This is a genomic window from Streptomyces sp. NPDC001904, assembly GCF_040297005.1.
GTDB lineage: Bacteria > Actinomycetota > Actinomycetes > Streptomycetales > Streptomycetaceae > Streptomyces.
Genome location: NZ_JBEOYI010000007.1, coordinates 229,610 through 341,811, shown reverse-complemented (window position 1 = coordinate 341,811; position 112,202 = coordinate 229,610). Strand labels below are relative to the sequence as shown.

Here is a 112,202-nt window from a genome sequence, read left to right as displayed (position 1 = left end):
CCAGCACCAGCAGCACCGCGGCCGACGCGGCCAGGCGGACCGTCCGTAGTCCTCGCATTCCCCACCCCCGACGCAGCGCCCGGCGTGATCCGGGTCACGGGAACACCGTAGTGGCAGACCTGTCGTGCACCTGTCCCCATTCCATGAGGGACACCTGAGACAATGGGGCACATGGCCTCTGAACGTCCCCGTGTGCTTTCCGGAATCCAGCCCACCGCAGGCTCGTTCCACCTCGGCAACTACCTCGGCGCGGTCCGCCAGTGGGTCGCCCTCCAGGAGTCCCACGACGCCTTCTACATGGTCGTGGACCTGCACGCGATCACCATTCCGCAGGACCCCGAGGTGCTGCGCCAGAACACCCGGCTCGCCGCCGCGCAGCTGCTGGCCGCGGGGCTCGACCCGGAGCGGTGCACGCTGTTCGTGCAGAGCCATGTGCCCGAGCACGCGCAGCTCGCCTGGGTCATGAACTGCCTCACCGGCTTCGGCGAGGCCAGCCGGATGACCCAGTTCAAGGACAAGTCCGCGAAGCAGGGCGCCGACCGCGCGAGCGTCGGCCTCTTCACGTACCCGATCCTCCAGGTCGCGGACATCCTCCTGTACCAGGCCAACGAGGTCCCGGTCGGCGAGGACCAGCGCCAGCACATCGAACTGACCCGCGACCTCGCGGAGCGGTTCAACGGGCGGTTCGGCGAGACGTTCACGATCCCGAAGCCGTACATCCTCAAGGAGACGGCGAAGATCTTCGACCTCCAGGACCCGTCGATCAAGATGAGCAAGTCGGCCTCCACGCCGAAGGGCCTCATCAACCTGCTCGACGAGCCGAAGGCCACCGCCAAGAAGGTCAAGAGCGCGGTCACCGACACCGAGACGGTCATCCGCTACGACGCCGAGAAGAAGCCCGGCGTCAGCAACCTCCTGACCATCTACTCGACCCTCACCGGAACCGGTATCCCGGAACTGGAGCAGAAGTACGAGGGCAAGATGTACGGTGCGCTCAAGACGGACCTGGCCGAGGTCATGGTCGATTTCGTGACGCCGTTCCGGACCCGTACCCAGGAGTATCTGGACGACCCGGAGACCCTCGACGCGATCCTGGCCAAGGGGGCGGAGAAGGCGCGGGCCGTCGCCGCCGAGACCCTGGCCCAGGCGTACGAGAAGGTCGGCTTCCTGCCCGCCAAGCACTGAGGTCCCGTACGCCTCGCGCAGCAGTAACACCACCGCCCGCCCGCCACACGACGACAGGAGTACGACGTGGGGACCGTAACGATCGGTGTCTCGATCGCGGTCCCGGAGCCTCACGGCAGCCTGCTCCAGGAGCGGCGCGCGGGCTTCGGCGACGCCGCGGCGCACGGTATCCCCACGCACATCACGCTGCTCCCGCCGACCGAGGTGGACGGCGGGCAGCTGCCCGCGATCGAGGCGCATCTGGCGGAAGTCGCCGCCAGCGGGCGGCCGTTCGCGATGCGGCTGTCCGGCACCGGTACCTTCCGGCCGCTGTCGCCGGTGGTGTTCGTGCAGGTGGTGGAGGGCGCGGAGGCGTGCACCTGGCTCCAGAAGCAGGTGCGGGACGCCTCCGGTCCTGTCGCGCGCGAGCTGCAGTTCCCGTACCACCCGCATGTGACGGTCGCGCACGGGATCGCCGAGGAGGCGATGGACCGGGCGTTCGCGGAGCTGGCCGATTACGAGGCGGCCTGGCCGTGCACCGGGTTCGCCCTGTACGAGCAGGGGGCGGACGGCGTGTGGCGCCGCCTCCGCGACTTCGCCTTCGGCGGGCCTTCGTTGCCGGGCCAGGCCCTGCGCCGCAGCGCAAGCACCCGAACCTCCCCCTCCGCCCGCCCCGGCGGCCCTCAGTAGGAGCCACGCTCCGAGCGCGGGCGGCTGTCAGCCCCGTCAGGACGCTGTCGATCGCGGGCCGGTGTCCGCCCCGTCAGGGGCGCGGGGAACTGCGCGAGAAGCCCCCACCGGGGCCGCACCCGCGAACGGGGCTGAACGGGCTGCCCCTCAGGGCGCTATACCGGGAGGCGGCGGAACAAGGGGCGCGGGATGTGGCGGAGGCCCGCCATCACCGCGCGGAGAGCCCCGGGCACCCAGACCGTCTCCGAGCGGCGCCGCAGCCCCAGCTCAATGGCGGAGGCCACCGCGTCCGGCGTCGTCGCGAGCGGCGCCTCGGCGAGCCCGGCGGTCATCTTCGAGCGCACGAACCCGGGCCGCACGACCATGACGTGCACCCCGGTGCCGTGCAGCGCGTCGCCCAGCCCCTGCGCGAACGCGTCGAGGCCCGCCTTGCTCGACCCGTAGATGAAGTTGGAGCGCCGGGCCCGCTCGCCCGCGACCGACGACAGCACCACCAGCGAGCCGTGGCCCTGGGACTGCAGCGCCCGCGCGCACACCAGGCCGGCCGAGACGGCCCCGGTGTAGTTGGTCTGCGCGACGCGCACGGCGGCGAGCGGATCGCCCTCGTCGCGCGCCTGGTCGCCGAGGATGCCGAAGGCCATCAGGACCATGTCGATGTCGCCCTCGGTGAACACCTTCCCGAGGATCTCCTCGTGGGACTCGGAGTCCAGCGCGTCGAAGGGGACGGTGCGCACGTCGGCGCCCGTCTCGCGCAGCCCGGCGGCGGCCTCGTCGAGCGCCGGGGACGGACGGCCCGCCAGCCACACCGTGCGGGTGCGCCGGGTGATCAGACGGCGGGCGGTGGCGAGCCCGATCTCGGACGTGCCGCCGAGGACGAGCAGGGACTGGGGGATGCCGAAGGCGTCCTTCATGAGGGGCGAACTCCTGTGAGGGGTCAGAGGGAGAGGCGGCGGGACAGGTCCGAGCGGAACACCCCGGCCGGATCGAGCCGCGCCCGCAGCGACCGGAAGTCGGCCAGGCGCGGGTACATCGCGTCCAGCAGTTCGGGGCGCAGCCGCGAGTCCTTCGCGAGGTAGACGCGGCCGTCCGCGGCGGCGACCTCGTCGTCGAGCTCGTCGAGGAAGGTGCCGAGGCCCGGCAGGTTCGCGGGGATGTCGAGGGCGAGGGTCCAGCCCGGCATCGGGAAGGACAGCCAGCCCGGATCGCTGTCGCCGAACCGCTTGAGAACGGCGAGGAAGGACGGGCAGCGCCGCTCGGAGACCCGCCGCACGATGCGGCGCAGGGCCTCCTCCTGCCCGTGCCCGACGACGAACTGGTACTGCACGAAGCCGCCGCGCCCGTAGACCCGGTTCCAGTGCGGTACGCCGTCGAGGGGGTGGAAGAACGTGGCGAGCTTCTGGATCTCACCGGTGCGGGACCTGGGCGCCTTGCGGTACCAGAGTTCGTTGAAGAGGCCGACCGTGGTGCGGCCCAGCAGGCCCTCGGGGACGAAGGCGGGCGGCGCGGGCAGCCGGCCCGGGCGGAAGGCCAGCGGGGCGCGGCGGGCGCGGGCGGGCAGGGCGTCCAGCGGGGCGTGGTCGCCGCGGGTGAGGACGGCGCGGCCCAGGGCGGTGCCGCGCGCGAGCAGGTCGATCCAGGCGACGGAGTAGCGGTAGCGGTGGTCGGTGGCGGTCAGCCGGGCCATCAGGTCGTCGAGGTCGGTGGCGCGCTCGGTGTCGACGGTCATCAGCGACGTCTCCACGCGCTGGAGCCGGACCGTCGCGGTCAGGATGACGCCGGTCAGGCCCATGCCGCCGGCGGTGGCGTCGAACAGCTCGGTGCCGCGCTCCACCATCCGCACCTCGCCGTCGGCGGTGAGCAGTTCGAGGGCCTCGACGTGCCGCGAGAAGGAGCCGTGGACGTGGTGGTTCTTGCCGTGGATGTCGGCGCCGATCGCACCGCCCACCGTCACGTAGCGGGTGCCGGGGGTGACCGGAACGAACCAGCCGAGCGGCAGCAGGACCTCCATCAGCCGGTGCAGGGAGACGCCCGCGTCGCAGAGCACGGTGCCGCCCGCGGCGTCGATGGCGTGGATGCGGTCCAGGCCGGTCATGTCGAGGACCGCGCCGCCCGCGTTCTGCGCGGCGTCGCCGTAGGCCCGGCCGAGGCCCCGGGCGATGCCGCCGCGCCGCCCGGCGACGGCGCACTCCCGGACCGCGGCCACCGTCTCCTCGTAGCTGCGGGGGCGCACCAGGTGCGCGGAGGTCGGGGCGGTGCGGCCCCAGCCGGTGACCGGCACGGTGTCGTAACCGGGGCTCGTGGGTGCCGTGGGTGAAGGAGCTGCAGCCATGACGGCGACCGTATCGTCCGTAGAAGGTCGCTTTGCCCCAAATCTCATATTCCCTCACCGAAATGGGTGATTGAGGGGGTGTCATCCGAAATGGCGCGGGCTGCGAGCCGGTCGGCCTCCACAGTGAGCCACATGGACGACATCGACCGCCGATTGCTGTCAGCGTTGCGCGACTGCGGCTCGGACCGGCGCGTGGCGGCGGCCGCGCGAGCGCTGTCCTGGGCCGGGGAGCACGGCGCGCTCTGGCTCGCCGCCGGGCTCGTGGGCGCCGCCGCCGACCGGGAACGGCGCCCGGCCTGGCTGCGCGCCACCGCGCTGACCGCGGGCGCCCACCTGGCCAGCATGGGCGTGAAGCGCGTGGTGCGCCGCCCGCGGCCCGAGGCCGGCGCCGGGATCGAACCCCTGGTGCGCACGGCGGGCCGGCACTCCTTCCCCAGCTCCCACGCGACCGCGGCGGCCGCCGCCGCGGTCGCCTACGGCGCGGTGCGGCCGGTGGGCGCGCAGTGGGCGCCGCCGATCGCCGCCGCCATGTGCGTCTCGCGGCTCGTCGTCGGCGTGCACTACCCGTCCGACGTGGCCGCGGGCGCGGCGCTGGGGGCGCTGACCGCGCGGCTCGGGGCGCGCTGGGCGGCCGCCGGGGGTGCGCCCCGATGACGGACGGCGCCAAGGGCGCGGCGGTCCTGGAACGGCCGCCCGAGGTACGGCAGCGGGTCACCCCGCTCGGACTGCCCGCGGGCCTGCTGCGGACCGCACGGCCCCGGCAGTGGGTGAAGAACGTCCTGGTCGTCGCCGCCCCGGCCGCCGCGGGCGAACTCTTCTCCCGGCACGCGCTGGCCCAAGTGGCGCTGGTCTTCTGCCTGTTCACCCTCGCCTCGGCGGCGGTGTACCTGATCAACGACGCGCGCGACGCCGAGGCCGACCGCGCGCACCCGGTCAAGCGGAACCGCCCGGTGGCCGCGGGACAGGTGCCCGTCCCCGTCGCCTACGCCACGGGCGCGGTCCTCGCCGCCCTCGCGCCCACCGTCGCGGCGGCGCTGTGCAACCCGCTGACGGCGGCGCTGCTCACCGCGTACGTCGTCATGCAGCTCGCCTACTGCGTCAGCCTCAAGCACGTACTCGTCGTCGATCTGACCGTGGTGACCACCGGGTTCCTGATGCGGGCGATGATCGGCGGGCTCGCGCTCGGCATCCCGCTGTCGCGCTGGTTCCTGATCACCACGGGGTTCGGCGCGCTGTTCATGGTCTCCGCGAAGCGGTACTCCGAGGCCGTGCAGATGGCCGGCAAGGAGGGCGCCACGCGGGCCCTGCTGAACCAGTACACGACCGGATACCTGCGCTTCGTCTGGCAGCTCGCGGCCGGGGTCGCCGTGCTCGCCTACTGCCTGTGGGCGATGGAGGAGGGCGGCGTCGCGCGCACCAGCCTGCTGCCCTGGCGGCAGCTGTCGATGGTGGCGTTCATCCTCGCCGTGCTGCGCTACGCCGTCTTCGCCGACCGGGGCACGGCCGGCGAGCCGGAGGACGTGGTGCTGCGCGACCGGGCCCTCGCGGTCATCGGCCTGGTGTGGCTGGCCATGTACGGACTCGCGGTCGTCGACTGGTGAGCCGGCTGCGGGCGCTGGGACCGGAGCTTGCCGCCTTCGCGGGGGTGGGGCTCTGCGCGTACGCCGCCGACCTCGGCCTGTTCGTGTGGCTGCGCGGCCCGGCCGGGTTCGACCCGCTCACCGCCAAGGCGCTCTCCTTCGTGGCGGGCTGCTCGGTGGCGTACGCGGGCAACGCCCTCGGTACCTACCGGGGCGCGGCGCCGCGGGTCACACGGCTGCGGCAGTACGGGGTGTTCTTCGCGGTGAACGTGGCGGGCGCGCTGGTGCAGTTGCTGTGCCTCGCCGTGTCGCACTACGGATTCGGGCTGACGTCGCAGCGGGCGGACACCGTATCCGGAGCCGGGATCGGCATGGCGCTGGCCACGGTCCTGCGGTTCTGGGGTACCCGCACTCTGGTCTTCGGCGCGGACGCCCACCGCGCGGGACCGATGGAAACGGCCGATCAGGGCAGGGTTGGATCATGGACTGGCTGAAGAAGCTCCCCGTTGTCGGCCCCCTGGTGAGCCGGCTGATGCTGACGCACGCCTGGCGCGCCTACGAGCGGCTGGACGCGGTGCACTGGGCGCGGCTCGCGGCGGCGATGACGTTCATCAGTTTCCTCGCGCTGTTCCCGCTGCTCACCGTCGCCGCGGCGATCGCCGCCGGCACGCTGTCCACCGCGCAGCAGCAGGAACTCCAGGACAAGATCGGCGACCAGGTGCCGGGCATCTCCGACCAGCTGGACATCCAGGCGCTGGTCGACAACGCGGGCACCGTCGGGGTCGTCGCCGGCGCGCTGCTGCTGTTCACCGGCATCGGCTGGGTCGGCTCGATGCGGGAGTGCCTGCGCGCCGTGTGGGAGCTGCCCGACCCGGACGAGAACCCGGTCATGCGCAAGCTGAAGGACGCCGGGATCCTGGTCGGCCTCGGTGGCGCGGGCCTCGCCTCGATGGTGGCGTCCACGGTCGCCTCCACCGCGGTGGACGCCACGGCGGACGGGCTCGGCCTCGACAAGAACGGCTGGGGCGGTTTCCTGCTCCAGGTCGCCGCGTTCGCGATCGCCGTGCTCGCGGACTTCCTGCTGCTGCTCTACGTCCTGACGCTGCTGCCCGGGGTGGCGCCCGAGCGCCGCGATCTGGTGACCGCGGCGCTGATCGGCGCCGCCGGGTTCGAGCTGCTGAAGATGCTGCTCGGCGGCTACATCAAGGGCGTCGCCGCGAAGAGCATGTACGGGGCGTTCGGCACGCCGGTCGCCCTGCTGCTGTGGATCAACTTCACGGCGAAACTGCTGCTGTTCTGCGCCGCCTGGTCGGCGACCGGCGTCAGCTCCGCTTCTGAGCCGGCCACTTCTTCCGCACCAGGAACACCGCGGCGGCCAGCACCACCAGCGACCCACCCGTGATCGCCAGCGCGATCCCGACACCGCTGGAGCCGTCCGTCGAGGCGACCGCGGCGTGCGCGTCGGGCTTCGCGGGACCGGCGTCGCCCTTCGGCGCGGCCGAGCCCGACGGCGCGGCGGCCGTCTTCGCCAGCACGAGATGGCCGACCGGGGAGACCTTGCCGTCGGCCTCGAAGCCCCAGTCGAGCAGCCGCGCGGCCTCCTTGTAGACCGCGAAGGACTCGGTGGAGCTGGGGTTCATCACGGTGACGAGGAGCTTCCTGTCGCCGCGCTGGGCGACACCGGTGAAGGTCGCGCCCGCGTTGGTCGTGTTGCCGTTCTTGACGCCCGCGATGCCCTTGTACGGCGAGATGCCGTAGTCCCCGGTGAGCAGCCGGTTGGTGTTCTGGATCTCGAAGCGCTCGGTCGTCTTCCCCTTCTTCTGCTTCATGGGGAACTTGGCCCGGGCCGTCGCCGCGTACTCGCGGAAGTCCGGGTTGTGCAGCCCGGAGCGGGCGAACAGCGTCAGGTCGTACGCGGACGAGGTCTGGCCCGGCATGTCGTAGCCGTCGGGGCTGACCACGTGCGTGTCGTTCGCCTGCAGTTCGTCGGCGTGGGCCTGCATGTCCTTCACGGTCTGCGGGACGCCGCCGTTCATGGCCGACAGCACGTGCACCGCGTCGTTGCCGGACTTCAGGAAGACGCCGAGCCACAGGTCGTGGACGGTGTACGTGAAGCCCTCCTTGATGCCGACGAGGCTGGAGCCCGCGCCCATGCCGGCCAGGTCGGAGGGGACGACCTCGTGCGTCGTCGACTTCGGGAACTTGTGCAGGACGGTGTCCGCGAACAGCATCTTCAGGGTGCTCGCGGGCGGCAGTCTCCAGTGCGCGTTGTGCGAGGCCAGGACCTCGCCGGACTCGGCGTCGCTGACGATCCAGGACTTCGCCGTCAGGTCCTTGGGCAGGACCGGCGCGCCGCCGCCGAGCTCCACCTGGGTGCCCGCCTTCGCCAGCCGGGCGCCACCGATGTCCGACATCGTCGCCGGAGGCTTGTCGTCCTTCTTGTCCGCGGCCGCCGCCGCGGGGGCGATCCCTGTCAGTGTCAGGGCACAGGCGGCCAGGACGAGCGCGGACTTCTGCAAGTGCGCGGACTTCTTCGGGTACGAGGTGACGTACGACTCATGGGCAGACACGGACGAGAACGTACAGGTACCGGGCCCGTAAGTCTCCGCCGAGGTGTCCTGTGTCTGCGCCGCCCCACCCCGGCGGCGGTGCGCGGCGCGCGCTGGCGATACTGAACGCATGAAGCTCAGTCGCCCCGTCTCCTGGTTCCTGCTCGCCTTCGGGGTGTGGTCATGGATCATCTGGATCACTTTCGCCAAGAATCTGTGGAAGGACGGCAGCGGCCTCGCCTTCGACGACGCCGGGGACCCGACCGCGTACTTCTGGGTGCACCTGACCCTCGCGATCGTTTCCTTTGTCTTGGGGACGGTGGTCGGAGTGATCGGGTTCCGTGGCGTGCGCGCCCTGCGCAGCGCCCCGTAGCGGCGGCCGGTCATGGTCGTCGTGTTCGTCCTCGTCGCCGTCGCCGTGCTCGCGGCCTTCGCCGGGCTGCACTACTACGCGTACCGCCGCCTGGTCAGGGCCACGACGGCCGGGCCCGGGTGGCCCCGGCGCCTGGGCGCCGCCGTGTTCGTGGCGGGCCCCGTCCTGATGTTCGCGGCGCTGGCCGCCGAGCGGGCCGGAGCACCCTTCCCGCTGCAACGGGCGCTCGCCTGGCCGGGGTTCCTGTGGATGGCGTTCGCCCTCTACCTGCTGCTCGCGCTGCTGGTGGGGGAGGCGGTGCGGCCGCTGCTGCGGCGGTGGTCCGACCGGGGACCGCGCCGCTCCGAACCGGCCGCCGCCCCTGAACCGGACTCCGAACCCGCCCCCGAACCCGAACCGGAGCCGGAGGCCGCGCCCGGACCCGCGCCCGTCGCCGCTCCCACCCGGCGGCTCGTCCTCGCCCGCACCGTGGGGGCCGCCTCCGTCGTCGCCGCGGCGGGGATCGTCGGCAACGGCGCGTACGGCGTGCTGCGCGGCCCGAAGGTGAAGCGGGTCACCGTCCCGCTGGCCAAACTGCCGCGCTCCGCCCACGGGTTCAGGATCGCCGTGGTCAGCGACGTGCACCTCGGGCCGGTGCTCGGCCGGGGCTTCGCCGAGCGCGTCGTCGACATCGTCAACGGCACCCAGCCCGATCTGATCGCGGTCGTCGGCGACCTGGTCGACGGCAGCGTCGAGGACCTCGCGCCCGCCGTGGCGCCGCTCGCCCGGCTCCGCTCCCGCCACGGCACGTACTTCGTCACCGGCAACCACGAGTACTTCTCCGGCGCCGACCCGTGGGTGGCGCACGTCCGCGAGATCGGCATGCGGCCGCTGGCCAACGCCCGGGTGGAGATGGGCGCGTTCGACCTCGCCGGTGTCAACGACATCAGCGGCGAGAATTACGGCGAGGGCCCCGACTACGGCAAGGCGCTCGGCGACCGCGACACCTCCCGCGCGGCCGTGCTCCTCGCGCACCAGCCCGTGATGATCCACGAGGCCGTGCGGCACGGAGTCGACCTGCAGCTCTCCGGCCACACCCACGGCGGCCAGCTCTGGCCGGGCAACTTCGTCGCGGACGCGGCCAATCCGACCCTCGCGGGCCTGGAGTCCTACGGCGACACCCAGCTCTACGTCAGCCGGGGCGCCGGGGCCTGGGGGCCGCCGGTGCGGGTGGGGGCGCCGTCCGACGTCACGGTCGTCGAGCTGGCGTCCCGTCAGGCCTGACCGAATACCGACGTGCTGTCGGTGACTGTGGTGGCACTCAGCGTATTCATGCCCCAGCATCTTGAGTCGCAACTGTGTTCACGTTGTACGTGAACGGACAAAGTGGTTCGGCGACGGATGAGAAGGAGGTGGCTACGTGTGTTGCGGCGCAGTGCGTTCAGACTGCCCCGGCACCCGGCATCGGTGGGGCTCGCGCGGCTACGGGTGCGCGATCATCTCGCGGTCTGGGGGCACACAGGGCCGGCTGAAGCGCTGGACACCGCGATTCTGCTCGTGTCCGAACTGGCGACGAACGCGGTGCGGCACGGTCCGGTGCGGGAGCGTGAGTTCGAGGTCGCGGTGACGGTGCTCGCGGACGGCTCGTGCTTCCTCGAGGTGTCGGACGCGTCGTCGGCCGAGCCGGAGGTGAGGGTGCCGGTCCCGGCCGACGGGGAGCACGGGCGGGGGCTGCATCTGGTCGATGCCCTGGCCGAGGCCTGGGGTGTCTGGCATCGCGGTCGCCACGGCAAAACTGTCTGGGCCCTGATCCGGTCCTGACCCTTTCTGCAAGGAGCGGGGCCCGGCCCCAGCCCTCTCCGTGTTCGTTTCCCGGCACTTCTCTGAGGCAGTTCGTCACGCGCGCCCCGGTGGCCGCTTCTCGCGCAGTTCCCCGCGCCCCTGAGATGCGCACTGCGTGCGGCATCTCATCTTGAGAGGCGCGGCGGAGCCGCAGCCTCAAGGGGAGGCGGCGCGAAGCGCCTGCCTCAGGGGCGCGGGGAACTGCGCGAGCAACCACGACGAGAGCCGCGCGTGGCAGACGGCCCGGGGGCGCGGGGAACTGCGCGAGCAACCACGACGAGAGCCGCGCGTGGCAGACGGCCCAGGGGCGCGGGGAACTGCGCGAGAAGCCCCCACCGGGGCGCCACCCGAAGGACAACCCAACACGGGGCGCGGGGAGACCGAGGGTGCCCTATGCGCGCCGTCGCCCGGTAGGCCGTCCCCGACGTCGCAGAGCCACCAGACTCCCGCCGGCCAGCGCAGCGACCACGGCGGAACCCCCGAGCGCCCACTCCTCCCGATGCTCGGCGGAGCCGGACCCGCCGGTGGACGCCTGCGCCCCGGCGGCCGGCGACGCCGACTCCTTGGGCAGCTCGCTCAGCGGCACGACCAGCTCCCCGACCGGGCTCACCCGGCCCCCGGCCGTGAACCCCCAGTCGAGCAGCGCGGCCGTCTCCTCGTAGACCTCGGCCCCGGCCCCGGGATGCATGACGGTCGCCAGAAGAGTGCGGCCGTCACGGGTGGCGGCACCGGTGAAGGTGTTCCCCGCATGGGTCGTGTAGCCGTTCTTGACGCCGATCAGCCCCCGGTACGGAGCGACCCCCTGCCCGGTCAGCAGCCGGTCGGTGTTCTGGATCTGGAAGGTCTTGGAGCCGCCCGCCGGGAAATCGGCGACGCGCGTGGCGCAGTAGCCGCGGAAGTCGTCGTTCTTCAGCCCCGCGCGGGCGAAGAGCGTGAGGTCGTACGCGGAGGAGAGCTGCCCCTTGTGGTCGAAGCCGTCGGGGCTGACGACATGGGTGTCGTTCGCCTGGAGGTCCTTCGCGCGGGCCTGCATCTGCGCGACGGTCTCGTCGACGCCGCCGTTCATGTGGGCGAGGACGTGCACGGCGTCGTTCCCGGAGCGCAGGAAGACGCCCTGCCACAACTGGTGGACGGTGTACGTGGTCCCGGCCTGGATGCCGACGAGACTGGACCCGTACGGGATTCCGGCCAGGTCCTCGGCGGTCACCCGGTGCCTGTCGGTGCTGTCGAACTTCGGCAGCACGGTGTCCGCGAAGAGCATCTTCAGGGTGGAGGCGGGCGCCAGCGCCTTGTGCGCGTTGCAGGAGGCCAGCACCTCACCGCTGTCGTTGTCGGCGACGAGCCACGCGCGGGCCTTGAGCCCCGGCGGCTTCGCGGCCCCGGCACCGCGCCGCACCTGCACCCCGGACGCGCCGAGCCGCGCACCGCCCACGGCCTGAGCGGCGGACGCCCGCTGCGCGGGCAGGGCGAACGTGGCGGCCGCCCCGATACCGAGACCGAGCGCGGCGCGACGGCTGAACGGGGAGGACGACGGCTGATGCGGGGACGAGGCTGTGCCGGGCATCCCGCGAAGGTACAGCTCAAAGCTGAGGCAAAGGTAAGAGGGGTCGGTCTACGAGGTGTACGGGATCAGGGCGTCCCCGGAGGCTTCGGGCGGGTCATCCCCGGCAGGAAGTCGGTGAACAGTTCGTGCACCTCGAGGACGAGCGGCCGCAGCACCCGGAACCGGGCGAGCGCCACGCCCCGGGTCGTCAGACGTGCGCCCCGGCCGGCCAGGCGGCGGCTGCGCTCCCGGCCCTCCGAGGAGTCGAAGACCCAGTACAGCACCAGGCCCATCTGCGACAGCCACATCAACTCCGGCAGGATCTCGGCGAGTTCGGCGGGCACCTTCGCCTTGGACCCGGTGAGCACTTCCCGGTGCATGGCGATCGCCGTCTGCCGCGCGCGCTCCGACTCCGGTGAGAACGGGCTGAGCGGCGACTCCGGGTCGGCCGCGTTCTTGAAGAACTGCGCCGCGAACTCGTGGTACGGCTCCGCGATGTCCAGCCAGGCCCGCAGCACCCCGGCGAGCCGGGCCTCCAGATCGTTCTCCGTGTCGAGCACGGACCGGACCGCCGCCTGGTGCTCGGCGGTGATCCGGTCGTAGAACCCCTGGATGAGGTGTTCCTTGCCCGCGAAGTAGTAGTACGCGTTGCCGACCGAGACCCCGGCCTCCTGGGCGATCGCGCGCATCGTGGTCTTGTCGTAGCCCCGCTCCCGGAACAGCCGCATCGCGGTCTCCAGGATCAGCGCCCGCGTCTGCTCGCTCTTCACGGTCTTCTCTGCTGCCACGCCGTCGAGCCTAATCGGCCGTACGGCAGCCGCTGTCGCACCCTGCCGCCGGTGCCGCCGGCTCCTCCCCGTACCCGTAGGCCTCGTGGAACCAGCCGCCTTGCGGGTCGTACCGCCAGCCGTCCGAGCGGCGGTAGGCGCCGCCCCCGGCCCGCGCACCCCACTGGGCCTCCCGGTACCTGGCGGCCCCGAGCACCACCTGCTTGGCGACCTTCATCCCGGCGGGCGTCGCCATCCGGTGGGCGGTGGGCCGGTACTCGCGCAGTGCCCACATGCACACGACCCAGGCGGCCTGACCGCGGTAGACCTGCCCGCCGTCGGCGACCACGGTGATCTCGCCGAGCGTCGCCGCGTGATCCAGGTCCGGGAAGAGCCGCCGGGCCCGTGCGTGCCCGGCCGGGACCAGATCGAGCGGCACCAGCTGCCGCTGCTTCACCAGCCAGTTCCGCACGAAGGTGCAGAGCCGGCACTCGGCGTCGTACAGCACCGTGAGCCGGCGGACCGGGACGTCCCCCCGTGCGCCCCGGTCCGCTTCCCCCACGACTCCCACCGCACTCACACCCCGGCCGCCGGAGCGGCCCACCCCTGCGGCGGGACCGGCGGCTGCTGCTCACGTTCCATGAGCCCGCGCCGCCGGATCCTGTTGAGGACGTAGACGTTCCCCAGGTGCATCACACCGAGCGCGAGCAGGACGACCCCGAGCTTGGTCGACAGCGACTCGAAGATCTGGCGTGTGGTGGTGATGGTCTCGTCGCCGCTCAGGTACAGGGCCACGAAGCCGAGGTTCACCAGGTAGAAGCCGACCACCAGAAGGTGGTTGACGGCGTCGGCCAGCTTCTCGTTGCCGTGCAGCACGTCGGAGAGAAAGATCCGGCCGTTGCTGCTCAGAGTGCGTGCCACCCAGACGGTCAGCCCGATGCTGACGGCGAGATAGACGACGTACGCCACGACTGTGAGGTCCATGCCCCACCCTCCTTGAACGCGTTCAAAAACGCTGACAGGGATGAATGTAGACCTGTTTTTGAACACGTTCAAGCGAGAGTCGTCCTACGGGACGGGACGTGACGCGGATCTCAAGTGCGGGCCAGCTCCGGGCGCTTGAGGTAGTCGGTGAAGCCGATGACGTTGCCCCACGGATCGGCGAACTCGACGACGTATCCGGTGGAGGTGGAGAAGGGCGGGTCGAGGAGTTCGATCCCGGCCGCGGTCAACTGCTCGCCCGCGGCCCGCGCGTCGCGCACCTCCAGCCACAGCCGCGCCGCGGGCCACGCGGGGGAGCGCGGACCGAACTCCTCCTCGGTGCGCAGCAGCAGCCCCGGGGTCTCCTTGCCGGCGCCGAGCAGGGCGATCCCCGCCTCGTCGAACCGCACCTTCACACAGAACCCGGCGCGCTCGTAGAAGGCGACGGCCTCGCCGAGGTCGCCGACGGGGAACAGGGCGTTGTCGAAGCCGAGGACATCCAGTCGATCATCAGGTGACATTCCGTCAGATTAGCGGTCGAGTCGGGCAAAAGGCGTGCAGCGGGGGCGGGGGGATTGTCAGTGGTGGCCCGTACGGTCCTGGACATGGGGACAGTGACGTTCGTCGACGAGACGACAGCGGGGCACAGGGACACGGCCTTCGGCCTGGAGATCGCCGAGGAGCGGCTCACCGTACGGGAGCTGATCCGGCGGCGGGTCTTCCAGGAGGTCGCGGAGTTCAACGCGCGATCGGCGGACCGGGTCTTCCAGGGCCTGGTCCAGCCGGAGCACACGGAGCGCGTGCTGAACGGATACGCGCTGCGCACCCCGCGCCGCATCGACCCCGAGGCCCAGACGGCCCGCGCCCTGACGGCGTTCGGGGGGAGCGGCTTCCTGGTCCTGGTGGGCGACCGCCAGTTCACCGACCCGGACGAGGAGATCGAGCTGGGGCTCGGCGCCGAGGTGACCTTCCTGAAGCTCGTCGCGCTGGTGGGTGGCTGACATGCGGATGGTGCTCAGGCTGGACCGGTTGCAGGACCACGCGGCCGCGGGGGACGCCGCCGCGCTCGCGCGGGAGGCGCTGGACGCGGCACTGACGAGAGAAGGGCACAGCGCGGACGTGTGGAACAGGATCGTCGCGTTCGTGGAGACGCTCGACACCACCCTGCGGGCCCGTACGGCACAGGAGTTGCGCCGGCTGCACCCGGAGCGCCGGGCCGGCGAGCGCGCCCGGCCGCAGGCGCTGCGCCTGCTGACCGCCGTCGGCGCGGACCTGCCCGGCGACCCGCTCGCGGCCGAGCGCACGGCCGAGCTGGAGCGCTTCGGCCTGGAGGACGCGGTGTCGTACGGGAACGGCGTGGCCGCGGTCGCCGAGGCCGAGCTGGCCGCGGGCCGCACCCTCTCCGCGCCCGTCGTGGCCTACGTACGCCGCTGCGCCCTGGAGACCTACAGCGACCGGGAGATGACGGCCCTGGCCAGAAAACTGACGGACCCGGTGCTGAACGTGGGGGAGCAGTGGGCCGAGCGGGCCCTCGCCCACGCCGCCGCCGACGATGCCGCCGCCTGGCGCGCGCTGCTCGCCCACGCGGCGACCGCGACCTCGGCGAAGCCCACCGCCACGTGGGACAGGGCGGCGCTCGCCCTCGTCGAGCCGCTCGGCGCCGAGGCCGTGCGGACCGCGGTGCTCGACTGGCTGCCGCTCGTCGGCCGCCCCCGCACCTTCGAGCTGGCCACCTTCCGGTACGGCCCGGACGCGAACCTCTGCTTCGACCCGTTCAACGCGAACGCGCTGCGCGGCCTCACCTGGATCCTCGCCCTGCTCCCCGCCCGCCCGGACACCGCCCGCGCGCTCGGCGCGCTCGTCGAGACCGCGCTCAAGAAGGTGCCGGGCCTCGGCCCGGTCAACCCGAAGGTGGCGAACGCGGGGGTCAACGCGCTGGCGAGGATCGACGGCGAGGCCGCCCTCGCCGAGCTGGCCCGGCTGGCCACCCGCCTCACCTACAAGGCCACCGTCAAGCTCCTGGAGGCCGCCCTCGACGCCCGCGCGAGCGCCATGGGCCTGACCCGTGAGGAGATCGAGGAGCTGGCCGTACCGGCGTACGGGCTCACCGAGGTCGGCCGCGCCGAGTTCCGTCTCGGCGACACCACCGCCCGGCTGGAGGTGCGCGGCACCAAGGCCGTCCTCGGCTGGGTCGCCGCCACCGGCAAGAGCGTGAAGTCCGTCCCCGCCGCCGTCCGCCGCGACCACGCGGACGAGCTGAAGGAGCTCAAGGCGGCCGTCAAGGACATCGACAAGATGCTCAGCGCCCAGGCCGAGCGCCTCGACCGGCAGTTCCTCGCCCGCCGCACCTGGTCCTACGCCGCCTGGCGCGAGCGCTACCTCGACCACCCGCTGGTCGGCGCCCTCGCCCGCCGTCTGCTGTGGACCGTCGACGGCACCGCGGCCGGCTTCGCCGACGGGGAGCTGCGCACCCTCACCGACGACCCCGTCACCACCGGCACCGAGGTCACCCTCTGGCACCCCGTCGGCCGCGACCCCGCCGAGGTCGTCGCCTGGCGGGACTGGCTGGAGCGGCACGCGGTCACCCAGCCGTTCAAGCAGGCCCACCGCGAGGTGTACCTGCTGACCGACGCCGAGCGCACCACGGGCACGTACTCGAACCGGTTCGCGGCGCACATCGTCCGCCAGCACCAGTTCCACTCCCTCGCCGCCGTCCGCGGCTGGCGCAACAAGCTGCGGCTGAGCGTGGACGACGAGGCACCGCCCGCCACCCGCGAGCTGCCGCAGTGGGGCCTGCGCGCCGAGTACTGGATCGAGGGCGAGGGCCAGGAGTACGGCGTCGACACCACCGAGTCGGGCAGCTATCTCCGGCTGCGCACCGACCAGGTCCGCTTCTACCCGATCGACGCCCCGGAGAACGCGGCGCACTGCTGCGGCGGCGAGTACCGGATGTGGCTGCGCGACGGCCAGGAACCCGTCGAGCCGCTGCCGCTCGGCGAGATACCGGAGCTCGTCCTCTCCGAAGTGCTGCGCGACGTCGACCTGTTCGTGGGCGTGGCCAGCGTGGGGAACGATCCGACGTGGCAGGACGGCGGCCCCGGCGGCCGCTTCCGGGAGTACTGGACCTCGTACGGCTTCGGTGAGCTGAACCAGAGCGCCGAGACCCGGCGCGCCCTCCTGGAGCGCCTCGTGCCGCGGCTGGCCATCGCCGACCGCTGCCACCTCGAGGGCCGCTTCCTGCACGTCAAGGGCGAGCTGCACACGTACAAGATCCACCTGGGCTCCGGCAACATCCTGATGACGCCGAACGACCAGTACCTGTGCATCGTGCCGAAGTCCGGCGGCGGCGCCGCCGACACCGGCTACCTGCCCTTCGAGGGCGACCGGGTACTGGCCGTCGTCCTCAGCAAGGCACTGATGCTGGCCGCGGACACGAAGATCACCGATCCGACGATCCTCAGCCAGATCCGCCGCTGACACGGTCCTCGAACGGGCGTGGGCCCCGCTCCGGGAAGGAGCGGGGCCCACGGCACGGCGGGACCGGGAAGGTCAGTAGCGGCGCGTGATCAGCGCGCGCTTCACTTCCTGGATCGCCTTGGTGACCTCGATGCCACGCGGGCAGGCGTCCGTGCAGTTGAAGGTGGTGCGGCAACGCCACACACCGTCACGGTCGTTGAGGATCTCCAGCCGCTGCTCCCCGGCCTCGTCGCGCGAGTCGAAGATGAAGCGGTGGGCGTTCACGATGGCGGCCGGACCGAAGTACTGGCCGTCGTTCCAGAACACCGGGCAGGACGACGTGCACGCGGCGCACAGGATGCACTTGGTGGTGTCGTCGAACCGCTCGCGGTCCTCGGCGGACTGCAGACGCTCGCGCGTCGGCTCGTTCCCCTTGGTGACCAGGAACGGCATGACGTCCCGGTACGCCTGGAAGAACGGGTCCATGTCGACCACGAGGTCCTTCAGCACGGTGAGGCCCTTGATGGCCTCGACCGTGATCGGCTTCTCGGGGTTGATGTCCTTGATGAGCGTCTTGCAGGCAAGGCGGTTCTTGCCGTTGATGCGCATCGCGTCGGACCCGCAGATGCCGTGCGCGCAGGACCGGCGGAAGGTCAGCGACCCGTCCAGGTCCCACTTGATCTTGTGGAGGGCGTCGAGGACGCGCTCCTTCGGGTCGATGTCGAGCTGGAAGTCTTCCCAGGTCGACTCCGCCGAGACCTCCGGGTTGAACCGGCGGATCCGGAAGGTGACCGTGATGAGGTGCGAGCCGTTGTCCGCCTCGAGCGCCTCGAGCTTGTCCATGGTCGGAGTAGCCATCAGTACTTACGCTCCATCGGCTGGTAGCGGGTCTGGACGACCGGCTTGTAGTCGAGACGGATCGTCTCCGTGCCGTCGTCGCCGACCTCGCGGTACGCCATGGTGTGGCGCATGAAGTTGACGTCGTCGCGGTTCGGGAAGTCCTCGCGGTAGTGACCGCCGCGGGACTCCTTGCGGGCGAGCGCGCTGGTCGCCATGACCTCGGCCAGGTCGAGCAGGTTGCCCAGCTCGATGGCCTCCAGGAGGTCGGTGTTGAAGCGCCGGCCCTTGTCCTGGATCGACACGTTGCGGTAGCGCTCGCGCAGCTCGGCGATCTTCTCGACGGCCGTCTTGATCGTCTGCTCGGTGCGGAACACCATCACGTTGGCGTCCATGCACTCCTGCAGCTCGTTGCGCAGGACCGCGACGCGCTCGGTGCCCGTGGAGTTGCGCAGGTGCTCGACCAGCTCCTCCACCAGCGACGCCGGGTTCTCCGGCAGCTCGACGTAGTCGGCCGTGTGGGAGTACTCGGCGGCCGCGATGCCCGCACGACGCCCGAAGACGTTGATGTCGAGCAGCGAGTTGGTGCCCAGGCGGTTGGCGCCGTGCACCGACACGCAGGCGACCTCACCGGCGGCGTACAGACCGGGGACGACGGTGGTGTTGTCCGCGAGGACCTCACCCTCGACGTTCGTCGGGATGCCGCCCATGGCGTAGTGCGCGGTCGGCTGGATCGGGATCGGGTCCGTGTAGGGCTCGATGCCGAGGTACGTGCGCGCGAACTCCGTGATGTCCGGGAGCTTCGCGTCGAGCTGCTCCGGCGGGAGGTGCGTGAGGTCGAGGTAGACGTGGTCGCCCTCGGGACCGCAGCCGCGGCCCTCACGGATCTCCGTGTAGATGGAGCGGGACACGACGTCACGGGACGCGAGGTCCTTCATGACCGGCGCGTACTTCTCCATGAAGCGCTCGCCGTCCTTGTTGCGGAGGATGCCGCCCTCACCGCGGGCGCCCTCCGTCAGCAGGATGCCCATGCGCCAGATGCCGGTCGGGTGGAACTGGAAGAACTCCATGTCCTCCAGCGGGATCCCGCGCCGGTAGCAGGCGGCCTGGCCGTCGCCGGTCAGCGTGTGCGCGTTCGACGTCACCTTGAAGAACTTGCCGGTGCCGCCGGAGGCGTAGATGACCGCCTTCGCCTGGAAGACGTGGATCTCACCGGTGGCCAGCTCGTAGGCGACGACGCCCGCGGAGCGCTTGACGCCGTCGACCTCGACGATCAGCTGGTCCAGGACGTAGAACTCGTTGAAGAACTCCACGCCCTCCTTGACGCAGTTCTGGTACAGCGTCTGGAGGATCATGTGGCCCGTGCGGTCCGCGGCGTAGCAGGACCGGCGGACCGGCGCCTCGCCGTGGTTACGGCTGTGGCCGCCGAAGCGGCGCTGGTCGATGGTGCCGTCCGGGGTGCGGTTGAACGGCAGGCCCATCTTCTCCAGGTCGAGGACCGAGTCGATGGCCTCCTTCGCCAGGATCTCGGCGGCGTCCTGGTCGACCAGGTAGTCGCCGCCCTTGATCGTGTCGAAGGTGTGCCACTCCCAGTTGTCCTCCTCCACGTTGGCCAGCGCGGCGGCCATGCCGCCCTGCGCGGCGCCCGTGTGGGAGCGGGTGGGGTACAGCTTGGTCAGCACGGCGGTGCGGCTGCGCTTCGTCGACTCGATGGCCGCGCGCATGCCCGCGCCGCCGGCGCCGACGATGACGGTGTCGTACTTGTGAATCTTCACGGTTTCGCTCGCCTCGGCTTTAACGGATGTTGGGGTCGAAGGTGAAGATCACCAGCGTGCCCAGCAGGACGGTGAAGACCGTCGCGGCGTACAGCAGGCCCTTCAGCCACATGCGGGTGGTGGGGCGCTCGGCGTAGTCGTTGATGACGGTACGCAGGCCGTTGGCGCCGTGCAGCATCGCGAGCCACAGCATCAGCAGGTCCCAGCCCTGCCAGAACGGGGACGCCCAGCGGCCGGCCACGAAGGCGAAGCCGATCTTGGAGACGCCGCCGTCGAGCACGAGCTGGATCAGCAGGTGGCCGAGGACCAGGACGACCAGGACGACACCCGAAAGGCGCATGAACAGCCAGGCGGCCATCTCGAAGTTGCCGCGCGTGGAGCGCGGGGTCTTCGAGGTGCGCTTGCGGGGGGCCTCGATGAACGGCGCGGGGTTGTCGACGTCGTAGAGCGAGACGCCCTCGACGGGGCCGACGCCGGAGGTGGTGTCAGTGGACATGTCTGGCCTCAGCTCCCGAAGAGTTCACGGACGGCGTGGCCGAGGACGGGGTACAGGGCCCCGACCATCAGGACGACCCAGATGCCCACGACGGTCCAGAGCATCTGCTTCTGGTAGCGCGGGCCCTTCGACCAGAAGTCGACGGCGATGACACGCAGGCCGTTGAGCGCGTGGAAGAGGATGGCGGCGACGAGGCCGTACTCCAGCAGCGCGACGATCGGCGTCTTGTAGGTGGAGACAACATCGTCGTACGCCTCGGGGGAGACGCGGACGAGAGCGGTGTCCAGGACGTGTACGAACAGGAAGAAGAAAATGAGGACACCGGTGACTCGATGAGCCACCCACGACCACATGCCTTCCCGGCCGCGGTACAGCGTTCCAGCCGGCACGGAAGAACCCTCCGGGAGCGGGGACTGAGGGCCGCGCCGGCTTCGGTGTCGGTCGGGCCCGGCCGGGTACGGTCCACCGGCCGCTCGTCATCGTATCGACGAGTTGTCGGCTCGCTCGCCCGGGGGCCTTCGGTGTGATCAAACAGGCAATCAAACAGGCACGTACGGGCTATTGCCGACGCATTCCCGCTCCGCGCCCCGCTCCGCCGGTCCCGGGCCCGCCGCGGGGACGGCCGGACGATCGGTGCGCTCCGGGCGGTTCAGCAGATCCGGGAAGTTCCGGACCAGCCGGACGATGCGCCCCCGGGCGAGTCGCCGCAGTTCGTCGGCGGCGACCACCCGCTCCTCCTCCCGGTCGTTGCCCAGGCGGTCGCGCAGGGCGCTGAGCAGGTGGTCGAGGGCCTCGTCGGGCGCGGTGTCGTCCAGGCAGACGACGAACGTGTGCCCGAAGCGGTCCTGGTAGGCCGCGTGCGCCGCGGCGAGTGCGGTGTGCGCGGCCGAGTAGACGGCGGCGACCGCCGGCAGCGGCAGGCTCTCGCGGCCCAGGGCCTCGGTGACGTCGGCGGGCGCCAGGTCGTACGACGCCTCGTCGGCCGCCGCGAGCAGCGCGTCGAGGTCGGGGTACGGACGGTGGGCGGCGAGCCGGTGCGCCCAGGCACGGCTGGCGCAGCAGGAGTGCAGGGCCTGTTCGGCGGCGTGCCGCGGCAGCGCGTTGAGCCGGGTGAGTCCCTCGTGCGGTGTGACCTGCGCCGGTATGGGCAGGCGGTCGGGGCCGAGAGAGGGGCGGTGCGCGGACAGCGGGTGCCTCCGGCGGCTGGGATCGGTGGTGCGGGGTGCTCTGGTCATTCTGACGACGCGGGGCCCCATCGGGTTGTGCGGTGAAACGGAGTTTGTTTGTGGCGCAACGCTAGCGAGGCCTGATTGCGACTGTCCGACGGATGCGCGAATTTCACTCGGACGGGGAGTTTGATGGCCTGAAGTGGACGGGCGGGGTCCCCATGGGTCTGCGCCCGCGCGCCGTGGAGCCCACGATGAGTCTGCGACCGCGGGTCGAGTGTGGCCGGTCGCGCAGTTCCCCGCGCCCCCTTCGGGGCGCAGATCGGAGCCGGATCGTATGGAGAAGCAGCGGAAGGTCCTGCTGGCGGGGGCCGTGGTGGTCGCTGCCGGGGCCGTGGCCGTCACCGCGGCGGTGTGGCCCGACGGCGGCGGCGACGGTGAGCGCGGTGCCGCGGCGCGGGAGCCGTCCGCGTCCTCGTCGTCTCCGTCGCCCAGCCGGTCCTATCCCCTGTCCACGCCCCCGCGCACGATCCCCGCGGTGCGGGACTTCACCCCGGCGCACGGGCCCGGCTGGAAGCCGGACGGCGGGCGGGTCGTGGTGCGCGACGCCGACCTGGCGGACGAGGGGCGGCTGATCGCCGGAGAGCTGGACCTGACGTACGCGGGCGAGGACGCGAAGGCGGGCCCGGGCGATGTGGAGCTGGCGCTCGGCGGGGCGTCCGGCGCGGGCGCGGAGTCGTACCGGATGACCGTCGCGGACGGGCGGGTGCGGATCGTCGCTCCGCGGGACACCGGCGTCTTCTACGGCACCCGCACCCTCAAGCAGGAGGTGCACGACGGGGGCACCGCGCCCGAGGGCGTCGTCGCCGACGAGCCCGCCAAGCCGCAGCGCGGGTTCAGCCTCGACATGGCGCGCAAGCACTTCACGGCCGGCTGGATCAAGGACCGGGTCCGGGAGCTCGGCGACCTGAAGTACAACCAGCTCGGCCTGCACTTCTCCGACGACCAGTCCTTCAGCATCGAGTCCGACTCGCACCCCGAGATCGTCTCCTCCGAGCACCTGACCAAGGCGCAGGTGCGGGAGATCCTGGCGCTCGCCGCGCAGCGGCACGTCACCGTCGTGCCGGAGATCGACTCCCCGGGGCACCTGGGCGCCGTCATCCGGGCCCACCCCGACCTCCAGCTGCGCGACGTGGGCGGGGTCGCCACCCGCGGCGCGATCGACATCTCCAAGCCGGCCGCGGCCGACATCGTCGACGACCTGCTGAAGGAGTACGCCGGTCTGTTCAAGGGGGCCTACTGGCACCTGGGCGGCGACGAGTACCAGGCGCTGACGCGGACGAACCCGGAGGCGTCCTTCCCGCAGCTGGCGCGCGCCGCACGCGAGAAGTACGGGGCGAAGGCGCGGGTGCAGGACCTCGCGCAGGGCTGGCTGAACGACCGCGCCGCGACCATGAAGCCCTTCGACCGCAGGCTGAAGGCGTGGAACGACGGGTTCTTCACCGGCGGGGTCGTCGAGGCGGACAAGAAGCTGGAGGTCGCGTACTGGACGGGCAAGGAGATCGGGGCGCGCGACCCCGTCTCCTATCTGAGCGCCGGACGCGAGCTGACCAACTACAACGACGAGTACCTCTACTACGTCCTCGGTCAGCCCAACACCTTCGTCTATCCGACGGGGGAGCGGATCTACGAGAACTGGACCCCGCTGGTGGTGCGCGGCACGCGTCCGGTCCCCGAGAAGTACGACGACCAGATCCTCGGCGGTTCCTTCGCCGTCTGGTGCGACCTCGCGCAGTCCCAGACGCCGGAGCAGGTCGCGCGGGGCATCAGGATGCCGCTGCGGGCGACGGTGCAGAAGCTGTGGGACCCGGAGAAGCCCGAGCTGACCTGGACGCAGTTCAAGGAACTGGCCGACCGGCTGGACGGCTGAGGGCGGGCTGTCCCAGTTTGCGTTTCCGGTGGCGAAGTCCCGTACGCCTGTGGTGTATTCGGCCCGAGCCGCGAAGAACACCGGGACGGGGGCACGGGGATGGGCTACTGGGGCTACTACGTGGTGGCCAGAAGCGAACGGCCGCTCAAGGAACTGGACGCGCTGGGCGGGGTGCGCGACGCGCTGACCCTCCTGGAGGAGCGGGCCGGGGGCTGGCAGGTGTGGGAGTGTCCGGGCGGCGGGGCCGACGGGGAGCAGGCGCCGGATCCCGGCAGCATGAACTCCCTCGCCGCCGAGACGGGCGCGCCCGCGCTGTTCGCCTATGTCATGGACAGCAGGTGCGCCGTGGTGGAGGCCGCCGCGCCGAGCGGCGGTGCCTGGACGACCTGTCTGGGCCGGACCGCGATGGCGCAGTACATCGGCGGTGACGAACTCGCCCTGGAGGACTACTTCCTGCCGCCCGACGACGCCGCCGAGCGCGCCGTCGCCTGGGCCGCCGAGGGCGCGCGGACCGTCGAGCGCGGGCCGCTGCTCGACGTGCTGCGGGCCCGGGCCGAGCCGTCGGCGGAGGAGCTGTTCTTCCGGTTCCTCGACCGGCTCGGCGTCGTCGCGATGTGACGTTTCGCCGCAGCACGCGGCCCGGACCCGGCCGCCCCCTCTACGGTCGGGGCCGGGCCCGTGGGAGGTAGTGAGTAACCCATCGGCCGTGCGCGGCGCAAGCAGGGGTGCAATTCGGACGGACACGACGCGGCCCCCCTCTCCCGGGAGAGGGGGGCCGCGTCGTGCGGTCCGGTTACGGAGCCAGGTTGGTGCCCAGGCGGGCGCCGGCCGGGGAGCCGACCTGCGTCAGGCCGTAGTACGTGGCCGTGGACAGGCCGAGCCCGCCGCTGTTGCTCGGCACGTACAGCAGCGTGCCGTTGCCCGCGTCCTCGCCCGCGACGCCGAGCACCAGGTCGGCCCGGCCGTAGCCGGACAGGTCGGCGAGCGCCGCCGAGGAGCCGAGGTTGTCGTCGGTCTCGGTCGAGCCGGGGACGCCGGGCTCGTCCTGCGAGACGGCGAGCGCGCCCGTGCCGGTCAGACCGGCCGAGGAGCCCTTCAGGAGCAGCGAGGTACCGGCGTTGGACTGGTTCTTGCCGCTGCGGGTGATGTCCTCGTTCGGGGCGCCGGTGAGGACGTCCGCGTAGCCGTCGGCGTTGTAGTCGCCGACCGCGACGGAGGCGCCCATGGCGTCACCGGCCTCGGAGGCGCCGGGGACGCCGCTGGTGGACTGGTGGACCGTCGTGACCTTCGTGCCGAGGCCGGTGCCCGCCGTGCCGTAGACCGCGGTGACCTGGCCGCCGGAGTGGGCGGACGACTCGGAGGTGTACGGCTGGCCGATGACGATGTCGTCGACGCCGTCGCCGTTGAGGTCGCCGGAGGCGATCGAGCGGCCGCCCTTGACCGTCAGGGTCGCCGCCTTGCGCAGGCCGCCCGCGCCGCCCTTGTACCAGGCGACCTTGCCGAGGCCCGCGCCGTCGCGGTAGTCGAGGGCGATGTCCGCGTAGCCGTCCCGGTTGAAGTCGCCGGACGTGGCGTCCATGAAGGACAGGTTGTCCTCGGTGGTGGTGACCATCGAGTCGCTGTCCCAGCCGTCGCCGTACCGGGCCGACCAGGTGCCGCCGTGGCCGGTGGAGGCGGCGAAGACGTCGGCCGTGCCGTCCGCGTTGAAGTCGCCGACCGCGACGGCCGAGCCGAACCGGGCGCCCGACAGGTCGTAGCTCGCGTCGAGGTTCACGCCGGTGCCGGTGGTGAAGCCCGGGCCGTACACGATGGTGTAGGCGCCGCGGTCCTTGTGGCCGGTGGTGTCGTCCTCGCCGGGCTGGCCGACGACGAGGTCGGTGAAGCCGTCGCCGTTGACGTCGCCGGTCGCGGTGGACGCGCCGAACTCGTCGCCGCTCTCGCCCGCGCCCGGGACGTCACCGGTGGACTGCGATATCAGCTTCTTGCCGGTGGTCGTCGGGCCGGCGGTGCCGCCCGGGACGATGGCGACCTGGCCGCCGCTCGCGCCCTTCGGGATGCCCGCGACGAGGTCGGCGGTGGCGTCCCCGGTCAGGTTCTGCGAGGGCAGCGCGTGCGAGACGCCGGGGGCGGCGGCCTGCGTGGCGATGCGGCTCAGCTTCGGGTACAGGTTCGCGCCGGGGCAGAGCGTGGAGTTGGTGTCCCGGTGGCCGAAGACGCGGGGCAGCGTGATGGTCTTGCCCAGCGCGACCTTGTTGCCGTCGGTGCCGAGGTCGCCGTTGGACGTCAGCGTCACCTTGTCGGTCGCCGTGATGCCGTACTGGCCGAACTTCCAGGCGACGACCCGGGAGATCGCGTCGAGCGCGGCCTGGCTGGGCTTGGCCGACTCGAAGTTGCCGATGTAGGAGATGCCGACGGTGTCGGTGTTGAAGCCGTAGTCGTGGGCGCCGTGCACCGGCAGGTCCATGCCGCCGCTGCGGCCCTCGAAGATCTGGCCGCAGCGGTCGACCACGAAGTTGTAGCCGATGTCGTAGTAGCCCTTGGCGATGTGCTCCTGCTGGATCTCGCGCAGCCGCTTGGCGGACTGGGCGCAGGGCACCGCGTTGTCGGAGTCGACGCCGGTGTGGTGGACGACGGCGGCCTTGATCTCCGTGTCGTAGGTGGGCGTGCCGTCGTAGTTGGTGCCGGCGCCCCACTGGGCCTGCGTGATGATGTGCGGCTTGACGACCGTCGACGGGAGGGGCGCGGGCGGCGTCTGCGGGGCGGAGGTGCTGGGCGCGGCGGAGGTCGTGGCGGGCGAGGACTCCGGGGCCGAACTCGCTGGTGCCGAACTCTCCGGGTCCGAACTCTGCGGCGCCGAGGACTCGGGAGCCGTCACGGGCGCCGAACTGCTCCCGTCGGCCGGGGACTCGCCGTCGGCCGGGGCCGTCGTCCCGTCGGCGTACGCGGCCGGCTCGATGCCCGCGCCGCGGCCCTCGGCGGAGCCGGTGCCCGGGTCGATCAGCTTGACGTCCATGCCGGACGGCAGGTCGGACGCCTTGCCGTCGGCGTCGACCACCCGCACCTCGACGCCGTCCGCGTCGGTCTTCGTCGGCACGGACGCGGTGCCGCCGCGCAGGGCCGCCCGCTCGCGCTCGGCGCCGTCCGCGTCGATGGTCTCCTTCGGCAGCGCCGTCCACGCGCTCCAGTCGCCCGACTCCGCGTCGCGCGAGCGGAACTGGGCCGAGCCGTCGAGCGTGTCCTCGGGGTCGCTCCAGGTCACCGTGACCGCGCTGAACAGCTGCGTCGACTTCTGCGGCACGACCTTGCGGTCGTCCTTCGTCTGCATGCTCACGGAGTGCACGGCCGCGGCCCGGTGCGCGGGCGCGCCGTCCGAGGTGGCCCCCGGGTCGGCCATCGCGTACGTCACCACACCGGCGCCGCCGAGCACCACCGCACCGGCCGTGATCCAGGCCCTGCCCCTGAGACTGAGCGGCTTGTACGCGTGCGCGGCGCGCGTGTCCGGCGCCCTACCTCGCGAATGTCGCGGGCTCACTTGCCCCACCCCTTGAAGAAGTTCACAGATCGAAGACGTTCACAACGGAGGTTCACACCTGACCCGCGCGTCCCGCGGGCAGTTGTCCTATTCAGCGAAAGACCTCCGAGGAACGTCACACGTTGCGCGGGTGTGCCGTACGTCACTCGGGGTGCCAGGCATAAGAGCTGTGTAGGCATATGCCCAAGCCGGGTTAAAGCTCGCCAATCAGGCAGCCAAAGAATGTGTCTAGCCTCGGTTTCCCCTCCCTCGCGTGGGTGAATTCGCGCAGGTCAAGCGGGCAGTCATCGATCTAGGTTCGGCAGTGATCGGCTCATGCCGCCATCCGCTCTGGAGAGGTCATGTCCTACACCTCCGCGCCCGTCCCCGCCCCGCTTCCCGCACCCGCCACCACCCCCGTCGAGACCCTGTTCCCCCAGGAGGAGGCCCAGCCCCGCGCCGTCTACGACGCGATCCGCGACGAGCTCCTCCTCGACGGCCGCAGCCGTCTGAACCTCGCCACCTTCGGCACCACCTGGATGGAGGACGAGGCCCGCCTCCTGATGACCGAGACGGCCGACAAGAACCTCGTCGACACCGAGGAGTACCCGCAGGTCGCGGACATGGAGGCGCGCTGCGTGCGGATGCTCGCCGACCTGTGGCACGCCCCCGACGCGGCCCGCGCCACCGGCTGCTCGACCACCGGGTCCAGCGAGGCCGCCATGCTCGCCGGGCTCGCCCTCAAGCGGCGCTGGGAGCGGCGCCGCCGGGACGCGGGGCGCGACACCGAGCGGCCCAACATCGTCGCGGGGGCCAACGTCCAGGTCTGCTGGAAGAAGTTCTGCTCCTACTTCGACGTCGAGGCGCGGCTCGTCCCGCTCGCGCCCGGCCGGCTGCACCTCACCCCGGAGATGCTCGGCGAGTACTGCGACGACCGCACCATCGGCGTGGTCGGCATCCTCGGCTCCACCTTCGACGGGTCGTACGAGCCGATCGCCGACCTGTGCCTCGCGCTCGACGGCATCCAGGACGCCACCGGGCACGACATCCCCGTCCACGTCGACGGCGCGTCCGGCGCCCTGGTCGCCCCCTTCCTCGACCCCGACCTGCTGTGGGACTTCCAGCTCCCGCGCGTCGCCTCGATCAACACCTCGGGCCACAAGTACGGGCAGGTCTTCCCCGGGCTCGGCTGGGCGCTGTGGCGGGACGCGGCGGCGCTGCCCGCCGAACTCGTGCACCACGTCGACTACTTGGGCGGCGAGATGAACACCTTCTCGCTCACCTTCACCCGCCCGGCCTCGCACGTGGCCGCGCAGTACTACACCTTCCACCGCTACGGGCACGCCGGGCTGCGCCGCCTCCACCTGGAGTCCCGGCGCACCGCGCGCGGGCTCGCCGCCGGGATCGCCGACCTCGATCTCTTCGAACTCCTCAGCGACGGCGACGAGTTGCCCGCCTTCGCGTTCCGCCTCACCGACCGCGCCCACGCGCTCGGCCTGCACGAGCGCGGCATCGCGCTGGCGATGCGGGCCCGCGGCTGGCAGGTACCGGCCTATCCGCTGCCGACCGGGATGACCGACACCTGGGTGCTCCGGGTGGTCGTCCGCACCGGCTTCACGCCACGGCTGGCCGCGCTCTTCCTGGACGACCTGCGCAACGCGGCGCGCACGGTGATGCGGGCCACCGTCGGGGTGCCGCAGGAGCTGGGGGCGCTCGCCCTCGGCTGAGCCGGGACGGTCCGGGCGGGAAGAGCCGGGCGGGGTGGGCGCGAGCCCGGGGCGCGCCCACCCCGTCCCTGACGTCTCCGGGCCCTGGCTCCGGACGACCTGACGGTGCAAAAGGTTGTACGAATCCGCGCAACTTGTGGTGTGAGAAGGGACATGTGAGAAACCCGTGACGGTCCGGTCACGCTGTCCGCTGGGGGAGTTACCGAGCGAAACAGAGGGGGACCGACCATGCCACAGGGCGAGCATCCGACGGCCGCCGACATGCGACGCCACGCGACGGCGTTCGTCGCGCGCGTCGCCTCGTCGCGCCTGCCGCTGGACCACTCCGTCGCCAGCCTGCGCGTCGTCGACTTCCTCATCGACGGACTGCGCAAGGGAACCCCGGAGCGGGAACGCCCGGACGCCGTCCTGTTCGCCCTCGGCGCCTACGTCGGCGAGGTGCTCGTCCGGCGGGCCGGTGCCGTGTGGGTGGACCTGGACGCGCACCAGCGCGCCTACTTCGGGCAGTGCGTAGGGGTGCGGATGCCGGACGGACGCGTGTGGAACCCGCTGGGCAAGGTCGTCAACCGCTACGAGGTCGGCCCCGAGGAGTCGCTGCGGACCTTCTACCTGACCCTGCCGGGCCGGACGGCGGGCCGGACCGCGGAACCCGCCCTGTGACACTTCCGTGCGGATCGGCGCTGATCGACTCGGGGAACGTGGACGGCTGAGGCGCCGCTGTCCTGAGTGACGTACGAAGGAATGCGGTTGGGGCAGGAAGGGGGCGGGGAGCCTCGTGGTGCGCGTGAGTACGACGAGGAGCTGGCTGCCGCCGTCGCGCGGGCCCAGGAGGGCGACGAGAGCGCGTTCGCCGCTGCCTACCGGCTCGTCCAGCCCGGACTGCTCGGCTATCTGCGCGGCCTCGTCGGTGACGAGGCCGAGGACGTCGCCGCCGACGCCTGGCTGGAGATAGCCCGGGACCTCGGGCGGTTCCGCGGCGACGGCGCCGGGTTCCGCGGCTGGACCGCGACCATCGCCCGGTACCGCGCCCTCGACCTGCTGCGCCGGCAGAAGGTGCGGCCCCGCCCGTCCGGCACCGAACAGGACGTGCTCGACCTGCCGGGCGCCCACAACACCGCCGAGCAGGCCATCGAGCTCCTCTCCACCGAGCGCGCGCTCGCCCTCATCGCCCAACTCCCGCAGGATCAGGCCGAGGCGGTGCTGCTGCGGGTCGTCGTCGGCCTCGACGGGCCCGCCGCCGCCCGCGTCCTCGGCAAGCGGCCCGGCGCCGTGCGCACGGCCGCGTACCGCGGCCTGAAGCGGCTCGCCCGGCAGCTCGCGGCCGGAAGCGGAACGCACGACGGCACCGGCAGCGGCCCGGATGAGCTGGAGGAACCGGGTGGACCGCAGGACAAAGGGCGATGACGTGTGACGGATGGCGTCCGCCGCACGCTGAGTGAGTCGAGATGAGTGACGAACACGCCCACACCCTGGGCGACGCGCTGGCCGCCGCGGTCCGCCCGCAGCAGCCGTCCGAAACGGCCGGAGAACGCCTTGCGCTCGCCGCGTTCCGGGCCGCGCGCGACGCGGGCGCCTTCGCGGCGGCGCCCCGCCGACGCGACGACTGGCGGCCCCGGAGCGCCGTGGACCGGGCGAAAACCGGCTGAACCGCCGCCCGTCATACGGGACGGCCGAGGTCGCCACCCCCCACAGGAGAGACCCCGGCCGCCGCGCGGTACGGGTCGCGAGCGGCCCGTACTCCCTTCAGCGCCGGGGGTGCGTTTTCTGTCACACCCCGCTGTGTGCGCCATTGGTTGCTCGTTGTACAAACATGGACGCGGCGGCGTTTCACGCCGTAGCGTGCTGATTCGCGCTGGGGGCGCACGAGACCAAGTGGGCAGGGACTGGGAGTGCTGGGGGACGACGCGGAGCTGACCGCCGCGGTGCTTGCGGCACAGGACGGGGACGAGGCCGCGTTCCGGACTGTGTACCGCGCCGTGCATCCGAGGCTGCTCGGATATCTACGCACGCTCGTCGGCGAGCCCGACGCCGAGGACGTCGCGTCCGAGTCCTGGCTGCAGATCGCCAGGGACCTGGAGCGGTTCGAGGGCGACGCCGACCGGTTCCGCGGCTGGGCCGCGCGGATCGCGCGCAACCGGGCCCTGGACCACATACGCATGCGGGGACGCCGGCCCGCCATAGGCGGTGACGAGACCGAACTCACCGGCAGACCCGCCGCATCCGACACCGCCGACGAGGCGATGGAGTCCCTCGCCACCGGCGACGCCATGGCGCTGATCGCCCAACTGCCGCAGGACCAGGCGGAGGCCGTCGTGCTGCGCGTCGTCGTCGGGCTCGACGCGAAGAGCGCCGCGCAGACCCTCGGCAAGCGGCCGGGGGCCGTCCGCACGGCCGCCCACCGCGGCCTGAAGCGGCTCGCGGAACTCCTCGGGGCGGAGGTTCCGGACACCCCGGAGCCCCGGAACGGCCCCGGAGCCCTCGTCGCGCTGCCGCAGCCGCGGCGACCGAGAACAAGCACGGCGACGTCCGCCGGTGTGACGCAATCGCGTACGCGGACGCAGAAGGACATGTGATGGCCGACGAGCACGACAAGTGGCTGGACCGCGACGCGGCGGAGCGTGTGCTGCGCGGGGAGCCGCTGGAGGCCGTCGCCGACGACGACGCGCGACGGGCCGGACGGCTGGCCGGGACACTGGACGCGCTGAGCGCGCTCCCGACCGGCGCCGACGGTGAACTCCCTGGTGAGGAAGCCGCGTTGAAGGCGTTCCGCGAGGCCCGCGCCGAGTCCGCGGTGGACGCGGCCGTGACCTCCGTGACCTCCCTGGCCCATGAGGGTGCCGCCGCCGGCCCGGCGGGCACCCGGCTGTGGGGCCGCCCGGTGCGCTTCGGGTTCGTCGCGGCCGTCGCCGTGTGCATGGTCGGCGGAGTCGCCGTCGCCGCCGGGACCGGGGTGCTGCCCTCGCCGTTCGGCGGCCGGGACGAGCCGGTGCCGGCCTCCTCGATCTCCGCCGCCGGCTCGGAGCAGCCGCTCGCCACGGGATCCCCGAGCCCCGAGGGCGGCGGCGCCGAGACACCGGAGGGCTCCGTGAGCCCCGGCAGCGGCTCCACCGGCCCGGACCGCACGGAGCCGGCCCCGACGGACAAGGGCACCTCGCGGGCGCCCGGCCCCCGGCCGTCCGAGAAGGGCAGACTCGCCGAGGCGCTGCGCCGCGAACTCACCAAGGGCTGCGTCAAGTACCGCGGCGGGCGGCTGACCCCGTCGGAGAGGCAGCGCCTGCGGGACTCGGCGGAGAGATACGGGCGGGGCCCCGCCGACATCGCCAGGATCTGCGACCGGGTGCTCGGCGAGGGCGGCGACGGCGGCGGTTACGGCGACGACGACGGCCGCAATCCGGGGTCCGAGGGCCACAACGGCGGCCAGGACGGCGACGAGGACAACGAGAGCCACGGATCCGGGAACGGCCACGGGTCCGGCGGCGGCAACGGCAATGGCAACGGCCACGGATCCGGTGGCGGCTACGGGTTCGGCACCAACAGCATCCACACCGGCAGCACCGGAAACAGCGGCGGCGACGACGGGCTCGATGGCGGCCACACCGTCAAGCCCGGCACGATTCCGAGCCCCGACCAGTCCTACAGCGCCGCACCACAGCTCCCGTCCGCCTCACCCTCACCGTCCGACTCTCGCGGCATCGAAACGCGCTGACCTGCGAAAACGCAGGCTCTCCCACCCCTCGAAAACTTCTCGTAGAAAAATCTACGCAACGGGTGTGACGTTTTTGGGGCCTGTGACGCAGTACTGAGTGAGCCGACTGGTCATCGGCCGCGCACGAGCCGGGGTTCCCCCCGTACCTTCGGCTCAGTGCCACTGGCGTGGGTGGGACACGTTCCCCCGGTCCCACCCACGCCGCTCATCACCAGTAGACGACGACCTTGTCGCCGGTACGGACCTGGTCGAACAGGCTCGCGATCTTCGCCTTGTCCCTGACGTTCACGCAGCCGTGCGAGGCGCCGGCGTAACCGCGGGCCGCGAAGTCCGACGAGTAGTGCACCGCCTGGCCGCCGCTGAAGAACATCGCGTACGGCATGGGCGTGTGGTAGATCGTCGAGACGTGGTCCCGGGACTTGAAGTTCACGTGGAAGACGCCCTCGCGGGTCGGCGTGTACTGGGAACCGAACCGCACGTCCGTCGTCATCAGCCGCTTGCCGTCGATCATCCACGACAGCGTCCTGCTGGTCTTGCTGATGCAGAGCACCCGGCCCGTCATGCAGCGCGGGTCCGGCTTCGCCGCGGGCCGGCCACCTGATGCGTACAGCTCGTCCCGGCTCGGCTCGTGGGTCATCCGCAGCAGCCGCTGCCAGGTCACGGTGTCGGTCGTCCCGGTGCGCCGCAGCCCGCGCTTGCCCTGGAAACCCTCGACGGCCTTCACCGTCGAGGCCCCGTACGTCCCCGTCGGCCCGTCGAACAGCCAGGCCACCTGCCGCAGCCGCGCCTGCAGCTCCCGCACCTGCGGCCCCTCGTCCCCGGCCGCCCACAGTGTCCTGCCCGGCTCCGGGGGCGCGGTGGGGGAGGCGGACGCGGAGGCCGAGCCGGACGGCTTGGCGTCGTCGCCCGACGCCGCGGTGGACGCCGAGGGGGCCGGGGAGGCGGACTTCGACGCCGCCGACGGTGTGGCGGACGCCGCCGACGGCGCGGGCGAACCGCCTTCGACCGCCTGTGCGGTGCAGCCGCCGACCAGGGCCAGCACCCCGGTCGCGGCGAGAGTGCTCCGAATGACAGCTGTGCGCATGACGTCCCCCGTCTGTCGCGTCGTTCCCTTGTGTCTCTACTGATGCTTCCCGGCGCCGAAACGTTGCGAACTGCCACTACAGTCCGTCCCGAGGGTCGATGACTACTGGTAAGTAACCGCTGGAGGCACCACCATGGCGCGCGCATCCGAGTCCGGACTGCCCATCGAGCCGGTCTACGGCCCGTCGGATCTCGACGGCTGGGACCCGGGACAGAAGCTCGGCGAACCGGGCGGCTATCCCTTCACCCGCGGCGTCTACCCGACCATGTACACCGGCCGCCCGTGGACGATGCGCCAGTACGCCGGATTCGGCACGGCCACCGAGTCCAACGCCCGCTACCAGCAGCTCATCGCCAACGGCACGATGGGCCTGTCGGTCGCCTTCGACCTGCCGACCCAGATGGGCCACGACAGCGACGCGCCCATCGCCTCGGGCGAGGTCGGCAAGGTCGGGGTCGCCATCGACTCGGTCGACGACATGCGGGTGCTGTTCGACGGCATCCCGCTGGACAAGGTGTCGACGTCGATGACGATCAACGCCCCCGCCGCCCTGCTGCTCCTCATGTACCAACTGGTCGGCGAGGAGCAGGGAGTGGCCGCCGGAGCGCTCACCGGCACGATCCAGAACGACGTGCTCAAGGAGTACATCGCCCGCGGCACCTACATCTTCCCGCCCAAGCCCTCGCTGCGGCTGATCGCGGACATCTTCAAGTACTGCCGGGCCGAGATCCCGAAGTGGAACACCATCTCGATCTCCGGCTACCACATGGCCGAGGCGGGGGCCTCGCCCGCGCAGGAGATCGCCTTCACCCTCGCCGACGGCATCGAGTACGTGCGCACCGCCGTCGCCGCCGGCATGGACGTCGACGACTTCGCCCCGCGCCTGTCCTTCTTCTTCGTGGCCCGGACGACGATCCTCGAGGAGGTCGCCAAGTTCCGCGCCGCGCGCCGCATCTGGGCCCGGGTGATGAAGGAGGAGTTCGGCGCCGAGAACCCCAAGTCGCTGATGCTCCGCTTCCACACCCAGACGGCCGGCGTGCAGCTGACCGCCCAGCAGCCGGAGGTGAACCTGGTCCGGGTCGCCGTCCAGGGTCTCGGCGCCGTCCTCGGCGGCACCCAGTCGCTGCACACCAACTCCTTCGACGAGGCCATCGCCCTGCCGACCGACAAGTCCGCCCGCCTCGCCCTGCGCACCCAGCAGGTCCTCGCCTACGAGACCGACGTCACCGCCACCGTCGACCCCTTCGCCGGGTCCTACGTCGTCGAGAAGATGACCGACGACGTGGAGGCCGCCGCCCTCGCGCTCATGGAGCGGGTCGAGGACCTGGGCGGCGCGGTCAGCGCGATCGAGCACGGCTTCCAGAAGTCCGAGATCGAACGCTCCGCCTACCGCATCGCCCAGGAGACCGACTCCGGCGAGCGCGTCGTGGTCGGCGTCAACCGCTACCAGCTCGACGAGGAGGAGCCCTACGAACCGCTCCGCGTCGACCCGGCCATCGAGGCCCAGCAGGCCGAGCGGCTGGCGAGGCTGCGCGCCGAGCGGGACCAGAAGGCGGTGGACACCGCGCTGGCCGCCCTGAAGGAGGTCGCCGCCGACGACACCAGCAATGTCCTGTACCCGATGAAGGACGCCCTGCGGGCCCGCGCCACGGTCGGCGAGGTCTGCGACGCGCTGCGCGAGGTGTGGGGCACCTACGTCCCCTCCGACACGTTCTGACCTGCGCTTCGTTGATCATTTCCGTGATGTGAAACCCCGGCGCGGAGTGTCGTACCCATGTGCGACACTCCGGGCATGCTGGGTGTCATCGATCTTCCGACCTATCTCGCGGGCCTCGTCCTCATCGTCCTCCTCCCGGGGCCGAACTCGCTGTACGTGCTCTCCGTCGCCGCCCGCCGGGGCGTACGCACCGGCTACAAGGCCGCCGCCGGAGTCTGGTGCGGGGACACCGTGCTGATGACCCTGTCCGCCGCCGGTGTCGCCTCCCTGCTCCAGGCCAACGCCGTGGTCTTCAGCATCGTGAAGTACGTGGGCGCCGGCTATCTCACCTGGCTCGCGGTCGGCATGCTGCGCGCCGCCCTGTCGATGTGGCGCACCCGCCGCGAGCGGCTCGCCGCCGAGGTGTCCGGGGACGCGGCCGTGGAGGCCCAGGAGCGTCCGTTCCGCCGGGCCTTCGTGATCAGCCTCCTCAACCCCAAGGCGATCCTGTTCTTCATCGCCTTCTTCGTGCAGTTCGTCGACCCCTCCTACGCCTACCCGGCGCTCTCCTTCGTGGTCCTCGGCGCCTTCGCGCAGGCCGCGAGCGTGCTGTACCTCTCGGCCCTGATCTTCAGCGGCACCCGGCTCGCCGCCGCCTTCCGCCGCCGCAAGCGGCTGTCGGCCGGTGCCACCTCGGCGGCCGGGGTGCTGTTCCTCGGCTTCGCGGTGAAGCTGTCGCTGGCCAGCGTGTGAACGACGTGCTCCCGGGGCGCCTCACGCCCCGGCGGTGACGCCGACCCCCGCCAGGTACTCCACGGCCCCCTCCGCCGTGTCCCCGGCCCACCCCACATAGCCGTCCGGCCGCACCAGGAAGAACCCGGTGCCGTACGCCGCGTACGCGGGGACCGAGACCGTGCGGACCGACTCGCCGGGCAGGGACGGCAGCGCTCCACTCCCCGTGCCCACCGCGAGCAGCGTCCAGTGCGGTCCCCGGAAGGCGTCGAAGAGGCGGACCCCGCCGGGACGGCCGTCCGGCGCCCGGTCGCCCGCCCGCAGCGCGTCCTCGGGCAGGTCCGCCCGGGTCTCCACGGTCAGCGCCGACTCCCGGTAGCCGATCCCCAGTTGGCGCAGCTCGCCGCCGCGCCGGACCGGGGTCGCGGACCGGTGGATGCGGGTGCTGACGCCGAGGATGTCCGCCGCGACCGGTATCCGCTCCTCCTCGTAGCTGTCCAGGAGCGACTCGGGGGCCCCGGCGAGCACGGCCGCCAGCTTCCACGACAGGTTGTACGCGTCCTGCACGCTCGTGTTCAGCCCCTGGCCCCCTGCCGGGGAGTGGACGTGCGCCGCGTCGCCCGCCAGGAAGACCCGGCCGGAGCGGAAGCGGTCCGCGAGCGCCGCCCGCGCCCGGAAGTCCGAGGCCCAGAGCACCTCGGCGACGTGCTTCTCATCAAGCACCGTGCGACCGGCGAGAAGCTCGGCCACACCCGCCGGTGAGGTGTCGGGGAGCGCCGACTCGTCCGCGTACTGCGCGGCAAGCTGGAAGACGCGGCCGGTGTCCGAGGGCAGCGGGCAGAAGGCCACCATCCCCTCCGCGGCCTTGGGCCACACGTGCCAGTGCGTGTCCGGGAGCGGCGCGTCGTCCGTGATCCGCACGTCGGCGACCAGCATCGGCTTCGGGTCGACGGTCTCGCCGGTCATGCCGATGCCGAGCAGCCCGCGGACCGTGGAGCGGCCGCCGTCCGCCGCCACCGCGTACCGCGCGCGGACCGTCGAGCCGTCCGCGAACGACGCCGTCACCCCGTCCGCGTCCTGCGCGAGATCCGTCAGCCCGGCACCGAACCGCACCTCGCCGCCCAGCTCCCGCAGCCGCGCGTACAGCACCTCCTGCGTGCGGGCCTGCGGCGTCAACCAGCCGTCGGGGAACGGCACCTGCTCGCTCGGCTCGGAGCGCTCCATCATGTCCCACTCCTGGCCGGGCACATCGCCCTCCCAGACGCGCATCGTCGGGTACTCCGAGCCGGCCGCGCGGATGGCGTCCAGCACCCCGAGGTCGTACAGCACCTCCTGCGTGCGCGGCTGGAGCCCCTTGCCGCGCGACCCGGGGAACAGGCCGTCGGCCCGCTCCACCAGCAGTGCGTCCACCCCGCGCCGTGCCAGATCCGCTGCCAGCACCAGGCCCGTGGGGCCCGCGCCCACGATCAGGACGTCCGTCATCTCCATCGCCTCCTTAACGCCGTTAAGTTCGATGTGTCGAGCATCGCCTTAACGGCGTTAAACTGTCAAGCGTGGCCGACGACAAGAACCCGAAAGACGCGAAGAAGCCCAAGCCCGACAAGCCGAAGCTCGACAAGGCGCAGGTCGCCGACACCGCGCTGGATCTGCTGAACGACGTGGGTCTGGAAGGCCTGACGCTGCGCGCCATCGCCAAGGAGCTGAACGTGCAGGCGCCCGCCCTGTACTGGCACTTCAAGAACAAGCAGGCGCTGCTCGACGAGATGGCGACCGTGATGTTCCGGCGCATGGTCGGCGCCGAGGGGACGCACACGACCGTCGGCTATGAGCCCCGGGGCCCCTGGCAGGAGTGGCTGACGCTCGGCAACCGCCGGCTCCGCGCCACGCTCCTGCGCTACCGCGACGGCGCGAAGGTCTTCAGCGGCTCACGGTTCACCGGGACCGACCACGGCCCCGAGATGGAGGCGAACCTGCACTTCCTCACCGAGGCCGGATTCACCGCCGACCAGGCCGCCTGGGCGAGCTCCACCACGTACATGTACACGCTGGGATTCGTCACCGAGGAGCAGGGCATGCAGCAGCCGGCCCCGGACGCCCCGCCGCCCGTGGACGTGGCGGAGCGCGCCGAGCTGCTCGCCGACTATCCGCTCGCCGCGGCGGCGGGGGAGCGGTTGTTCACGCGCTACGACGAGCGGTTCGAGGAAGGGCTGCGACTGATCGTCGCGGGGATCGAGGCGCGGTACGGGGTGCGCTGACGGGACGCCCGGATCACGGGGCCAGCGCCCCGCGCAGCCGGGGCGTCGCCCACCGCTCCACGTACCGGTGCACCAGCCAGGCGAGAACCAGCATCGACACCACCGTCCCCGCGAACGTGACGGACGACGGCAGCCCGGCGCGCCGGTGCAGAAAGCCGATCACCACCCAGCCCAGGTGTTCGTGGACCAGGTAGAAGGGGTACGTCAGCGCGCCCGCCGTGGTGAGCCAGCGCCAGTTCACCCGGCCCGTGCGGCCCACGGCGATCACCGCGACCGCCGCGAAACCCAGCGTGACCACCGCGACGATGCCGAGCGAGGAGCGCTGCGAGAAGGCGTGCGGATCCGGCGCGTGCCACAGGCCCGCCACCGCGTAGTGCTGGCCGATCGCCCAGCCGACGGCGACGATCCCCCAGGCCAGGACGTCACGCCGGTCGCGGTGGACCAGATAGAGGCCGATGCCGCCGATGAAGAACGGCGCGTACTCGGGCATCAGCAGGACCCCGAGGAACGGCTCGCCGGACGCCTGCGCCAGCGCCGCCGCCAGCGTCCACACCGCGCAGAACAGCACGACGCGCTGGCGGGTCGCGCCGGGCAGCACCACACACAGGGCGAACAGGGCGTAGAAGCGCAGCTCCGCCCAGAGGGTCCAGCACACGCCGAGCACCCGGTCGGCGCCCAGCGGCTGCTGGAGCATCGTGAGGTTCAGCAGCGCGTCGCTGGGCGAGACCGTCGCGTAGGCCACCATCGGCAGCGCGAAGACGGCCGTCACCAGGACGACCGCCACCCAGTACGCGGGGAGGAGACGGGCCGCCCGGGAGGCGAAGAACGACCGCAGGGGGCGGCCCCAGCCGCTGCGGCAGATGACGAAGCCGCTGATCACGAAGAAGATCTGCACGCCCAGGCAGCCGTACGCGAACAGGCCGTGCAGCGTGGGGAACTGCTCGCGCGGTGACGTGCCCCAGGCGGTGGCGACGTCACCGCCCCGGCCGCCGTAGTGATAGGCGGCGACCATCAGCGCCGCGACCAGCCGCAGCCCGTCCAGGGCGCGCAGCCGGCCCTGGACGGCGGGCGGCGGCGCGGTGTCCGGCGTGCTGACGACCGTCTCGGTCACGGGTGCTGCTCCCTGCTGCGCGTCGTGGAGCCGCGAGGGCGGCGGGTCGCAGCCCACACTAGGCAGCGTCGCAGCAGGAGTCGGAGCGTCGCGGGCCCGGTTCGCCGAGTGCTCGCGAGAACGTCATCCGCCGGTCACCCGCCGTCAGCCGAGATAGCGGCGCAGGTTCAGCCGGCCCCACAGCAGGCTGGTCGCGAACGACAGCGCCATGACCGTGGCGAGCAGGCCGACCAGGAGCAGTCCCGCCACCGGGCCGCTCAGATCCGGCGACACCAGCGGCCGCACGATCTCCTCGACGAACAGCACGTGCACCATGTACGCGCCGAGCGCGGCACCGGCCAGCTTCTTCAGCAACGGCCGCCACTTCTCCGGCACGTCGACCCGGCTGACCAGCAGCAGCACACAGATGAAGCTGACGGCCACGAACAGGTGGGCGTTGGGGATCACGTAGTGGACCTGCGTGTTGTACCAGAGGCACGCCGCCATGGAGACCGGCAGCAGCACCATCAGCGCCTTGCGCCACCGGACGACCCCGGCGGGGACGGCGAAGAGCATCGCGCCGCCGACCGCGTACACGAGCGAGTACGTGCTGAACCCCCAGGCCACGGTGGGCATCTCGTGGCCGGTGGTCTCGGTGACGGTGCTCAGCACGCTGGGCAGGACGGCGATCCCGAGCAGCACGGCGCCCAGGCCCCACGGGCGCTGCCCCGCCCTGATCAGCATGGCGAACGCGAGGAGCACGATGATCGGGATGTACGTGTACATGAACCACAGGTGGTACGCGGGCTGCACGGAACCGACGAGGGAGTCCACCGCCAGCTCGGTCATGGGCCGCTCGTTGCGGTCGCGCAGCCAGGCCCACAGCAGGTACACCGCGGTCCACGCGAACAGCGGCACCGTGTTGCGCACGAGCCGCTTCCACATGCGGGCGCTGTCCTTCGGCGGCGCGCCCACGAGCACCGCCCACCCGGCTATCGCGAAGTACATCGGGACGGCGAACGGGTTGATCGCCTCGGCGACGTGCCCCGCCCAGTACGAACCGGAGCCGTTCGCCGGGTCGTTGCCGGTGGAGCGGATGAACTGGGAGCCGACGTGCCCCAGCATGACGATGGCGGAGCAGAGCAGCCGCATCAGGTCGACGTCGAAGCGGTGTTCGCGCTTCGGGGCGGCCGCGGCCGGCTGCGCCGGGGCGGCTTCCGTGGCCGTGGCCACCGCCTCGGGCGGGCTGAGGGTCGTCTCGGGTTGCACGGCGCGCCTTTCGGGGGCGGGAGGGTGAGGGACGGGGGCGGTGCCGGTCATCGCCGGGGGGTGCGCCGGACGGTCCTGCCGACCACGCGCCGGGCCCGGCGCGCCCGGAGCTTCGCGCGGGCCTGCGGTCCGGCGCCGGGCAGGTCCAGTTCGGCCAGCCGCGGCTCGGGGAAGTAGGGGGCGGGCAGCCCGGCGAGGTGCTCGCGCAGATAGCTCTCGGCGTGCTCGCGGGACTGCTCGTGGAGGCCCGGCTGCATGCAGAACCCGATCGTGCGCACCAGGGGCGCCAGCGTCGCCGGGGCCGCTCCGACGAGGGCCGCGCTCTCGCCGGCCGCCAGGTCGGGCACCACGTGGTCGATGACGGCCAGCGGGATGCGGTTGCTGTTCTGGTACGGCTTCAGCCGCTCCATCACCAGCGCCGTGCCGACCCGGCCGACCGGGATGTCGTAGTACGCGGACGCCGTCACCATCGCCGTCGAGAAGCAGCCGACGACCAGTTCGGGCCGGGCGTGCGCGTACAGCGTCTCGGCGAGCAGCGGCGCGTCGAGGACGGTGAGCCGGACGCCCGCGTCGGCGGCCGCCTTGCTCAGCGCCGCCGAGTAGCTGGGCGGAGCGGTCGGGTGCGGCTTGAAGACGACGGACGTGTGCCCGGCCCGCGCGGCGGCGGTGAGCATCCGCACGTGCAGGTCCTCCTCCTCGGCCGCGCTCAGGATGTTGATCGCCGCCAGGTACTGCCCCAACAGCACGGCCGTGGGCGCCTGTTCGCGTACGGGCGTCAGCAGCGGGTCGTCCGCGGCCTCGGCCGCGATCTCGTCGAGCACCGCACGGAACGCCTCGTCGGGCACGACCTCGGGCGCCACGTCGAACTCGGAGAGCAGCAGCGGGCGGAGCCCCGGCACCAGGTCGAGGTGGAGCAGCCGCTGGATGCGCGAGCCGATGGACAGCGGCAGCCGCTCGCGGGTCGGGCCGTAGCTCATCAGGCCGTCCGCGTACACGTGCACGGCGCTCTCCGAGAAGATCGCCGCCAGCGCGCGCCCCGGGTTGACCTGGATCGACTCGACGGCGATCTCGACCTTCTCGCGCGGGTCGATGTCCCAGGCCAGCCGGAACGCCCGCTGCCACAGCGTCGCGTCGTCGCCGCGCGGGCCCCAGACGCTGGGGTGGTGCGGGCGGATCGCCTCGTTCCAGCTGACCACGTGGTCGAAGCGGCGGACGATCGGCGCGTAGCCGTGCATCTCGTCGAGGCGCAGCGCGGCCTCCGGCACGGTCGCGTTCTGGGAGACCAGGAGGATGCGCCGGGTCCCCTCCTGCGGGCCGAACCGTCCGGCGTCGAGCGCGGCGGCCAGCGTGGCGGCGCCGTACAGCGTCGAGACCTGGAAGATCTGCGTGGTCCGGGTCGTGCGGTGAGTCCTGTCAAGCATCGGTCAGGCAGCCTTCCGCCCGTCGCGCAGGCGGCTGAGGATGCGGCTCCGCTTGCTGTCCATCGATCTGAGGGTCTCCTCCAGCACCCGCTCGGGCATCCGGTGGAGGGCGGCGCGGGCCTCGCGGCGCAGGCGCCGGGCCGCCGTGGTGTCGTACTCGTCCGCCTTGGCCAGGTGGAAGGCGATCATCGCGCAGTACGTACGGACGGCCTTGGGGAGGAAGCGGTCGGCCTCCGGGTCGTTCTTCACGTCCTCCAGCAGGAGGTCGTAGGCCGGGATGAAGTCCAGCTGGCGGTCGTCCTTGATCTGGGTCAGGGAGGTCGCCACGCCCCGCCGGTAGAAGATCCCGTGCAGGCCCACGGCCGCGTACGTCCGCGCCGCCAGATGCAGCCGCCAGATCCACAACCGGTCCTCTGCGGTGCGCAGTTGAGTCGCGAAGCGCATCCCGCCGTCGGCGAACAGATGCCCGCTGTAGATACCCGCCCAGACGAACGGGTAGTCGACCATCGTCTCCCGGTGGGCCGGCGCGATGCCGTCCCGGGCCGCGAACACCGTGTCGCGGGCGCCGGCCGGCGGTCTTCGCACCACCCGGTCCCGGCCGGTGGCCTGGACGTGGTCGGTGCGGGCGAAATCGCAGCCCAACTCCTGTATTCGGTCGACGAGTTCGGGCAGATAGCCGGGGGCGTACCAGTCGTCGCCGTCGAGGAACGTCAGATAGTCGCCGTTCGCCGCGTCGATACCGGTGTTGCGGGCCTGCGCGATGCCCCGGTTCTCCTCGTGCCGCAGCACCCGCGCGTTGGGGAGCTTCTGCGTCCAGCGGTCGATGATCCGCGGCGTGGAGTCCGTGGAGCAGTCGTCGACGATCAGGAACTCGAAGTCGGGGTGCACGTTGCCGACGAGGCTTCGCAGGGTGCTCTCGGCGAAGGCCCCCACATTGTGCATGGGGACGATGACGGAAAGTATCGGCACGCGTGCCACTCCAAAGATCCAAAGAAATGTTCGAGCCTGGAACAGGTTGTGCCACAGGTTATGGATGTTCCCGGTGTGAACGGTGACCGGAGAAGCGCTGTTGGGTGAACTCTGATTACGTGCCAGATGAACTGTCGGACATCCCGAAGGTCCCGCGCAGTTCGGCGATGTTCTCCTGCGTGGTCTTCCAGAGGATCTCCTGCGCGGCGCGCACGTCCGCAACGGCGGCGTCGTGGTCGTCGAGCAGCGCACCCGCCCGCTCGGCGAGCCGCGGCCCGAGGTCCCGGTCGTGCACCGACAGACCCCACGCGGGACGGTCGATGTCCGACAGGAAGTACGCCAGCTTCGGATGGGACACGAGGCTGAGGATCGGGGTGCCGCAGCCGAACGGGATCATGCCCGCGTGCCCGCGCATCCCGATCACCAGCCGCGCCCTGCGGTACAGGTCGCGGATCGCGTCGTTCGACAGCGCGTACAGCCGCTCCACCGGCAGGCTCAGGCCGTGCTCGCGGCGCAGGTCGTGCACGAACTTCTCGTCGGCCGGCATGTGGGCCGCGTACCGTACGTCGGCCCGCTCGCGCAGCTGCCGCAGCGCGCCCGCCGTCTCGGCCAGGAAGTGACCGTAGTCGTGGCCGAAGCGCAGCCCCGCCCGGTCGTACGCGCAGTTGACGAGGACGGTGTCGGAGCGCGGTACCCGCTCGGCGGGCGGCACGAGCAGATCGGCGACCGTGGTCGGGCACGGCTGGTGGCGCACCCGGTCGCGCAGCTCCGCGGGCAGCAGCTCACGCACCCGGTCGATCGAGCCGTGGTTGCGCAGTCCGAAGAACGCCGACCGCTCGACCAGCGTCCGCAGGCTCTCGGCGAACCGGGTCCTGCGGTACTGCTGCCCGTCGAAGACGTTGTAGCCGACCGCGAACACCGCGAGCGGCGCCGTGAGCCGGCGGAGGAGATCGTCCGGCACGTTCCACTGCCAGTGGCTGGTGCTGTTGGGCGAGGTGTCCGGCAGGAAGAGCCCGCCGCCGCCGACGACCACCCCGCGCCGCGCGTTCAGCCGCTCCAGCGCCGCCTCGTCCACCAGCAGGTGCGCGTGCTGCCCGTACCAGTGGCGCGGACCCGTGTCCGTGCCGAAGCACTGGCGGACGGCTTCGGGCAGCACCTTGTCGCCCGCGTTCTCGTTGCCCTCCGCGAACAGCGCGACGTGCGCGAGCTGTTCGGACGCGGACCCCGCACCGGGCTCGGCGCGCGCCTCCTCGCGCGTGCGTACGTACCAGCTGTGGCACCCCGCGTCCGTCGGGTCGGCGGTCAGGCCCTGCCGGGCGTAGGCGTGCGCGTCCGCCTCCCGGCCGCACAGCCAGGCGAGGCGCGCGAGCTGCGCGAAGGCGCGCGGGGCGGTGTCGGGGGAGGCGGCGGCCAGCAGCAGATGGGTCTCCGCCTCGGCGTAGCGGGACAGCGCCATCAGGCACAGCCCCAACGTCTCGTGGCAGCGCGGCGCGTCCGCCCGGTCGTCGAGCACCGGGGCGAGCACCGCGACGGCCTCGTCGTAGCGGCCCTGCTGCCGGTACACGTCGGCGACCGTGCGGGCCAGGTCCAGCGAGGGCCGGGTCTCCAGCAGCGGCGGCGCGAGATGCGCGACCAGCTCGGGGTGCTTGCCGCCGGGCAGCGCGCGGTACGCGGCCCGGAACGCGTCGTCGTCCAGTTCGAAACGGGCCCGTGCCTCGGCGGCCGGGCCGTAGCCGGGCGCGTCGGACGGATGGCTGAAGTGCAGCACCGCGACCTGCTCGGGCACCGGAAGCCCGTCGTGCAGCCGGCGGGTGAGGAAGTCGTAGCGCGCGTCGACGGGGACCACGGAGTCGGCCGCGAGCGCTGTGTCCCTGTCCCGGGCCGCCTCCGCGTCCGCGCGCTGCACGACCAGCAGCCCGTCCGGCAGCACCGAGCGCCGCTCGGTACCCGACGCGTCGCACCACACCTGCGGTACGGCGGCCACCCCGTGGCGCAGCCGCAGCAGTTCACCGAGGTCGCCGAGGACGACCATCGCCGGGTCGAGGGCGATCACGGTGTCGTGGTCCGGCAGCCGGAACACCTCCTCCCGCGAGTCCGCGCGGCGGGTGAGCAGCCGGGGATGCAGCCGCCGCAGCGCGTCGAACTCGGCGTCGGCGAGCCCGGGATGGAGGACCACCACGTCCTCGCACACGGCCGGATTGCTGAGCACCAGGCTGCGCAGCAGCGTGGCCACGGCGGGCAGTGTGCTGGCGTCGGCGTGGACGGCGAACGCGATCCGCCGCTTGCCGGTGACGGCGGAGCGGTCGTCGGCGCGGGAGTGGGTCATCGCAGGGCGATCCTCATCGTGCTGTCGTCTCGTTGCGTCGAGTGGTCCGCGACCCACGCGGCCTCCGCCGGGCGCAGCGCGCCCGCGCCGGCCGGCGGGAAGCCGATGAGGTCGAGGCGGGGGCTGACGTCCAGGAAGTCCAGGAGGCGCAGGACCGTGAAGGCGGTGCTCGCGTCCTCGCCCCACACGGACTCGCCGAGCAGCGCGGGGTCGGTCAGCGGGCGGCGCAGCGAGACGTCGCCGATGTGCTCCTGCGCGCCGGGCACGAGCCGCTGCCGGACGACGCGGCGCCAGCGCGGGGCCGCCTCGTCGAACACCAGCCGGATCCCGGCCCGCGCGGTCCACGGGGGACCGTCCCACGGGGTGGCGCCGCGCGGGGTCACGGCGTGCAGATCGGTCCGGGCACCGGCGGGCGACGCGTCGCAGCGCACCACCACGTCGTAGCCGTCGATCCGCGCACCGAGCGTGCCGCGCGCGACCTCGTCGGTGCCCGCGACCACGCACACGCTCCGGCCGGAGAGCAGCGCGCGCAGGCCCGCCACCCCGACCGGCGTCACGGCGTCGGGCAGCGCGGCGGGCACGGCGTCCCGCTCCAGGAGCCGCCGGTAGGTGCCGTACAGCTCCGCGAGGCGGCGCACCGCGGGATCGCCCGCGCCGTCCCGGGCCGTCCGGCGCCGCACGAGGGCGGCCAGCTGCGGGGTGAGCGCGGCGGGCGGCGCCGCGGGCCGGCCCAGGGCGGCCCGCAGTCCGGCGGTCTCCTCGGCGCCGTCGGCCACGAGAGCGGCCAACTCGTCGAGCACCGCGCGCCGTTGCCGCAGGGTGTCGATCCGGCGGGCGGTGCCCGGGGCCCCTTCGCCGTCCGGGACCAGGGCGAGGTAGCGCTCGTACGACTCCAGCGCCTCGTCGTCGCGGCCGAGCCCGTCCAGGGCCGCGCCGTGCAGCCGCCAGGCCGCCCGGGAGCGCTGCCGCAGCCGGGTCGCGGTCCCGGCGACGCTCAGGGCCAGCTCGGCCGACGCGTCGCCGTCCGCCTCCAGGGCCCGTTCGCCGACGCCGAGCAGCGCGTCGAACGGGTCGGCGGCGGGGCCGTCCACGGAGGCCGTCAGGGTGCCGATCGCCTGGGTGAGCCGGGTCTGCCGGGGGATCAGCGGACCCGGGGCGCCCTGGGCGGCGAGATAGGCACCGCACCGGTGGACGCTGCCCGCGTACAGGGCCGACCTGGCGGCGTCCCGCTGCCGCGCCTTGAAGAGTCCCGCCAGGGGGTTCGTCATGCGCTCACCGTTCTTGTGTTCTCCCAGTCGTTCCCGGACGGGGCCGGTCCGCGCCGCGCACGGCCGGAGGCCCGAATGTGCCCCACCGCACGGCGCCCCGGGCGGCTTTCCGGTGGACGGTGGGTGAACTCTCCCCGCGCCCCTCAGAGCGCGGGGAACTGCGCGGCCGGCCGCGACGGTGGGACGAGTGACGCGCAGCGTGACCGTCCCCGGGTCACCCCTTGACCGACCGCCACGTCCGCCGCGCGCGGCGGGCCACCCGGCGGGCGGTGGAGTTGCGCGGCAGGAACGCCAGGCGCTGCGGGATGCCGCCGGGCAGCCCGAGCGCGGTCAGCCGACGCTTCTTGAAGTACCGCTGGACGCGGGCGTCGAAGTGCTGGGAGAGGAACCGCTCGGCCGCCGGACGCCGCGCGGACAGCACCTGCGGCTGCATGGCGAAGCTCACCGCGGTCACCAGCCCTTCGAGCTGCTTGGGCGGCAGCGGGTCGGCCGGGGTCTCCGCCTCGAGGTCGGGCAGCAGCGCGTCGGCGAGGACCACCGGCACCCGGTTGCTGTTCTGGAACGGCGCGAGGCGATCGAGGAGCGTCCCGGTCCCGATCCGGGCGACGGGCAGCCCGTAGAACGCCGACGCGGTGAACAGCGCCGTCGAGAAGCAGCCGACGACCAGCGCGGGCCGCGCCCTGGCGAACAGCACCTCGGCGAGGACCGGCTGGTCGATCACGGTGAGGTCGACCCCGAGCCGCTCCGCCTCGGCCTCCAGGGCCAGTTCGTAGTCGGCCGGGGCCATCGGGTGCGGCTTGAAGACGAGCGAGCGGTGCCCGCGCTCGACGGCCCCGCGCATCATCCGCAGGTGCAACCGGGTCTCCTCGGCGGGCGTGAGGATGTCCAGGGCGGACAGGTACTGGCCGAGCAGCAGGGCGGCCCCGTCGGGCACCGCGGGCACCTCGCCGCTCGCGCCGGTCAGCGCGCCCATCACCTTCAGGAAGTTCTCGGCGGGCACGATCTCCGGCTCCACGCCGAACTCGCTGAGCAGCACCGGCTTCAGTCCCGGCACCAGATCCAGGTGGAGCAGCCGCCGCACGCGCGTACCGACCAAGGGGTCGATCTTGTTGCGGGTGGGGCCGTAGCTCATCAGCCCGTCCGCGTACGCGTGGATCGGCGCGCCGGTGAAGATCGAGGCGAACGCCAGCGCCGGATTGACCTGGAGGGACTCCAGGACCAGTTCGAGCCGGTCGTCGCCGAGCCGCCACAGCATCCTGAAGTACCGCTCCAGGAGAGGGATGTCGTCCTGGCGCGGGCTCCAGGCGGCCGGGTGCAGCGGGCCGATGGCGTCGTTGAAGCAGAGCACCTCGTCGAAGTGCTTGCGCAGCGCGCCGAACCCGGGCATCTCGTGGACGGGCGTCGAGGTCTCGGGCACCGACGCGTTGTTGAACACCAGCAGGATGCGGCGGTCCGGTTCGCGGAAGCGGTCCGCCTCGATCGCCGCGGCCAGCGTGGCCGCGCCGTACAGCGTGGAGGCGCAGAAGATCTGGGTGGTACGGGGCATCAGGCGGCCGCCTTCGCTGAGGTGACCCGCCGCCGCAGCCTGCGCAGCCGCGCGGCCCGGTCCAGGTCCATGGTGTCGAGGACGTCGGCGAGGAGCGGCTGCGGCATCCGGTCCAGCGCGGCCGCGCTCATCGTGCGCAGCCGCTTGGCGACGGCGGGCTCGAACTTCTCGATCTCCGACAGGTGGTGGGCGATGATCGCGCAGTAGGTGCGGACGGCCTTGGGGAGCAGCTTGTCGGCGTCCCGGTCCGCCGCCGTCTCGGCGAGCACCTCGTCGAAGGCGCGGATGAAGTCGAGCTGGCGCACGTCGCCGATCTGCGTCAGGGACGTCGTCACCCCGCGCCGGTAGAAGACGCCGAGCAGGCTGACGGCGGCGAACGACTCGGCCTCCCGGTGCAGCCGCCAGATCCACGGCCGGTCCTCGGCGGTGCGCAGCCCGTCCGTGAAGTGCAGCAGCCCGCGGTCGAGGAGGCGCCGGTGGTAGACACCGGCCCAGGCGTACGCGTAGTCGACCGAGGTGGTGCGGTCGGCGGGCAGGATCGCCTCGCGCGGGACGAGGACCTCGTCGCGCACCCCCACCGGCACCCGGGAGACCGAACGGGCCCGGCCCCTGGTCTGCACATGGTCGGTGCGCACGAAGTCGCAGCCCAACTCCTCGATGGAGCCGACCAGTTCGGAGAGGTATCCCGCGGCGAGCCAGTCGTCGCCGTCGAGGAACGTCAGATACTCGCCGCGCGCCGCGTCCAGGCCCGTGTTGCGGGCCGTGGCCAGACCTCCGTTCTTCTCGTGTCTGACCAGGACGGCACCGGGCAGCTCGCGTTCCGCACGCGCGAGTATCGCCGGGGTCTCGTCCTTGGAGCAGTCGTCGACGAGAATGAATTCGAAATCGTCGCGAGTGTTTGTGCGAAGACTCCTGAGGGTGTCGGGCGCGTATTGCTGCACGTTGTAGAACGGCACGATGACGGAGAGCTTGACCACCCGTCGGACGCTAAGGGACCGCCTGACATGCGGATTGGCCGACGGCTTGATGTCGGATGAACGACATGTGTCGGAATGGTGAACCGCCGCCGCCACCGTCGAATTCCCGGACTGATTCGCCATTCGGCGATCTGTTGTTAACCGTTTGTTGCGTTCCGGTTGGGCCGCGGCTCGGAATCACTTTCTACGTTCTTCCACGTGCCAGTAAGCAGCAATACGAGGACCGAAAAGGCGCCCGGGGGACCGCTCAGGGCAGCCGTGCTCGCCGATTCCGACACCCGATGGAAGTGGGGCTCGCTCACCGCCGCCCGCCTGCTCGGCGACGACGCCCGCCTCGACGGATACCTGCTCCGGGGCCGCGCCACCCCGACGCCCCGCCAGCTCGGCGAGGTCGGCGTCCGCGCGGACCGCATGAGCGAGGTCACCGCCGTCGAGTTCCTGCGCGGGATGGAGCGCGCGCACCAGGAGTACGACGTGGTCGTCCTCGCCCTCGTCGGCGGAGCCGTCCAGGCCGTACTGCACGGACTCGGGCACGTCTGGCGCGAGGAGCCGCACCGGCCGGTGGTCGTCACCGGCTACGTCGGCGTCGTCTACGAGAAGCTGGCCGACGGACTGCTGCTGCGCCACGGCGCGGACGTCGTCCTCGCCAACTCGGCCTACGACGCGGAGCGTTTCCGTGCCGTGTACGAGGGCGTGGGCGCCGACGCGTCCGCGGTCACCGAGTGCGCGCTGCCGTTCCTCGGCGGCGCGCCCCACACCGGGGAGCACGACCCGTACACGGTCGTCTTCGCGGCGCAGCCCTCCGTGCCGGACACCCCGGCCGACCGGATGTACCTCCTCGAACGCCTGGTCCGGCACGCCCGGCAGCACCCCGACCGCGAGGTGCTGCTCAAGCTGCGCAGCAAGCCCGGCGAACACACCACGCACATCGAGGAGATCCCGTACCAGAAGCTCGCGCAGCGCATCGAGGCGCCCGCCAACTTCCGTCTCGTGTACGGGAACATGGGCGAGGTCCTGGACCGCACCGACCTGCTCGTCACGGTCAGCTCCACCGCCGCCCTCGAAGCCCTGCACCGGCGCATCCCCACCGCGCTCCTCACCGACCTCGGCGTCCGCGAGACCCTGGGCAACCACCACTTCACCGGCTCCGGCTGCCTGGTCTCCTGGGACCAGCTCGACGCGGGCCTGCGCCCCGAGCCGGACCCCGCCTGGGTCGCCCGGCAGGGCGTCGCCGCCGACGGCACGTACGAGCGGGCCTTCGACGGGGCGCGCGCCAGGGTCACCGCCCTGCTCGGCCGCGACCGCCCGGCCCTCGCGCCGTACTACTCCCGCACCACGGCCCCCGGCTACCTGCCGCGCATCCTGGCCCGCCACCACCTCGCGCCCGACGGCAGCCCGCTGCCCGGAGCGCCGGCGGCCGACAGGGACCCCGGCGCCGTCCGCCAGATCGTCCGCAGGGCCGCCCGCGGCGCCTACCGGCACGGCGTGCAGCGCGTCGCCCCCGTCATCCGGCGGATGGGGGAGCTGTGACCCCCACCTTCCCCACACCCCCTGGACACCCTGAACTCCCCGAAGGAGCAGCGCACATGACCGACCCGGAAGCGGTCCAGGCCGCCCCCGTCCGCCGCGTCCTCGCCGTGATCCCGGCGCGCGGCGGCTCCAAGGGCGTACCGGCCAAGAACCTCGCCCCGGTCGGCGGCGTGCCCCTGGTGGCGCGGGCCGTGCGCGAATGCCTGGCCACCCGGCACGTCACCGACGTCGTGGTCTCCACGGACGACGCGGCCATCGCGGCAGCCGCCCGGGAGGCGGGCGCCGAGGTCGTCACCCGGCCCACCGCCATCGCCGGCGACAAGGCCACCTCCGAGGCGGCCGTGCTGCACGCCATGGACGCCCACGAGGCGCTCCAGGGCGCGGCCGTGGACGTGGTGCTGCTCGTCCAGTGCACCAGCCCGTTCCTCGTCCGCGAGGACATCGACGGGGTGGTCGCCGCCGTCGTCGAGGGCGGGGCCGACAGCGCCCTGACCGTCGCCCCCTTCCACGGCTTCGTGTGGCGCGACGCCGCGGACGAGCCGCAGGCCGTCGCCGGCGAGCGGACGGCCTCCGTGGGCGGCTCCGGCACCCTCCTCACCGAGGCGCCCGCCACCGGCGGCGGCTACGGCGTCAACCACGACAAGTCCTTCCGGCCGCGCCGCCAGGACCGCCCCCAGGACCTCCTGGAGACCGGCGCCGTGTACGCGATGGAGGCCACCGGCTTCCGCCGCCACGAGCACCGCTTCTTCGGCCGTACGGAACTGGTGCGCACCGACCCCGCGCGCGTCCTGGAGATCGACGACCCGCACGACCTGGCCCGCGCCCGCGCGCTGGCCCCCCTCTTCGACCAGCGCACCCTTCCCACCAAGGAAGACATCGACGCGGTCGTCCTCGACTTCGACGGCACCCAGACCGACGACAAGGTGCTGATCGACTCCGACGGACGGGAGTTCGTCACCGTGCACCGCGGTGACGGCCTCGGCATCGCGGCCCTCCGCAAGAGCGGCCTCACGATGCTGATCCTGTCCACGGAGGTGAACCCGGTCGTCGCCGCCCGGGCCCGGAAGCTCAAGCTCCCGGTCCTGCACGGCATCGACCGCAAGGACCTCGCACTGAAGCAGTGGTGCGAGGAGCAGGGCATCGCGCCGGAGCGCGTGCTCTACGTCGGCAACGACGTGAACGACCTCCCGTGCTTCGCCGCAGTCGGCTGGCCCGTGGCGGTCGCGAGCGCCCACGACGTCGTACGCGGCGCCGCACGCGCGGTCACCACCGTCCCCGGTGGCGAAGGCGCGATCCGAGAGATCGCCAGCTGGATCCTCGGCCCCTCTCTCGACACCCTCGAAACCACGTAAGGAACGCATCCCTCATGTCTGCTCTCCCCACGCTCAACTCCCGCCTGCGCACCTTCGGTTCGCGGACCGCGGGCCCCGGTCACCCCGTCTACATCACGGGTGAGATCGGCATCAACCACAACGGCGACCTGGAGAACGCGTTCAAGCTGATCGACGTCGCCGCCGAGGCCGGCTGCGACGCCGTCAAGTTCCAGAAGCGCACCCCCGAGATCTGCACCCCGCGCGACCAGTGGGACATCGAGCGCGACACCCCCTGGGGTCGCATGACGTACATCGACTACCGCCACCGCGTCGAGTTCGGCGAGGACGAGTACCGCAAGATCGACGAGCACTGCAAGAAGCGCGGCATCGACTGGTTCGCCTCCCCGTGGGACACCGAGGCCGTCGCCTTCCTGGAGAAGTTCGACGTCCCGGCCCACAAGGTCGCCTCCGCCTCGCTCACCGACGACGAGCTGCTGCGCGCCCTGCGCGCCACCGGCCGCACGGTCATCCTCTCCACCGGCATGTCGACCCCGAAGCAGATCCGGCACGCGGTCGAGGTCCTCGGCAGCGACAACATCCTGATGTGCCACGCCACCTCGACCTACCCGGCGCAGGCCGAGGAGCTGAACCTCCGCGTCATCAACACCCTCCAGGCCGAGTACCCGAACGTCCCGATCGGCTACTCCGGCCACGAGACCGGCCTGCAGACCACCCTCGCGGCCGTCGCCCTCGGCGCCACCTTCGTCGAGCGCCACATCACCCTCGACCGCGCCATGTGGGGCTCCGACCAGGCCGCCTCGGTGGAGCCGCAGGGCCTGCAGCGCCTGGTCCGCGACATCCGCACCATCGAGGCCTCCCTCGGTGACGGCGTCAAGAAGGTCTACGAGTCCGAGCTCGGCCCGATGAAGAAGCTCCGCCGGGTCGCGGGCGTCGTCGCCGAGTCCGAGATCGCCGTCGCCGCCGGCGAGCCGGTCGGCGTCTGATCCACCGGTTCGTCGAGCCACGGGCGGTCCGGCACGGTCGACGTGCCGGACCGCCCCGGCGTCCCTCGGGAGGGGTCGCATGTCCAGCAGCGGTACGTTGTGCTTCGTCGAGAGCCCGGTACAACTCCTCAACGTTCTCGAATGGGCTCACTCCGACGGGCCGGCCGGCGGCCACGCCACCGTCGTCGTGCTCTCGCCCACCGACCCCATGACCCGAGGCCAGCTCCGCCGTGTCGCCGAACTCGCCCGCGAGGAAGGCCACACGGTGCGCTGGGAGGAGGCGCGCGGCGGCGCGGCCGCTCCCTTCCAGACGATCGGCGGTCTCGCCGGGCCGCTGCGCGCGGCGGACCGGATCGTGCTCGGCGACCCGTTCTCCCGCTACGTCCAGCTGCTGCTCACCATCACCCGCGCCCGCGATCTCGTCGTGGTCGACGACGGCACCGCCACCATGGAGTTCGTCAGCCAACTCGCGGGCGGGGAGCGGCTGGTGCGCTGGCACCGGCGCGGCGGCCGGCCCGCCCCGCGCGACCTCGTCTTCGGCCCCGTCGCCTCGGCGGCCCGGCGCCGGCTCACCCCGCGCGCCGGGGGCCGCCGCTCGGTCTCCCTGTTCACCTCCATGCCGGTGGAGGGGGTGCCGGAGGGGGTGACGGTGACCGAGAACACGTACGCCTGGACCCGCGCGCGGTTCGGTCCGCCACGGCTGACCCGGGGTGCCGACCTGGTCGGAACGTCGCTGGTGGAGACGGGAGTCGTCGACCTCGACCGCTACCTCGTCGCGGTCCGCGAACTGGCCGCCGCGCACGGCGCCACCCGCTACTTCGCCCACCGCCGCGAGAGCGCCGACAAACTCCACCGGCTCGCCGTCGAGACCGGCCTGGAGGTCGTCCGCCCGGACCTCCCCCTGGAACTCATCGCCCGCCGCGGCCCCATCGGCCGTACGATCCTCAGCTTCCCGTCGACCGTCGTGCACACCCTGCCCATCGCGCTGGAGGGCACCGGCGTGAAGGTCGCCGTCTGCGAGATCGACCCGGCCTGGCTGACCGCGGGCGTCTCCGCCCACGCCCAGGGCTTCCTGGCCGGCATCGCGGACTCGGCCCGCGACGTCCGCACGGTCTGAACCTGCGGCCGGCCCCCACCGGAGCCGCGGAAAAGGGACGACCGCGCCGAGCCCGAGCCGGATAGGGTGCGGAGCATGAGCAGCCCCGAGTCGGACACACCCCAGCCACCGGCGGCATCCGTCCGGTGGCTGCCCCGCACCACGCGCTGAGGCGATTCCACCGTCGGCACCCGCCGGCCCGCGACCACGTCACCACACCTCTGTACGGTCACGGAGTCCGCTGTGCCCCTCACGCTCTATCTGCTCGCCCTCGCCGTCTTCGCGCAGGGCACCTCCGAGTTCATGCTGTCGGGACTCGTCCCCGGCATCGCCCAGGACCTGGGCGTCTCCGTCCCGGCCGCGGGATCGCTCACGTCGGCCTTCGCGGCCGGGATGATCGTCGGCGCCCCGGCCATGACGCTGCTGGTGCTGCGCCGCTCGCGCCGGGCGACCCTGTTCGCCTTCCTGGCGGTGTTCCTGCTCGCGCACGTGGCAGGAGCGCTCACCACGAGCTACGCCGTCCTGCTCGCGACCCGGATCGTCGCCGCGCTCGCCAACGCCGGGTTCCTCGCCGTCGCGCTGGCCACCGCCGCGGCGCTGGTGGGCCCGGACGCCACGGGCCGGGCCACGTCGGTGCTGCTCGGCGGCACCACGCTCGCCTGTGTCGTCGGGGTGCCCGGCGGCGCCCTGCTCGGCCAGTTCCTCGGCTGGCGGGCCGCCTTCTGGGCCGTCGCGGCGCTCTGCCTGCCCGCGCTCGTCGCGGTGGCGCGCTCGGTCCCGGCGGGCCGGCCGGGCGGCGACGCCCACGGGAACGTACGGGACGAGCTGCGGGTCCTGCGCGGTCCGCGCCTGCTGGTCGTCCTCGCGCTCGGCGCCCTGGTGAACGCCGCCACGTTCTGCACCTTCACCTACCTGGCCTCCGTCGCGACCGAGGTGACCGGAGTGGCCCGGCCGTGGATCCCGGCGCTGCTGGCGCTCTTCGGGCTCGGCTCGTTCGTGGGTGTCACCGTGGCGGGCCGCTTCTCGGACGCCCGGCCGCTGCCGGTGCTCGTCGGCGGCGGGGCGGCGCTCTGCGCGGGCTGGACGCTGTTCACCTGGGCGGCGTCCAGCGTCCCGGCGACCCTCGTCCTCGCCTTCGTCCAGGGCGCGTTGTCCTTCGCCGTCGGCTCGACGCTGATCGCGCGGGCCCTGCACGCGGCGTCGGGTGCGCCCCTGCTGGCGGGCGGTTGTGCGACGGCCGCTCTCAACGTCGGTGCGGCGCTGGGCCCCTGGGCCGGCGGCCTGGTGATCGACGGCGGTCTCGGCGAGCGGGCCGTGCCGGCGGTGAGCGCGGCGCTGGTGGCCCTGGCGCTGGTGGCCGGGGCCGCCGCCTTCGGCCGTCAGAGGCTGCGGGCGGCGATGTCGCCGTAGCCGGTGGTCGCGTGGATGGTGAGGCCGGCGGCGGCGCCGTCGGCGTTCCGCAGGGCGTTGCTCACCCGTCCGTAGGAGGTACCGGCGTCGAGCGTGGCGGAGACGCCACGAGCGGCGCCGACGCTCACGTCACCGGCCTCGGTGCGCAGGGTGACCGTTCCGCGGGTGGCCTCGGCGACGCTCAGGTCGCCCTTCACGGTGCTGATCCGCGCGTCCCCGGTCAGCCGGCCGACCGAGATGTCGCCGTCCTTGAGGTCGAGGCGGACGCTCGCGGCCTCGTCCAGCTTGACCGGCCCCTGCGCGCTCTCGAAGACGACGTCACCGAGGCGGCCGACGCCCCGCAGCTCGGCGGCGCCGGCCGTCGCCTCGACGTGCGAGCCGGCCGGCAGCTGCACGGTCACCTCGACGGTGCCGGACGAGCCGAGGAGCCGGTTCTTCGCGGCCGGGGCCGTGATCCGCAGCCGGCCGTCGGCGTAGCCGACCTCGATCCGCTCGGCCGCCTGCACGTCGCGGCCCTTCGTGGCGTCGGCCGGCCGGACCTCGACGACGGTGTCCGCCCGGTCGGCGGCGATGAGCTGGATGCGGCCCGCGGGAATGTCGAGGACGGCGGAAATGGTGGCGGGGGTGGCGAACTTCTGCATCACTGACTCCTTGACTCGTCGTTTCTGATGAGTGAAACGCTACGTTGCGTTCATGGATCGAGCAACACCTACGTTGCATGAAAGTGCAGTCTTTGCAGCTCAAGGCCTCTATTTCGTTGCAACGGACCGTCAGGTAACGCAACAAGCCTTACGCTGTTCGTTGCAACAGAATGAAAGTGAACGCTATAGTCCTGGCGACAGGGAGCAGCGCGCACCACCACGGACGAAGGAGACGGCGATGCCGGGAGGCAGGCTCACCCAGCAGGAACGGCAGCAGATCGCGCTGGGACTGGCCGACGGCCTCGCCTACGCCGAGATCGCCCGGCGCCTGGACCGCCCCACCTCGACCGTCACCCGCGAGGTGATGCGCAACGGCGGCCCGACCTCGTACCGCGCCGACCTCGCCCACCGCGCCACCGAGCAGCGGGCCCACCGGCGCAGGCAGGCCGCGCCCCGGGGCGCCCAGCCGGCCGCGCGGGCCGACGGGCGCGACGACGCGGCGGTGCGCGAGTTCGAGGAGACGTTCACCACCGTCATGATGGCCTCGGGCATGCCCAAGATGATGGCCCGCGTGCTGTCCAGCATCTGCCTCAGCGACTCGGGCAGCCTCACCGCGGCCGAACTCGTCCAGCGGCTCCAGGTCAGCCCGGCGTCCGTCTCCAAGGCGATCGCCTTCATCGAGGGGCTCGGCATGGTGCGCCGGGAGCGCGACGAGCGCCGTCGCGAGCGCTATGTCGTCGACGACGACATCTGGTACCAGTCCATGGTCGCAAGTGCCCAGGCCACCGCCCGGATCGTGGCCATCGCCCGCGAGGGATCGGGTCTGCTCGGCCCGGCGACCCCGGTCGGCGTCCGCCTGGAGAACATCGCCCGCTTCCTCGACTTCGTCTCCGAGAACACCGCCCGCGCCGCGGAGCAGGCCCGCTCGATCCTCCACACGAAGCCGGCCGGAGCGGAGTCCGGCGAGGGTGCGCAAGACGCCGGTGAGCCGACTCCCGGCGACTGACGGCCGCGCGCCGTTCGCATCCGGTCCGACCGCAGGTCGAAAGAGTCTGCATACCCTTCCTGAGCGATCGACATGCGCAGCACCGCTAGATTTCTTACGTCAATCTGGCTGAACTTTTGTTGATCGACCGTTAGTTGGCCCCTGCGTCGCCCTACCCTTCACAGGGTGAACCAGATGAAGTCCCGAGAGTCCGAGGCCGAACAGCCGGGGGAAGCCGCCGGGGAACCCGCCCCGGGCGCCGTGCTCCCCGGCACGCTGCCCGAAGCCCTGCGTGCCGAACTCATCGCCTTCCGGCGTGACTTGCACATGCACCCCGAGCTGGGCAACCAGGAGTTCCGCACCACCGCCGCGCTCAAGGCGCGCCTCGAGCAGGCGGGGCTCGTCCCGCGCGTGCTCGGCATGGGGACCGGGCTCATCTGCGACATCGGCACCGAGGACGGCGAGTGGCGCGGCGGGCGCGGCATGTTCGCGCTGCGCGCCGACATCGACGCGCTGCCCATCCCGGACACCAAGGTCACCTGCGCCTACCGGTCCACCGTGCCCGACCGCGCGCACGCCTGCGGGCACGACGTGCACACCACCGTCGTGCTCGGCGCCGGGCTCGTCCTCGCCGAGCTGCACCGGCAGGGCCTGCTGCCGCACCCGGTGCGGCTGATCTTCCAGCCGGCCGAGGAGGTGCTGCCCGGCGGCGCTCCCGACGCCATCGAGTGCGGAGTCCTGGAAGGCGTACGGAAGATCGTCGGCGTGCACTGCGACCCGAAGGTCGACGCCGGGCGGATCGGGCTGCGGGCCGGTGCCATCACCTCGGCGTGCGACCGCCTGGAGGTCACCCTCGACGGGCCCGGCGGGCACACCGCGCGCCCGCACCTGACCACCGACCTCGTGGTCGCCGCCGCCCGGGTCGCCACCGATGTGCCCGCCCTGGTCGGCCGCCGGGTCGACGCCCGCTCCGGGCTCTCCGTCACCTGGGGGCGCCTGGAGACCGGCCACGCCTGCAATGTGATCCCGCAGCACGCCGAGCTGTCCGGCACCGTGCGCTGCCTGGACCTGGACGCCTGGCGGCAGGCGCCCGACCTGGTGCACGGGGCCGTCCAGGAGATCGCCGACCTGTACCGGGCCAAGCCGGTCGTGAACTACGTGCGCGGGGTGCCGCCGGTCGTCAACGACCCCGCGGTGACCGAGCTTCTGCGCGACGCCATGACCGCCCGGCTCGGTGCCGACTCCGTCGAGGACACCCCGCAGAGCCTGGGCGGCGAGGACTTCTCCTGGTACCTGGAGCACGTTCCCGGCGCCATGGCCCGGCTCGGTGTGAAGGCGCCGGGCGACCGGGTCAGCCGGGATCTGCACCAGGGCGACTTCGACGCCGACGAGTACGCGATCACGGTGGGCGTCGAACTCTTCACCGCCGCCGCCCTCTTGGACGCCGATCTCGCCTGACCGCCCGCCGGGTCGCGCAGTTTCCGCGCCCCTGAGGCATGCGCTCCGCGCGGCCTCATCGATGAGATGCCGCACGAAGTGCGCATCTCAGGGGCGCGGGGAACTGCGCGACCAGCCCCACTCGACCGACAGCCGCCCCCCTCCGAAACGCCCCCTTTCGTCCCCGGCGTCCCCCCACGACACCCAGATGTAACCCACCCCCGCCACGATCCGATAACGGCGGAGCCGAACCCGCTTCCGCGGCCCTTCTACGCGCGTTACGCTCCGCCGAACTCAACGCCCTTCGCGGCGTGTTGACGAAGGAGCAGCCCATCATGCGTCGTTCTGTCACGTCCCGGCTCACGCGGACCGCCGTGGTCGTCACCGGTCTCGCCCTCGCCGCCACCGCCTGCGGCGGCACCAGCGGGGACAAGGCCGCCTCCGAGGGGAAGAGCAAGAACCTCGGCATCGGCCTCGCCTACGACGTCGGCGGGCGCGGTGACCAGTCCTTCAACGACGCCGCGTACGCGGGCATGAAGAAGGCCACCGACGAGTTCGGTTACAAGAGCAAGGACCTCGAGCCGAGCGACGGCGAGTCCGACGCCGACAAGACCGCCCGCCTGGAGTCGATGGCCAAGCAGGGCTACAACCCCGTCATCGGGGTCGGCTTCGCCTACGCGCCCGCCGTCAAGGCCGCCGCGGCCAAGTACCCGAAGACCTCCTTCGGCATCGTCGACGACTCGACGATCACCGCGAAGAACGTCGCGGACCTGGTCTTCAGCGAGGAGCAGGCCTCCTACCTGGCGGGCGTCGCCGCCGCCAAGGCCACCAAGTCGGACGTCGTCGGCTTCGTGGGCGGTGTGGACGTCCCGCTGATCCACAAGTTCGGCGCGGGCTTCGAGCAGGGCGTCAAGGACACCGACAAGAAGATCAAGGTGATCCCGCAGTACCTGACCGAGACCCCGGCCGAGGGCGGCTTCTCCAGCCCCGACAAGGGCAAGACCGCCGCCGAGGGCCAGATAGAGAAGGGCGCCGACGTGGTCTACCACGCGGCCGGCCTCTCCGGTCAGGGCGTCATCCAGGCCGCCGCCGCGCACAAGGTGTGGGCGATCGGCGTGGACTCCGACCAGTACCAGCAGGAAGCCCTCGCCCAGTACAAGGACTACATCCTCACCTCGGCCACCAAGGACGTCGGCGGCGCGGTCTACAAGCTGGCCAAGTCGGTGAAGGACGGCAAGCCGCTGTCCGGCGTGACCCGCTTCGACCTGAAGGCGGGCGGCGTCGGCATCACCGACACCAACCCCAAGTTCAAGTCCATCGCCGGTCTCGCGGACGCGGTCGCCAAGGCCAAGCAGGACATCATCGACGGCAAGATCACCGTCGCGACGAAGTAACCCTCGCGGTCGCCGAGCGGGGCGCGGGCCGGTTCCACCGGCCGGCGCCCCGCTTTGCTGCGTCGCGGACGCACCGGCTCCACCGCGGTCCACCGCGCCCGACTTAAGGCTTTCAGTACAGCCCGATAACAGTGCGGAGAAGGGGGTTCTATGTTCTGTCTACGCGCGTTAATCTGCGGCGAAAGCAGCGCCGTCCGGAACGCCGTCGGTGCATGTACGAAGGAGCTCATCCCATGCGCCGGGTTTCCCGAATAGCGCTCGCAGGCACTGCGACCGTCGCCCTCGCCGCGTCCCTCGCCGCTTGCGGCGGCACGTCCTCCGACGCCTCGAAGCAGAGCGACGGCGGCAAGTCCAAGGGTCTCGCCATCTCCTACGACGTCGGCGGCAAGGGTGACCAGTCCTTCAACGACGCCGCGTACGAGGGCCTGAAGAAGTCCGAGAAGGCCTTCGGCTACAAGGGTACCGACGTCGAGCCGAGCGACGGCGAGTCGGACGCCGACAAGACCGCGCGCCTGGTCGCCCTCGCCAAGCAGGGCTACAACCCCATCGTCGGCGTCGGCTTCGCCTACGCGCCCGCCGTCAAGGAGGCCGCGGCCAAGTATCCGAACGTCACCTTCGGCATCGTCGACGACTCGACGGTCCAGGCGAAGAACGTCGCGGACCTCGTCTTCAGCGAGCAGGAGGCCTCCTACCTGGCGGGCGTCACGGCCGCCAAGGCGACGAAGTCGAACGTCGTGGGCTTCGTCGGCGGTGTGGACGTCCCGCTGATCCACAAGTTCGAGGCGGGCTTCGAGCAGGGCGTCAAGGACACCAACAAGAAGGCCAAGGTGATCCCGCAGTTCCTGACGGAGACCGCGGCCGAGGGCGGCTTCTCCAGCCCGGACAAGGGCAAGACCGCCGCCGAGGGCCAGATCGACAAGGGTGCCGACGTGGTCTACCACGCGGCCGGCCTGTCCGGTCAGGGCGTCATCCAGGCCGCCGCGGAGCACAAGGTCTGGGCGATCGGCGTCGACTCCGACCAGTACAAGCAGGAAGCCCTCGCCAAGTACAAGAAGTACATCCTGACCTCCGCGACGAAGGACGTCGCCAAGGCCGTGTACAACCTGGCCAAGTCGGTCCAGGATGGCAAGCCCGAGACCGGTGTCATCACCGGTGACCTCAAGTCCGGTGAGGTCGCCCTGGCCGGCTCGAACCCGGAGTTCGCGGACAACGCGGACCTGCAGAAGGCTCTGAAGACTGCCCAGGAGAAGATCATCAGCGGCGAGATCAAGGTCAACACCAAGTAGCCGTAACCAGCGGGACACGTTCTGGGAACGGGGTGCGGGGAGGCTGAGGACAGTGCCTTCCCTCACCCCGTTTGTCCGGATTGTGCCCAACTCGCAGTGCCGTAGGGGCTCTACGCGCGTAGTCATAGGCGTCGGCCCCCTGTCCATTCCACAGGAGTGTGCGCCATCAACGCGTCCAGCAGCCCGCCGGCCGTCGAACTGACCGGCATCACCAAACGCTTCCCCGGCGTCGTCGCCAACCACGACATCCACCTCACCGTCCACAAGGGCACCGTCCACGCCCTCGTCGGGGAGAACGGTGCGGGCAAGTCGACGCTGATGAAGATCCTCTACGGCATGCAGAAGCCGGACGAGGGCACCATCGCCATCGACGGCGAGGCCGTCTCGTACGCCTCGCCCGCCGACGCCATCGCGCGCGGCATCGGCATGGTGCACCAGCACTTCATGCTCGCCGACAACCTCACGGTCCTGGAGAACGTGGCGCTCGGCAGCGAGAAGCTGTACGGGATCGGGGCCCGCGCCCGCAAGAAGATCCTGGAGATATCCGAGCGCTACGGCCTCGGGGTGCGCCCGGACGTCCTCGTCGAGGACCTCGGCGTCGCCGACCGCCAGCGCGTGGAGATCCTCAAGGTCCTCTACCGCGGCGCCACCACCCTGATCCTCGACGAGCCGACCGCCGTGCTCGTGCCGCAGGAGGTCGACGCGCTCTTCGACAACCTGCGCGAGCTCAAGGCCGAGGGCCTGTCCGTCATCTTCATCTCGCACAAGCTCGGCGAAGTCCTCTCCGTGGCCGACGAGATCACCGTCATCCGGCGCGGCACCACGGTCGGCACCGCCGTCCCGGCCGAGACCACCCCGCGCCAGCTCGCCGAGCTGATGGTCGGCTCCGAACTGCCGACCCCGGAGACCTCCGAGTCGACCGTCACCGACCGCCCGGTGCTCACCGTCGAGGGCCTGCGCCTGGACGCCGAGGGCGGCCGTCCGCTCCTGGACGACATCTCCTTCACCATCCACGCCGGTGAGGTCCTCGGCCTCGCGGGCGTCGAGGGCAACGGCCAGACCGAGCTGATCGACGCGATCATCGGCCTCAAGCACGCCGACTCCGGCACCATCGCGCTGGAGGCCGACGAGATCACCGCCTGGTCCACCCGCAAGCGCCGCGAGCGGGGCGTCGGGTACATCCCCGAGGACCGCCACCGCCACGGACTCCTCCTGGAGTCCCCGCTGTGGGAGAACCGGATCCTCGGCCACGTCACCGAGAAGCCGAACGCGAAGGGCGTCCTGCTCGACATCAAGGCCGCGCAGGCCGACACCCGGCGCATCGTCGAGGAGTACGACGTGCGCACGCCCGGCATCGACGTCACCGCGGCGTCGCTCTCCGGCGGCAACCAGCAGAAGCTGATCGTCGGCCGCGAGATGAGCCACAACCCGCGCTTTCTCATCGCCGCGCACCCCACGCGCGGTGTGGACGTCGGCGCGCAGGCGCAGATCTGGGACCAGATCCGCGAGGCCCGCCGCGAAGGACTCGCGGTGCTGCTGATCTCCGCCGACCTCGACGAGCTGATCGGCCTCTCGGACACCCTGCGCGTGATCTACCGGGGACGGCTCGTCGCCGACGCCGACCCGGCCACCATCACGCCGGAGGAGCTGGGCTCGGCGATGACCGGCGCGGCCTCCGGTCACCTGGAACACGTAAGCGAAGACGCCGAAGTCCCGGCGACCCGTCAGCCGGAGGACGAGTCCTGATGGCCATGAAGAACACGTTCGACAAGGAGCGACTGCTCCTCGGGGCGGCCGGTCCGGTCATCGCCCTGGTGACGTCGGTCGTCCTGACCTCGATCGTGCTGGTCCTTTCGGGCAAGAGCCCGATCGAGCCCTACACGATCATGTTCACCCAGGCCACGTACTCCGACGTGCAGGTCCTGATCATCAACCAGGCCGCCATGTACTATCTGGCCGCCCTCGCGGTGGCCATCGGCTTCCGGATGAACCTGTTCAACATCGGCGTCGACGGCCAGTACCGGCTCGCCGCGATGGTCGCCGCCATCGTCGGCGCGAAGGTGGCGCTGCCCGCCGCCCTCCAGCTGCCGATGCTGATCATCGTCGCGATGCTCACCGGCGCCATGTGGGCCGGTATCGCGGGCATCCTGAAGGTGACGCGCGGCGTCAGCGAGGTCGTCGCGACGATCATGCTGAACTCCATCGCCTCCGGCCTGATCGGCTACCTCTACCTGCCCGAGATCTTCGGCGTGCAGGTCGGCAACAACAAGACGACCGGGCAGATGCACGAGTCCGGCTGGTTCCCGGGCATCAACATGGGCGCCTCCGGCGAGATCTACGGCTTCGTGGTCATCGCCGCGCTGCTCGGCGTCGTCTACTGGTTCGTGCTCAACCGCACCCGCTTCGGCTTCGACCTGCGCGCCACCGGCTCCTCCGAGTCGGCCGCGGCCGCCTCCGGCGTCGACGCCAAGCGCATGGTGCTGACCGCGATGCTGGTCTCCGGCGGCCTCGCGGGCCTGGCCGGCATGCCGCTGCTGCTCGGTGAGGCGCACACCTACAGCCTCACCTTCCCGACCACCATCGGCTTCACCGGCATCACGATCGCCCTGCTCGGCCGCAACAGCCCGGTCGGCATCGCCTTCGCCTCCCTCCTGATCGCCTGGCTCGACAAGGCCTCGCAGCAGCTCGACTTCGAGGGCTACGACAAGGAGATCGCGACGATCATGCAGGGCATCATCGTGATCGCCGTCGTCGTCTCCTACGAGTCCGTACGCGTCTGGGGGCAGCGCCGCCAGCAGCGCCGGGTCGGCATCGAACTCGGCACCGCGCTCGCGCGGCCCACCGACACCAACGACCTCAAGAAGGAGGTGGCTGCCCGATGAGCACGGCTACGGTCCTCGACAAGAAGCCCGCGTCGCAGCCCGCACCCGGCGGCCGCCGCAGACTGTCCCTCCCCATCACAATGATCGTCATCGCCGCGGTCCTGGCGCTGACCTCCCTGGTCCGCCTGATCACCGACGCGGACGGCATCACGAACGTCAGCCAGATGGCGACGGCCCTCCAGCTCGCCGTGCCGATCGGCCTCGCCGGTCTCGGCGGCCTGTGGGCCGAGCGCGCGGGCGTGGTCAACATCGGCCTCGAAGGCATGCTGATCCTCGGCACCTGGTTCGGTGCCTGGGCCGGCTACCAGTGGGGCCCGTGGGTCGGCGTGCTCGCCGGCATCATCGGCGGCGCGATCGGCGGCCTGCTGCACGCGGTCGTCACGGTCACCTTCAACGTGAACCACATCGTCTCCGGTGTGGCCATCAACATCCTCGCGCTGGGCGTCACCCGCTACCTCTCCAACTTCACGTTCGAGGGCGTCGAGGGCGGCACCACCAAGCAGTCCCCGCCGGTCGACTCCCTCGGCACGATCACCGTCCCAGGTCTTTCCGACTGGCTGACGACCCTGAACGAGAAGCACTGGTTCCTGATCTCGGACATCGCCGGTCTGCTGGGCGGTCTGGTCACGGACCTGTCCCCGCTGACGATCCTCGCCGTCGCGCTCATCCCGTTCACCTGGTGGGTGCTGTGGCGGACCTCGTTCGGGCTTCGCCTGCGCTCCTGCGGCGAGAACCCGGTCGCGGCCGAGTCGCTGGGCGTCAACGTCATCAAGTACAAGTACATCGCCGTGATCATCTCCGGCGGCCTGGCGGGCCTCGGCGGCGCGTTCCTGTCGATCGTCGCCAACCCCTTCTACCTGGAGGGCCAGACCGCCGGTAAGGGCTACATCGGCCTCGCCGCGATGATCTTCGGCAACTGGATGCCGGGCGGACTCGCCCTCGGCGCCGGTCTGTTCGGCTACACCGACAGCCTCAAGCTGCGCGGCGGCACGGAGAACGTGCACGCGCTGCTGCTCCTCGTCGCCCTGCTCCTGGTGATCGGCGCGGTCTGGATGCTGGTGCGGAAGAAGTACGTCGCCGGCGCGGTCTGCGCCGTCGTGGCCGCCGCTACGGCAGTCTGGTACGCCACCACGGACGACGTGCCGACCCAGCTCGTCACGGCGACCCCGTACATCGTCACGCTGCTCGTCCTGTCCTTCTCCGCGCAGCGCCTGCGGATGCCGAAGGCGGACGGCCAGCCCTACCGGAAGGGCCAGGGCACGTGATGACGGACGCCGACTGGGAGGCGCTGCGGCAGGCGGCCCGCGAGGCCATGTCCCGCGCGTACGCCCCGTACTCGGGCTTCCCGGTCGGCGCGGCCGCCCGCGTCGACGACGGCCGCACGGTGACCGGCTGCAACGTGGAGAACGCGTCGTACGGGCTCGGCCTGTGCGCCGAGTGCGGCCTGGTCTCCCAGCTCGCCGCGACGGGCGGCGGCCGCCTCACCCACTTCACGTGCGTGGACGGCAAGGGCGACATCCTGATGCCGTGCGGCCGCTGCCGCCAGCTGCTGTACGAGTTCGGCGGCGCCCAGCTGCTCCTGGAGACGTCCGCCGGAGTACGCACGCTGGGCGACATGCTCCCCGACGCCTTCGGCCCGGACCAGCTCGTCTGAGCCGCCCGCACCACGGCGTACGGCCGCTCCTCCTCCGGGAGGGGCGGCCGTGGTGCGTGGCGGCCGCTTCAGTCTCCGGCGCACTCCTCGGCGTACATGGTGCTCTCGTAGTGCACCGCCATCCCGGGGCCCGGTGACGGCAGGGCCAGGCTCGCGGCGACCGCGGGACAGTCGGTCTCGCCCTCCTGGCCGGACGGCTCACCGGAAGTGCGCAGGCTCGTGAGCCCCATCGCCACGAGCATCAGGGCAGCCCAGGCTCCGACGATCCACCACCAGCGGGGCCGTCCCCTCATGCTCGCACCTCCGTCATTGTGACAACCCCACAAAGTGTGCGGGCCGAATCGCTCGCCTCCCGGGCTTCAGCACAGGCTGCTCGCTGTGATGGTCTCAGAACACATCGCGATCCGTCTTGTGAACTACCTATAAGGGAGGAAGCCGAGATGCCCGAGCGGGAAACGGTCCTGGTGACCGGCGCCGGAGCGACCACCCCGGTGGGCGGCGACGCCGCGGCCACCTGGGCAGCGCTGCTGGCCGGAAAGTCCGGGGTGCGCGCCCTGACCCAGGAATGGGCCGCGGAGCTGCCGGTGCACGTCGCCGCCCCGCTCGCCCAGGAGCCGACGGAGGAGCTGTCCCGGGTCGAGGCGCGCAAGCTGGACCGGGTCGAGCAGATCGCGCTGGTCGCCGCCCGGGAGGCGTGGCGGGACGCGGGTGCGCCCGAGGCCGACCCCGTACGGGTCGCCGTCGTGATCGGCACCGGCACCGGCGGCGTCCTCACCACCCTCGGACAGGACGACGTCTTCGAGCGGTCGGGGGCCCGCAGGCTCTCCCCGCACACCGTGCCGATGCTGATGCCCAACGGCCCGGCCGCCTGGGTCAGCATGGACCTCGGCGCCAAGGGGGGCGCCCGCACGCCGGTCAGCGCCTGCGCCTCGGGCGCGGAGGCCCTCGCGCTGGGCCTCGACCTGATCCGGGCGGGCCGCGTGGACGTCGTCGTCGCCGGGGGAGTGGAGGCCTGCCTGCACCCCTTCACGCTCGCCGCGTTCGCGCAGATGAAGGCGCTGTCGCCGCGGGCCGACGACCCCGAGTCGGTCTCCCGCCCCTTCGACACCGCCCGCAGCGGCTTCGTGATGGGCGAGGGCGGCTGCGTCCTGGTCCTGGAACGGGCGGGCTTCGCCCGGGCCCGCGGCGCCCGCGTCCTCGGCACGCTGGCCGGGGCGTCGGTGGGCTCCAGCGCGGACCACATCACGGCCTCGGACGTCGCGGGCCAGGTGGCGGCCATCGGACTGGCGCTGCGGGACGCCGGGTTGAGCTCGCACGACATCGGTCATGTGCACGCCCACGCGACCTCCACCCCGTCCGGCGACCTCGCCGAGGCGGCGGCCGTGCGGCAGGCCGTCGGCGACCACGCCCCGGTCGGCGCCACCAAGTCGATGACCGGGCACATGCTCGGCGCCTCGGGTGCGCTCGGCGCCCTGTCGGCGCTGCTCACTCTCCGGGACGGCATCGCCCCGGCCGTGCGCAACCTGGACGACCTCGATCCGCAGGTCGACCTCGACATCGTGCGCGGCGAGAACCGCACCGGCCGCTGGGACGCAGCCCTCGCCAACTCCTTCGGATTCGGCGGGCACAACGTGAGCCTGGTGTTCACCGGAGACCACTGAGGCCGACGGTCTTCCCGCCGTGCATCTATGCGCGTAGAGTCGGTCGGGTCACCTGTAACGGCCCCTGGAAGGAAGTGCCATGGACGTCATCTCCGTCATCCGTACGAAGCGGGACCGGGGCCGGCTGAGTGACGAGCAGATCGACTGGGTCGTCGACGCGTACACGCGCGGCGCGGTCGCGGACGAGCAGATGTCGGCGCTCGCCATGGCGATCTTCCTGAACGGCATGGACCGCGCGGAGATCGCCCGGTGGACCGCCGCGATGATCGACTCCGGGGAGCGGATGGACTTCTCGGTGCTGGCGCGCCCGGCGGCCGACAAGCACTCCACGGGCGGTGTCGGCGACAAGATCACGCTGCCGCTGGCGCCGCTGGTCGCCGCGTGCGGGGCCGCCGTGCCGCAGCTCTCCGGGCGCGGCCTCGGCCACACCGGCGGCACCCTCGACAAGCTGGAGTCGATCCCCGGCTGGCGCGCGGACATCACCAACGACGAGATGATGCGCACCCTGGAGGACGTCGGCGCGGTCATCTGCGCGCCGGGCAGCGGCCTGGCCCCCGCCGACAAGAAGCTCTACGCGCTGCGCGACGTCACCGCGACCGTGGACTGCATACCCCTCATCGCCTCGTCGATCATGTCGAAGAAGATCGCGGAGGGGACCGGCTCGCTGGTCCTGGACGTGAAGGTGGGCACGGGCGCGTTCATGCGCGAGCTGGACCAGGCCCGTGAACTGGCCCGCACCATGGTCGGTCTGGGCACCGACCACGGGCTGCCGACCGTCGCGCTGGTCACCGACATGAACACCCCGCTCGGCCTCACGGCGGGCAACGCCCTGGAGGTGCGCGAGTCCGTCGAGGTGCTGGCGGGCGGCGGCCCCGCCGACGTCGTCGAGCTGACCCTCGCGCTGGCCCGCGAGATGCTCGACGCGGCGGGCCTGAAGGACGCCGACCCGGCCAAGGCCCTCTCCGACGGCTCCGCGATGGACGCCTGGCGGCGCATGATCGCGGCGCAGGGCGGCGACCCGGACGCGGCGCTGCCCACGGCCCGCGAGACCCAGGTCGTCACGGCCGCCTCCTCGGGCGTCCTGACCCGCCTCGACGCCCTCTCGGTGGGCCTCGCCGCCTGGCGGCTCGGCGCCGGCCGCGCCCGCAAGGAGGACCCCGTCCAGGCCGCCGCCGGCGTCGAACTCCACGCCAAGCCCGGCGACCCGGTCGTCGCGGGCCAGGCCCTGATGACGCTGCACACCGACACCCCGGAGCGGTTCGCGTACGCGCTCGAAGCACTGGAGGGCGGGTACGACGTCGCGCCGGCCGGCACGGCGTTCACGGCGGGGCCGATCGTGCTGGAACGTATCGGCTGACCTGGGGGTTTCTCGTACGGGTGAACGGGATCGGTGGACCGTCGCCGGTCCCGTTCGGCATGCTGGTATCGGTGACGACCGATTGGAGCACCGCCATGAGCGCACTCGCCGTCGAGCCCGGGCCCGCCCGCGGGTCGGACTGGGACGAGCTCGTCCGTGTCTGGAAAGAGACGGATGCCCCTGAGGGCAGCAAGGTGGAGATCATCGAGGGGATCGTCACTGTGCCGCCCACGCCGTCCCGGGACCACAACACCACGGCCGCCAAGCTGGCCCGCAGCCTTTACTCCGTGATCCCGGAGGACTGGGAGGTCTACCAGACGCTGGGCATCGAGTTCCCGTCCACACAGAACCTGTTCGTTCCGGACATCGCAGTGGTGCCCGTCAAATATGCGGTGGGTCCCGGCAACCGAGTGGCGGCCGAGCACGTCGAGCTGGTCGCTGAGATCACGTCGAAGAACAATGCCAACCACGATCGGGTCAAGAAGGTACGGGGATATGCGATGGGAGGCATCCCGCTCTACCTTCTCCTGGATCCATGGCATTCAGGTCGTCCGACGGCCACCCTCTACGGCGAGCCCACTGACGGCACATACCGAGTTCTGGCCTCTGGTGAGTACGGGGAGGTACTGAAGGTCCCCGCCCCCTTCAGCCTCGAACTCGACACAGGCACGTTCCCCATCACCTGACGGTCACCCCAACAACGCCGCCACCACCACGAGCACCGGCACCGCCACCATCGTCGACAGCAGGATCGACTCCCGGGCCAGCCGCTCGCCCACCCGGTACCGGCTCGCGTACGTGTACAGGTTCTGTGCCGCCGGAAGCGCCGACGTCACCACCACGTCCAGCAGCCGCGCCCCGTGCAGCCCGAAGAGCGAGGTCGCCAGCGCCCAGGCCGCCACCGGCTGGCCCACCGACTTCAGCGCCGTCGACAGCAGCACCGGCACCCGGTCCGCTCCCCGGCCGCCCGGCCAGGAACTCCCGCAGAGCGAGATGCCGAACGCGATCAGGATCGCGGGCACCGACATGTTCCCGATCAGTTCCAGCGGATCGAGGACGGGCGAGGGAACCGTCCAGCCGGTCGCCGACACCAGCACCCCGGACAGCGACCCGATCGCGATGGGATTGCGGAACGGGGTCAACAACCGCCGCGCCCAGGACAGTCGGGCCCCGTACCGCGCCTCCGCCAGATCGAGGACCGTGAGCGCCACCGGCGTCACGAAGAGCTGCTGGAAGAGCAGCACGGGGGCCACCAGCGAGGCGTCACCGAGTACGTACACGGCGATCGGGATACCGAGGTTCCCCGCGTTCACGTAACTGGAGCAGAGCGCCCCCACCGTGGTGCGGCCCACGCCCCAGCCGCGGACGACACCCACCGCGATGAAGATCCCGGCGGTGGCCGCCGTGGAGAGCGCCGTCACCAGCAGACTCGGCGACAGGATCAGCGACAGATCGGCCTTCGCCAGCATCGTGAACAGCAGCGCCGGAGTCGCCACATGGAAGGCCAGCCGGGTGAGCACCTCCCGGCCGCCGTCGCCCAGATAACCGCGCCGCCCGATGACATAGCCGACCGCGATGACGAGCGCGATGACCGCGAATCCGTTGAGTACCCCCTGCACGTACTCCACCCTCGGACGCGGAAGAACCGCAGGTCAACGTTGATCAGCAGCAACGTGACCCAGTCCACGCCGGAGCCGGGCGCCGTTACCGATGAGTTCCGGCCGTCCGGGCGGTCTCGTCTTGCGTGTCTGCCTTTTCTGCTTCCTCCGTCGTGGTCGTCGCCGGGCCGATCCGCCCCGCGGACGTGCCCGAGCTGTGCGCCCGCGTCCGCGCCGCCCGCCGGAGCGACGGCCGGGACGGCGGTGACGCCGGCGACATCGTCTGTGACGTCTCGGGCGTCACCGCGACCGATCTCGCCACCGTCGACGCGCTCGCCCGGATGCAGCTCGCCGCCCGGCGGGCCGGCGGGCGGATCAGGCTGCGCGATCCGTCCCCCCAACTCGCCCTGCTGCTACGCCTGACCGGGCTGGGCGACGCCCTGGGCATCCAGCCGCTCGGGGACGCCGAAGAGCGGGAACCACCGCTTGGAGAGGTCCAGGAAGCAGTGGAATCCGGCGATCCGACCCTCTGAGATCTCCAGGACCTGGATGGCCCAGGGCACGAACCCGCCGCTCTCCGGGTCGGGCTTGTAGTGGGCGAACGCCGGTGTCCCGTTCGCCGACACCGGCAGCAGGCGTGAGCCCGCGCACTCGTGGCCCAGCGTGACCATGAAGCCCGTGATGTCGTCCGTGCCGCGCAGCCACAGGTCGAACGGCGGCATCGTCATGACGGCGTCCTCGGCCAGCAGCTCGGTGAGCGCCTTCATGTCGTAGCCCTCGAAGGCCGCCACATAGCGCTCCAGGAGCTTCTGCTGCTCCTCGTCCAGCGGGTTCGCCGTCGCCGAGTCCGCCGCGGGTGCCTCCGCGAGCGTGGCCCGCGCCCGCTGCAGCGCGCTGTTCACCGACGCCACCGTCGTGTCGAGCAGCTCCGCGACCTCGCTCGCCTTCCAGGCCAGGACCTCGCGCAGGATCAGCACCGCCCGCTGCTTCGACGGCAGTTGCTGCAGGGCGGCCACGAACGCGAGCCGCACCGACTCCCGCGCGACCGCCGCCTCCGCCGGGTCGTGGACGGTCGGCAGCACTCGGGCGTCGGGCATCGGCTCCAGCCACACATTGTCCGGACGGGGGGTGAGGGCGGCCTGGGCGAGCGGTGCCGCGGCCGTCAGGTCCATCGGGCGGGCCCGCCTGTTGCCCGCGTTCAGCGAGTCCAGGCAGACGTTCGTCGCGATGCGGTAGAGCCAGGAGCGCAGGCTGGAGCGGCCCTCGAACTTGTCGAAGCTGCGCCAGGCCCGGACCATCGTGTCCTGCACGGCGTCCTCCGCCTCGAACGCCGAACCCAGCATCCGATAGCAGTACCCGGTCAGCTCGACCCGGTATTTCTCCAGGTCGTCGAGGCCGGCCCTCGTCGCGGTGTCACTCATCGTCCAACGCCCCCATCGCGGCTGTGATCCTCGGCACATCCCCAGCACTTCGCAAGCTACCGCAGCCCACTGACAACGGCCCCCGGACCGGCGAAAAGCGCAGGTCCGGGGGCCGTAGGCAGAAGCCTGGAGGGCGGGGGAGCGGTCAGTGCGCGGAGACCGGCACCCCGCCGTGCCGCCGCTGCGTCCGCGCCGCGTACGTCCCCCACACGGTCAGCGCCACGACACCGAGCACGGCGGCGAAGCCGAGCGCCACCGTGCCGTCCCAGCCCGCCGCGTGGAACGCCAGGGCGCCCACCGCGGAGCCGATGCTCGACCCGACGTAGTACGCGGACTGGTAGAGCGCCGAGGCCTGCGCCCGGCCGTGCGTCGCGGTGTGGCTCACCGAGGACGAGGCCGTGGCGTGCCCGGCGAAGAAGCCCGCCGTGATCAGCACCAGTCCGATCAGCATGACGAGGAGGTGGGGCACCAGCTCCAGCACCAGGCCCGCCGCCGTGGTGCCCGCCGCCAGGTAGAGCGTGCCGCGCCGGCCGAGCCGCCCGACCAGCTTCCCGGCCGCCGACGAGGAGACCGTGCCCACCAGGTACACGAGGAAGATCGAGCCGACGAGGCCCTGGGAGAGGGAGAACGGCGCCGCGCTGAGCCGGTAGCCGATGACCGTGTAGGTCGCGCCGAACACCATCATGAACAGCGCGCCGATCACGTACAGACGGCGCAGCAGCGGGTTGGCGAGGTGGTCGCCGACCGTGCGCGCGAGGGCGCGCGGGTGCAGCGAACCCGCCGTGAAGTGGCGCGGCGCCGGCAGCAGCGCCCGGAACGCGACCGCGCACGCCACCGCGATGACCCCGATGGTGCCGACGGCCACCCGCCAGCCCCACGCCTCGGCGAGCCAGCCGCCGATGATGCGGCCGCTCATGCCGCCGATCGAATTGCCCGCCACGAACAGGCCGATCGCCGTGACCAGCGCCTTCGGCCGGACCTCCTCCGCCAGGTACGCCATCGCCGAGGCCGGCAGGCCCGCGAGCGCCGCGCCCTGGAGCACCCGCAGCGCGACCAGCACCTCGAGGGTGGGCGCGAAGGGCACCAGGAGTCCCACCGCGACCGCCACCGTCAGCGACGCCGTCATCAGCGTGCGCCGCCCGAACCGCTCCGACAGCGCGCTCAGCGGCAGCACGCACACCGCGAGCGCGAAGGTCGCCCCGGACACCGTCCAGCTCGCCGCGCTGGCGCTCGCGCCGTAGTCGGCGGAGACCAGGGGGAGCAGGGCCTGGGTGGAGTACAGCAGCGCGAAGGTGGCGACCCCGGCGAGGAAGAGGGCGAAGCTCATCCGGCGGTAGCCGGGCCCGCCCGGAGCCATGCGTGTGTCGCTGGGGGACTGAGGGGCGGCGACCGCGTGGGTGACGGCCGCCCGGCTACTGGCAGGAGACATGTCATGAACGTAGGACCGTCCGACTCATGCGTCCAATGCATGGACACTCCATAATCGTTCCCATGGAGCATGAGTACACGTCAGCGCGGCGCGGGTCGCCGCCTAGTGACACGGAAGACATCGTCGCTCTGCTCGCGCCACGGCTCTCCTACTTCGCGGCGGTGGCCCGCACCGAGCACGTCACGCGGGCCGCGCAGGAGACGCAGGTGCCCCAGTCGACCCTCTCGCGCGCGATGGCGCGGCTCGAACGGGACCTGGGCGTCGGCCTGTTCGCCCGCCACGGCCGCACGGTGTCGCTGACCCCCGCGGGCCGGACGTTCCTCACCTCCGTCGAGCGGGCCCTCGCCGAGGTGGAGAAGGCGGCCGAGTCCGTCCGCGCCGACGCCGACCCGGCTTCCGGGAAGGTCGCCTTCGGGTTCCTGCACACCATGGGCGTGGAGACGGTCCCGGGCCTGATCAGCGCCTTCCGCGCGGAGCACCCGCGGATCCGCTTCAGCCTCGTGCAGAACTACGGCGAGGCGATGCTGGAGCGGCTGCGCACGGGGGAGCTCGACCTGTGTCTGACCTCGCCGCTGCCCGACGCCCCCGACCTGGTCGCCCGCCGCCTCGACGAGCAGCGGCTCCGGCTCGTCGTACCCGAGGACCACCGGCTCGCCGCCCGCAAGCGCATCCGGCTCGCCGAGTGCGCCGACGAAACGTTCGTCACCCTGGAGCCCGGCTACGGGCTGCGCCGCATCTTCGACGACCTCTGTACGGAGGCGGGATTCAAGCCCCGCGTCGCGTTCGAGGGCGAGGAGGCCGAGACACTGCGCGGCCTGGTCGCGGCGGGCCTCGGCGTCGCGCTGCTGCCGCCGCCCACCGTGCCCCGGCCGGGCGTGGTGGAGCTGACGGTCACCGGCGGGCGCGCGGTCCGTGAGATCGGCGTCGCCTGGCTGGACGGCCACCCGGACACTCCACCGGTCGCCGCCTTCAAGGAGTTCCTGCTGTCGCGGCGGGGGCGGCTGTTGTCACAGGGGCCGGGGGCCGGGGAGGGAACCGTTCACCGGTGACGGACGTGAGAAGGATCGACGAAGCGGAGATCGACCGGGGGGGCGGGGAAGATGACCGGGGTGAGTGATGGCCCGATACGCGGCAAGGCCGAGCCGAGTGCACGGGAGGCGACCGCGCGGCGGCTGCGCCCCCTGGCGTACCTTTCCGTGATCCTCGTACTGGTCTCCGCCGTGCTCTTCGCCGTGGTTCCGTTCGCCGAGGCCGGAAACCGTGCCTACGACGCCGCGGAGAACTGCCCTGCCGGTGTCCGGCGGGGCGGCTGCCGGGCCGAGATCAAGGCGATCCTCATCGGCAGAGAGGACGAACCGAGCGGCCGGAGCTTCCACTACTTCCTCTCCTTCCTCCGCGTCGCCGATGACCCCGAGCCCGTCCCGCACCGGGTGCGCATGCTCGACGACCGGTCCGTCTACGAGGCCGCGCGCGTGGGCGACCGGGTGACCGTGACGTACTGGAAGGGCGAGGTGCGGCAGATCCGGCTCGGCCCGCTGACCCAGCAGGTCTGGCGCTCCCCGGCCGACGACGGACGGCTGCCCGGCGCGTTCGCGCTCCTGCTGCTGTCGCTGGGGCTCGGGCTGCTGTGGGCCTGCGGATCCCTGCGGTTCCTCACGGGCGCGCGGGTACGCGCGTGGCTGCCCGCCGCCGGCCCGCTCGCCGGCGCGGTCGTGGGCGTCACCGGGCTCGTGCTCTGTCTCGCCGGAGGCGCGCTCGGCCGCCAGGACGTCTGGTTCGTCGCGCGGATCTGTGCCCTCGCGGTTCTCCCGAGCATCCTCCTGTCCACCGCCCTGTGCTGGGGAATCGTCGCGCGGATGCGCCGTGCGGCCCGGCGCGTGGTCCCGGTGCGGCCCACGGAACGCCGCTGCCTGCTCGCCCAGGTGTACGGCGATGTCCCGTACAGCATCCCCGGCTACCACTACCTCGTCGTCGGCGACGGACCCCCGGCCGCCACCCCGGACCCGACCGGCGCCTACGGCCGCACCCCGCTCCCGGACACGCTGACGGTGCGCGAGGTCCGGGCGCTGACCGCCGACGACCCCGAGAGCTGGCACCGCAACTACAAGGACCTCGGCGTCGTCATCGACTGTGTCGACACCGACGGCGACATCCGGGTCCGCATCGGCGCGGGCCGCAGGACCGCACCGCTGATCCTCGGAGCGCTGACGGCCGCGGCCGGCCGCTACTGAGGCAGCGTCCGGCCGAACCCCGCCGCCAGCGGCATCCGCAGCCCGATCGGCGGCGGCGCCGCGAGCGCGTCCTGGAGCGGCCGGGAGAACGGGTGGCCGAAGAGCGTGCCGAGCGCGAAGTCCACGGCGAGCGCGGAGACTTCGGACCGGTGCTGGGCCATCGCGTGCCCGTCCGAGTGCACCTCGAAGCGGCACACGTCCCGGTTGGCCTTCTTCGCCCGCCCCGCGAGCCGGAACGACAACTCCGGGTCGGTGCGCCGGTCGTCCGTGCCGTGCACGATCAGGACGCTGCGGCCCGCGAGCTGTTTCACCGGTTCGGGCGGTGCCGCGACATCGTCCTCGGGCAGCCAAGGGGCGAGCGCGAGCACGGAGTTGACGGCCTCGTGGCCGCCCGCGTGCAGCGCCGCGCGCCCGCCCATGTCGATACCCGCCAGACAGATCGGCACGTCACCGTAGCGGCGCACCACCTCGTCGGCGGCCCACCCGGCGTCCCGCGCCAGCTCGGCCTGCGGCCCGTTCCACCCCCGGTACCGGTAGTGCACGGCATGGGTGACCAGGCCCTGTTCGCGTCCCGCGCGCGTGAGCCTGCGCGCCAGCGGCCGCAACAGCGGCGCCGCGAACGGCGAGGGTCTGCGGGTGGACGTCTCCTCGCCCGACGGCAGCAGCAGCACCACGCCGCCCACCGCTCCGGGCACCGGCCCCACCGCCTTGCCGAGCCTGGCCTCGCGGGCCGGCGTCGCTTGCTCCTGCATGACAGAACAGTGTCAGAAGCACGGATGTACGCCACCCGTCCGCAGGGTCACTGTTGCGTATCGGCATCGGGGAAGCGGCGCTATCTACGCGCGTAGGCGCTAGAGTGCGGAAATGACGAGCCAGACACAGAACGTGCCCACCGCGGAACAGGTCCGCCGCGCCCCCAAGGTGCTCCTCCACGACCACCTCGACGGGGGCCTGCGCCCCGGCACCGTCGTCGACCTGGCGCGCGAGCAGGGGTACGAGAGCCTGCCGGAGACCGACCCCGACAAGCTCGGCGCCTGGTTCCGCGAGGCGGCCGACTCCGGCTCCCTGGAGCGGTACCTGGAGACGTTCGCCCACACCTGCGCCGTCATGCAGACGAAGGAGGCGCTGTTCAGGGTCGCCGCCGAGTGCGCCGAGGACCTCGCCGAGGACGGCGTCGTCTACGCCGAGGTCCGGTACGCGCCCGAGCAGCACCTGGAGAAGGGCCTCACCCTCGAAGAGGTCGTCGAGGCGGTCAACGAGGGCTTCCGCGAGGGCGAGCGCCGCGCGAAGGAGAACGGCCACCGCATCCGCGTCGGCGCCCTGCTCACCGCGATGCGGCACGCGGCCCGCGCCCTGGAGATCGCCGAACTCGCCAACCGCTACCGCGACCTGGGCGTCGTCGGGTTCGACATCGCGGGCGCCGAGGCGGGCTTCCCTCCCACCCGCCACCTCGACGCGTTCGAGTACCTCAAGCGCGAGAACAACCACTTCACGATCCACGCCGGTGAGGCCTTCGGGCTGCCCTCGATCTGGCAGGCGCTCCAGTGGTGCGGCGCCGACCGCCTCGGCCACGGCGTGCGCATCATCGACGACATCAAGGTCGCCGACGACGGCACGGTCCAGCTCGGCCGCCTCGCGAGCTACGTCCGCGACAAGCGCATCCCCCTGGAGCTGTGCCCGACGTCCAACCTGCAGACGGGCGCGGCCGCTTCGTACGCCGGCCACCCCATCGGCCTGCTGCGCAAGCTGCACTTCAGGGCCACGGTGAACACGGACAACCGCCTGATGTCCGGTACGTCGATGAGCCGCGAGTTCGAGCACCTGATCGAGGCTTTCGGGTACACGCTCGACGACATGCAGTGGTTTTCCGTCAATGCGATGAAGTCAGCATTCATTCCTTTCGACGAACGACTGGCGATGATCAATGACGTCATCAAGCCCGGATATGCCGAGTTGAAGTCCGAGTGGCTCTTCCGGCAGACCGCTTCTACCAGCGGTTCTGTCGCCGAATAGGCAATTTCGACCACCAGGGAAGCGGCCGCGGATTCCGACGCGCGGTCGCTTTCCGGTGTTTGCGGACGTGTCGATGGCGTGTTTACGGTCGTGGACCGCTCAAGCCCCGTCTACGACATACGTCATGAGGACGCATTCCACATGAAGCAGTCTGCTGTGAAGACCCTCGGTGTCGCCGCTCTCGGTGCCGCCTTCGCCGCCGCCGGTGCGGGTGCCGCGAACGCCGCCCCGGGTGTTCCTGACGCCACCGCGACGCTCGACTCCGTGACTCAGAACCTCCCCACCGAGTCGCTCACCAAGACGCTGCCCGGCGCCCCCGAGTCCCTGGCCGCGGGGCACAACGCCCTGGGCACCCTCGCCACCGCCGCCCCCATGGTCGAGAAGGCCGCCCCGGCGGCCCTTCCCCTCGGCGGAGCCGACCCGGTCTCGGGTCTGCTCGGCGGCCTCCCGGTCGGCGGCCTCGCCGGCGGTCTGCCGGGCCTGGGCGGCTGATCCCCTCCCCGCACGACACACAGGGGCGCACCCGCGAGACATCGCGGGTGCGCCCCTGAGGTGTGCTTACGCTCACCAGGCCTGGCGGGCCTTGTGCTCCGAGGGGAACAGGATCCACAGCGCGATGTAGAGCAGGAACTGCGGTCCGGGCAGCAGGCACGAGGCCAGGAAGATCACGCGCATCGTGGTCGCGGAGGTGCCGAAGCGCCGTGCCAGCGCTGCGCACACTCCGCCGATCATCCGTCCGTCGGTGGGGCGGGCAAGGGCGGTCATGAGAGCTCCTTCGCGAACCGTGCTCGGTTCTGCCGTGTGGTGCTGCCGTGTGGTGCCTACGACATCGACACTACGGTGACGAAGCGGTCATAACGTCAACTCACGGGGCGATGCCGACCCTGGTAATCGTCGGGGTCCGACCCTGAGCCGGCTCCTCCAGAAGGAGGGGCGCCCCCTCGGACCTGTGGCGGATCCGGGCCCGGGCGGCCGGCACCACGGCGAGATGGGCGACGGCGACCCCCACGGTGTTCAGCAGGACCGAGTCGATGTCCACGACCTGGCCGGGCACCCCGGTCTGCAACAGCTCGATGCCGAGCGAGATCAGCGCCCCCGCCGCGACCGTACGCACCAGCGAACCCCACACCGACACGTACAGCCGTCCGCCCGCGAGCGGCAGCAGCACGCCGAGCGGCGCGAGCAGGACGAGACCTTCGCCGATGCGCCGCGCCCCCTCGCGCCAGCCCAGCGCCAGATCGGCCCGGATGCCGGCCAGCGGACGCAGGTTCGCCGCGCTGATCCACGGCACGTCCAGGGGGCGCAGCGTGATCCAAGCGACGAGGAAGAGATGCACGGCGAGGAAAGCGAAGCCTGCCGTACGGAAGCGGACGGCGGCCGTGTGGCCGCCTGAGCGATGGCGCTGCACGCTCCCCAAGACGCCGGGTGCGGGAGGATCGGTTCCGGGTGGGTTCGGGTGGGCGGCGATGACGTGGGTCACGTGCAGTTGTTCGGCTGCGGGCCGGTGGCCGCTTCTCGCGCAGTTCCCCGCGCCCCTGAAGCGAGCTCCGCTCGCCCCGGGGAGGCTGCGCGTCAGCGCATGCCTCAGGGGCGCGGAGAACTGCGCGACCAGCCCCCACCGGAGCCGCGGATCATCCGACCGTCCGGGCCGGAGCCGGGATGGTGCCGGGCCGGGCCTTCACCGCGTCCGTGCACTCGTAGTCGCGCAGCGGATCGTCCGCGGGCCCGCCGAGCACCACGTGATCCCCGTCCTCCGTCGTCATCTTGCTGTTCGCGAACGTACAGACGATCTGGGCGAGGGCGTACGGGGAGAGATCGTCCGGCGGGGTGCTCAGCCGCAGCGCGTCGGACGGATCGCCGGCCGCCGGGCCCGAGACCTTCAGGCGCGTGCCCACGTCCGTCGAGAAACCGGCCTGCCGCTCGTCCGACGACGGCCGCCGCGCCAGCTGGGCCAGCAACTGCTGGGCGACCACGGCGCGCTCCGAGGACTGGCCGCGCTTCAGCGTGACCGTACGGTCGACCGTCACGAGCTGCGAGGTGCACACGAGATAGATCTGCACTGCGAACTGGCCGCCCGTGCGCGGCTCCTGCGCCCTGCTCGTGTTCGCCAGGGCGCAGCCCACGCGCGTGGGCGCGGCGCCGAACTCGGTGGGGACCTCGGTCGGCCGGATCCCGCACCCGGCGAGCAGCAACGCCGAGAGGCCCAGCAGGGCCGACAGCCTGGTGCGCGGCCTCACGTGGCGGCACCGCCTTCCTGGGAGCCCCCGGCCCTGCCGGAGCCGTCGGTGTCGCCGGAGCCGTCAGCGGCCTCCGGAGCGTCGGGGTCGTCGGGATCGTCGAGGTCGTCGAGGTCGTCGTGGGTGTCGCGCGGCAGCCGCAGCGTGAACACCGCGCCCGCGTCGGGGGAGTTCGCGGCGGTGATCTCCCCGCCGTGGATGTGCGCGTTCTCCAAAGCGATGGACAGCCCGAGACCGCTGCCCTCCGAACGCGGCCGCGACGCGCTGGCCTTGTAGAACCGGTCGAAGACGTGCGGCAGGACGTCCTCGGGGATGCCGGGCCCGTGGTCGGTCACGTCGATCACGAGGTCGTCGCCCTCCGGAGTGTCCTCCGTGCGCACCGACACCCGTACCGGGGACCCGCCGTGCTTGAGCGCGTTGCCGATCAGATTCGCGAGGATCACATCGAGGCGGCGCGGGTCGAGGCGGGCCATGATGCCGCGCTCCGCGTCGAGGTCGACGGCGTCCAGCCAGGCGCGGGCGTCGATGCAGGCGGTGATCTGGTCGGCGATGTCGACGTCGTCCAGGACGAGCCGGGCGGTGCCCGCGTCGAAGCGGGTGACCTCCATCAGGTTCTCCACGAGGTCGCCGAGCCGCCGGGTCTCGCTCACCACGAGCCGCACCGCGGGCTCGATCATGGGATCCACCGAGCCCGTCTCGGCGTCCAGCTCCTCCTCCAGCACCTCGGTCACCGCGGTGATCGCGGTCAGCGGGGTGCGCAGCTCGTGCGACATGTCGGCGACGAACCGGCGCGAGGACTCCTCCCGGGCGCGCATGTCGGCGACCTGCTTCTCCAGGTTCTCCGCCGTCTTGTTGAACGTCCTGGACAGCTCGGCCAGTTCATCGGTGCCGGACACCCGCAGCCGGGTGTCCAGCTTGCCCTCGCCGAGACGGCGCGCCGCGATGCCCAGCCGGTGCACGGGCTTGAGCACGGTCGTCGCCGCGGCCTGCGCGAGCAGCGCCGAGCCGATCAGCGCCAGCCCGGTCGCGATCCCCAGCGACCAGGCGAGGGAGCTGAGGTCCTTGGCCTCGGGCTCGAGCGACTTCAGCATGTAACCGGTCGGCCCTCCGGCCACCTTCGCGCCGCCCACCAGGAACGGGTCGCTGTCCTGCGTGGTGCGCTGCCAGTACAGGTGGTACGCGTGCTTGTTGCCGGACGTGACCGTCTGCTTGCGGTTCACCGCGTCCTGCAGGGAATCCGGTACGTCGGCCAGCGTGAAGGCGTCGAGATCCGAATTGCCGACCACCTGCCGGCCGTTCTCGTCCGTGCCGATGAGGAGCACGCTGAAGTGCTGGCTGCTGTCGGCCATCAGATTCGCCGCGTGCTGCAGCTCGCCCTGCGTGGGGTGTTCGGGCAGGACGGCCGCCCGGTTCTGCATCTCCTGCTGGAAGTCGCTCAGCGCCGCGTCCTGGGTGCGGGTGAGCACCGCCTCGCGGTTGAGCCAGTACGCGATGCCCGACGCGGAGACCGCGGCGGTCAGCGCCACCAGGGCGAACACGACCACGAGACGCAGCCGCAGACTGGTGAAGCGCAGCCCGGCGAGTATCGCCTTCTTGGCCGCGGCGAACGCCCGGAGCCGGCCGGGCCCGTTCTGGTCGTGCGGCTGGGTCACTGAGGCGAGTCCAGCCGGTAGCCCACGCCGCGCACGGTCCGGATCAGCGTCGGCGACGACGGCACGTCCTCCACCTTGGCGCGCAGTCGCTGCACACAGGCGTCGACGAGCCGCGAGTCACCGAGATAGTCGTGCTCCCACACCAGGCGCAGCAACTGCTGCCGGGACAGCGCCTGTCCGGGCCGCCGGCTCAGTTCGAGCAGCAACCGCAGCTCGGTCGGGGTGAGTTGCAGGTCCTCGCCGTTCTTGGTGACCGTCATCGCGGACCGGTCGATGACCAGCGAGCCGAACGACGCCGCGTCGTTGGCCTCGCGCTCACCGCGGCGCAGCACCGCGCGGATCCGGGCGTCGAGGACCCGGCCCTGCACGGGTTTCACCACGTAGTCGTCGGCGCCGGACTCCAGGCCCACCACCACGTCGATGTCGTCGCTGCGCGCCGTGAGCAGGATGATCGGCAGCTGGTCGGTGCGCCGGATGCGGCGGCACACCTCGAATCCGTCGATGCCCGGCAGCATCACATCGAGCACGATCAGATCCGGCCGCTGCTCGCGCAGCAGCTTCAGACCGTCCTCGCCGGTGGCAGCGGTGGCCACCCGATGACCCTGGCGGGTAAGGGAAAGCTCCAGGGCCGTACGGATGGCGTCGTCGTCCTCGATCAGCAACAGGGAAGGCACAAGCGCCATTCTGGCCCATGACTGGCCCTTAGTTCGACCGCTGGAGCGCTCCCAGGCCCTTAAGGGGCCGGGAGGAGCCGCCTCCACACCCGACCCGCACAAGCGGAGTCCCTGTGACAGGTCTGTGACAGTCGGCGGACACCGTCATGAAGTCACCCGGGCAAGCTTTTGGACATCGCAAGGAACCACCGCGATGAACGAATGAAGGACCGCAGGGAAAACCGGACTCCACGACGGGGGGCGCGAGATGAACACGCTGCACAGCACCAGCTCGAGCGCAGTTGTCACGCGCCTGCACGACGTGGCGGTCCGGGCGGACCGGCACGAGAAGTCCGGTGCCGTGAGCGGGCGGGGGTGCGCTCGCGGCACCGGGCGTCAGCACACGTCGTACATGACGGTGCTCGACGGGTACGAGGCGGTGGCAGACGGGGGTCACGGGGGTGGCCACGGGGGAGCCGCGTACAGGGAGGAATCGGGGGAGCAGCGTCGTCCTTCCTTGTCGGAGGCCGAGTTCACGGCCTACGTCCAGGAGCGCCGCGCCTCCTTGTACGCAACCGCCTACCACCTGACCGGTGACCGCTTCGAGGCGGAGGACCTGCTTCAGAGCGCCCTCTTCTCGACGTACCGGGCCTGGGACCGGATCAGCGACAAGGCGGCGGTCGGGGGCTACCTCCGCCGCACCATGACGAACCTGCACATCAGCGCGTGGCGCCGCCGCAAGCTGAACGAGTACCCGACCGAGGAGCTGCCGGAGACGGCCGGCGACACGGACGCGATGCGCGGCACCGAGCTGCGCGCGGTGCTCTGGCAGGCGCTGGCCCGCCTTCCCGAACTGCAGCGCACGATGCTCGTGCTCCGCTACTACGAGGGCCGGACCGATCCGGAGATCGCCGAGATCCTCGACATCAGCGTCGGCACGGTCAAGTCCAGCATCTGGCGGTCGCTGCGGCGGCTGCGCGAGGACGAGGTGCTCAGCTTCGGCCGTGACCAGGAAGAGTCCTTCGGCGAGCTTGTGGCCTGAGGCTGGGGGGAGACAACGGGGGCCCTGTTCGGGGGAGCGGGGCAGCACGGGGGATGGCAGCGGGACCGGAGGGCCGGGGGGTCTTCCCGGTCCCGCTTCTCTTTTGGGCCCCCACCGGCCCGCGGCCGCCGACGAGATGTCACCCGGCAGACGATGAGGCCACACAGCGGCCCGCCGCGGCCGCCGCAAGACGGCCCAGCGCCTCGTCCCGGTCACAGGCGTGCGCGCCCAGTGCCACCTGGTGTCCCACGATGGCGCGTTCGGCGCGCATCAGGCGCCAGCCGCGGCGCAGCAGGAACGGAACCGACTTGCGCCCCTCGCGCAGATCACGGAGCAACCGGCGACGGAACGTCGTCGAAGGCCGCCCGCGCAGACACAGCGCGTCGGCCAGCACCCCGAGCTCCCGGCACCGCGCGACGACGTCGGCCGCGAAGATCCCCTCCGCGATGAACAGGGGAGTGCGCTCGATGTCGAGCGCCTTCTCGCCCACCCGCGAGCTGGTCGCGATGTCGTACACGGGAACGCTCGTGCGCCCCTTCTCGCACAGCGACACGATCGCGGCGATCGCCACCTCGGCGTCCCACGAGTCGGGCGAGTCCCAGTCGATGTCCGAAGTGCCCGGCACCAGCGGCAACGTGGGATCGTCCGCCTCCTTGTAGAAGTCGTCGAGGCAGAGCACGGGAAGCCCCGAGCGTGCCGCGAACGACGACTTGCCGGAGCCGGAGGGGCCGGACAGCAGAACGACCCGGGTGGGTATCGGAGGATGCGCGCTCACGAGAGAACAGTGTGCGGCATCAGGGCCCGGGCGCCGACCCCGCGTCGCGTCCCTGTGGCGGGCGCCACGTCAACTACGCTACGTGGTTCTGCGGTTACCCGTGCCGCATGTCGAACTCCGAAAGGTCCAGGCGCAATCCCATGGCCCGACACGCACACTCCACGTTCTCCACCCGCACCCGTCGCTCGCTGCTGAACGCCGGCCTCGTCGTGGGTGCCGCAGGCGCGGCCCTCGTCGCGGGCGGTGGCGCCGCGGGCGCCGCGGTGCCGACGAGCGACGGTTCCGACCTCGCGAGCGCGACCCAGGCCGCCACGAACGCCCTGCACGGCTCGACGGCGACCGGTCTCGGCACGCTGAAGACGCTCCAGCTCGACCCGCTGGCCAACACCGGGGTCGACCCGCTGGACAACGCGGTCGGCACCCAGCTCGCCGACTTCCAGCCGATCGGTACGGCCGGCCTCACGGCGCCGCTGACCAGCGGCGGATCGCTGGACGACCTGCCGCTGGTGGGCCCGGCGACGAGCCTGCTGCCGAACTGACCCGACGACACCGACCCGACGACGAGGCCCCGCCCCCTCCCGGACGGAGAAGAGGACGGGGCCTCGGGCCGTGCCGGTCAGTACGAGGAGCCGGACGCGCCCAGCGAGCCCGTCGGGTGCCAGACCGTCTTCGTCTCCAGGAACGTCGTCAGACGGTCCGTGCCCGGGTCCGCCGTGAAGTCCTCCACAGGCTGTGGACGGCGTACGCGCTTCAGGTTGTCCGCCGCCGCGATCTCCAGCTCCTTGGCGAGGGCCGCGTCGGCACCGGTCAGGTCGATGCCGTTCACGTCCTGGTGCGCGGCGAGCGCGGGGGCGATCTCCGCGGCCCGGCCGGACAGGATGTTGACGACGCCGCCCGGCACGTCCGAGGTGGCGAGCACCTCGCCGAGGGAGAGGGCGGGGAGCGGGGACTTCTCGGAGGCGATCACGACGGCCGTGTTGCCCGTCGCGACGACCGGCGCGATCACCGAGACCAGGCCCAGGAAGGACGACTCCTGCGGCGCGACGACGGTGACGACCCCGGTCGGCTCGGGCGTCGAGAGGTTGAAGTACGGGCCCGCGACCGGGTTCGCCCCGCCCACGACCTGGCCGACCTTGTCGGTCCAGCCCGCGTACCAGACCCAGCGGTCGATCGCGGCGTCGACGACCGCGGCCGCCTTGGTCTTGGACAGCCCCTCGGCCTCGGCGACCTCGCGCACGAACTGCTCGCGGCGGCCCTCCAGCATCTCGGCGACGCGGTACAGCACCTGCCCGCGGTTGTACGCGGTCGCGCCCGACCAGCCGCCGAACGCCTTGCGCGCGGCGACGACCGCGTCCCGGCCGTCCTTGCGGGACGACAGCGGCGCGTTCGCGAGCCAGTTGCCCTTACCGTCCTGCACTTCGTACACCCGGCCGCTCTCGGAACGCGGGAACTTCCCGCCCACGTACAGCTTGTAGGTCTTGAGGACACTCAAACGGTCAGACACTGAGGTACGCCTCCAGGCCGTGACGGCCGCCCTCGCGGCCGAAGCCGGACTCCTTGTAGCCGCCGAACGGCGAGGTCGGGTCGAACTTGTTGAACGTGTTGGCCCAGACGACCCCGGCCCGCAGCCGGTTCGCCACCGCCAGGATCCGCGAGCCCTTCTCGGTCCAGATGCCGGCCGAGAGCCCGTACTGCGTGTTGTTCGCCTTGGCGACGGCCTCCTCCGGCGTGCGGAAGGTGAGGACGGACAGGACCGGGCCGAAGATCTCGTCGCGGGCGATGGTGTGCGCCTGCGTGACGTTCGTGAACAGGGTCGGCGCGAACCAGTAGCCGGCGGACGGCAGTTCGCACGGCGCCGACCAGCGCTCGGCGCCCTCGGCCTCGCCCGTCTCGGTGAGCGCGGTGATCCGGGCCAGCTGCTCCGCGGAGTTGATCGCGCCGATGTCGGTGTTCTTGTCCAGCGGATCGCCGAGGCGGAGCGTGGACAGGCGCCGCTTCAGGCTGTCCAGCAGCTCGTCCTGGATCGACTCCTGGACCAGGAGACGGGAGCCCGCGCAGCAGACCTGCCCCTGGTTGAAGAAGATCCCGGTGACGATCCCCTCCACCGCCTGGTCGATCGGGGCGTCGTCGAAGACGATGTTCGCGCCCTTGCCGCCGAGTTCGAGCGTCAGCTTCTTGTCCGTACCGGCGAGGGTGCGGGCGATCTCCTTGCCGACGGCCGTGGAACCGGTGAACGCCACCTTGTTCACGTCCGGGTGGGCGACCAGCGCCGCGCCCGCGTCCCCGTACCCGGGAAGGATGTTGACGACGCCCTTGGGCAGGCCCGCCTGGCGGCAGATGTCCGCGAAGAACAGCGCGGAGAGCGGGGTCGTCTCGGCGGGCTTGAGGACCACCGTGTTGCCGGTCGCGAGCGCCGGGGCGATCTTCCAGGCCAGCATCAGCAGCGGGAAGTTCCACGGGATGACCTGGCCCGCGACGCCGAGCGCCTTCGGGTCCGGGCCGAAGCCCGCGTGGTCCAGCTTGTCGGCCCAGCCCGCGTAGTAGAAGAAGTGCGCCGCCACGAGGGGGAGGTCGGCGTCCCGCGTCTCCTTGATGGGCTTGCCGTTGTCCAGCGTCTCCAGGACCGCCAGCTCACGGCTGCGCTCCTGGATGATGCGGGCGATGCGGAAGAGGTACTTGCCGCGCTCCGCGCCGGGCAGCGCCGACCACTTCTCGAACGCCTTGCGGGCCGCCTTCACGGCCCGGTCCACGTCGGCCTCCCCGGCCTGCGCGACCTCGGAGAGCACCTCCTCGGTGGACGGGGAGACCGTCTTGAAGACCTTGCCGTCGGCCGCGTCGGCGAACTCGCCGTCGATGAACAGGCCGTAGGAGGGCGCGATGTCGACGACCGCGCGCGACTCGGGGGCGGGGGCGTACTCGAATGCGTGGGCCATTGCCGTTTTCTCTGCCATGGGGGATCAGTCCACCGTCACGTAGTCGGGACCGGAGTAGCGGCCGGTGGCCAGCTTCTGGCGCTGCATCAGCAGATCGTTCAGCAGGCTGGAGGCGCCGAACCGGAACCAGTGGTTGTCGAGCCAGTCCGCGCCCACCGTCTCGTTGACGATCACGAGGAACTTCACGGCGTCCTTCGACGTGCGGATGCCGCCGGCGGGCTTCACGCCGACCTGGATGCCGGTGGCGGCGCGGAAGTCGCGGACCGCCTCCAGCATGAGCAGGGTGTTGGCCGGGGTGGCGTTGACCCCCACCTTGCCGGTCGAGGTCTTGATGAAGTCGGCGCCGGCCAGCATGCCGATCCAGCTCGCGCGGCGGATGTTGTCGTACGTCGACAGCTCGCCGGTCTCGAAGATGACCTTGAGCCGGGCGGGCCCGGAGGCCTCCTTCACGGCGCGGATCTCCTCGTAGACCTTCAGGTACTTCCCGGCGAGGAACGCTCCGCGGTCGATGACCATGTCGATCTCGTCGGCCCCGGCCTCGACGGCCTCCCGGACGTCCCCGAGCTTCACCTCCAGGGCGGCGCGGCCGGCCGGGAAGGCGGTGGCGACGGAGGCCACCTTCACCTCGGTGCCGGCGACGGCGGCCTTCGCGGTGGCGACCATGTCCGGGTAGACGCAGACCGCCGCCGTGCGGGGCGTCGTCCGGTCGGTCGGGTCGGGGTTGACGGCCTTCGCGCCGAGGGCCCGGACCTTGCCCGGGGTGTCGGCGCCCTCCAGGGTCGTCAGGTCGATCATCGAGATGGCCAGGTCGATGGCGTGCGCCTTCGCCGTGGTCTTGATGGAACGAGTGCCGAGCCCGGCGGCCCTCGCCTCCAGCCCCACCGCGTCGACACCGGGCAGCCCCTGCAGGAAGCGGCGCAGGGTGGCCTCGGAGGCGGTGGCGTCGGTCAGGGGGTGGGCTTTGCCGGGTGCTGATGCGGGTGCAGTGGACATGGTCACGAGGGGAGCATATCTACGCGCGTAGCGGCTGTACAGGGGGTCGTACCCGGCCACCGCGGCCCGGTGGGGGCTGGTCGCGCAGTTCCCCGCGCCCCCGGTGGGGTTGTTCTTCGTGTGCGGCCCGGTGGCCGCTTCTCGCGCAGTTCCCCGCGCCCCTGAGGCATGCGCTGCGCGTAGCCTCCCCCCTGGGGCGAGCGCCCGATGAGATGGCGCACGCAGTGCGCATCTCAGGGGCGCGGGGAACTGCGCGAGAAGCCCCACCGGCCCGCGGACGAACGGAGGGGGAGGGTGGGTCCGCTCCAGCTCAGCGCAGCGTCAGGCACAATCGACGCCATGACGAGTGAACCCGAGCCCACCCGCGACCGCGTATACAGGTCACCGGCCGGCATCGCAGGCGGCGTCCTGATGCTGGTGCTCGGCGCCTGGCTCGGCATCGACGCGGTGATCGGCGGAACCGGCCGCACCCCGTGGCTGACCGTCGCGGGCCTGCTCCTCGCGGTCCCGCTCGTCGTCGCGTTCACCCTCCGCCCGGCGGTCTTCGCGGGCGAGGACCGGCTGCGGATCAGAAACCCGTTCCGGGCCGTGACGCTGCCCTGGGCCGCCGTCTCGGGCTTCCGTTCCGGGTACTCCAACGAGGTCTTCGACCAGGCCGGCACCAAGTACCAGCTGTGGTCCGTCCCGGTCTCGCTGCGCGGCCGCAAGAAGGCCCAGCGCAACCTGGCCCGGGCCGCCGCCGCGGGTGACCCCGGCCGCCCCTCGCTGATCGGCAGGAGCGGCGCCCAGAGCCGCCCGACCCGGGCCGCCGCCGACCAGGTGATGGACGAGCTGCGCGAGCTGGGCGAGGCCCGCGCGGCGGAGCCCACGGCGCAGGGCGAGCCGGTGGTCCGCTGGGCCTACGAGATCATCGCCCCGGCCGCCGTCGGAGCCGTACTCCTCGTCGTGCTCCTCGCGACCGGCTGAGTCACGGCGCGCTGGGCCACACCAGCGCCATGTACGCCCCGCAGTACGCGGCCCCGAGCACCGCCCCCGTCACCCCCAGCACCCGCACCCGCCGCGACGTCGTCCTGGCCAGCGCCAGCGCGAGGGGCAGCAGCAGCGGGAAGCCGGGCAGCAGGAAGCGGGCCCGGGGGAAGTAGACGCCGCCGCTGCCCAGCACGATCACCAGCAGCACCCCGCTGAAGACCAGCAGCGGCAGCGGCTGCCGGTCCGCCAGCGACAGCAGCCACAGCACCGCCGACGCCATCAGGGTCAGCGAGACCAGCACCAGGAACAGCTCGGGCGTCGAGTCGTACGCCAGGAACTCGCGCATCCGGCGCAGCGTCTCCACGCCGCCGTCCAACTGGTTGTGCCACAGCCGCTGGACCGCGAAGTAGCCGTCCCAGCGGCCCAGCCGCAGCCCCACCCAGCCGACGTACGCGCACCAGCCCAGCGGCGCGAGGAGCCCACCGGCCAGCACCCGCCAGGACCGGTGGCGGCGCAGCGTCAGCAGCGCCGAGAGGGAGACCGCCGCGGCGATCGCGATGCCGGTCGGGCGGGTCAGACCGGCCAGCGCGGCCAGCGTGCCCGCCCACACCCAGCGGCCGGTGAGCACCGCGTACAGCGACCAGGCGACGAACGCCGTGAACAGTGATTCGGTGTACCCCATCCACTGCACCAGGCCGACCGGCAGGCACGCCCAGAGGAAGGTCAGGGCCACCCCGACCCGGCTGCCGTAGAGGCGGTCGCCGACCGCGAAGATCCCCAACGCGGCGGCGAACGAGCAGAGCACCGCGAGCACCAGGCCGACGCTGGCCCGCGAGCCCGGGGTCACCGCGGCGACCGCCTTGACCAGGCCCGGGTAGAGGGGGAAGAACGCCAGGTTGTTGGCGTTGTAGGCGGTGCCGAGCGCGTGGGCGTACCCGTGGTCGGCGATGCCCAGGTACCACTTGGAGTCCCAGTCGCGGGCGAGCGTCGGCCAGACGCCGTGGCCCTCCTTGTGCGCCCAGATGCCGAGGACGAGCAGCGAGAAGAGGCGCACGGCCGCGTACGCGGACAGGGCGGGGGCGGCGCGGCGCAGGGAGCGGGCGGCGCGGGCGCGCAGCCGGACGATCGCCGCGGGGGCGGGGCGGCTCCTTCTGGCGTGCGGGAGGAGAAGGGCCTCGGGGGCGGCGGTCGGGGGCACTCGGTCGGCTCCTGGGGAACGGGGACATGGGCCGGGGGCAACGTTCCCGTCGCCCCCGGCCCATGCCTGCCTGCTCCGCAGGAACCACCCGTCCGAGGTATCCGCACGCCCCAATCAAGCCCCTCCGGCGATTGAGGAGCGGGGTCCGGGGCGGAGCCCCGTGGCCCGCGCTAGATCCCCGCGGCGGCGGACAGGTCCTGCTTGATCCGCGCGAGGAGCCCGGCCCCCTCGACCCGGGCGGAGCCCAGCGCGGCCCGGTCCGCCACGGGGACCACGACCTCCAGGTAGCACTTCAGCTTCGGCTCGGTGCCGGACGGACGCACGATGACGCGCGCCCCGTCGAGCGTGTACCGCAGCCCGTCGGTCGGCGGCAGCCCGCCGGCTCCCTGGGACAGGTCCTCGGCCGACGTCACCGCGAGCCCGGCCAGCACCGCCGGAGGCGTCTCGCGCAGCCTGCGCATGGCGTCGGCGATGAGCGACAGGTCCTCGACCCGCACGCTCAGCTGGTCCGTGGCGTGCAGTCCGTGGGCCAGCGCCAGATCGTCCAGCGCGTCGAGCAGCGTACGGCCCTGCTCCTTCAGCTCACTGGCCAGCTCGGTGACGAGCAGCGCCGCCGTGATGCCGTCCTTGTCGCGGACGCCCTCGGGGTCGACGCAGTAGCCCAGAGCCTCCTCGTAGCCGTAGCGCAGGCCCTCCACGCGCGCGATCCACTTGAAGCCGGTCAGCGTCTCCGCGTAGGGCAGGGACGCGGCCTCGGCGATCCGGCCCAGCAGCGACGACGACACGATCGACTCGGCGAGGACGCCGGTGGCGCCCCGCTTCACCAGGTGGGCGGCGAGCAGCGCGCCGACCTCGTCGCCGCGCAGCATCCGCCACGCGTCACCGTCGCGGACGGCGACGGCGCAGCGGTCCGCGTCCGGGTCGTTGGCGATGATCAGGTCCGGCGCCTCGGTCAGGGAGCCCGCCGTCGCGAAGGACAGGTCCATCGCGCCCGGCTCCTCCGGGTTCGGGAACGCCACCGTCGGGAAGTCCGGGTCCGGCTCGGCCTGCTCGGGCACGAGCACCGGCGCGGGGAAACCGGCCCGGGCGAACGCGGCCAGCAGGGTCTCCTTGCCGACGCCGTGCATCGCCGTGTAGACGGCGCGGGCGGTGCGCGGGGAGCCGGGTGCCAGGACCGCGTCCGTACGCGCCAGATAGGCCTCCAGGACGCTGTCGTCCAGCGTCTCCCAGCCCGAGCCGGGGCGCGCCACGTCGTCGAGGGACTTCACCGCCGCGATCTCACCGGCGATCTCCGCGTCGGCGGGCGGCACGATCTGCGAGCCGTCGCCCAGGTACACCTTGTAGCCGTTGTCCCGGGGCGGGTTGTGCGAGGCCGTGACCTCGACGCCCGCCACCGCGCCCAGGTGCCGGATCGCGAACGCGAGTACGGGCGTGGGGAGCGGCCGGGGCAGCACCGCGGCACGCAGCCCGGCGCCCACCATCACCGCCGCCGTGTCGCGCGCGAAGTCCGCCGACTTGTGGCGTGCGTCGTACCCGACGACGACCAGGCCGTCGCCCTGCCCCTTGCCCTTCAGATACGCGGCGAGTCCGGCGGCGGCGCGGATCACCACCGCGCGGTTCATCCGCATCGGTCCCGCGCCCAGCTCTCCGCGCAGTCCCGCGGTGCCGAACTGGAGCGTGCCCGAGAAGCGGTCCGCAAGCTCCGTCAGGTCCCCGGCGGCGAGGATCCCGGCGAGCTCGTCGCGGGTCTCGGGGTCCGGGTCCTCCGCGAGCCAGGCCTTCGCCCGGTCGAGCAGTGCGCTGCCTTCAACGGTCACGGTGAAATCCTTCGGACGACTGGTTCGGACGGTACGTACGGGCGGCGGTGGTCCGGCTCAGATCTTGGCGAGGACCTGGGTCAGCAGCTCGCCCATGCGGACGGCGGAGTCACGGCCGGCCTGGAGGACCTCCTCGTGGTTGAGCGGCTCGCCGGACAGGCCCGCCGCCAGGTTCGTCACCAGGGAGATGCCGAGCACCTCCGCGCCCGCCTCGCGGGCCGCGATGGCCTCCAGGGTGGTGGACATGCCGACGAGGTCGGCGCCGAGGATGCCGGCCATGCGGACCTCGGCCGGGGTCTCGTAGTGCGGGCCGGGGAACTGGGCGTACACGCCCTCCTCCAGCGACGGGTCGATCTCCTGGCACAGCTGGCGCAGCCGCGGCGAGTACAGGTCGGTGAGGTCGACGAAGTTGGCGCCGACGATCGGTGACGTCGCCGTCAGGTTGATGTGGTCGGAGATGAGGACCGGCTGGCCCGGACGCATGCCCTGGCGCAGGCCGCCGCAGCCGTTGGTCAGCACCATGGTCTTGCAGCCCGCCGCGGCCGCCGTGCGCACGCCGTGCGCGACGGAGGCGACGCCCCGGCCCTCGTAGTAGTGGGTGCGGCCCAGGAAGACCAGGGCGCGCTTCTGACCCACCTGGTACGAGCGGACCGTGCCGCCGTGGCCCGCCACCGCCGCGCCGGTGAAACCGGGCAGCTCGGTGAAGGGGAACTCGGCGTCCGGCGCGCCCAGCGCCTCGGCGGCGGGCGCCCAGCCGGAGCCCATCACGAGGGCGACGTCGTGGGTCTCGGCACCGGTGAGCTCGCGCAGGCGCGCGGCGGCGTCGGAGGCGGCGGCGTACGGGTCGCCCTGGATGTGGTCCGGAGTAACAGATGCGTTCACGCGTTTGAGAGTAGCCGGTCACGTCCTACGCGCGTAGATGCTGATGGTCACGGGAATGCGATCGTTGTCTTGTCGTTTCCGACGAGAGCGCTCCGCTCGGGTGCGGGACCTTTTGTCCTCGGCGCCGTCGTGGCTGGTCGCGCAGTTCCCCGCGCCCCTCGAAAACGAGCTCCGCTCGTTCAGGGGCGGCCACCGGCCCGCGCCCGAACAATCAGCAAGGGCGCTTGCGGAGTTCCATGACGTAGTCGTGGGGGGCGCCCGCCGAGTCGGCGGCGTCGGCGATCTCGCCCAGGTAGCGGGCGGAGGGGAGGCCTCCCTCGTACCCGTTCAGTACATAGACCCAGGCGGGCTCCTCGCCCTCGAGGGTGTCGATGCGTACCCGCATCCGCCGGTAGATGTCGAGGCCGACACCCTCCCAGCGGTCCATGGAGTCCTCGTCCATCGGTGCGATGTCGTACAGCGCGACGAAGACCTGCGAGCGCGGCGCCTCCACGATGGTGGCCAGCGAGCCCTCCCAGCCCATCTGCTCGCCCCCGAACGTCAGCCGCCAGCCGTTGAGCCAGCCCGTCGAGCGCAGCGGCGAGTGCGGGGCGCGGCGGCTCATCAGCCGCGCGTCGAGGTTGCCGGCGTACGCGGCGTAGAGCGACATGGGTCCGAGGGTACGACAGGGACGGCCGGGACCCCGGGTGAAGTCCGTACCAGGAAGGATCCGCGGCACGCACCCCGACAGGACGCCCCATTGTTGCGTGCGGGACAATGGGGCATGTGACTCGGATCGTGATCATCGGTGGCGGACCTGGCGGATACGAGGCGGCACTGGTGGCCGCCCAGCTCGGCGCGGAGGTGACCGTCGTCGACTGCGACGGTCTGGGCGGTGCGTCGGTGCTCACCGACTGCGTGCCGTCGAAGACCCTGATCGCCACGGCCGAGGTGATGACCACCTTCGACTCTTCGTACGAGGAGTTGGGGATCATCGTCGAGGACGACACCCCGGACCCGGACTCCCCGGCCCGCGTCGTCGGCGTCGACCTCGGCAAGGTCAACCGCCGGGTGAAGCGCCTCGCGCTCGCCCAGTCCCACGACATCACCGCGTCCGTCACGCGTGCGGGCGCGCGCGTGCTGCGCGGCCGGGGCCGGCTCGACGGCCAGCAGGACCTCGACGGCTCCCGCAAGGTGATCGTCACGGCCGTCGACGGCTCCGAGGAGACCCTCACCGCCGACGCCGTGCTGCTCGCCACCGGCGGTCACCCGCGCGAGGTCCCGGACGCCCAGCCCGACGGCGAGCGGATCCTGAACTGGACGCAGGTCTACGACCTCGACGAGCTCCCCGAGGAGCTGATCGTGGTCGGCTCCGGCGTGACGGGTGCCGAGTTCGCCGGTGCCTACCAGGCGCTCGGCTCCAAGGTCACCCTCGTCTCCTCCCGCGACCGGGTGCTCCCGGGCGAGGACCCGGACGCCGCCGCCGTCCTGGAGGACGTCTTCCGGCGCCGCGGCATGAACGTCATGGCCCGCTCGCGCGCCGCCTCCGCCAAGCGCGTCGGCGACCGCGTCGAGGTCACCCTGTCCGACGGCCGGGTCATCTCCGGCACGCACTGCCTGATGGCGGTCGGCGCGATCCCCAACAGCGAGGGGCTCGGCCTGGAGGGCGCCGGGGTCAAGGTGAAGGACTCCGGTCACATCTGGACCGACAAGGTCTCGCGCACGACCGCTCCCGGTGTGTACGCGGCCGGAGACGTCACCGGTGTGTTCGCCCTCGCCTCCGTGGCCGCGATGCAGGGCCGCATCGCGATGTACCACTTCCTGGGCGACGCGGTGGCCCCGCTGAACCTCAAGACGGTCTCGTCGAACGTCTTCACCGACCCCGAGATCGCCACCGTCGGCGTCTCCCAGGCCGACGTGGACGGCGGCAAGTTCGACGCCCGCGTCGTGAAGCTGCCGCTGCTGCGCAACCCGCGCGCCAAGATGCAGGGCATCCGGGACGGCTTCGTCAAGATCTTCTGCCGCCCCGGCACCGGCATCGTGGTCGGCGGAGTGGTCGTCGCGCCCCGCGCTTCGGAACTGATCCACCCCATCTCGATCGCGGTCGACAACAATCTGACGGTCGAGCAGATCGCGAATGCGTTCACGGTGTACCCCTCGCTGTCCGGATCGATCGCCGAAGTCGCCCGGCAGCTGCACACGCGCAAGCTCGCCGAAGAGGGCTGACCGGCCCGTTGTCACACTGAGTGGCGGCCCATGCGGGAGGCATACGCACGGCGGGTAGGCACCCCGCCGTGCGTATACCACTTCCGGGGGTCTGGCATGAACAGAATCTGTAATTCGGCGCAAACTGCTGAAAGCAGACGGTCGTTGGGGTTACTGTCAGTTTCGTGTTCGCTGCAGAACGTCGTCAATTGATCCTCGAAATGGTGCGAGCCAACGGGGCTGTATCGCTCCGTGAACTCGCCCGCGTCGTCCAGACCTCCGAAGTGACCGTGCGGCGGGACGTGCGCGCACTGGAGGCAGAAGGACTCCTCGACCGCCGGCACGGCGGTGCGGTATTGCCGGGCGGATTCACGCGGGAGTCCGGTTTTCCGCAGAAGTCACATCTCGCGACCGCTGAGAAGACGGCCATCGCCGATCTCGCCGCGGGTCTCGTCGAAGAGGGCGAGGCCATCGTGGTGGGCGCGGGGACGACCACGCAGGAGCTGGCTCGCCGGCTCGCGCGTGTGCCGGGCCTGACCGTCGTCACCAACTCGCTCCTCGTCGCCCAGGCGTTGGCCCATGCCAACCGGGTCGAGGTCGTCATGACCGGTGGCACGCTGCGGGGTTCCAACTACGCCCTGGTGGGCAGCGGGGCCGAGCAGTCCCTGCAAGGGCTGAGAGTGTCGCGGGCGTTCCTGTCCGGGAGCGGCCTGACGGCCGAGCGCGGCCTGTCCACGTCCAACATGCTGTCGGCGTCGGTGGACCGGGCGCTCGTCCAGGCCGCCGCCGAGGTGGTGGTCCTCGCCGATCACTCGAAGCTCGGCACGGACACCATGTTCCAGACGGTGCCCACGGACGTGATCACCCGCCTCGTGACCGACGAGCCGCCCGCCCACGACGACCGCGCCGCCACCGAGTTGCAGGCGCTGGCCGACCAGGGGGTGCAGATCGCCGTCGCGGGGTCGGGGCCCGCCTCCGCCGGGGGCGGTGACTCCGCTCCGGCACGGCAGTCCCGCCGGGATGTCCCCCTGCCGGTCCAGCGCCGCCAACTCCCCGGCGGGGGACATCCGTTGCGGAGCGCCGCCGCGATGGACCCGGCTCCGGAGCGCTCGGCGAGGGTGGCCGACCTGCGGCGCCGTTAGGGGCGCGGGGAACTGCGCGCCCGGCCACGACGGGACGCGCACCCGGCGACGGATCCCGGGGCTCCGCCCCCGGACCCCGCTCCTCAATCGCCGGAGGGGCTCGAATTGCCGGCTGTGATGCCCCGGAGCGTCAAGCGCAGGAGGCGGTCCGCCAAGTCCGGGTCCGACGGGGTCTCCTCGGCGGCCAGCGCAATGGCGTTGGTCAGCTGCAGCAGATCTGCGATGGACACGTCCCGGCGCACGGCCCCCGACTCCTGGGCCCGCGACAGGAGCGCCTGCCCCGCCTCCCGCATCGGCGCACTGCACCGGGCGAGAGCGGAACTGGCGTCCTGCGACGCCGACATGAGGGCGCCCGACAGACCGCGGTACTCGCTCGCGTGGGTGATGATGTCCCGCAGCCACGCCACGAGCGCCGAGCACGGCTGCGGGGCGTCGAGCAGGGCCCGGGAGCGGTCGAGGAGTTCGGTCACCGCCTCTTCGAAGACGGCGCTCAACAGCGCGTACCGGTTGGGGAAATGCCGGTACAGGGTGCCGATGCCGACCCCGGCGCCGCGCGCCACGTCCTCCAGGGACGCCCCCGTCCCGTGCTCGGCGAACGCCGTACGGGCGACGGCGAGCAGCCGCTCGTAGTTGCGGCGTGCGTCCGCCCGCATGGGTCGGGCGCCGGCGTGCGCGGTCTCGGGCGTCATGGAGCCTCCCAGGGTGCGGGCCTTCAAGGATGCCTGATCGTTCCGGTGCCACGGCGAAGCGCCCGCCGGCCCCCTCACGGGGCCGGCGGGCGCTCGGTACAACCGGGTCGGACCGTCAGTCCTTGATCTCGCAGATGGGGGCGCCGGAGGTGAGGGAGGCGCCGACCTCGGCGGACAGGCCCTTGATGGTGCCGGCCTTGTGCGCGTTGAGCGGCTGCTCCATCTTCATGGCCTCCAGGACGACGATCAGGTCGCCCTCCTTGACCTCCTGGCCCTCCTCGACGGCGATCTTGACGATCGTGCCCTGCATCGGGGAGGCGAGGGTGTCGCCGGAGGCGGCCGGGCCGGACTTCTTGGCCGCGCGCCGCTTGGGCTTGGCACCGGCGTTGAGCCCGGTGCGGGCCAGCGACATGCCCATCCCGGCGGGCAGCGAGACCTCCAGGCGCTTGCCGCCGACCTCGACGACCACGGTCTCGCGGCCGGACTCGTCCTCCTCGCCGTCGGCCGCGGGCGCGGCGAACGGCGGGATGTCGTTGACGAACTCGGTCTCGATCCACCGGGTGAAGATGGTGAACGGCGCCTCGGAGCCGGTCAGTTCGGGGGCGAACGCCGGGTCGGTGACGACCTTGCGGTGGAAGGGGATGGCGGTGGCCATGCCCTCGACCTCGAACTCGGCCAGCGCGCGCGAGGCCCGCTCCAGGGCCTCCTTGCGGGTGCGGCCGGTCACGATCAGCTTGGCGAGCAGCGAGTCCCAGGCCGGGCCGATCACGGAGCCGGACTCGACGCCCGCGTCCAGGCGGACGCCGGGGCCGGCCGGGCCGTCGAACCTGGTGACGGTGCCGGGCGCGGGCAGGAAGCCGCGGCCCGGGTCCTCGCCGTTGATGCGGAACTCGAAGGAGTGACCGCGCAGCACGGGGTCGCCGTAGCCGAGTTCCTCGCCGTCGGCGATGCGGAACATCTCGCGGACCAGGTCGATGCCGGCGACCTCTTCGGTGACCGGGTGCTCGACCTGGAGACGGGTGTTGACCTCCAGGAAGGAGATCGTGCCGTCCGCGCCGACCAGGAACTCGACCGTTCCTGCGCCGACGTAGCCGGCCTCCTTCAGGATCGCCTTCGAGGCCGCGTACAGCTCCTCGACCTGGGCGTCCGACAGGAACGGGGCCGGGGCCTCCTCCACCAGCTTCTGGTGGCGGCGCTGCAGCGAGCAGTCACGGGTGGAGACGACCACCACGTTGCCGTGGGTGTCGGCCAGGCACTGGGTCTCGACGTGGCGGGGCTTGTCGAGGTAGCGCTCGACGAAGCACTCGCCGCGGCCGAACGCGGCGACGGCCTCGCGCACCGCGGAGTCGTACAGCTCCGGCACCTCGTCGAGGGTGCGGGCGACCTTCAGACCGCGTCCGCCGCCACCGAAGGCGGCCTTGATCGCGATGGGCAGGCCGTGCTCCTCGGCGAACGCCACGACCTCGTCGGCACCGCTGACCGGGTCCGGGGTGCCCGCGACCAGCGGGGCACCGGCACGCTGCGCGATGTGCCGGGCGGCGACCTTGTCACCCAGATCCCGGATGGCGTGCGGGGGCGGACCGATCCAGATCAGGTTCGCGTCCAGCACGGCCTGGGCGAACTCCGCGTTCTCCGACAGGAATCCGTAGCCCGGATGAATGGCGTCCGCGCCGGAGTCCTTCGCGGCCTGCAACACCTTGGTGATGTCCAGATAGCTCGTCGCGGGGGTGTCACCACCCAGCGCGAAGGCCTCGTCGGCCGCGCGGACATGCAGAGCGTCCCGGTCCGGATCGGCATAGACGGCAACGCTCGCGATCCCGGCGTCCCGGCACGCCCGGGCCACGCGGACAGCGATTTCGCCACGGTTGGCGATGAGCACCTTGCGCACGATGGCTCCCTCCTTGAAACAAGCCGAGTTTAGGGACAGCCGACACGGGCTTACGACCCACCCTCAATGGTGAGCTTGCCCACACGGAGTGTGACTCGAGGGCTGCTCGGTCCCGGAAATCCCTTGTCGCGCCTGGCTGCACGGGATCCCTCGGTCGAACCCTATCCCTGCTGTGTGGTCTAGGTCTCTGTGAGACCGCGCCGCGGCCGGTCGGCTTTCTTTGTGGAGTCCCTACGAATGGCCCAACGATTCTTTGCCTTCGCCAGAACCCTTGTCCGGAGGTTTACCCGTTAGTAGCGTTCGGGATGTCTCGACGTACTCGCAGTAACAGGCGATGGCTCAGGGGAAAGTGGGGTGGGGCCGGTGGCCCGCAGGCCGGTGGCGTGGGTGGCCGCGATCGTGCTCTTCGCGGAGGCGCTCGGAATCGTCTTCCTGAACTGGTTCCTCGGCCTCGTGGTCGACCACCAGGAGATGTCCCTGGCCGGTCTCGACCCGCGTGCGATGTCCGTCGGCGCGTGGGTCGCGGGCGGTGTCTTCGGCCTCTACCTGGCGCTGTGCGCCGTGGTGCTGCTGCGCGCCGCGATCACCGACCGGGCGCCGGGCGGCTTCGGGCGGATCCTGCTGATCAGCGTGGCCGTGGTGCACGGACTGCTCGGCGCGTTCGCCATCGGTCTGGTGGGCTGGACCGCGTTCCTCGCGATGATGGTCGTGCTCGGCCTCGTGGTGCTGACGCTGGTCGCCTACGACCGGCGGGAGAAGAACCCCGAGGACAGCAGGCCCGCGCCGCCGGCCGGGCCCGCTAGCCCTCCGGCGCCCACAACTCCGTGACGCTGACGCCCAGTTCCGCCAGGAGCCGGCGCAGCAGGGGCAGCGACAGGCCGAGCACATTGCCGTGGTCGCCGTCGATGCCGTCGACGAAGGGGCCCGAGCGGCCGTCGAGGGTAAAGGCGCCCGCCACGTAGAGGGGCTCGCCCGTCGCCACGTACGCGGCGATCTCGGCGTCGGTCGGCTCGCCGAACCGGACCACGGTGGACCCGGTGCCCGAGGCGTACCGGCCGGACGCGGTGTCGTAGACGCAGTGGCCCGTCTGCAGGGTGCCCGCGCGGCCCCGCATCGCCTTCCAGCGGGCCGTGGCCTCCTCGGCGTCGGCGGGCTTGCCGAGCGCCTCGCCGTCCAGGTCGAGGACGGAGTCGCAGCCGACGACCAGTGCGTCCCGGGCCTCGGGCCGGGCGGCCACGACGGACGCCTTGGCCTCGGCGAGGGCGAGCGCGAGTTCCGCCGGGGTCGGGGCCGTCACGGCCTCCTCGTCGAAGCCGCTGACGATGACCTCCGGCGCGAAACCGGCCTGCCTCAGCAGCGCGAGGCGGGCGGGGGACTGGGAGGCCAGGATCAGGCGGCGAGACGGCGTCATGGGAGCCAGCGTATAGAACCGCCGACCGCTCACAGGACGCCCAGCACGAACATCGTCAGCACCATCGCCAGGGCCAGCACGAAGCTCGCCCGCCGCAGCATCCCCTGCGTCGCGCGAAGCTCCTCGGGAGGCTTGTCCTCGGGATCCGACCACAGCACGACACCGATACTGCGACGCGCTCGTGCGGGGCGCCTGAGTACGCGTACTCAGGCGCCCCGCACGAGCGGACTATTTTCTTCCGGCCGGCTCACGCGGGCCAGTAGGTGCGCGACCAGCTCGCCGGGCCCGGGGCGGGCAGCCGGCGGCCGGCGATGCGGGAGGGGTCGGCCCACGCGTCCCGCTCGGCCGCGGCCGCCGGGGCTTCGGGCGCCGCCGCGGCCCGGGCCTGGACCACCGCCAGTGCGGCGGCCAGCTCCTCGGGGGTCGGGTTTCCTCGTACGACCTTGATCATCATGACCGGGGCTCCTAGAGGGGGATGTTGCCGTGCTTCTTCGGGGGCAGGCTCTCCCGCTTCGTCCGCAGCTGGCGCAGCCCCTTCACGACGTGGGCGCGGGTGTCGGACGGCAGGATCACCGCGTCGACGTAACCGCGCTCGGCGGCCGTGTACGGGTTGAGGAGCGTGTCCTCGTACTCCTGGATGAGGCGGGCCCGGGTCTCCTCGACGTTCCCGGACTCCTCGGCCGCGGCGATCGTCTTGCGGTGCAGGATGTTGACCGCGCCCTGCGCGCCCATGACCGCGATCTGGGCGGTGGGCCACGCCAGGTTCAGGTCGGCGCCCAGGTGCTTGGAGCCCATGACGTCGTACGCGCCGCCGAACGCCTTGCGCGTGATGATCGTGATCAGCGGGACGGTCGCCTCGGCGTACGCGTAGATCAGCTTGGCGCCGCGCCGGATGATGCCCTCGTGCTCCTGCTCGACGCCCGGCAGGAAGCCGGGGACGTCCACGAACGTCAGCACGGGCACGTTGAAGGCGTCACACGTGCGGACGAACCGCGCGGCCTTCTCGCTCGCGTGGATGTCGAGGCAGCCGGCGAACTGCATCGGCTGGTTGGCGACGATGCCGACCGGGCGGCCCTCGACCCGGCCGAAGCCGGTGAGGATGTTCGGCGCGAACAGCGACTGCGTCTCGAAGAACTCGGCGTCGTCCAGGACGTGTTCGATCACCGTGTGCATGTCGTACGGCTGGTTGGCGCTGTCCGGGACGATCGTGTCCAGCTCGCGGTCCTCGTCCGTGACGGACAGGTCGGCCTCCTCGGGGAAGGCCGGCGGCTCGCTCAGGTTGTTCGACGGCAGGTAGGACAGCAGCGACTTGACGTACTCGATGGCGTCCTTCTCGTCGCCCGCCATGTGGTGCGCGACGCCGGAGCGCGAGTTGTGCGCCCGCGCGCCGCCCAGCTCCTCGAAGCCGACGTCCTCGCCGGTGACCGTCTTGATGACGTCGGGGCCGGTGATGAACATGTGGCTGGTCTGGTCGACCATCACCGTGAAGTCGGTGATCGCGGGGGAGTACACCGCGCCGCCCGCGCACGGGCCGACGACCAGGCTGATCTGCGGGATGACGCCCGAGGCGTGGGTGTTGCGGCGGAAGATCTCGCCGTACATGCCCAGCGCCATCACGCCCTCCTGGATGCGGGCGCCGCCGGAGTCGTTGATGCCGATGACCGGGCAGCCGGTCTTCAGGGCGAAGTCCATCACCTTCATGATCTTCTGGCCGAAGACCTCGCCGAGGGCGCCGCCGAAGACCGTGAAGTCCTGCGAGAAGACGGCCACCGGACGGCCGTCGACCGTGCCGTAACCGGTCACCACGCCGTCGCCGTACGGTTTGTTGGCGTCCAGGCCGAAGTCGGTCGAGCGGTGGCGCGCGAACTCGTCCAGCTCCACGAACGAGTCCTCGTCCATCAGCAGGTCGATCCGCTCACGGGCCGTCAGCTTGCCCTTGGCGTGCTGCTTCTCGACCGCGCGGGCCGAACCCGCGTGGGTCGCCTCGTCGATCCGGCGCCGCAGATCCTCGATCTTGCCTGCGGTGGTGTGGATGTCGGGCTTCTCTTCCAACTCGGACATCGGGATGCGGCTCCCTGCCTGGACAGTTCGGGGTGGGGACGGTGCGGTGGCTACTGACTCGTAGCGTAGTGGCGCGAATACGGCTCGGCAGTGCGGCGTTTGCCACACCTACGCTGGGTTGCATGACGCCGCGAGATGGTTCAGACGTGCACGAGAACAACCGCTGGTCCGACCTGGACCGGCCACCGCTGGGCCAGGCGGGGCTGCGCCGCTCCCTCCTGCGCGGGGACGGACTGTGGTCGTCCCTCGAAGTGCTGCCCCGTACCGGCTCCACCAACACCGACCTGGTGACCCGGGCCTCCTCCGGGGCCGTCGCCGAGGGGGCCGTGCTGATCGCCGAGGAGCAGAGCGCGGCGCGCGGTCGTCTCGACCGGCGCTGGTCGGCGCCGCCGCGCTCCGGGCTGTTCTTCTCGGTGCTGCTCAAGCCCGGGGAGCACGAGGTGCCGGTGGAGCGGTGGGGGTGGCTGCCGCTGCTCGCCGGGGTCGCGCTCGCCACGGGGCTGTCCGCGGCGGCCGGGGTCGACACGGCGCTGAAGTGGCCCAACGACCTGCTGCTCACCGTCGGCGACGAGGAGCGCAAGGCCGCCGGCATTCTCGCGGAGCGGGCCGGGGCCGACGGGGTCGTGGTCGGGATCGGGCTGAACGTGTCGCTGCGCGCCGAGGAGCTGCCGGTGGCCACCGCGGGATCGCTGGCGCTGGCCGGGGCCAAGGTGCTCGACCGGGAGCCGTTGCTGCGGGCCGTTCTGCGGTCGTTCGAGCGGTGGTATCAGGAGTGGTGTGCGGCGCAGGGGGATCCCGGGGTGTCGGGGTTGCAGGCGACGTATGCGGCCGGGTGCGCGACGCTGGGGCGCTCCGTGCGGGCCCAGTTGCCCGGGGGGCGGGATCTCGTGGGGGAGGCCGTTGCCGTGGACGGTGACGGGCGCCTGGTCATCGCGGGCCCCGACGGCACCCGTGAGCCGGTCGGCGCCGGCGACATCATCCATCTCCGTCCTGCCTAGACCGGTTTCGTCGGGAGGCGCGGGAGGCTGCGCGTCAGCGCATGCCTCAGGGGCGCGGGGAACTGCGCGACCAGCCACGACGGTGGCGCGGAGGAGAGACCACCCGGAGACACGGGCGCGGAGCAACCGAGGGACCCGGTGCGAACGGAGTGACCTGGCGCACAAGGGCTGCCGTACAGTTGAGCCCGGTCGATACCTGACCGTGGCAGATCGGAAGGGCAGCAGGCGTGACCGTCGACGACTCGGGCTCCGGCACGGGTGGCCAAGGCGACCCCGAAGAGGCCGAAGAGCACGCCGAGGATCCCCTCGCCCTGCGGCTCGAAGGGCTCATCCTCGGCGCCGAGCGCCGCTACACCCCGTTCCAGGCGGCCCGCAGCGCGGGCGTCTCCATGGAGCTTGCCTCCCGGTTCTGGCGGGCCATGGGCTTCGCCGACATCGGCCAGGCCAAGGCCCTGACCGAGGCGGACGTGCTGGCGCTGCGCCGGCTCGCCGGTCTCGTGGAGGCCGGGCTGCTCAGCGAGGCGATGGCCGTCCAGGTGGCCCGGTCCACGGGCCAGACCACGGCGCGACTCGCCGAGTGGCAGATCGATTCGTTCCTGGAAGGGCTCACCGAACCGCCCGAGCCCGGCATGACCCGTACCGAGGTCACGTATCCGCTGATAGAGCTGCTCCTGCCCGAGCTGGAGGAGTTCCTCGTCTACGTGTGGCGGCGGCAGCTGGCCGCCGCCACCGGACGGGTCGTCCAGGCCGGGGACGACGAGGAGATGGTGGACCGGCGGCTCGCCGTCGGCTTCGCCGACCTGGTCGGGTTCACGCGGCTGACCCGGCGGATGGAGGAGGAGGAGCTCGGCGAGCTGGTCGAGGCCTTCGAGACCACGGCCGCCGACCTGGTCGCCGCACACGGCGGGCGGCTCATCAAGACGCTCGGCGACGAGGTGCTGTTCGCCGCCGACGACGCCGGGATCGCGGGCGAGATCGCGCTGCGGCTCATCGAGACGATGAGCAACGACGAGACCATGCCCGAGCTGCGCGTCGGCATGGCGTTCGGGACCGTGACGACCCGGATGGGCGATGTCTTCGGCACGACCGTGAACCTCGCGAGCCGGCTGACCTCGATAGCGCCCCGGGACAACGTCCTCGTCGACGGCGCCTTCGCCGAGGAGCTGATCCGCACCGGCGACGCGCCGACGTCGGAGGCCGAGGCGGCCGTCGAGGCGCAGAAGGCGGAGCAGCACGGCGAGGAGCCGCCGTCGTACCGGTTCGCGCTCCAGCCCATGTGGCAGCGGCCCGTGCGCGGCCTCGGCGTCGTCGAGCCCTGGACGCTGACCCGCCGCACCTGACACCCTCCGGTTAACGCCAGTTAACCACCAGTGGAGGAGCGCAGTCGTGGGTGAGGACCAGCGGTTCGGGGAGTTCGTCGGCGTCACGCGGCACGAGGACGGCACCGTCGCCGAGCTGACGCTCGACCGGCCCAAGGCGATGAACGCCGTGTCCAGCGACATGGCCCGGTCCATCGGCGCCGCGTGCGAGGCGCTGGGGGCCGACGACGGCGTACGGGTCGTGGTCGTCACCTCCAGCAGTGAGCGGGCGTTCTGCGTCGGGGCCGACCTGAAGGAGCGGAACTCGTTCTCCGACGCCGAGCTGGTCCGGCAGCGGCCCGTCGCGCGGGCCGCCTACACGGGCGTACTGGACCTGCCGATGCCGACCGTCGCCGCCGTGCACGGCTTTGCCCTCGGCGGCGGGTTCGAGCTGGCGCTCGCCTGCGATCTGATCGTGGCCGACGCCACGGCCGTGGTGGGGCTGCCGGAGGTGTCGGTCGGGGTGATCCCCGGCGGTGGCGGTACGCAGTTGCTGCCGCGCCGGGTCGGTGCCGCGCGCGCCGCCGAGCTGATCTTCACGGCGCGCCGCCTCGAAGCGCCGGAGGCGCGGGAGCTCGGGCTCGTCGACCAGCTCGTGGACGCGGGACAGGACCGTGCGGAGGCCCTCGCGCTCGCCGCCCGGATCGCCGCCAACTCGCCCGTCGGGCTGCGCGCCGCCAAGCGGGCGCTGCGGCTCGGGCACGGGCTCGACCTGCGGGCCGGGCTTGAGGTCGAGGACGCGGCCTGGCGGTCGGTGGCGTTCTCGGGGGACCGGGCGGAGGGGGTCGCCGCGTTCAACGAGAAGCGGGCGCCCAGGTGGCCCGGGGTCTGAGCTTCGTCGCCGGCCGCGGGTGAGTGGGGCTTCTCGCGCAGTTCCCCGCGCCCCTGGATCGGGCGTACACAATTCACCGTAATGCCGGGAATGTACCTAACCTGGAGCAATGGGTGAGGATGTCCGGCTGCGGGCCGTCGTGATGCTCGCACAGGGCATGGCGGCGGCGCAGTCCCCGCGGGAGTCCTGGCGGGCGGCCGCGCTCGGGGCCTGCCACGCCCTGTCGGGGAACTTCGCCGCGCTCTCGGTGTGGGAGCGCGAGCGCGGGCAGCTGCGGGTCCTCGTCAACGTCGGGGAGCGCGCGGCCGACGAGGAGGAGTTCCCCGAGGACGAGACCTATCCGGTGCACCAGTTCCCGGAGATCACCGAGTTCCTGCACGAGCGGTGGGCCGGCGGCGGTGAGCCCGACGCGTGGGTGGAGACCGCCGCGGGGCCGGTCGAGCGCGCCGGGTACTGCCACCAGCGGGTCGCCGCGCTGCGCCGCCGGGGGCGCGGGAGCTGTGTCGTCGCGCCGGTCGTGCTGCACGGGCGGGCCTGGGGCGAGCTGTACGTGGCGCGGCCGCGCGGCGTGCCCGCGTTCGTGCCCGCGGACGCCGACCTCGCGACCGTACTGGCCGCCGTGGTGGCCGCCGGACTCGCGCAGACCGAGCGCCTGGAGGAGGCCCGGCGGCTGGCCTTCACGGACGCGCTGACCGGCCTCGCGAACCGGCGGGCCGTCGACATACGCCTCGACCGGGCGGTGGAGCGGCACCGGGCGGAGGACGCCGTGGTCAGCCTCGTGGTGTGCGACCTGAACGGGCTCAAGCGGGTCAACGACACCCTCGGCCACGCGATCGGCGACCGCCTCCTCGAACGGTTCGGGTCCGTGCTGTCCCTGTGCGGCGCGATGCTGCCCGGCGCGCTCGTGGCGCGGCTCGGCGGCGACGAGTTCTGCCTGCTGGCCGTCGGGCCGCCCGCCGACGACGTGGTGCGGGTCGGCGACGAGATCTGCTCGCGGGCCGCCGAGATGGAGCTGGGCGAGGGCGTCGCGGTCGGCATCGCCTCGACCGGGGACCCGATCGGCGAGGTCAGGAGCGCGCGCCGGCTGTTCCGGCTCGCGGACGCGGCCCAGTACAAGGCCAAGGCGGAGCGCGCCGCGCGGCCGGTGGTCGCCGGGCGGGACGGCGGCCTCGACGACCCGGTGGTCCGGCTCGCCGACGCCCCGCCGCCGGTCGCCGGCGAGCGCGAGCGGCGCCGGATCAGGGGCCTCGACCAGTAAGGGTCTTTCCCGGAACTCGGTCGTGACATCCAGAGATTCACTGCGTACGCTCCTGAATATGGATATGCACACTGTGGTGGTGGGGACAGCCGGGGTCACCGCTGCCGATGTCGTCGCCGTCGCCCGCCACGACGCCCGGATCGAAATCTCCGCCGAGGCCGTCGCGGCGCTGACCGCGGCCCGCGAGATCGTCGACGCGCTCGCCGCGAAGCCCGAACCGGTCTACGGCGTCTCCACCGGGTTCGGCGCCCTCGCCACCCGGCACATCAGCCCCGAGCTGCGCGCCCAGCTCCAGCGCAACATCGTGCGCTCGCACGCCGCCGGCATGGGCCCGCGCGTGGAGCGCGAAGTGGTGCGCGCGCTGATGTTCCTGCGCCTGAAGACCGTCTGCTCCGGACACACCGGCGTCCGTCCCGAGGTCGCCCAAACCATGGCGGACGTGCTCAACGCGGGGATCACGCCGGTCGTCCACGAGTACGGCTCGCTCGGCTGCTCCGGCGACCTCGCCCCGCTCAGCCACTGCGCGCTCGCGCTCATGGGCGAAGGGGACGCCGAGGGCCCCGACGGGGTCGTGCGGCCCGCCGGCGACCTGCTCGCCGAGCACGGCATCGCACCGGTCGAGCTGCGCGAGAAGGAGGGCCTGGCCCTGCTCAACGGGACCGACGGCATGCTCGGCATGCTCGTCATGGCCCTCGCCGACCTCGACAACCTCTACAAGGCCGCCGACGTCACCGCCGCGATGTCGCTCGAGGCGCTGCTCGGCACCGACAAGGTGCTCGCCCCCGAGCTGCACGCCATCCGGCCGCACCCCGGGCAGGCCGCCTCCGCCGCCAACATGCTGGCCGTACTGAAGGGCTCCGAGCTCACCGGGCGGCACAGCGAGATCACGGCCGACGCGCCGCGCGTGCAGGACGCGTACTCCGTGCGGTGCGCTCCGCAGGTCGCCGGGGCCGGGCGGGACACCATGGCGCACGCGCGGCTCGTCGCCGAGCGGGAGCTGGCCGCCGCCGTCGACAATCCCGTGGTGCTGCCCGACGGGCGCGTGGAGTCCAACGGCAACTTCCACGGCGCGCCGGTCGCCTACGTCCTCGACTTCCTCGCCATCGCCGCCGCCGACCTCGGCTCCATCGCCGAGCGGCGCACCGACCGGCTGCTCGACAAGAACCGCTCGCACGGCCTGCCGCCGTTCCTCGCGGACGACGCCGGGGTGGACTCCGGACTCATGATCGCGCAGTACACGCAGGCCGCGCTGGTGAGCGAGCTGAAGCGGCTCGCCGTGCCGGCGTCGGCCGACTCGATCCCGTCCTCCGCCATGCAGGAGGACCACGTGTCCATGGGGTGGTCGGCGGCGCGCAAGCTGCGCACGGCCGTCGACAATCTGGCGCGGATCGTGGCCGTCGAGCTGTACGCGGCGAGCCGGGGTGTCGAACTGCGGGAAGGGCTGCGTGCCGCTCCCGCGTCCCGCGCGGTGATCGCTGCCGCTCGGGAGGCCGGGGTCCAGGGGGCCGGGCCCGACCGGTTCCTGGCGCCCGATCTCGCTGCCGCTGACGCGTTTGTGCGAAGTGGGGCGCTGGTCGAGGCCGTTGAGACGGTGACCGGGGCGCTGGCCTAGCCGGTCGTGCCCTGGCGTCTACGACTGGGATGTCTCGTGGGCGGGCGCGGGTGGGCTGTGGCTGGTCGCGCAGTTCCCCGCGCCCCTTGCGGGGCGCCCCTCTACTCGGCCGTCCGTTCTCTGCGGACCGAGTACGTCACGAAAGCCACGCCCAGGCCCAGGAAGGCCGAGCCGCCGACGACGTACGGGGTGGTGTCCACCGTTCCCGTGTCGGCCAGGCGGAGTTGGCGGTCGGACGGGGCGTCGACCGTGGCGGCGGTGCGCTCCTGGTCGGCGGTGGAGGTGTGTCCCGGGTTCGCGGTGGCGCTGGGGACGAACCACAGGGCGGCCAGGAGGGTCCCGGCGGCGGTGGCGGTGAACAGTGATCGGCGTGCGGCGGACACGGAAGCGATCCCCCTTGTGGCGCTGGCGAATTGGCCGTGTGAGCCGATCCTAGTGACAGGGGCGGGTCACGGGAAAGCCGCGAGGGTCGCGGGCCGTACGCTCCGCGTCATGAGTACTGATGAGACGTCACGTTTTGTTCGCCTGAAGGTGGAATTGGTCCTGGAGGTCGTCGACGGGGAGGCGCTGACCGGCGGCGCCCTGCAGCGCGTCGCCGAGTCCGCCGCCGAGGGGGAGCTGCCGGAGGGCGAGCGGGCGCACGCCGAGAGCGCCGTGCAGGAGGACGAGGCGGAGGCCGTCGCGTATCTGGTGGACCCGTTCGACCTGGTCGCCGACGTGCCGGGCGCCGAACTCGTCCAGGCCTCGTGGTCCAGCGAACAGGTCGACTACGACCCCGATTCGCCGGACTGGGACCTCGACGAGGATGATGACGGGGAGGACGGCGAGAACGACGTGTAGCGGTCGGTGCGACGGGGAACCCCGGGGCGGTGACCGCCGCCCCGGGGTTCCGCTGTTACCACGGGTGCATCGGTGGTCACCCCTTTTTCCACGTGGTGTCCCCCACATCGGGGCTCCTCGGGAACGGCCTTGAGCGGTCACTGCGTTATGTATGGGTAGGGGGAACCTCTGTGTTCCTCCGGGGAGACCCGGCAAATCGGCGACTATGGAGAAGCGTGTGATGACGGACGGTAAGCGGCGCAAGGGTCTGATGGCCGCGTCCGCCCTGCTCGGCGGTGTTCTGGTGCTCTCCGCGTGCAGCGGCGGCGACGGCGACAGTGCCGCGTCGGGCAGTGGCGAGAAGACGCAGCAGCAGGCCGACGAGGCCGCGGCCAAGAAGACGTCCGAGGCCGACATCAAGATCGCGCCCAAGGACGGCTCCGACAACGCGAGCATCAACAACGCCGCCAAGGTCACCGTGAGCAAGGGCTCGCTCACCGAGGTCAAGATGACCACGGCCGACGGGACCGCCGTCGCGGGCCAGATAGCCGCGGACAAGAAGAGCTGGAAGCCCACCAACCAGCTCGCGCGTGCGACCACGTACAAGATCGCCGCCGTGGCGAAGGACTCCGACGGCCGCGCCGCGCACGAGAACTCGCAGTTCACGACGGTCTCCCAGGCCAACAGCTTCATCGGCAACTTCACGCCGGAGGACGGTTCGACCGTCGGCGTCGGCATGCCGGTCTCGATCAACTTCGACAAGGCGATCACGAACAAGTCGGATGTGCAGTCCCACATCTCCGTGTCGTCCAGCAGCGGCCAGGAGGTCGTCGGCCACTGGTTCAGCGCCAACCGCCTGGACTTCCGCCCCGAGGACTACTGGAAGGGCGGCTCCACCGTCACCCTGAAGCTCGACCTCGACGGCGTCGAGGGCGCGAGCGGCGTGACCGGTGTGCAGCAGAAGACGGTCACCTTCAAGGTCGGGCGCAACCAGGTCTCCACGGTCGACGCCAAGACGAAGCAGATGACCGTCACCCGTGACGGAAAGGTCGTCAAGACCATCCCGATCTCCGCCGGTTCGCCCGAGAACAAGACGTACGAGGGCCAGATGGTGATCTCCGAGAAGTTCAAGGAGACCCGGATGAACGGCGCGACGGTCGGCTTCACGGACGACGACGGCAAGGGCGAGTACGACATCAAGGACGTGCCGCACGCGATGCGTCTGTCGAACTCCGGCACGTTCATCCACGGCAACTACTGGGGCGCCAAGTCCATCTTCGGCTCGGTGAACACCAGCCACGGCTGTGTCGGCCTCTCCGACGCCAAGGGCGCGGGCGACTCCAGCACCCCGGGCGCCTGGTTCTACGACAACTCGATGGTCGGCGACGTCGTCATCGTGAAGAACACCGGCGACAAGACGGTCCAGCCGGACAACGGCCTCAACGGCTGGAACCTGAGCTGGGCGGAGTGGAAGGCCGGCTCCGCCGCCTGACCCGAGACGCCATCCCACTGATCCCCGGTACACCCCGTGTACCGGGGATCAGCGCGTTCACGGTGTCTTTCCTTCACGGTGTTCTCATCCGGCACATATGAAGACCGCATGCGGCTCACAGCTCACTGCGAAGCGGCGTCCCTACTGTCCGGTCCATGTTCCTCACCTACCTCAGGCGCGAATTGAGGCGGCGCCGGAAGGCGGCCCTCGTCGTCGCCTCCGGGCTCGCGCTCGGCATCGCGCTGGTCATCACGGTCACGTCGGTCTCGGCCGGGATGAAGCAGGCCCAGAGCAGGGTTCTCGCGTCGCTCTACGGGCTCGGCACCGACATGACGGTGACCAAGGCGGCCGAGGCGCCGTCGAAGAACGGGGGAGACCGCCCCGACTTCACGTTCGACGCCAAGGGCGACGACGACTCCAGCACGACACAGTCGACCGACCGCGTCATGACGTCCGGCGGCCAGACCCTCAAGGCGTCGCTGATCGACGACGTCGCCGGGCAGAAGGGCGTCGACTCGGCGACCGGCGCGCTCACCCTCGACGTCATGAAGGTCTCCGGCCGGTTCAGCCAGGGGAAGGCCCAGAGCCAGAGCGGCCAGAGCGGGCAGGGCAGTCCCGGTGGCGGCGGCGAGGGCGGCGTGCAGGGCGGCGGAGCGAACTTCGACGTCAACTCGTACTCCGTGTACGGCATCGACGTCGCGCACCAGGGCCTCGGCCCGCTCTCCACGATGGAGATCACCAAGGGGCGGACCTTCAAGGCGGCCGAGACGAACGCCAGGGCGGCGGTCCTCTCGACGTCGTACGCCAAGGAGAACTCCAAGGCCGTCGGCGACACCCTCACCATCAACAAGGTGAAGTACGAGGTCATCGGCATCGCGCAGGCGAGCAGCAGTGACTCGACCGGCGACGTGTACCTGCCGCTGAAGCAGGCGCAGACGCTCGCCGACGCCAAGAACAAGGTCTCCACCATCTACGTGAAGGCCGCCGACTCCCAGCAGATCGACACCGTCAAGGCGACGATCAAGAAGAACATCTCGGGGACCACGGTCACCACCTCCGCCGACCTCGCCGACACCGTTTCCGGCTCGCTGTCGACCGCCTCCGACCTCGCCTCCAGCGTGGGCAAGTGGCTCTCCGTCGTGGTGCTCGCCGCGGCCGTCGTCGTCGCCGCGCTGCTCACCTCGTCGGCGGTCTCCCGCCGGGTGCGGGAGTTCGGCACGCTCAAGGCGCTCGGCTGGAAGTCCGGCCGGGTGACCCGGCAGGTCGCCGGTGAGGCGATCGTCAACGGGCTCATCGGCGGTGTTCTCGGCATCGCGCTCGGCGTCGTCGCCGCGTACGCCGTGACGGCCTTCAGCCCGACCCTGACCGCGTCCCTCGGCTCCACCGGCGGCGGTGGCGGCGGCATGGGCGGTCCCGGCGGCGGGGGCGGCATGGGAGGCGGCCCCGGCGGCGGCTCGTCCGCGGCGAGCACCATCGACGTGGCGCTCTCGGCCCCGGTCAGCCTCTCCACGATCGCGCTCGCCGCGGGCCTGGCGATCGGCGGCGGCCTGATCGCCGGTGCGTACGGCGGCTGGCGGGCCTCGCGGCTGCGCCCCGCGGACGCGCTGCGCCGCGTCGAGTAGCCCCACCGCCCCTTCCCCTGACAGGAGTTCACCATGTACGAACTGCGCGGCGTCACCAAGCAGTACCAGCGCGGCAAAGAGACCGTCGACGCCCTGCGCGGTGTCGACCTGACCGTCGAGGACGGCGGCCGGCTCGTCATCCAGGGCCCGACGGGCGGTGGCAAGTCGACGCTGCTCCAGATGCTCGGCGGCCTCGACCGGCCCACCGCGGGCAGTGTCCACCTCGACGGCACCGATCTCGCGACGCTCTCCGAGGCGAAGCTGACGACGGTGCGCAGCGAGAAGATCGGCATCATCTTCCAGTCCTTC

Annotated in this window: 109 protein-coding genes (2 of these 109 running past the window's edge); 58 read left to right on the top strand and 51 right to left on the bottom strand. The window is 71.9% G+C overall.

All coding sequences use genetic code 11. The annotated features are described in order from the left end of the window. Positions 1-58 carry the beginning of a hypothetical protein gene (locus ABT127_RS14865; protein ID WP_351448986.1) on the bottom strand. 617 nt of this gene lie to the left of the window's left edge, so 58 of the gene's 675 nt are visible here — the first part of the coding sequence; the start codon lies at positions 56-58; its stop codon lies off the left edge, out of view. Positions 59-171: 113 nt separating this feature from the next. Between ABT127_RS14865 and trpS the strand changes: the two genes are divergently transcribed. Both trpS and ABT127_RS14855 read left to right on the top strand, forming a co-directional pair. Beyond that, positions 172-1,185, top strand: coding sequence for a tryptophan--tRNA ligase (trpS, locus tag ABT127_RS14860; RefSeq protein WP_351448984.1), 1,014 nt, complete (start codon positions 172-174; stop codon positions 1,183-1,185). Between the two features lie 66 nt (positions 1,186-1,251). Continuing rightward, positions 1,252-1,854 (top strand): 2'-5' RNA ligase family protein, encoded by a 603-nt coding sequence (locus tag ABT127_RS14855; RefSeq protein WP_351448981.1) that lies wholly within the window; start codon positions 1,252-1,254, stop codon positions 1,852-1,854. Positions 1,855-2,009: 155 nt separating this feature from the next. On the opposite strand, the gene dprE2 is transcribed toward ABT127_RS14855, so the two are convergent. Together dprE2 and dprE1 are read right to left on the bottom strand one after the other, a co-directional pair. Further along, positions 2,010-2,765 (bottom strand): decaprenylphospho-beta-D-erythro-pentofuranosid-2-ulose 2-reductase, encoded by a 756-nt coding sequence (dprE2, locus tag ABT127_RS14850; RefSeq protein WP_351448979.1) that lies wholly within the window; start codon positions 2,763-2,765, stop codon positions 2,010-2,012. Positions 2,766-2,788: 23 nt separating this feature from the next. Beyond that, entirely contained in the window at positions 2,789-4,183 is a 1,395-nt protein-coding gene (dprE1, locus tag ABT127_RS14845; protein WP_351448977.1) for a decaprenylphosphoryl-beta-D-ribose oxidase, read from the bottom strand. Positions 4,184-4,315: 132 nt separating this feature from the next. Here dprE1 and ABT127_RS14840 point away from each other — a divergent pair, with 132 nt between their 5' ends. The 4 genes from ABT127_RS14840 to ABT127_RS14825 are packed head-to-tail and all read left to right on the top strand — an operon-like array spanning position 4,316 to position 7,165. Then, positions 4,316-4,837: a phosphatase PAP2 family protein gene (locus tag ABT127_RS14840; protein WP_351448975.1), complete on the top strand. Its 522-nt coding sequence runs from the start codon at positions 4,316-4,318 to the stop codon at positions 4,835-4,837. Continuing rightward, on the top strand, positions 4,834-5,784 hold the full coding sequence (locus tag ABT127_RS14835; protein ID WP_351448973.1) for a decaprenyl-phosphate phosphoribosyltransferase: 951 nt from the start codon (positions 4,834-4,836) through the stop codon (positions 5,782-5,784). The genes ABT127_RS14840 and ABT127_RS14835 overlap by 4 nt, the downstream gene beginning before the upstream one ends. Then, on the top strand, positions 5,781-6,257 hold the full coding sequence (locus ABT127_RS14830; RefSeq protein WP_351448970.1) for a GtrA family protein: 477 nt from the start codon (positions 5,781-5,783) through the stop codon (positions 6,255-6,257). The genes ABT127_RS14835 and ABT127_RS14830 overlap by 4 nt, the downstream gene beginning before the upstream one ends. After that, a complete protein-coding gene (locus ABT127_RS14825) occupies positions 6,245-7,165 on the top strand; it encodes a YihY/virulence factor BrkB family protein (RefSeq protein ID WP_351448967.1) in 921 nt (306 codons plus the stop codon). The genes ABT127_RS14830 and ABT127_RS14825 overlap by 13 nt, the downstream gene beginning before the upstream one ends. Here the strand turns inward: ABT127_RS14825 and ABT127_RS14820 are convergent. After that, the gene (locus ABT127_RS14820; protein ID WP_502971707.1) at positions 7,086-8,444 is read right to left on the bottom strand and encodes a D-alanyl-D-alanine carboxypeptidase family protein; all 1,359 of its coding nucleotides are present in this window, start codon (positions 8,442-8,444) and stop codon (positions 7,086-7,088) included. The two genes, ABT127_RS14825 and ABT127_RS14820, sit on opposite strands and share 80 nt — an antisense overlap. On the opposite strand from ABT127_RS14820, the gene ABT127_RS14815 reads away from it, so the two are divergent. From ABT127_RS14815 to ABT127_RS14805, 3 genes are all read left to right on the top strand, one after another. Further along, positions 8,443-8,685, top strand: a complete 243-nt coding sequence (locus ABT127_RS14815) for an SCO4848 family membrane protein (protein WP_351448962.1) — start codon at positions 8,443-8,445, stop codon at positions 8,683-8,685. The genes ABT127_RS14820 and ABT127_RS14815 overlap by 2 nt on opposite strands. A gap of 12 nt (positions 8,686-8,697) precedes the next feature. Continuing rightward, entirely contained in the window at positions 8,698-9,948 is a 1,251-nt protein-coding gene (locus tag ABT127_RS14810; RefSeq protein WP_351448959.1) for a metallophosphoesterase, read from the top strand. Between the two features lie 138 nt (positions 9,949-10,086). Continuing rightward, a complete protein-coding gene (locus tag ABT127_RS14805; protein ID WP_351448957.1) occupies positions 10,087-10,485 on the top strand; it encodes an ATP-binding protein in 399 nt (132 codons plus the stop codon). Between the two features lie 412 nt (positions 10,486-10,897). Here ABT127_RS14805 and ABT127_RS14800 read toward each other — a convergent pair whose 3' ends face one another. The 5 genes from ABT127_RS14800 to ABT127_RS14780 all read right to left on the bottom strand — a co-directional run bounded on the left by ABT127_RS14800 (position 10,898) and on the right by ABT127_RS14780 (position 14,318). Then, positions 10,898-12,070 carry a D-alanyl-D-alanine carboxypeptidase family protein gene (locus tag ABT127_RS14800; RefSeq protein WP_351448954.1) on the bottom strand — a complete coding sequence of 391 codons (1,173 nt, stop codon included), beginning with the start codon at positions 12,068-12,070 and terminating at the stop codon, positions 10,898-10,900. Positions 12,071-12,135: 65 nt separating this feature from the next. After that, complete coding sequence (locus ABT127_RS14795; protein WP_502971704.1) at positions 12,136-12,837, bottom strand: TetR/AcrR family transcriptional regulator; 702 nt, start codon at positions 12,835-12,837, stop codon at positions 12,136-12,138. 10 nt (positions 12,838-12,847) lie between these two features. Next, a complete protein-coding gene (locus tag ABT127_RS14790) occupies positions 12,848-13,378 on the bottom strand; it encodes a thiol-disulfide oxidoreductase DCC family protein (protein WP_351448952.1) in 531 nt (176 codons plus the stop codon). A gap of 14 nt (positions 13,379-13,392) precedes the next feature. Next, on the bottom strand, positions 13,393-13,800 hold the full coding sequence (locus ABT127_RS14785; protein ID WP_351448949.1) for a hypothetical protein: 408 nt from the start codon (positions 13,798-13,800) through the stop codon (positions 13,393-13,395). A gap of 110 nt (positions 13,801-13,910) precedes the next feature. Beyond that, positions 13,911-14,318: a VOC family protein gene (locus ABT127_RS14780; RefSeq protein WP_351448946.1), complete on the bottom strand. Its 408-nt coding sequence runs from the start codon at positions 14,316-14,318 to the stop codon at positions 13,911-13,913. 84 nt (positions 14,319-14,402) lie between these two features. Here ABT127_RS14780 and ABT127_RS14775 point away from each other — a divergent pair, with 84 nt between their 5' ends. After that, positions 14,403-14,798 carry a hypothetical protein gene (locus ABT127_RS14775; protein WP_351448943.1) on the top strand — a complete coding sequence of 132 codons (396 nt, stop codon included), beginning with the start codon at positions 14,403-14,405 and terminating at the stop codon, positions 14,796-14,798. Between the two features lies 1 nt (position 14,799). After that, positions 14,800-17,274, top strand: coding sequence for a DUF4132 domain-containing protein (locus ABT127_RS14770; protein ID WP_351448940.1), 2,475 nt, complete (start codon positions 14,800-14,802; stop codon positions 17,272-17,274). A gap of 72 nt (positions 17,275-17,346) precedes the next feature. Here the strand turns inward: ABT127_RS14770 and ABT127_RS14765 are convergent, their stop codons facing one another. The 5 genes from ABT127_RS14765 to ABT127_RS14745 all read right to left on the bottom strand — a co-directional run bounded on the left by ABT127_RS14765 (position 17,347) and on the right by ABT127_RS14745 (position 21,596). After that, a complete protein-coding gene (locus ABT127_RS14765) occupies positions 17,347-18,111 on the bottom strand; it encodes a succinate dehydrogenase iron-sulfur subunit (protein ID WP_111663979.1) in 765 nt (254 codons plus the stop codon). Then, complete coding sequence (gene sdhA, locus ABT127_RS14760) at positions 18,111-19,865, bottom strand: succinate dehydrogenase flavoprotein subunit (RefSeq protein ID WP_351448938.1); 1,755 nt, start codon at positions 19,863-19,865, stop codon at positions 18,111-18,113. The genes ABT127_RS14765 and sdhA overlap by 1 nt, the downstream gene beginning before the upstream one ends. Positions 19,866-19,884: 19 nt before the next feature. Next, a complete protein-coding gene (locus ABT127_RS14755) occupies positions 19,885-20,361 on the bottom strand; it encodes a succinate dehydrogenase hydrophobic membrane anchor subunit (protein WP_351448935.1) in 477 nt (158 codons plus the stop codon). A gap of 8 nt (positions 20,362-20,369) precedes the next feature. After that, positions 20,370-20,750 carry a succinate dehydrogenase, cytochrome b556 subunit gene (gene sdhC, locus ABT127_RS14750; protein ID WP_111663982.1) on the bottom strand — a complete coding sequence of 127 codons (381 nt, stop codon included), beginning with the start codon at positions 20,748-20,750 and terminating at the stop codon, positions 20,370-20,372. A 150-nt stretch (positions 20,751-20,900) separates the two neighbouring features. Beyond that, positions 20,901-21,596: a 2-oxo-4-hydroxy-4-carboxy-5-ureidoimidazoline decarboxylase gene (locus tag ABT127_RS14745; RefSeq protein WP_502971703.1), complete on the bottom strand. Its 696-nt coding sequence runs from the start codon at positions 21,594-21,596 to the stop codon at positions 20,901-20,903. Positions 21,597-21,864: 268 nt separating this feature from the next. On the opposite strand from ABT127_RS14745, the gene ABT127_RS14740 reads away from it, so the two are divergent. Together ABT127_RS14740 and ABT127_RS14735 are read left to right on the top strand one after the other, a co-directional pair. After that, the gene (locus tag ABT127_RS14740) at positions 21,865-23,457 is read left to right on the top strand and encodes a beta-N-acetylhexosaminidase (protein ID WP_351448932.1); all 1,593 of its coding nucleotides are present in this window, start codon (positions 21,865-21,867) and stop codon (positions 23,455-23,457) included. A gap of 99 nt (positions 23,458-23,556) precedes the next feature. Continuing rightward, positions 23,557-24,075, top strand: a complete 519-nt coding sequence (locus ABT127_RS14735) for a hypothetical protein (protein WP_351448930.1) — start codon at positions 23,557-23,559, stop codon at positions 24,073-24,075. A gap of 175 nt (positions 24,076-24,250) precedes the next feature. Here ABT127_RS14735 and ABT127_RS14730 read toward each other — a convergent pair whose 3' ends face one another. Further along, complete coding sequence (locus tag ABT127_RS14730) at positions 24,251-26,887, bottom strand: N-acetylmuramoyl-L-alanine amidase (protein WP_351448927.1); 2,637 nt, start codon at positions 26,885-26,887, stop codon at positions 24,251-24,253. 443 nt (positions 26,888-27,330) lie between these two features. Here ABT127_RS14730 and gad point away from each other — a divergent pair, with 443 nt between their 5' ends. The 6 genes from gad to ABT127_RS14700 all read left to right on the top strand — a co-directional run bounded on the left by gad (position 27,331) and on the right by ABT127_RS14700 (position 32,401). After that, on the top strand, positions 27,331-28,695 hold the full coding sequence (gene gad / locus ABT127_RS14725) for a glutamate decarboxylase (RefSeq protein ID WP_351448925.1): 1,365 nt from the start codon (positions 27,331-27,333) through the stop codon (positions 28,693-28,695). Positions 28,696-28,923: 228 nt separating this feature from the next. Continuing rightward, positions 28,924-29,355 (top strand): hypothetical protein, encoded by a 432-nt coding sequence (locus tag ABT127_RS14720; RefSeq protein WP_351448922.1) that lies wholly within the window; start codon positions 28,924-28,926, stop codon positions 29,353-29,355. A gap of 87 nt (positions 29,356-29,442) precedes the next feature. After that, positions 29,443-30,099 (top strand): RNA polymerase sigma factor, encoded by a 657-nt coding sequence (locus ABT127_RS14715; protein WP_351448920.1) that lies wholly within the window; start codon positions 29,443-29,445, stop codon positions 30,097-30,099. 41 nt (positions 30,100-30,140) lie between these two features. Further along, positions 30,141-30,341, top strand: coding sequence for a hypothetical protein (locus ABT127_RS14710; RefSeq protein ID WP_351448917.1), 201 nt, complete (start codon positions 30,141-30,143; stop codon positions 30,339-30,341). Positions 30,342-30,584: 243 nt separating this feature from the next. Further along, entirely contained in the window at positions 30,585-31,268 is a 684-nt protein-coding gene (locus ABT127_RS14705; protein ID WP_351448914.1) for an RNA polymerase sigma factor, read from the top strand. Beyond that, positions 31,268-32,401, top strand: coding sequence for a hypothetical protein (locus ABT127_RS14700; RefSeq protein WP_351448911.1), 1,134 nt, complete (start codon positions 31,268-31,270; stop codon positions 32,399-32,401). Before ABT127_RS14705 ends, ABT127_RS14700 begins: the two co-directional genes overlap by 1 nt. A 208-nt stretch (positions 32,402-32,609) precedes the next feature. On the opposite strand, the gene ABT127_RS14695 is transcribed toward ABT127_RS14700, so the two are convergent. Further along, positions 32,610-33,485, bottom strand: coding sequence for a L,D-transpeptidase family protein (locus ABT127_RS14695; RefSeq protein WP_351448910.1), 876 nt, complete (start codon positions 33,483-33,485; stop codon positions 32,610-32,612). Between the two features lie 133 nt (positions 33,486-33,618). Here ABT127_RS14695 and ABT127_RS14690 point away from each other — a divergent pair, with 133 nt between their 5' ends. Beyond that, complete coding sequence (locus ABT127_RS14690) at positions 33,619-35,202, top strand: acyl-CoA mutase large subunit family protein (protein ID WP_351448908.1); 1,584 nt, start codon at positions 33,619-33,621, stop codon at positions 35,200-35,202. A gap of 75 nt (positions 35,203-35,277) precedes the next feature. Then, a complete protein-coding gene (leuE, locus tag ABT127_RS14685) occupies positions 35,278-35,934 on the top strand; it encodes a leucine efflux protein LeuE (protein ID WP_351448906.1) in 657 nt (218 codons plus the stop codon). 21 nt (positions 35,935-35,955) lie between these two features. On the opposite strand, the gene ABT127_RS14680 is transcribed toward leuE, so the two are convergent. Further along, positions 35,956-37,395 carry an FAD-dependent monooxygenase gene (locus ABT127_RS14680; RefSeq protein ID WP_502971702.1) on the bottom strand — a complete coding sequence of 480 codons (1,440 nt, stop codon included), beginning with the start codon at positions 37,393-37,395 and terminating at the stop codon, positions 35,956-35,958. Positions 37,396-37,466: 71 nt separating this feature from the next. Here ABT127_RS14680 and ABT127_RS14675 point away from each other — a divergent pair, with 71 nt between their 5' ends. Beyond that, positions 37,467-38,168, top strand: coding sequence for a TetR/AcrR family transcriptional regulator C-terminal domain-containing protein (locus tag ABT127_RS14675; protein WP_351448901.1), 702 nt, complete (start codon positions 37,467-37,469; stop codon positions 38,166-38,168). A 13-nt stretch (positions 38,169-38,181) separates the two neighbouring features. Here the strand turns inward: ABT127_RS14675 and ABT127_RS14670 are convergent, their stop codons facing one another. The 8 genes from ABT127_RS14670 to ABT127_RS14635 all read right to left on the bottom strand — a co-directional run bounded on the left by ABT127_RS14670 (position 38,182) and on the right by ABT127_RS14635 (position 49,034). Next, positions 38,182-39,279, bottom strand: a complete 1,098-nt coding sequence (locus tag ABT127_RS14670; protein ID WP_351448898.1) for an acyltransferase family protein — start codon at positions 39,277-39,279, stop codon at positions 38,182-38,184. A gap of 144 nt (positions 39,280-39,423) precedes the next feature. Then, complete coding sequence (locus ABT127_RS14665) at positions 39,424-40,527, bottom strand: acyltransferase (RefSeq protein WP_351448895.1); 1,104 nt, start codon at positions 40,525-40,527, stop codon at positions 39,424-39,426. A gap of 47 nt (positions 40,528-40,574) precedes the next feature. Continuing rightward, entirely contained in the window at positions 40,575-41,948 is a 1,374-nt protein-coding gene (locus ABT127_RS14660) for a polysialyltransferase family glycosyltransferase (RefSeq protein ID WP_351448893.1), read from the bottom strand. A gap of 3 nt (positions 41,949-41,951) precedes the next feature. Further along, positions 41,952-42,917 (bottom strand): glycosyltransferase family 2 protein, encoded by a 966-nt coding sequence (locus tag ABT127_RS14655; protein WP_351448890.1) that lies wholly within the window; start codon positions 42,915-42,917, stop codon positions 41,952-41,954. Positions 42,918-43,032: 115 nt separating this feature from the next. Further along, positions 43,033-45,243 carry a polysaccharide pyruvyl transferase family protein gene (locus ABT127_RS14650; RefSeq protein ID WP_351448887.1) on the bottom strand — a complete coding sequence of 737 codons (2,211 nt, stop codon included), beginning with the start codon at positions 45,241-45,243 and terminating at the stop codon, positions 43,033-43,035. After that, positions 45,240-46,511 (bottom strand): glycosyltransferase family 29 protein, encoded by a 1,272-nt coding sequence (locus ABT127_RS14645; RefSeq protein WP_351448884.1) that lies wholly within the window; start codon positions 46,509-46,511, stop codon positions 45,240-45,242. Before ABT127_RS14645 ends, ABT127_RS14650 begins: the two co-directional genes overlap by 4 nt. Before the next feature lie 214 nt (positions 46,512-46,725). Next, positions 46,726-48,057 (bottom strand): alpha-2,8-polysialyltransferase family protein, encoded by a 1,332-nt coding sequence (locus ABT127_RS14640; protein WP_351448881.1) that lies wholly within the window; start codon positions 48,055-48,057, stop codon positions 46,726-46,728. Continuing rightward, positions 48,057-49,034, bottom strand: coding sequence for a glycosyltransferase family 2 protein (locus ABT127_RS14635; protein ID WP_351448878.1), 978 nt, complete (start codon positions 49,032-49,034; stop codon positions 48,057-48,059). The genes ABT127_RS14640 and ABT127_RS14635 overlap by 1 nt, the downstream gene beginning before the upstream one ends. Positions 49,035-49,232: 198 nt before the next feature. Between ABT127_RS14635 and ABT127_RS14630 the strand changes: the two genes are divergently transcribed. From ABT127_RS14630 to ABT127_RS14610, 5 genes are all read left to right on the top strand, one after another. Then, positions 49,233-50,564 (top strand): DUF6716 putative glycosyltransferase, encoded by a 1,332-nt coding sequence (locus ABT127_RS14630; protein ID WP_351448875.1) that lies wholly within the window; start codon positions 49,233-49,235, stop codon positions 50,562-50,564. 56 nt (positions 50,565-50,620) lie between these two features. Further along, positions 50,621-51,916, top strand: coding sequence for a cytidylyltransferase domain-containing protein (locus ABT127_RS14625; RefSeq protein WP_351448872.1), 1,296 nt, complete (start codon positions 50,621-50,623; stop codon positions 51,914-51,916). Between the two features lie 14 nt (positions 51,917-51,930). Then, positions 51,931-52,881, top strand: a complete 951-nt coding sequence (locus ABT127_RS14620; RefSeq protein ID WP_351448869.1) for an N-acetylneuraminate synthase family protein — start codon at positions 51,931-51,933, stop codon at positions 52,879-52,881. A 79-nt stretch (positions 52,882-52,960) separates the two neighbouring features. Further along, positions 52,961-53,998, top strand: coding sequence for a hypothetical protein (locus ABT127_RS14615; protein WP_351448866.1), 1,038 nt, complete (start codon positions 52,961-52,963; stop codon positions 53,996-53,998). Positions 53,999-54,220: 222 nt separating this feature from the next. Then, positions 54,221-55,387 (top strand): Cmx/CmrA family chloramphenicol efflux MFS transporter, encoded by a 1,167-nt coding sequence (locus ABT127_RS14610; RefSeq protein WP_351448863.1) that lies wholly within the window; start codon positions 54,221-54,223, stop codon positions 55,385-55,387. Here the strand turns inward: ABT127_RS14610 and ABT127_RS14605 are convergent. Next, positions 55,357-56,028: a DUF4097 family beta strand repeat-containing protein gene (locus tag ABT127_RS14605; protein WP_351448860.1), complete on the bottom strand. Its 672-nt coding sequence runs from the start codon at positions 56,026-56,028 to the stop codon at positions 55,357-55,359. The two genes, ABT127_RS14610 and ABT127_RS14605, sit on opposite strands and share 31 nt — an antisense overlap. A gap of 238 nt (positions 56,029-56,266) precedes the next feature. Between ABT127_RS14605 and ABT127_RS14600 the strand changes: the two genes are divergently transcribed. The 8 genes from ABT127_RS14600 to ABT127_RS14565 all read left to right on the top strand — a co-directional run bounded on the left by ABT127_RS14600 (position 56,267) and on the right by ABT127_RS14565 (position 65,666). Further along, positions 56,267-57,034, top strand: a complete 768-nt coding sequence (locus tag ABT127_RS14600) for a GbsR/MarR family transcriptional regulator (RefSeq protein WP_351448858.1) — start codon at positions 56,267-56,269, stop codon at positions 57,032-57,034. Positions 57,035-57,208: 174 nt separating this feature from the next. Then, a complete protein-coding gene (locus tag ABT127_RS14595; RefSeq protein WP_351449102.1) occupies positions 57,209-58,471 on the top strand; it encodes an amidohydrolase in 1,263 nt (420 codons plus the stop codon). A gap of 314 nt (positions 58,472-58,785) precedes the next feature. Beyond that, positions 58,786-59,844: a BMP family lipoprotein gene (locus ABT127_RS14590; protein ID WP_351448855.1), complete on the top strand. Its 1,059-nt coding sequence runs from the start codon at positions 58,786-58,788 to the stop codon at positions 59,842-59,844. 233 nt (positions 59,845-60,077) lie between these two features. After that, positions 60,078-61,130, top strand: a complete 1,053-nt coding sequence (locus tag ABT127_RS14585) for a BMP family lipoprotein (protein WP_351448852.1) — start codon at positions 60,078-60,080, stop codon at positions 61,128-61,130. Between the two features lie 156 nt (positions 61,131-61,286). Next, entirely contained in the window at positions 61,287-62,876 is a 1,590-nt protein-coding gene (locus tag ABT127_RS14580) for an ABC transporter ATP-binding protein (protein ID WP_351448850.1), read from the top strand. Between the two features lie 5 nt (positions 62,877-62,881). After that, positions 62,882-64,012 carry an ABC transporter permease gene (locus tag ABT127_RS14575; RefSeq protein WP_351449100.1) on the top strand — a complete coding sequence of 377 codons (1,131 nt, stop codon included), beginning with the start codon at positions 62,882-62,884 and terminating at the stop codon, positions 64,010-64,012. Beyond that, positions 64,009-65,277: an ABC transporter permease gene (locus tag ABT127_RS14570; RefSeq protein WP_351448847.1), complete on the top strand. Its 1,269-nt coding sequence runs from the start codon at positions 64,009-64,011 to the stop codon at positions 65,275-65,277. Before ABT127_RS14575 ends, ABT127_RS14570 begins: the two co-directional genes overlap by 4 nt. After that, on the top strand, positions 65,277-65,666 hold the full coding sequence (locus ABT127_RS14565) for a cytidine deaminase (protein WP_351448844.1): 390 nt from the start codon (positions 65,277-65,279) through the stop codon (positions 65,664-65,666). The genes ABT127_RS14570 and ABT127_RS14565 overlap by 1 nt, the downstream gene beginning before the upstream one ends. Positions 65,667-65,734: 68 nt before the next feature. Here the strand turns inward: ABT127_RS14565 and ABT127_RS14560 are convergent, their stop codons facing one another. Beyond that, positions 65,735-65,959 carry a hypothetical protein gene (locus ABT127_RS14560; protein ID WP_351448841.1) on the bottom strand — a complete coding sequence of 75 codons (225 nt, stop codon included), beginning with the start codon at positions 65,957-65,959 and terminating at the stop codon, positions 65,735-65,737. 147 nt (positions 65,960-66,106) lie between these two features. On the opposite strand from ABT127_RS14560, the gene ABT127_RS14555 reads away from it, so the two are divergent. The 3 genes from ABT127_RS14555 to ABT127_RS14545 all read left to right on the top strand — a co-directional run bounded on the left by ABT127_RS14555 (position 66,107) and on the right by ABT127_RS14545 (position 69,370). Further along, complete coding sequence (locus tag ABT127_RS14555) at positions 66,107-67,327, top strand: beta-ketoacyl-[acyl-carrier-protein] synthase family protein (protein WP_351448839.1); 1,221 nt, start codon at positions 66,107-66,109, stop codon at positions 67,325-67,327. 79 nt (positions 67,328-67,406) lie between these two features. Beyond that, complete coding sequence (locus tag ABT127_RS14550) at positions 67,407-68,684, top strand: thymidine phosphorylase (protein WP_351448836.1); 1,278 nt, start codon at positions 67,407-67,409, stop codon at positions 68,682-68,684. Between the two features lie 95 nt (positions 68,685-68,779). Further along, positions 68,780-69,370: a Uma2 family endonuclease gene (locus ABT127_RS14545; protein ID WP_351448833.1), complete on the top strand. Its 591-nt coding sequence runs from the start codon at positions 68,780-68,782 to the stop codon at positions 69,368-69,370. 3 nt (positions 69,371-69,373) lie between these two features. Here the strand turns inward: ABT127_RS14545 and ABT127_RS14540 are convergent, their stop codons facing one another. Continuing rightward, positions 69,374-70,303 (bottom strand): AEC family transporter, encoded by a 930-nt coding sequence (locus ABT127_RS14540; RefSeq protein WP_351448830.1) that lies wholly within the window; start codon positions 70,301-70,303, stop codon positions 69,374-69,376. Positions 70,304-70,428: 125 nt separating this feature from the next. On the opposite strand from ABT127_RS14540, the gene ABT127_RS14535 reads away from it, so the two are divergent. Further along, positions 70,429-70,815, top strand: coding sequence for an STAS domain-containing protein (locus ABT127_RS14535; protein ID WP_351448827.1), 387 nt, complete (start codon positions 70,429-70,431; stop codon positions 70,813-70,815). Here the strand turns inward: ABT127_RS14535 and ABT127_RS14530 are convergent. Both ABT127_RS14530 and ABT127_RS14525 read right to left on the bottom strand, forming a co-directional pair. Then, on the bottom strand, positions 70,696-71,703 hold the full coding sequence (locus ABT127_RS14530; RefSeq protein WP_351448824.1) for a sigma-70 family RNA polymerase sigma factor: 1,008 nt from the start codon (positions 71,701-71,703) through the stop codon (positions 70,696-70,698). The genes ABT127_RS14535 and ABT127_RS14530 overlap by 120 nt on opposite strands. Before the next feature lie 145 nt (positions 71,704-71,848). Then, the gene (locus ABT127_RS14525) at positions 71,849-73,132 is read right to left on the bottom strand and encodes an MFS transporter (RefSeq protein WP_351448821.1); all 1,284 of its coding nucleotides are present in this window, start codon (positions 73,130-73,132) and stop codon (positions 71,849-71,851) included. Between the two features lie 62 nt (positions 73,133-73,194). On the opposite strand from ABT127_RS14525, the gene ABT127_RS14520 reads away from it, so the two are divergent. Both ABT127_RS14520 and ABT127_RS14515 read left to right on the top strand, forming a co-directional pair. Further along, on the top strand, positions 73,195-74,181 hold the full coding sequence (locus ABT127_RS14520; protein WP_351448818.1) for a LysR family transcriptional regulator: 987 nt from the start codon (positions 73,195-73,197) through the stop codon (positions 74,179-74,181). Positions 74,182-74,241: 60 nt separating this feature from the next. Next, complete coding sequence (locus tag ABT127_RS14515; RefSeq protein WP_351448815.1) at positions 74,242-75,363, top strand: hypothetical protein; 1,122 nt, start codon at positions 74,242-74,244, stop codon at positions 75,361-75,363. On the opposite strand, the gene ABT127_RS14510 is transcribed toward ABT127_RS14515, so the two are convergent. After that, on the bottom strand, positions 75,357-76,115 hold the full coding sequence (locus tag ABT127_RS14510) for an alpha/beta hydrolase (RefSeq protein ID WP_351448812.1): 759 nt from the start codon (positions 76,113-76,115) through the stop codon (positions 75,357-75,359). The two genes, ABT127_RS14515 and ABT127_RS14510, sit on opposite strands and share 7 nt — an antisense overlap. 112 nt (positions 76,116-76,227) lie before the next feature. Here ABT127_RS14510 and ABT127_RS14505 point away from each other — a divergent pair, with 112 nt between their 5' ends. Together ABT127_RS14505 and ABT127_RS14500 are read left to right on the top strand one after the other, a co-directional pair. After that, complete coding sequence (locus tag ABT127_RS14505; RefSeq protein ID WP_351448809.1) at positions 76,228-77,376, top strand: adenosine deaminase; 1,149 nt, start codon at positions 76,228-76,230, stop codon at positions 77,374-77,376. A 141-nt stretch (positions 77,377-77,517) separates the two neighbouring features. Then, entirely contained in the window at positions 77,518-77,868 is a 351-nt protein-coding gene (locus tag ABT127_RS14500) for an ATP-binding protein (protein WP_351448806.1), read from the top strand. Positions 77,869-77,940: 72 nt separating this feature from the next. Here the strand turns inward: ABT127_RS14500 and ABT127_RS14495 are convergent, their stop codons facing one another. The 5 genes from ABT127_RS14495 to afsQ1 form a co-directional block, all read right to left on the bottom strand. Further along, positions 77,941-78,141 (bottom strand): PspC domain-containing protein, encoded by a 201-nt coding sequence (locus ABT127_RS14495; protein ID WP_351448803.1) that lies wholly within the window; start codon positions 78,139-78,141, stop codon positions 77,941-77,943. Positions 78,142-78,241: 100 nt separating this feature from the next. After that, positions 78,242-78,784 (bottom strand): VanZ family protein, encoded by a 543-nt coding sequence (locus tag ABT127_RS14490; protein ID WP_351448800.1) that lies wholly within the window; start codon positions 78,782-78,784, stop codon positions 78,242-78,244. Between the two features lie 223 nt (positions 78,785-79,007). Beyond that, the gene (locus ABT127_RS14485; protein ID WP_351448797.1) at positions 79,008-79,613 is read right to left on the bottom strand and encodes a hypothetical protein; all 606 of its coding nucleotides are present in this window, start codon (positions 79,611-79,613) and stop codon (positions 79,008-79,010) included. Continuing rightward, positions 79,610-81,265: an ATP-binding protein gene (locus ABT127_RS14480; protein ID WP_351448794.1), complete on the bottom strand. Its 1,656-nt coding sequence runs from the start codon at positions 81,263-81,265 to the stop codon at positions 79,610-79,612. Before ABT127_RS14480 ends, ABT127_RS14485 begins: the two co-directional genes overlap by 4 nt. Further along, positions 81,262-81,939: a two-component system response regulator AfsQ1 gene (gene afsQ1 / locus ABT127_RS14475; RefSeq protein WP_111664201.1), complete on the bottom strand. Its 678-nt coding sequence runs from the start codon at positions 81,937-81,939 to the stop codon at positions 81,262-81,264. Before afsQ1 ends, ABT127_RS14480 begins: the two co-directional genes overlap by 4 nt. Positions 81,940-82,186: 247 nt before the next feature. On the opposite strand from afsQ1, the gene ABT127_RS14470 reads away from it, so the two are divergent. Beyond that, positions 82,187-82,960: a SigE family RNA polymerase sigma factor gene (locus tag ABT127_RS14470; RefSeq protein ID WP_351448790.1), complete on the top strand. Its 774-nt coding sequence runs from the start codon at positions 82,187-82,189 to the stop codon at positions 82,958-82,960. Positions 82,961-83,099: 139 nt separating this feature from the next. On the opposite strand, the gene ABT127_RS14465 is transcribed toward ABT127_RS14470, so the two are convergent. Continuing rightward, complete coding sequence (locus ABT127_RS14465) at positions 83,100-83,735, bottom strand: ATP-binding protein (protein WP_351448788.1); 636 nt, start codon at positions 83,733-83,735, stop codon at positions 83,100-83,102. A 140-nt stretch (positions 83,736-83,875) separates the two neighbouring features. On the opposite strand from ABT127_RS14465, the gene ABT127_RS14460 reads away from it, so the two are divergent. Next, a complete protein-coding gene (locus ABT127_RS14460; RefSeq protein WP_351448786.1) occupies positions 83,876-84,274 on the top strand; it encodes a hypothetical protein in 399 nt (132 codons plus the stop codon). A gap of 77 nt (positions 84,275-84,351) precedes the next feature. Here the strand turns inward: ABT127_RS14460 and ABT127_RS14455 are convergent, their stop codons facing one another. From ABT127_RS14455 to deoC, 3 genes are read right to left on the bottom strand one after another with little or no spacing between them, the layout of a single operon-like run. Beyond that, the gene (locus tag ABT127_RS14455) at positions 84,352-85,239 is read right to left on the bottom strand and encodes an aldehyde dehydrogenase family protein (protein ID WP_351448784.1); all 888 of its coding nucleotides are present in this window, start codon (positions 85,237-85,239) and stop codon (positions 84,352-84,354) included. Next, positions 85,232-86,668, bottom strand: a complete 1,437-nt coding sequence (locus ABT127_RS14450; RefSeq protein WP_351448781.1) for an aldehyde dehydrogenase family protein — start codon at positions 86,666-86,668, stop codon at positions 85,232-85,234. Before ABT127_RS14450 ends, ABT127_RS14455 begins: the two co-directional genes overlap by 8 nt. Positions 86,669-86,692: 24 nt before the next feature. Continuing rightward, positions 86,693-87,661: a deoxyribose-phosphate aldolase gene (gene deoC, locus ABT127_RS14445; RefSeq protein WP_351449097.1), complete on the bottom strand. Its 969-nt coding sequence runs from the start codon at positions 87,659-87,661 to the stop codon at positions 86,693-86,695. 339 nt (positions 87,662-88,000) lie between these two features. Here deoC and ABT127_RS14440 point away from each other — a divergent pair, with 339 nt between their 5' ends. After that, positions 88,001-88,627 (top strand): PH domain-containing protein, encoded by a 627-nt coding sequence (locus ABT127_RS14440; protein ID WP_351448778.1) that lies wholly within the window; start codon positions 88,001-88,003, stop codon positions 88,625-88,627. Position 88,628: 1 nt separating this feature from the next. Here ABT127_RS14440 and ABT127_RS14435 read toward each other — a convergent pair whose 3' ends face one another. From ABT127_RS14435 to ABT127_RS14420, 4 genes are all read right to left on the bottom strand, one after another. Continuing rightward, positions 88,629-89,828 (bottom strand): putative hexosyltransferase, encoded by a 1,200-nt coding sequence (locus ABT127_RS14435; RefSeq protein ID WP_351448776.1) that lies wholly within the window; start codon positions 89,826-89,828, stop codon positions 88,629-88,631. A 170-nt stretch (positions 89,829-89,998) separates the two neighbouring features. Next, entirely contained in the window at positions 89,999-91,645 is a 1,647-nt protein-coding gene (locus tag ABT127_RS14430; RefSeq protein ID WP_351448773.1) for a phospho-sugar mutase, read from the bottom strand. A 57-nt stretch (positions 91,646-91,702) separates the two neighbouring features. Then, positions 91,703-92,527 carry a purine-nucleoside phosphorylase gene (locus ABT127_RS14425; RefSeq protein ID WP_351448770.1) on the bottom strand — a complete coding sequence of 275 codons (825 nt, stop codon included), beginning with the start codon at positions 92,525-92,527 and terminating at the stop codon, positions 91,703-91,705. A gap of 211 nt (positions 92,528-92,738) precedes the next feature. Next, on the bottom strand, positions 92,739-93,176 hold the full coding sequence (locus tag ABT127_RS14420) for a gamma-glutamylcyclotransferase family protein (protein ID WP_351448767.1): 438 nt from the start codon (positions 93,174-93,176) through the stop codon (positions 92,739-92,741). Between the two features lie 89 nt (positions 93,177-93,265). Between ABT127_RS14420 and ABT127_RS14415 the strand changes: the two genes are divergently transcribed. Both ABT127_RS14415 and ABT127_RS14410 read left to right on the top strand, forming a co-directional pair. Then, positions 93,266-94,732 carry an NAD(P)H-quinone dehydrogenase gene (locus ABT127_RS14415; protein ID WP_351449094.1) on the top strand — a complete coding sequence of 489 codons (1,467 nt, stop codon included), beginning with the start codon at positions 93,266-93,268 and terminating at the stop codon, positions 94,730-94,732. A 200-nt stretch (positions 94,733-94,932) separates the two neighbouring features. Then, positions 94,933-95,853 carry a DeoR/GlpR family DNA-binding transcription regulator gene (locus ABT127_RS14410; RefSeq protein ID WP_502971706.1) on the top strand — a complete coding sequence of 307 codons (921 nt, stop codon included), beginning with the start codon at positions 94,933-94,935 and terminating at the stop codon, positions 95,851-95,853. 83 nt (positions 95,854-95,936) lie between these two features. Here ABT127_RS14410 and ABT127_RS14405 read toward each other — a convergent pair whose 3' ends face one another. Further along, positions 95,937-96,542, bottom strand: a complete 606-nt coding sequence (locus ABT127_RS14405; protein ID WP_502971701.1) for a TetR/AcrR family transcriptional regulator — start codon at positions 96,540-96,542, stop codon at positions 95,937-95,939. A gap of 115 nt (positions 96,543-96,657) precedes the next feature. Then, positions 96,658-98,430, bottom strand: coding sequence for an acetyl/propionyl/methylcrotonyl-CoA carboxylase subunit alpha (locus tag ABT127_RS14400; RefSeq protein WP_351448761.1), 1,773 nt, complete (start codon positions 98,428-98,430; stop codon positions 96,658-96,660). A 354-nt stretch (positions 98,431-98,784) separates the two neighbouring features. On the opposite strand from ABT127_RS14400, the gene ABT127_RS14395 reads away from it, so the two are divergent. Next, positions 98,785-99,258, top strand: coding sequence for a hypothetical protein (locus ABT127_RS14395; protein WP_351448758.1), 474 nt, complete (start codon positions 98,785-98,787; stop codon positions 99,256-99,258). Here the strand turns inward: ABT127_RS14395 and ABT127_RS14390 are convergent. The 4 genes from ABT127_RS14390 to ABT127_RS14375 form a co-directional block, all read right to left on the bottom strand. Beyond that, entirely contained in the window at positions 99,230-99,841 is a 612-nt protein-coding gene (locus ABT127_RS14390) for a nucleoside triphosphate pyrophosphatase (RefSeq protein ID WP_351448755.1), read from the bottom strand. The genes ABT127_RS14395 and ABT127_RS14390 overlap by 29 nt on opposite strands. A gap of 29 nt (positions 99,842-99,870) precedes the next feature. Continuing rightward, positions 99,871-99,999, bottom strand: a complete 129-nt coding sequence (gene mmpB / locus ABT127_RS14385) for a morphogenic membrane protein MmpB (protein ID WP_351448752.1) — start codon at positions 99,997-99,999, stop codon at positions 99,871-99,873. 89 nt (positions 100,000-100,088) lie between these two features. Further along, positions 100,089-100,295: an acyl-CoA carboxylase epsilon subunit gene (locus ABT127_RS14380; protein ID WP_111664044.1), complete on the bottom strand. Its 207-nt coding sequence runs from the start codon at positions 100,293-100,295 to the stop codon at positions 100,089-100,091. 11 nt (positions 100,296-100,306) lie between these two features. After that, the gene (locus ABT127_RS14375; protein WP_351448750.1) at positions 100,307-101,902 is read right to left on the bottom strand and encodes an acyl-CoA carboxylase subunit beta; all 1,596 of its coding nucleotides are present in this window, start codon (positions 101,900-101,902) and stop codon (positions 100,307-100,309) included. 122 nt (positions 101,903-102,024) lie between these two features. Between ABT127_RS14375 and ABT127_RS14370 the strand changes: the two genes are divergently transcribed. The 5 genes from ABT127_RS14370 (at position 102,025) to hutH (ending at position 107,960) form a co-directional block, all read left to right on the top strand. Beyond that, positions 102,025-102,900, top strand: coding sequence for a biotin--[acetyl-CoA-carboxylase] ligase (locus ABT127_RS14370; RefSeq protein ID WP_351448748.1), 876 nt, complete (start codon positions 102,025-102,027; stop codon positions 102,898-102,900). A gap of 227 nt (positions 102,901-103,127) precedes the next feature. Then, positions 103,128-104,240: an adenylate/guanylate cyclase domain-containing protein gene (locus ABT127_RS14365; RefSeq protein WP_351448745.1), complete on the top strand. Its 1,113-nt coding sequence runs from the start codon at positions 103,128-103,130 to the stop codon at positions 104,238-104,240. Between the two features lie 46 nt (positions 104,241-104,286). Continuing rightward, positions 104,287-105,090, top strand: a complete 804-nt coding sequence (locus tag ABT127_RS14360; protein WP_351448742.1) for an enoyl-CoA hydratase/isomerase family protein — start codon at positions 104,287-104,289, stop codon at positions 105,088-105,090. 109 nt (positions 105,091-105,199) lie between these two features. Then, positions 105,200-106,348, top strand: a complete 1,149-nt coding sequence (locus tag ABT127_RS14355; protein ID WP_351448739.1) for a GGDEF domain-containing protein — start codon at positions 105,200-105,202, stop codon at positions 106,346-106,348. A gap of 64 nt (positions 106,349-106,412) precedes the next feature. Further along, entirely contained in the window at positions 106,413-107,960 is a 1,548-nt protein-coding gene (gene hutH / locus ABT127_RS14350) for a histidine ammonia-lyase (protein WP_351449088.1), read from the top strand. Positions 107,961-108,061: 101 nt separating this feature from the next. On the opposite strand, the gene ABT127_RS14345 is transcribed toward hutH, so the two are convergent. Further along, positions 108,062-108,343 carry a hypothetical protein gene (locus ABT127_RS14345; RefSeq protein ID WP_351448736.1) on the bottom strand — a complete coding sequence of 94 codons (282 nt, stop codon included), beginning with the start codon at positions 108,341-108,343 and terminating at the stop codon, positions 108,062-108,064. 109 nt (positions 108,344-108,452) lie between these two features. Here ABT127_RS14345 and ABT127_RS14340 point away from each other — a divergent pair, with 109 nt between their 5' ends. The 4 genes from ABT127_RS14340 to ABT127_RS14325 form a co-directional block, all read left to right on the top strand. After that, positions 108,453-108,800 carry a hypothetical protein gene (locus tag ABT127_RS14340; RefSeq protein WP_351448734.1) on the top strand — a complete coding sequence of 116 codons (348 nt, stop codon included), beginning with the start codon at positions 108,453-108,455 and terminating at the stop codon, positions 108,798-108,800. Between the two features lie 205 nt (positions 108,801-109,005). Continuing rightward, positions 109,006-110,271 (top strand): L,D-transpeptidase, encoded by a 1,266-nt coding sequence (locus ABT127_RS14335; protein ID WP_351448731.1) that lies wholly within the window; start codon positions 109,006-109,008, stop codon positions 110,269-110,271. A gap of 155 nt (positions 110,272-110,426) precedes the next feature. Beyond that, a complete protein-coding gene (locus tag ABT127_RS14330) occupies positions 110,427-111,893 on the top strand; it encodes an ABC transporter permease (RefSeq protein WP_351448728.1) in 1,467 nt (488 codons plus the stop codon). Between the two features lie 33 nt (positions 111,894-111,926). Continuing rightward, positions 111,927-112,202: the 5' end (the start) of an ABC transporter ATP-binding protein gene (locus ABT127_RS14325; RefSeq protein ID WP_351448725.1), read on the top strand. 411 nt of this gene lie beyond the right edge of the window; the window shows 276 of its 687 coding nt (coding positions 1-276); its start codon is at positions 111,927-111,929; its stop codon lies off the right edge, out of view.

Excerpts from the sequence above, each read along its gene's own strand:
- ABT127_RS14800 (WP_351448954.1), bottom strand. The coding sequence starts at position 12,070 with ATGCCCGGCACAGCCTCGTCCCCGCATCAGCCGTCGTCCTCCCCGTTC.
- ABT127_RS14835 (WP_351448973.1), top strand. The coding sequence starts at position 4,834 with ATGACGGACGGCGCCAAGGGCGCGGCGGTCCTGGAACGGCCGCCCGAG.
- ABT127_RS14520 (WP_351448818.1), top strand. The coding sequence starts at position 73,195 with ATGGAGCATGAGTACACGTCAGCGCGGCGCGGGTCGCCGCCTAGTGAC.
- ABT127_RS14420 (WP_351448767.1), bottom strand. The coding sequence starts at position 93,176 with ATGTCGCTCTACGCCGCGTACGCCGGCAACCTCGACGCGCGGCTGATG.
- ABT127_RS14605 (WP_351448860.1), bottom strand. The coding sequence starts at position 56,028 with ATGCAGAAGTTCGCCACCCCCGCCACCATTTCCGCCGTCCTCGACATT.
- ABT127_RS14825 (WP_351448967.1), top strand. The coding sequence starts at position 6,245 with ATGGACTGGCTGAAGAAGCTCCCCGTTGTCGGCCCCCTGGTGAGCCGG.
- trpS (WP_351448984.1), top strand. The coding sequence starts at position 172 with ATGGCCTCTGAACGTCCCCGTGTGCTTTCCGGAATCCAGCCCACCGCA.
- ABT127_RS14575 (WP_351449100.1), top strand. The coding sequence starts at position 62,882 with ATGAAGAACACGTTCGACAAGGAGCGACTGCTCCTCGGGGCGGCCGGT.
- ABT127_RS14660 (WP_351448893.1), bottom strand. The coding sequence starts at position 41,948 with ATGCTTGACAGGACTCACCGCACGACCCGGACCACGCAGATCTTCCAG.
- ABT127_RS14470 (WP_351448790.1), top strand. The coding sequence starts at position 82,187 with ATGAACACGCTGCACAGCACCAGCTCGAGCGCAGTTGTCACGCGCCTG.
- ABT127_RS14410 (WP_502971706.1), top strand. The coding sequence starts at position 94,933 with ATGGTGCGAGCCAACGGGGCTGTATCGCTCCGTGAACTCGCCCGCGTC.
- ABT127_RS14380 (WP_111664044.1), bottom strand. The coding sequence starts at position 100,295 with ATGATGATCAAGGTCGTACGAGGAAACCCGACCCCCGAGGAGCTGGCC.
- ABT127_RS14530 (WP_351448824.1), bottom strand. The coding sequence starts at position 71,703 with ATGAGTGACACCGCGACGAGGGCCGGCCTCGACGACCTGGAGAAATAC.
- ABT127_RS14710 (WP_351448917.1), top strand. The coding sequence starts at position 30,141 with ATGAGTGACGAACACGCCCACACCCTGGGCGACGCGCTGGCCGCCGCG.
- ABT127_RS14775 (WP_351448943.1), top strand. The coding sequence starts at position 14,403 with ATGGGGACAGTGACGTTCGTCGACGAGACGACAGCGGGGCACAGGGAC.
- ABT127_RS14650 (WP_351448887.1), bottom strand. The coding sequence starts at position 45,243 with ATGACCCACTCCCGCGCCGACGACCGCTCCGCCGTCACCGGCAAGCGG.
- ABT127_RS14625 (WP_351448872.1), top strand. The coding sequence starts at position 50,621 with ATGACCGACCCGGAAGCGGTCCAGGCCGCCCCCGTCCGCCGCGTCCTC.
- ABT127_RS14770 (WP_351448940.1), top strand. The coding sequence starts at position 14,800 with ATGCGGATGGTGCTCAGGCTGGACCGGTTGCAGGACCACGCGGCCGCG.
- ABT127_RS14555 (WP_351448839.1), top strand. The coding sequence starts at position 66,107 with ATGCCCGAGCGGGAAACGGTCCTGGTGACCGGCGCCGGAGCGACCACC.
- ABT127_RS14500 (WP_351448806.1), top strand. The coding sequence starts at position 77,518 with ATGAAGCAGTCTGCTGTGAAGACCCTCGGTGTCGCCGCTCTCGGTGCC.
- ABT127_RS14460 (WP_351448786.1), top strand. The coding sequence starts at position 83,876 with ATGGCCCGACACGCACACTCCACGTTCTCCACCCGCACCCGTCGCTCG.
- ABT127_RS14495 (WP_351448803.1), bottom strand. The coding sequence starts at position 78,141 with ATGACCGCCCTTGCCCGCCCCACCGACGGACGGATGATCGGCGGAGTG.
- ABT127_RS14525 (WP_351448821.1), bottom strand. The coding sequence starts at position 73,132 with ATGTCTCCTGCCAGTAGCCGGGCGGCCGTCACCCACGCGGTCGCCGCC.
- dprE2 (WP_351448979.1), bottom strand. The coding sequence starts at position 2,765 with ATGAAGGACGCCTTCGGCATCCCCCAGTCCCTGCTCGTCCTCGGCGGC.
- ABT127_RS14600 (WP_351448858.1), top strand. The coding sequence starts at position 56,267 with ATGCCGGGAGGCAGGCTCACCCAGCAGGAACGGCAGCAGATCGCGCTG.
- ABT127_RS14720 (WP_351448922.1), top strand. The coding sequence starts at position 28,924 with ATGCCACAGGGCGAGCATCCGACGGCCGCCGACATGCGACGCCACGCG.
- ABT127_RS14840 (WP_351448975.1), top strand. The coding sequence starts at position 4,316 with ATGGACGACATCGACCGCCGATTGCTGTCAGCGTTGCGCGACTGCGGC.
- ABT127_RS14585 (WP_351448852.1), top strand. The coding sequence starts at position 60,078 with ATGCGCCGGGTTTCCCGAATAGCGCTCGCAGGCACTGCGACCGTCGCC.
- ABT127_RS14695 (WP_351448910.1), bottom strand. The coding sequence starts at position 33,485 with ATGCGCACAGCTGTCATTCGGAGCACTCTCGCCGCGACCGGGGTGCTG.
- ABT127_RS14505 (WP_351448809.1), top strand. The coding sequence starts at position 76,228 with ATGACGAGCCAGACACAGAACGTGCCCACCGCGGAACAGGTCCGCCGC.
- ABT127_RS14405 (WP_502971701.1), bottom strand. The coding sequence starts at position 96,542 with ATGACGCCCGAGACCGCGCACGCCGGCGCCCGACCCATGCGGGCGGAC.
- ABT127_RS14390 (WP_351448755.1), bottom strand. The coding sequence starts at position 99,841 with ATGACGCCGTCTCGCCGCCTGATCCTGGCCTCCCAGTCCCCCGCCCGC.
- ABT127_RS14765 (WP_111663979.1), bottom strand. The coding sequence starts at position 18,111 with ATGGCTACTCCGACCATGGACAAGCTCGAGGCGCTCGAGGCGGACAAC.
- ABT127_RS14690 (WP_351448908.1), top strand. The coding sequence starts at position 33,619 with ATGGCGCGCGCATCCGAGTCCGGACTGCCCATCGAGCCGGTCTACGGC.
- ABT127_RS14810 (WP_351448959.1), top strand. The coding sequence starts at position 8,698 with ATGGTCGTCGTGTTCGTCCTCGTCGCCGTCGCCGTGCTCGCGGCCTTC.
- gad (WP_351448925.1), top strand. The coding sequence starts at position 27,331 with ATGTCCTACACCTCCGCGCCCGTCCCCGCCCCGCTTCCCGCACCCGCC.
- ABT127_RS14645 (WP_351448884.1), bottom strand. The coding sequence starts at position 46,511 with ATGACGAACCCCCTGGCGGGACTCTTCAAGGCGCGGCAGCGGGACGCC.
- ABT127_RS14640 (WP_351448881.1), bottom strand. The coding sequence starts at position 48,057 with ATGCCCCGTACCACCCAGATCTTCTGCGCCTCCACGCTGTACGGCGCG.
- ABT127_RS14450 (WP_351448781.1), bottom strand. The coding sequence starts at position 86,668 with ATGGCCCACGCATTCGAGTACGCCCCCGCCCCCGAGTCGCGCGCGGTC.
- ABT127_RS14820 (WP_502971707.1), bottom strand. The coding sequence starts at position 8,444 with ATGCGTTCAGTATCGCCAGCGCGCGCCGCGCACCGCCGCCGGGGTGGG.
- ABT127_RS14680 (WP_502971702.1), bottom strand. The coding sequence starts at position 37,395 with ATGACGGACGTCCTGATCGTGGGCGCGGGCCCCACGGGCCTGGTGCTG.
- ABT127_RS14355 (WP_351448739.1), top strand. The coding sequence starts at position 105,200 with ATGGGTGAGGATGTCCGGCTGCGGGCCGTCGTGATGCTCGCACAGGGC.
- dprE1 (WP_351448977.1), bottom strand. The coding sequence starts at position 4,183 with ATGGCTGCAGCTCCTTCACCCACGGCACCCACGAGCCCCGGTTACGAC.
- ABT127_RS14375 (WP_351448750.1), bottom strand. The coding sequence starts at position 101,902 with ATGTCCGAGTTGGAAGAGAAGCCCGACATCCACACCACCGCAGGCAAG.
- ABT127_RS14780 (WP_351448946.1), bottom strand. The coding sequence starts at position 14,318 with ATGTCACCTGATGATCGACTGGATGTCCTCGGCTTCGACAACGCCCTG.
- ABT127_RS14595 (WP_351449102.1), top strand. The coding sequence starts at position 57,209 with ATGAAGTCCCGAGAGTCCGAGGCCGAACAGCCGGGGGAAGCCGCCGGG.
- ABT127_RS14370 (WP_351448748.1), top strand. The coding sequence starts at position 102,025 with ATGACGCCGCGAGATGGTTCAGACGTGCACGAGAACAACCGCTGGTCC.
- ABT127_RS14560 (WP_351448841.1), bottom strand. The coding sequence starts at position 65,959 with ATGAGGGGACGGCCCCGCTGGTGGTGGATCGTCGGAGCCTGGGCTGCC.
- ABT127_RS14570 (WP_351448847.1), top strand. The coding sequence starts at position 64,009 with ATGAGCACGGCTACGGTCCTCGACAAGAAGCCCGCGTCGCAGCCCGCA.
- ABT127_RS14565 (WP_351448844.1), top strand. The coding sequence starts at position 65,277 with ATGACGGACGCCGACTGGGAGGCGCTGCGGCAGGCGGCCCGCGAGGCC.
- hutH (WP_351449088.1), top strand. The coding sequence starts at position 106,413 with ATGCACACTGTGGTGGTGGGGACAGCCGGGGTCACCGCTGCCGATGTC.
- ABT127_RS14740 (WP_351448932.1), top strand. The coding sequence starts at position 21,865 with ATGGAGAAGCAGCGGAAGGTCCTGCTGGCGGGGGCCGTGGTGGTCGCT.
- ABT127_RS14620 (WP_351448869.1), top strand. The coding sequence starts at position 51,931 with ATGTCTGCTCTCCCCACGCTCAACTCCCGCCTGCGCACCTTCGGTTCG.
- ABT127_RS14815 (WP_351448962.1), top strand. The coding sequence starts at position 8,443 with ATGAAGCTCAGTCGCCCCGTCTCCTGGTTCCTGCTCGCCTTCGGGGTG.
- ABT127_RS14590 (WP_351448855.1), top strand. The coding sequence starts at position 58,786 with ATGCGTCGTTCTGTCACGTCCCGGCTCACGCGGACCGCCGTGGTCGTC.
- ABT127_RS14335 (WP_351448731.1), top strand. The coding sequence starts at position 109,006 with ATGGAGAAGCGTGTGATGACGGACGGTAAGCGGCGCAAGGGTCTGATG.
- leuE (WP_351448906.1), top strand. The coding sequence starts at position 35,278 with ATGCTGGGTGTCATCGATCTTCCGACCTATCTCGCGGGCCTCGTCCTC.
- ABT127_RS14330 (WP_351448728.1), top strand. The coding sequence starts at position 110,427 with ATGTTCCTCACCTACCTCAGGCGCGAATTGAGGCGGCGCCGGAAGGCG.
- ABT127_RS14510 (WP_351448812.1), bottom strand. The coding sequence starts at position 76,115 with ATGCAGGAGCAAGCGACGCCGGCCCGCGAGGCCAGGCTCGGCAAGGCG.
- ABT127_RS14550 (WP_351448836.1), top strand. The coding sequence starts at position 67,407 with ATGGACGTCATCTCCGTCATCCGTACGAAGCGGGACCGGGGCCGGCTG.
- ABT127_RS14340 (WP_351448734.1), top strand. The coding sequence starts at position 108,453 with ATGAGTACTGATGAGACGTCACGTTTTGTTCGCCTGAAGGTGGAATTG.
- ABT127_RS14755 (WP_351448935.1), bottom strand. The coding sequence starts at position 20,361 with ATGTCCACTGACACCACCTCCGGCGTCGGCCCCGTCGAGGGCGTCTCG.
- deoC (WP_351449097.1), bottom strand. The coding sequence starts at position 87,661 with ATGTCCACTGCACCCGCATCAGCACCCGGCAAAGCCCACCCCCTGACC.
- ABT127_RS14700 (WP_351448911.1), top strand. The coding sequence starts at position 31,268 with ATGGCCGACGAGCACGACAAGTGGCTGGACCGCGACGCGGCGGAGCGT.
- ABT127_RS14615 (WP_351448866.1), top strand. The coding sequence starts at position 52,961 with ATGTCCAGCAGCGGTACGTTGTGCTTCGTCGAGAGCCCGGTACAACTC.
- ABT127_RS14545 (WP_351448833.1), top strand. The coding sequence starts at position 68,780 with ATGAGCGCACTCGCCGTCGAGCCCGGGCCCGCCCGCGGGTCGGACTGG.
- ABT127_RS14745 (WP_502971703.1), bottom strand. The coding sequence starts at position 21,596 with ATGACCAGAGCACCCCGCACCACCGATCCCAGCCGCCGGAGGCACCCG.
- ABT127_RS14440 (WP_351448778.1), top strand. The coding sequence starts at position 88,001 with ATGACGAGTGAACCCGAGCCCACCCGCGACCGCGTATACAGGTCACCG.
- ABT127_RS14785 (WP_351448949.1), bottom strand. The coding sequence starts at position 13,800 with ATGGACCTCACAGTCGTGGCGTACGTCGTCTATCTCGCCGTCAGCATC.
- ABT127_RS14735 (WP_351448930.1), top strand. The coding sequence starts at position 23,557 with ATGGGCTACTGGGGCTACTACGTGGTGGCCAGAAGCGAACGGCCGCTC.